Raw genomic sequence first — 112555 nt, 5'->3', positions numbered from 1 at the left:
GCGGTCCCCCTGACCTAGGGCTCTGCTGCGAACAGTGTCCCGACCGATCGTTCGGTCCGTGCGCATCAATGGTGTGCCGGGCCGGTGCCGCTGTCAACCGCTGTGGAAAACCCCGCGAGCGTCCTGTGGACGGCGTGCCGGACGGTGCCCGGTGGCCCTTCCGGGCGAGGTTCCCGCCGAGGGCCCGGGGGCGTCTCCACGCCGCCTTTGCGGTGGCGAGCGACTGGTCGTACCGCCCGGCCGGATGTCCGTCCGGGCGGACGACGTGGTGACGGCCACGGTCTCCGGTGGTTCCCCGGGGCTGCGCCCGACGGGCGTGGCTGAGTACCGTTCCGTGCGGGCGCCGAGCCGTGGCGCCCGTGAACCATGCGGCGCCTGTGGCGGGCGGCCGCACGACGTCGGCGGAAATCGGGGATCGGGGCGGAATGGACGCGTACGACGAGGACTCGCACGACCGGCGGGGGCCGGACGGGTCGAAGGGGGCGCGTCTCCCGGAGCCGGAGAACGGCGCGGACGGGCACGAGCCGCCGGGTGCCGGCGGCAGGGCGGTCACGGACGCGGCCGCGGACGGGCCGGCGGCCGACGGCACGGAGCGGAAGCCGGCCCACGACACCGGGGGCGTCGAGCCGTCGGCCGTCGGCCCGGGCGCGAGCGGGCAGCCGCCCGTGGACCCGGACCTCGCGCGCGGCGGAGCAGAGTCCGACGAGCCCGCCGCGGCCCCGTCCGCCCCGCCCCGCACCGGTGTCGCCGCCCTGTCCCCCCGCTACCAGGTCGGAGCGGCGGTGGCCCTCGCGGCCGTCGCCGTCGCCGCCTGTGTGCACCTGGGGATGGTGTTCCTGAGCCTCGCGCCCGCGAACACGATGACCAAGCAGCACGGCAAGGCGATCGAGGAGTGGGTGTACCCGGAGTTCGAACAGAACTGGAAGCTGTTCGCCCCCAACCCGTTGCAGCAGAACATAGCCGTGCAGGTCCGCGCCGAGGTGCGGACGAAGGACGGTGACCTGCGCACCACCGGATGGACCGACCTCTCCGCCCGTGACGGTGCCGCGATCGACGGCAACCCGCTGCCGAGCCACACCCAGCAGAACGAGCTGCGCCGCGCCTGGGACTTCCTCTCCGCCACGCACGGCACCGACAACCGGCCGGTGGGCCTGCGCGGCGCGCTCTCCGAGACCTACATGCGCCGGATCGTGACGATGCGCCTGTACCGGGAGGACGAGATCGGCCGGCAAGGAGTCGTCCAGCGCGTGCAGGTCCGCTCCCGGACCACCAACGTGCAGCCGCCCGTGTGGAGCCGTGAACGGTTCTCGGGCAAGCCCGTCTACCGCGTGCTGCCCTGGTGGACGGTGACCGCCGACGAGGCCGCGGGAGGTGTGGCGTGAACGGTGTGTCCCTGACGCTCTCGCGGGGCATCGCCCGCGTCACCGAGTCGGCGCTCGGCCGGTACCAGAGCGCCGTGATCCGGATCGGCTTCTCCGGCACCTGGCTGCTGTTCCTGCTGCGCGAGTTCCCCCACCGCCGGGAGATGTACGGCCCCGACGGCCCCTGGAGCTGGGACCTCGGCCGCCAGCTGACCGACGAGAACCACGCCTTCACGGCCCTGATGTGGTCCGGCGGGGGCGCCTGGTTCGAGATCTTCTATGTGCTGGCGATCCTCGCCACGGCCGCGCTGCTGCTCGGCTGGCGCACCCGGACCGCCTCCGTGCTGTTCATGGTGGGTGTGCTGTCGCTGCAGAACCGCAGCGTCTTCATGGGCGACGGCGGCGACAACGTCCTGCACCTGATGTCCTTCTACCTGGTGTTCACCCGCTGCGGTCAGGTGTGGTCGCTCGACGCCCGCCGGGCGGACCGCGAGGCGGCGGCACGCGCGCGTGGGGAGCGGGTCCGCCCCGACCGGCTGGGGCCGGTGCTGTGGGCGGTGCTGGGCCTGGTGCTCGCCGGGGTGACGCTGACGGGCCGGCTGTTCGACAACGGCTGGCTGGTGCCGTCGCTGCTGTGGACGGTCTGGGCCGTCCTCGGCCTGTGGGCGGCGGTACGGCGCCTGGCGAGGTCCGAGGAGCCGCGGATCCTGCTGGACGTGATCGCGAACGTCCTGCACAACGGCGCCCTGTTCGTGATCATGGCGGAGGCCTGCCTGATCTACGCCACCGCCGGCTGGTACAAGATCCAGGGCTCGCGCTGGCAGGACGGCACCGCCGTCTACTACCCGCTCCACCTGGACTACTTCTCGCCCTGGCCGGGCCTCGCCGACCTGATGTCCTCCAGCGGCACCATCATGATGGTCATCACCTACGGCACGGTCATGGTGCAGGTCGCCTTCCCGTTCACGCTGTTCAACCGGCGGGTGAAGAACGTCCTGCTGGTGCTCATGATGCTGGAGCACGCGGTGATCGCGGTCGTCCTCGGGCTGCCGTTCTTCTCGCTGGCGATGATCACGGCGGACGCCGTCTTCCTGCCGACGTCCGTGCTGCTGCTGCTCGGCGGCTGGGCGGCACGCGCGCGTGAGCGGCTGGTACGGCGAGGCCGGGACGACGACCCCGTGCTGCCCGGGCCGCGCGCCTCCGAGGAGAGCGCCCCGGGCTCGGCCGAGGAGCCCGCGCCGGGCCACGTAGGGTTCGGCACATGACCGATGCCCTGGCCCGCTGGCGTGCGAGCGCCGGTACCGCCGTGCTGCTGGACGGCTTCCACGCCCTGAAGCACGCGCTGCGCTTCGGCGCGCAGGTGCCGGTGGCGGTCACCACCGACCGCGGGGCGGCGCTCGCCCTCGCCGAGGAGCTGGCCGGGGACGTCAGGGACGCCCTGGACGAGCTGCTGACCGAGGTGCCCGCGTCGGCGTACGCCTCGCTCGTGCCGCGGCCCCATCCCACCGGGGTGGCGGCGCTGGCCGTGCGGCCGTCCCGCGAGGCCAGTCTGCGCGCGCTCGCCCGCACGCCCCGCACGGCGCCCGTCGTGGTCCTCGACAACCCGCGCAACCTGGGCAACGCGGGCGCCGTGATCAGGCTGGCCGCCGGTTTCGGGGTGACCGGGGTGGTCACCACGGGGACGCTCGACCCCTGGCACCCCACGGTGGTGCGCGGCGGTGCGGGGCTGCACTTCGCGACGGCCGTGGAGCGGCTGGGCGCCGACGAGCTGCCGGCCGGCCCGCTGTTCGCCCTCGACCCGGAGGGCGAGGACATCCGGGGTGTCACGCTGCCGGACGACGCCGTGCTGGCCTTCGGTTCGGAGCGCAGCGGCCTGTCGCCCGAGGTACGCGGGCGGGCCGATCGTCTGCTGGCGCTGCCGATGCGCCCCCAGGTCTCCAGCTACAACCTGGCCACCAGTGTGGCCATGACGCTGTACCACTGGAGTGCCACCGGGGGCGCGGCGACGGCGCCCCCGGCGGTCCCGGACTGCTAGGCCTGGCGGCGGACCTCCACCACCCGGAAGCGGTTGGCCACGAACGCGCCGTCGGTGAGGGCCGCGTTCGCCGCCGGGTTGCCGCCCGAGCCGTGGAAGTCGGAGAAGGCGGCCGTCTGGTTCACGTACACCCCGCCGGTCAGGTTGAGCGACAGCTGGGCGGCCTCCTCCAGGCAGGCCTCCTCGACGGCCCGCTCGGCCTCCGGGTCGGTGGTGTACGCGCCGACCGTCATCGCGCCCTTCTCGCGGACCGTGCGGCGCAGCAGCTCCACCGCGTCCGCCACCGAGTCGACCGCGACGGCGAAGGAGACGGGGCCGAAGCACTCGCTCATGTAGGCGGCCTCGGCGTCCGGCTTGGCGCCGTCCAGCTTGACGATCACCGGAGTGCGGACCACGGCGCCCGGGAAGTCCGGGTTGGTGATCTCCCGGGAGGCCAGGGCGACCTCGCCGAGACCCGCGGCCGCCTCCAGGCGGGCCTTCACGTCCGGGTTGACGATCGCGCCCAGCAGGGCGTTGGCGCGCGCCTCGTCGCCGAGCAGTCCGTCGACGGCGCGGGCGAGGTCGGCGGTCACCTCGTCGAAGGTCTTGTGGCCCTCGTCGGTGCGGATGCCGTCACGCGGGATGAGCAGGTTCTGCGGGGTCGTGCACATCTGGCCGCTGTACAGGGACAGCGAGAAGGCCAGGTTGGACAGCATCCCCTTGTAGTCGTCGGTCGACTCCACGACGACCGTGTTGACGCCGGCCTTCTCCGTGTAGACCTGCGCCTGGCGGGCGTTGGCCTCCAGCCAGTCGCCGAAGGACGTCGACCCGGTGTAGTCGATGATGCGGATCTCGGGGCGGGTGGCGAGGGTCTTGGCGATGCCCTCGCCGGGGCGCTCGGCGGCCAGTGCCACGAGGTTCGGGTCGAAACCGGCCTCGGTGAGCACCTCCCGCGCGATGCGCACGGTCAGCGCGAGCGGCAGTACCGCGTGCGGGTGGGGCTTGACCAGGACCGCGTTGCCGGTCGCCAGCGAGGCGAACAGACCCGGGTAGCCGTTCCAGGTGGGGAAGGTGTTGCAGCCGATGACCAGGCCGATGCCGCGCGGGACCGGCGTGAACCGCTTGGTGAGTGCGAGCGGGTCGCGCTTGCCCTGCGGCTTGGTCCACTCGGCCGCGTCGGGCGTGCGGACCTGCTCCACGTACGCGTACGCCACCGCTTCCAGGCCGCGGTCCTGGGCGTGCGGGCCGCCCGCTTGGAGCGCCATCATGAAGGCCTGTCCGCTGGTGTGCATGACCGCGTGCGCGAACTCGTGCGTCCGGTCGCTGATCCGCTTGAGGATCTCCAGGCAGACCACGGCGCGGGTCTCCGCGCCCGCGTCCCGCCAGGCGCGCTGTCCGGCCTTCATCGCGGGCAGCAGCACGTCGAGGTCCGGGTGCGGGTAGGTCACGCCGAGCTCGATGCCGTAGGGGGAGACCTCGCCGCCGACCCAGTCGTCCGTGCCGGGCTGGCCGAGGTCGAGGCGGGTGCCGAGGACGGCGTCGAAGGCGGCCTTGCCGGCCGCCGCGTCCAGGCTGCCCTGCTCCCCGTACGCCTTGGGGTGCTCGGGATGCGGGGACCAGTACGCGCGCGTGCGGATCGCTTCCAGGGCCTGGTCGAGTGTGGGCCGGTGCCTGGCGATCAGGTCGTGCGCGGTCAGTTCGGCGGCCATGCGGGACCAACTCCTCGTCTCAGGAACTCTTCCTCGAGTTCATGACCTGGGCGGAAACAGAGGCAGGAACGGGCGGACAGGGCTAGAGTAACCGAACGATCGGTCGGGACAAGGGGGCCTGCCGCATCTGTGGACAACCCCGTGCGGGAGGATCGCGCACATGACAGCACTCGACCTCAGCAGCCCCGTGGCCGTCGTCGGCACCGGCACCATGGGCCAGGGCATCGCCCAGGTCGCGCTGGTGGCCGGCCACCCCGTGCGGCTCTACGACGCCCTGCCCGGGCGGGCCCGGGAGGCGGCCGACGCGATCGGCGCGCGCCTCGACCGCCTCGTGGCGAAGGACCGGCTCACCGCCGCCGAGCGGGACGCGGCCCGTGCCCGGCTCAGCCCCGCGGAGAGCCTGGCCGAGCTGGCCGACTGCTCCCTCGTCGTGGAGGCCGTCCTGGAGCGGCTGGAGGTCAAGCAGCGGCTCTTCGGCGAGCTGGAGGACGTGGTCTCCGAGGACTGCCTGCTCGCCACCAACACCTCCTCCCTGTCGGTGACGGCCATCGGCGGTGCGCTGCGCAGCCCCGGCCGCTTCGTGGGCCTGCACTTCTTCAACCCGGCCCCGCTGCTTCCGCTGGTCGAGGTCGTCTCCGGGTTCGCCACCGACGTCACGTCGGCCACGCGCGCGTACGAGACCGCGCGGGCCTGGGGGAAGACCCCGGTGGCCTGCGCCGACACCCCCGGGTTCATCGTCAACCGCATCGCCCGGCCGTTCTACGCCGAGGCGTTCGCGGTGTACGAGGCCCAGGCCGCCGACCCCGCCACCATCGACGCCGTCCTGCGCGAGAGCGGCGGTTTCCGGATGGGCGCGTTCGAGCTGACCGACCTGATCGGGCAGGACGTCAACGAGTCCGTCACCCACTCGGTGTGGCAGTCCTTCTTCCAGGACGTCCGCTTCACGCCCTCCCTCGCCCAGCGCCGCCTCGTGGAGTCCGGCCGCCTCGGCCGGAAGGCGGGGCACGGCTGGTACGACCACGCCGAGGGCGCCGAGCGTCCCGAGCCGCACACCGCCGAGAAGCGGCAGCCGCCCGCCCACGTCACCGCCGAGGGCGGACTCGGCCCGGCCGCGGAACTGCTCACCCTGATCCGTGAGGCGGGCATCCCGGTCCGGGAGGAGGACGAGGACCACGGCACCCGCCTGGTGCTGCCGAGCGGCGGCCAGCTGGTGCTCGCCGACGGCCAGACGTCCGTGGAGTTCCGCGACGTCGTCTACTTCGACCTCGCCCTCGACTACCGCCGGGCCACCCGCATCGCCCTGTCCGCCTCCCAGGACACCTCGCAGGCGACCCTCGCCGAGGCCATCGGTCTCTTCCAGGCGCTCGGCAAGGACGTCAGCGTCATCGGCGACGTCCCCGGCATGATCGTCGCCCGCACGGTCGCCCGGATCGTGGACCTCGCCCACGACGCCGTCGCCAAGGGCGTGGCCACCGAGGAGGACGTCGACACCGCGATGCGCCTGGGCGTCAACTACCCGCTGGGCCCCTTCGAGTGGAGCCGCAGGCTCGGCCACGGCTGGGCCTACGACCTCCTGGACGACCTGCACCTGCGCGACCCCTCGGGCCGGTACGCGCCGTCACTCGCGCTCTACCGTCACGCGTACGCCACCGACAAGCGGGAGGGCACCCCATGACCACCGCCAAGCGCGACACTTACACCCCCGAGACGCTGCTCTCGGTCGCCGTGCGGGTCTTCAACGAGCGCGGCTACGACGGCACCTCCATGGAGCACCTGTCCAGGGCCGCCGGGATCTCCAAGTCCTCGATCTACCACCACGTCAGCGGCAAGGAGGAGCTGCTGCGGCGGGCCGTCAGCCGCGCGCTGGACGGACTGTTCGGGATCCTCGAGGAGGAGCCCGCGCGCGCGGGGCGCTCCGCCGACCGGCTGGAGCACGTCGTCCGGCGCATGGTCGAGGTGCTCATATCCGAGCTGCCGTACGTGACGCTGCTGCTGCGGGTGCGCGGCAACACCGAGACCGAGCGGTGGGCGCTTGAGCGGCGCCGCGACTTCGACCACCGGGTCGCCGCCCTGCTGAAGGCCGCGGCCGCCGACGGGGACGTGCGCCCCGACGTTGAGGTGCGCCTGGCCACCCGGCTGGTCTTCGGGATGATCAACTCCATCGTGGAGTGGTACCGGCCCGACAGCCGGGGCGTCAGCGGCCGTGAGGTGGCCGACGCGGTGGTCCGGCTCGCCTTCTCGGGACTGCGCCAGGCCTGAGCCCTCCGGGCCGGGCGGGGGCCGGGACCCGGCGTCTTCGGCGATCAGGTCTCCGGCTCGGTGTCCTCCTCCTCGAACACCAGCAGTGTGCGGGTGCTGAGCACCTCGGGGATCGCCTGGAGCCGGGTGAGGACGAGTTCGCGCAGCGTCCTGTTGTCTGGTGTGTGCACCAGGAGCAGGACGTCGAAGTCGCCGCCCACCAGGGCGATGTGCGAGGCGCCGGGGAGCTGCCTGAGCTGCTCGCGGACCGTGCGCCAGGTGTTCTGGACGATCTTCAGGGTGATGTACGCCGAGGTGCCGTGCCCCGCCCGCTCGTGGTCCACACGGGCGCTGAACCCCCTGATCACCCCGTCGTCGATCAGCCGGTTGATGCGGGCGTACGCGTTGGCGCGCGAGACGTGGACGCGTTCGGCGACGGACCGTATGGACGCGCGGCCGTCCGCCTGCAGGATTTTCAGGATGTCCTGGTCGATCGCGTCCAGCGGACGGGCCGGCTGGGCGGCGCCGTCCTGCGGCCCTTCGGCCATTTGTTCAGCTGCCATGTCCCCCCGCTTCACCGTCGTGGACGTCCTGCGTTCATTGCAGGTTGTGGAGAACCGTTTGTCCACAGCCTGCCGGGGCCTGTAGCCAAAATGTGCCGTCGACCGAACAATCGGTAGGTGAGGCGGGTCACAGCCGACGCGCCTCCCGTAGCCGCTCCCACGAGGAGGTGCCGTCATGACGGTCATGGAGCAGCGGGGCGCGTACCGGCCATCGCCGCCGCCCGCCTGGCAGCCCCGTATGGACCCCGCGCCGCTGCTGCCCGACGCCGAGCCGTATCGCGTCCTCGGCACCGAGGCGGCCGCGAAGGCCGATCCGGACCTGCTGCGCCGGCTGTACGCACAGCTGGTGCGCGGCCGCCGCTACAACACCCAGGCCACCGCGCTGACCAAGCAGGGACGCCTGGCCGTCTACCCCTCCACCACCGGTCAGGAGGCGTGCGAGGTCGCCGCCGCCCTGGCCCTGGAGGAGCGCGACTGGCTGTTCCCCAGTTACCGCGACACCCTCGCCGTCGTCGCCCGGGGCGTGGACCCGGTCGAGGTGCTCACGCTGCTGCGCGGCGACTGGCACAACGGCTACGACCCCCAGGCCCACCGGGTGGCCCCGCTCAGCACCCCGCTGGCCACCCAGCTCCCGCACGCCGTCGGTCTCGCCCACGCCGCCCGCCTCAAGGGCGACGACGTGGTCGCGCTGGCCATGGTCGGTGACGGCGGCACCAGCGAGGGCGACTTCCACGAGGCCCTGAACTTCGCCGCCGTCTGGCAGGCGCCGGTGGTCTTCCTGGTGCAGAACAACGGCTTCGCCATCTCCGTCCCGCTGGCCAAGCAGACCGCGGCGCCGTCGCTGGCCCACAAGGCCGTCGGCTACGGCATGCCGGGCAGGCTGGTCGACGGCAACGACGCGGCAGCCGTGCACGAGGTCCTCGGCGACGCCGTGCGGCGGGCGCGGGCGGGCGGCGGGCCGACCCTGGTGGAGGCGGTGACGTACCGCATCGACGCGCACACCAACGCCGACGACGCCACCCGGTACCGAGGCGACGCCGAGGTCGAGGCCTGGCGGGCGCACGACCCGGTCCAGCTCCTGGAGCGGGAACTCACCGCGCGCGGCCTGCTCGACGACGCCGGCCGCGAGGCAGCCCGGCAGGACGCCGAGGAGATGGCCGCCGACCTGCGGGAACGCATGAACCAGGACCCCGAGCTCAAGCCCATGGACCTCTTCGACCACGTCTACGCCGAGACCACCGCGCAACTGCGCGAGCAGCGCGCCCAGCTGCGCGCCGAGCTCGACGCCGAGCAGGACGGCCAGGAAGGCGACCTTCGATGACCACCGTCGCCGTCAAGCCCGCCACCATGGCGCAGGCCCTCACGCGCGCGATGCGCGACGCGATGGCCGCCGACCCCACCGTGCACGTCCTCGGCGAGGACGTCGGCACCCTCGGCGGGGTCTTCCGGGTCACCGACGGGCTCGCCAAGGAGTTCGGCGAGGACCGCTGCACCGACACCCCGCTGGCCGAGGCCGGCATCCTCGGCACCGCCGTCGGCATGGCCATGTACGGCCTGCGCCCGGTGGTGGAGATGCAGTTCGACGCCTTCGCCTACCCGGCGTTCGAGCAGCTGATCAGCCATGTCTCCCGGATGCGCAACCGCACGCGCGGCAGGATGCCCCTGCCGATCACCGTCCGGGTGCCCTACGGCGGCGGCATCGGCGGCGTCGAGCACCACAGCGACTCCTCCGAGGCCTACTACATGGCCACCCCGGGTCTCCATGTCGTCACCCCGGCGACGGTCGCCGACGCCTACGGGCTGCTGCGCCGGGCCATCGCGTCCGACGACCCGGTCGTGTTCCTCGAGCCCAAGCGGCTGTACTGGTCGAAGGACTCCTGGAACCCCGAGCAGCCCACGGACGTGGAGCCGATCGGCCGCGCGGTGGTCCGACGGCCCGGTACCAGCGCGACGCTCATCACCTACGGCCCCTCCGTGCCGGTCTGCATGGAGGCCGCCGAGGCGGCCCGGGCGGAGGGCTGGGACCTGGAGGTCCTCGACCTGCGCTCCCTGGTGCCGTTCGACGACGAGACGGTCTGCGCGGCCGTGCGGCGCACCGGACGCGCCGTCGTCGTGCACGAGTCGACCGGGTTCGGCGGTCCGGGCGGCGAGATCGCCGCCCGTGTCACCGAGCGCTGCTTCCACCACCTGGAGGCCCCGGTGCTGCGGGTGGCCGGCTTCGACCTCCCCTACCCGCCGCCCATGCTGGAGCGGCACCACCTGCCCGGCGTCGACCGCATCCTGGACGCCGTGTCCCGCCTGCAGTGGGAGGCCGAGGGCTGATGGCACAGGTGCTGGAGTTCAAGCTGCCCGACCTCGGTGAGGGACTCACCGAGGCGGAGATCGTCCGCTGGCTGGTCCAGGTCGGCGACGTCGTCGCCATCGACCAGCCGGTCGTGGAGGTCGAGACGGCCAAGGCGATGGTCGAGGTCCCCTGCCCCTACGGCGGCGTGGTCACCGCCCGCTTCGGCGAGGAGGGGACCGAGCTGCCCGTCGGCGCACCCCTGCTGACGGTCGCGGTGGGTCCCGCGACCGCCGGCGAGGACGCCGGCTCGGGCAACGTCCTGGTCGGCTACGGCACGTCCGAGGCCCCGGCCCGGCGGCGCCGGGTGCGCGCGACCGGCGCGAACGGTCATGTGAAGCAGGCCGCCCAGGCACCGCCCGCGTCGACGCCCGCGCCCTCGCCTGCCCCCGTCCCCGCCCCCGTGCCCGTCGAGGGCCCGGTCCCCGTGATCTCCCCGCTGGTGCGCCGGCTCGCCCGTGACGGCGGTCTCGATCTGCGGGAGCTGTCCGGCTCGGGGCCCGAGGGCCTGATCCTGCGCGCCGACGTGGAGAACGCACTGCGCGCCAAGGACGCTCCCGCCCCCGTGGCGGCGGAGCCGGCCACCCGGGTCTCCCCGGCCGCACCGGCCCGCGACGGACTCCGCATCCCCCTCAAGGGTGTCCGCGGTGCCGTCGCCGACAAGCTCTCCCGCAGCCGCCGGGAGATCCCGGACGCCACCTGCTGGGTCGACGCCGACGCGACGGAACTGATGCGCGCGCGGGCCGCGATGAACGCCGCCGGAGGTCCGAAGATCTCCCTCCTGGCGCTCCTCGCCCGCATCTGCACCGCCGCCCTAGCCCGTCACCCCGAGCTGAACTCCTACGTCGACACCGAGGCCCGCGAGGTCGTCCAACTCGACGGGGTGCACCTCGGGTTCGCCGCGCAGACCGAACGCGGACTGGTCGTCCCGGTCGTGCGGGACGCCCACACCCGTGACGCCCAATCGCTGACCGCGGAGTTCGCCCGGCTCACCGAGGCCGCGCGGACCGGCACGCTCACCCCCGGGGAACTCACCGGCGGCACGTTCACGTTGAACAACTACGGCGTCTTCGGCGTCGACGGCTCCACCCCGATCATCAACCACCCCGAGGCGGCCATGCTCGGCGTGGGGCGGATCGTCCCCAAGCCGTGGGTGCACGAGGGCGAACTGGCCGTGCGCCAGGTCGTTCAGCTCTCCCTCACCTTCGACCACCGGGTGTGCGACGGCGGCACGGCGGGCGGCTTCCTCCGCTACGTCGCGGACTGCGTGGAACAGCCGGCGGTGCTGCTGCGGACCCTGTGACCTACGCCGGGTCCATCAGGAGGACCCGGGAGGACATACTCGGGGGGTGACCGAGAACGCCCCCGCCGCAACCGGGACCGCCGCGCCGTACGACGCCGTCGTACTGGCCGGCGGTGCCGCCCGGCGGCTCGGCGGTGCCGACAAGCCCGCGGTAAGGGTCGGCGGCCGGGCGCTGCTCGACCGGGTGCTCACGGCCTGCGCCGGCGCGGCCACGACCGTCGTCGTCGCCGGTGCCCGCCCCACCGCCCGCCCGGTGCGCTGGGCGCGCGAGGAACCGTCCGGTGGCGGCCCCGTCGCCGCGCTGGCCGCCGGGTTGCGGCTGACCACCGCCGCACGCACCGTGGTCCTCTCCGCCGACCTGCCGTTCCTCGAAGCGGGCACCCTGGAGCGGCTGTTGGCCGCCCTGCGGGACACCGGCGCCGACGGAGCGCTGCTCACCGACGCCGAGGGCCGCGACCAGCCGCTCGTGGCCGCCTACCGCACCGCCGCGCTGCGCCGTGAACTGGCCGCCCTCGCCGCCGGGCACGGCGGCCTCACCGGGCTGCCCCTGCGCCGGCTGACCGGCGCCCTCGAGCTCACCCGCGTCCCGGACCCGCTCGCGTCCTTCGACTGCGACACCTGGGACGACATCGCCGACGCCAGGGCACGCATCAGGGAGCATGGGCACGTGTTGGATGAATGGATCTCCGCAGTCAAGGACGAGCTGGGCATCGACCTGGACGTCGACACCGGTCTCCTGCTCGACCTGGCCCGCGACGCCGCACACGGCGTGGCCCGGCCGGCCGCGCCGCTGACCACCTTCCTCGTCGGCTACGCCGCCGCCCGGGCCGGGGGCGGCCCCGAAGCCGTCGCCGAGGCCACCCGCAAGGCCGTGGCGCTGGCGCTGCGCTGGGAGGAAGAGAACGGCGAGGGCGGTCGGGACGGCGCCGGCGGCGCACCCGCCCCGGACCCGCGATGACTCCCGGCACCCGGGCCGGAGCGCCCGCCGAGGACAGCGACGACCTCGACGTCGAGGAGGCCCTGGCCCTCGTGAGGGAACCCAAGAACGCCGCCGCCCCCGCCGCGCCGGCCGCCGCCCCCGACGAGGGGCGGCACGAGCGGCACCGGGCCACCGCCTGGCCCCGGGCCCGGGAGGTCGCAGCCCGCGCCGCCCGTTCGGGCAGCCGCCGCACCCCCGTCTCCGTCCCCCTCACCGAGTCCCTCGGGCTGGTCCTCGCCACTCCCCTGGACGCGCTCACCGACCTGCCCTCGTTCGACACCTCCGCGATGGACGGCTGGGCGGTCGCAGGGCCCGGCCCCTGGGCGGTACGGGAACAGGGCGCGCTCGCCGGCCACGCGCTGCCCGCCCCCCTCACCGACGGCGAGGCGGTCGGCATCGCCACCGGCGCCCGTATCCCGGCCGACACCACCGCCGTGCTGCGCACCGAACACGGCCGCACCGACGCCCAGGGCCGGCTGCACGCCACCCGCGAGATGAACCACGGCCAGGACATCCGCCCCCGCGGTCAGGAGTGCCGCAGTGGTGACCAGCTGCTCCCGGTCGGCACCCTCGTCACCCCCGCCGTGCTGGGCCTGGCGGCGGCCGCCGGATACGACACCGTCACGGCCGTGCCCCGGCCCCGCGTCGAGGTCCTGGTGCTGGGTGACGAGCTGCTCACCGAGGGGCGTCCGCACGACGGACTGATCCGGGACGCGCTCGGCCCCATGGTGCCGCCCTGGCTGCGCGCGATGGGGGCCGATGTCATCGGCGTACGCCGGCTGGGAGACGACGCCAAGGCCCTGCACAAGGCGCTCACCGGGTCCCGGGCCGACCTCGTCGTCACCACCGGCGGCACCGCCGGAGGCCCTGTCGACCACGTCCACCCCACCCTGGAGCGCATGGGTGCCGAACTCCTGGTCGACGGGGTCAAGGTGCGCCCCGGCCACCCCATGCTGCTGGCCCGCACCAAGGAGAACCAGCACCTCGTCGGCCTGCCTGGCAACCCCCTGGCTGCCGTCTCCGGCCTGCTCACCCTCGCCGAGCCGCTGCTGCGCACCCTTGCCGCCCGTCCGGCCCCGGAGCCGTACACGCTGGCGCTCGGCGAGGCGGTGCACGGGCATCCGTACGACACCCGGCTCGTCCCCGTGGTGCTGCGCGGCGACCGCGCCATGCCGCTGCACTACAACGGCCCGGCCATGCTGCGCGGGGTCGCCGCCGCCGACGCGATGGCGGTCGTGCCTCCGGGCGGGGCACAGCAGGGAGAGGAGACGGAGCTGCTGGACCTGCCCTGGGCGGCAGCCGGAATCGGGGTGTGTTTCACGTGAAACTTCCGGGTCACGACGCCATAGCCCGCCGTGCGGACGAGCATCTGGTGGCCCAGCGGGTGCAGCTCCCCAGGAGGGTGGTGGAGCGCCCGATCCGGCAGGTGGTCAAACGGCTGCTCATGGCCCTGCTGGTGCTGGTGGCCACCGCCTTCGTCGTCTACGCCGATCGCGGTGGCTACCACGACAACTCCGACAGCTCCGTGGACCTGCTGGACGCGTTCTACTACGCGACCGTCACCCTCTCGACCACCGGATACGGCGACATCACCCCGGTCAGCGACGGCGCCCGGCTTACCAACATCTTCGTCATCACGCCCCTGCGGGTGCTGTTCCTGATCATCCTGGTCGGCACCACGCTGGAGGTCCTCACCGAACGCACCCGGGAGGAATGGCGCCTGAACCGCTGGAGGTCCACCTTGCGCGACCACACCGTCGTCATCGGCTACGGCACCAAGGGACGGTCGGCCATCCAGACCGTCTGTGTCACGGGTCTGAAGGCGGAGCAGGTGGTCGTGGTCGACCCCAGCTCCAAGGCGGTCGACGCCGCGACGGCCGAGGGGTTCGCGGGCGTCATAGGTGACGCCACCCGTAGTGATGTGCTCCGGCGGGCCGAGGTGCACAAGGCACGGCAGATCATCGTCGCCCCGCAGCGCGACGACACCGCCGTGCTGGTCACCCTGACCGCCCGGCAGCTCAACCGGAGCGCCAAGATCGTGGCCGCGGTCCGGGAGGAGGAGAACGCCCCGCTGCTCAAGCAGTCGGGTGCCGACGCCGTCATCACCAGTTCCGGCGCGGCCGGCCGGCTGCTCGGCCTGTCCGTGCTCAGCCCGGCGGCGGGCATGGTGATGGAGGACCTGATCCAGCAGGGCAGCGGTCTCGACATCATGGAACGGCCCGTGGTGCGGGCCGAGGTGGGCAAGGGCCCGCGCGAGACGGACGACCTCGTGGTCAGTGTGGTGCGTGGGCACCGGGTGCTCGGCTACGACGATCCGTCCATCGGCTCCCTGCAGCTCACGGACCGTCTGATCACCATCGTCCGCGCGAGCCCGGGTGCCCGGGTCACTCCCCACAACCGTCCGCTGCCGAGCAACTGAGCGGGCCTGCCCCGGGGACGGCGCCGGTGAGGAGTAGCGTCACGGGCATGCATGCGATCACGATTCCCGAACCTGGTGGGCCCGAGGCGCTGGTGTGGGACGAGGTCCCCGATCCCGTGCCCGGCGAGGGCGAAGTTCTGGTCGAGGTGGTGGCCAGCGCCGTCAACCGTGCCGACATCATGCAGCGGCAGGGCTTCTACGACCCGCCGCCGGGCGCGTCTCCGTACCCCGGCCTGGAGTGCTCCGGACGGATCGCCGCGCTCGGCCCCGGCGTCTCCGGCTGGGCCGTGGGCGACGAGGTCTGCGCGCTGCTCGCGGGCGGCGGCTACGCCCAGAAGGTCGCCGTGCCGGCCGGGCAGTTGCTGCCCGTGCCCGAGGGCGTCGAACTGCGGCAGGCGGCCGCGCTGCCCGAGGTGGTCTGCACCGTCTGGTCCAACGTCTTCATGGTCGCCCATCTGCGTCCGGCCGAGACCCTGCTGGTGCACGGCGGTTCCAGCGGTATCGGCACCATGGCCGTCCAGCTGGCCAAGGCCCTCGGAGCCCGGGTCGCGGTGACCGCGGGCACGAAGGAGAAGCTGGACTACTGCGCCCGGCTGGGCGCGGACGTCCTGATCAACTACCGCGAGCAGGACTTCGTCGCCGAGATCAAGCAGGCCACGGACGGTGCCGGTGCCGACGTCATCCTCGACAACATGGGCGCCAAGTACCTGAACCGCAATGTCCAGGCGCTCGCCGTCAACGGCCGGCTCGCGATCATCGGCATGCAGGGCGGCGTCAAGGGCGAGCTGAACATCGGCACGCTGCTGAGCAAGCGGGCCGCGATCAGCGCGACCTCGCTGCGGGCCCGTCCGCTGAGCGAGAAGACCGCGATCGTGGCCGCCGTGCGTGAGCACGTGTGGCCGCTGCTGGCCGGAGGGCACGTCCGGCCGGTCGTCGACCGTGAGCTGCCGATGCCGGAGGCGGCGGAGGCGCACCGGGTGGTGGAGGAGAGCGGCCACATCGGCAAGGTGCTGCTGGTCGCGCCGTAGACCGTACGGGCGCGGCCGCCCCCGCCGCCGGCCCGCGGTGCCCGAACCGGCCGAGCCGGTCAGGTGCGGCGGACCCGCAGGCCCAGGAACGCGAGGCCCAGCCCGAGGCCGACGAGGACCAGCCCGGTCCCCAGCGGCAGGATCTCCAGCGTCGGCCCGGCGGGGGCGGCGTCCCGCCGGAGGTCGTTCCGCGCCGCGGTCTCCCGCGGCGGCCGGGCCGGATCGAGTCCGGCCTCCTCGGGCGGCACGGACGCCGTCCGGGTCCCGGCGGGGATGTCGGCGGTCTCCGGTTCCTGCGGATCGAAGGGGTCGGGAGCCATGGTCACCGTGCCGGATCCGTCGTCGCCCTCCTCCTCGGCGGCCGGCCCGTCCGGACGGCCGGGGCGCATCCGGCCCTCACCCGCCCTGCTCCCGGCCCGGGACGGCTCGGCGGCCGGATCGGAGTGGGCGTGGGGGCGGGCCGCAGAGTGCGAAGCGGCCGGGGAGGTCGAGACCAGAGCGGCCGGCGTGACCGGCGCGGTGGGCCGGGCCGCGGGCGCGGACGGATCCGGTGACGCGGCCTGCGCGCCGTACGCGGGGGCGGTGCCGTACACCGGCACCGCCGCCACGACGGCGAGCAGCAGTGTTACGAGGCGGAGCGTGAGTCGCAGCCATGGAGTCACGTCGGTGACCTCCCGGAGGCCAGTCGTCGAACATCGACGCAAGCCAGCCTCACATCAAGGGATACACCGGGCATTCCGGATTGCTCCGTCGGAGCTAAAGGACGGATCCGCCCCATGAGGGGGCGGCACGGTGATGAGGTGGGGGCGTGCGAGACAATGGCGGCATGGAGATGCCGAGGAACGAACGGTCGCCGGAGAATCCCCAGATCCTGGTCGTGGGCCAGGACGGCATGGCGATCGGCGGCGGGGACGAGGACTCCCGTGAGACGCCGGTGACGGACCAGGTCGAACAGCCGGCCAAGGTGATGCGGATCGGCAGCATGATCAAGCAGCTGCTCGAAGAGGTCAGGGTCGCTCCCCTCGACGAGGCCAGCCGGGCCCGGCTCAAGGACATCCACCGCAGCTCGGTGAAGGAGCTGGAGGACGGTCTGGCGCCGGAGCTGGTCGAGGAGCTGGAACGGCTGTCGCTGCCGTTCACCGACGACACCACCCCGAGCGACGCGGAACTGCGGATCGCGCAGGCCCAGTTGGTGGGCTGGCTGGAGGGCCTGTTCCACGGCATCCAGACGACGCTGTTCGCCCAGCAGATGGCCGCGCGCGCCCAGCTGGAGCAGATGCGCCGGGCGCTGCCGCCGGGCGTGGGCGGCCACGAGGGCGGTGACGACCCGCGCGCGGGCGGCCGTTCGGGCGGCCCGTACCTGTAAGTCCCGGCCGGGCGGTCCTGGGCGCCCGGGAAGACAAAGGGGCCCGGCGGTGATCCGCCGGGCCCCTCGTTCACGGCCGCGGGCGCGGCCGGATGCTGTCAGGGGTTGCCCGTCGAGACGTTGAGCTGGATCTCGACGTTCTTCGGGTCGACGTCCGTGCCGGCCTGCGGGAACTGGTCGATGATCGCGCCCTGGCCGAAGGTGTTCTCGTCGACGTCCTTGGTCTTGACGCGCCAGCCCGCGGCCGCCGCGCACTCCTTGACGGACTTGATGTACTTGAACCGGAAGTCCGGGAGCTCGATCTTCTTCGGGTCGTTGTACGACTCCTCCGGCTCCGTGCAGTCGGTCTCCTTGACCGTCTTGGACGTGTCCGGTCCCCGGTAGCCCGCCGCATGGGTCGACGCCGAGGGGCTGGGGTCGTTGCCGCCCTTGTCGTCCGTGCCGCCGCTGTTCAGGGTCAGCGCGACGATCAGGCCGACGACCGCGACGAGGGACACCACGATCGAGCCGATGATCACCGGCTTGTTGCTCTTGCCGCCGCCCCCGCCCGAGGACTGCACGGCCGTCTGGGGCGTGATGTTGTACGGCGGCGGGGTCGAGGGGGACTGCTGCCCGTAGGCCGCGGGCGCCTGGTAGCCGCCCTGCTGGGGATAGCCGTACGCCGGGGTGGGCGCCGGGGTGCCGTACGGGTTCGGCTGGTACGGCGTCTGCACCGGGCCGGTCGGCGCGGGGGCCGCCTGGTCGATGGGCGGGAACACCGTGGCGCCCACGCCCGCGCCGCTCTGCGTCGGCCCGGCGCCCGGCACGATGCTGGGCGGGGCCGCCTGCAGGGAGGAGGCGACACGGAGGCACTCGTCGCGCATGGACTCGGCGGTCGGGAAGCGCTCGTTCGGGTTCTTCTTCAGCGCCCGGGCGATCAGCGCGTCCACCGCGGGCGGCAGCGCACGGTTGATCGAGGAGGCCGCGACCGGCACCTCCTGCACGTGCGCGTAGGCGATCGCCAGCGGGGAGTCCGCGTCGAACGGCAGCCGCCCGGTCACGAGCTGGAACAGCATGATGCCGACCGAGTACAGGTCGGAGCGGGCGTCCACGCCCCGGCCGAGGGCCTGCTCGGGCGAGAGGTACTGCGGCGTGCCGACGACCATGCCGGTCTGGGTCATCGAGGTGACGCCGGACTGCATGGCGCGCGCGATGCCGAAGTCCATGACCTTGACCACGCCGCGCTTGGTCATCATCACGTTGCCCGGCTTGATGTCGCGGTGGACCAGGCCCATCTCGTGGCTGATCTCCAGCGCCGCCAGCACGTCCGCGGTGATCTTCAGCGCCTTGTCGGCGGGCATCGCGCCGGACTGCCGGACGTCCTCGTCGAGGACCGAGCCCAGCGGGCGCCCCTCCACGTACTCCATGACGATGTACGGCATGGTCGTGCCGTCCAGCGCGTCCTCGCCGGTGTCGAAGACGGAGACGATGTTGGTGTGCGTGAGCTTGGCCACGGACTGGGCCTCGCGCCGGAACCGCTCGCGGAAGGCCTGTTCCCGGCCCAGCTCGGAGTGCAGGGTCTTGATGGCCACCTGGCGGTCGAGCACGGTGTCGTAGGCCAGGTGGACCGAGGCCATGCCGCCCTGACCGAGCAGGTCGCGCAGCTGGTACCGGCCGCCGGCCAGCGTCCGCCCCGCGTACCGCTCCTGTGCGCCGTCCTGGCTCATCTCTCCGCGTCCCCCACTGGCCGTCCGGCGCCGTCGCTGGGCGAACATGCCTTGATCGAATGTGTCATTCCCGGCCAAGTCTGCCCGAGGGCACTGACACGTCAAGCTCGGTGCCCGTTCCGTGACCGTACGCGAAAGAAGAGTCGCGTAAGCGTTACAGCGGACGTACGAGCGGTGCACAGAATTTGCACGAGAGCGCGTGCTAGGGGTTTCATGACCGGTCCGTCTCGGGCCGGTTCCGGTTCCGGTTCCGGACCGGAGGCGGACGCGGAGGCTGTAGCGTGGCCGACGGAGACCGTAACAACACCGCGCGCACCGCGGGCAGAAACGACGGCGAGGACCGATGGCACAGACGCACAGCGCCCAGGGCCCGTCCGACCCCGAGGCGACTGGCGGCGGCATGTCAGAGACGCCCGAGATGTGGGGCAACGGCGGGCTCGTCGGCGACGGCCGGTACCGGCTGACCCATCGGCTGGGCCGAGGCGGGATGGCCGAGGTGTTCGCGGCCGAGGACGTCCGTCTGGGCCGCACGGTCGCGGTCAAGCTGCTCCGCGCCGATCTGGCCGAGGACCCGGTCTCCAAGGCCCGCTTCACGCGCGAGGCCCAGTCCGTCGCCGGTCTCAACCACCACGCGATCGTCGCCGTGTACGACTCCGGCGAGGACTTCGTGGGCGGCCAGTCCGTGCCGTACATCGTGATGGAGCTGGTCGAGGGCCGCACCATCCGCGACCTGCTGCTCAACGCCGAGGCGCCCGGCCCGGAGCAGGCGCTGATCATCGTGTCCGGGGTGCTGGAGGCGCTCGCCTACTCGCACCAGCACGGCATCGTGCACCGCGACATCAAGCCGGCCAACGTCATCATCACCAACAACGGCGCCGTGAAGGTGATGGACTTCGGCATCGCCCGCGCGCTGCACGGGGCGTCGACGACGATGACGCAGACCGGCATGGTGATGGGCACCCCGCAGTACCTCTCCCCCGAGCAGGCGCTCGGCAAGGCCGTCGACCACCGCTCCGACCTGTACGCGACCGGCTGCCTGCTGTACGAACTCCTCTCCCTGCGGCCCCCGTTCACCGGCGAGACCCCGCTGTCGGTGGTCTACCAGCACGTCCAGGACATCCCCACCCCGCCCTCGGAGGCCTCCGACGCCTGCCCGCCGGAGCTGGACGGCCTGGTCATGCGCTCGCTCGCCAAGGAGCCCGACGACCGGTTCCAGACCGCCGAGGAGATGCGCGGCCTGATCCAGTACGGCCTGCAGATGCTGTACGAGCAGGGCGGCCACACCGGTACCTGGAACACCGGTCCGGTGGCCGCGCACGACGGCCGGCACGCCGCCGCGGCCGGCTTCGCGGGGACGGCCGTGATGCAGCACCCCGGCGACTTCGGCGCCGGCACCACGCAGATCCCGCAGCCGATCCTGCCCGGCGGGTACGGGGGCGGCGACGACGGCGGCTTCGAGGGGCACGGCAACCGGGGCAGCGGCCGCGGCAAGCTGTGGATCCTCGCCGTGCTCGCCGTGATCGCGATCGCGGCCGGTGTCGCGCTGGCGCTCAACCACAACAACGACGGTGGCGGCGGCGGGACCAAGCCGACGCCGACCCACTCCAAGGCCACGAAGGACGAGACGGCCTCCGAGTCGCCCTCCGACGACAACACCGACCGGCCCTCGGACCCGTCCACCGACAACGGGACGGACAACGGCAGCGGTTCGAACTGGGGGACTCCGTCGTACACCCCCTCGTACACGCCGTCCCAGTCGGTCACCGACGACCCGAGCGACGAGCCGTCGGACCCGGAGCCCTCGGACACGCTGCCGTCGGACCCGACGGACGGCGGCACCGACGCGGGGACCACGGACGGCACCGACGGCGGTGCCACGGAGGGCTCGGACGGGGGCGTCACCCCGTCCGCCCCGGTGTCCCCCTGAGACACCCCGGCTGACACGACTCCCACGCGCGCGGGCGGGCCACGGCTCACCCGCGCGCGTGGCGTTGCGCGCGCATCTCCGGACGCCCCGGCGCCCTCACCCCGCGAACGCGTCGCACACCGCCTCGTACTCGCGCGTCCACCACACCGCGAGCGCCGAGGCGGCCGGGAACTGGCAGTCCGCGCGGGTGTCACCCCGCTCGTAGTGCCAGCGCAGCATCCAGAAGTCGTTCAGCCGCTCCCACCACACCCGGTGCACGGCCGCCGCCAGCTCGGACGGCGTGGCGCGGGCAGCGCGCCGGTACGCGCGCGCGTACGCCCGCACCTTGGGCAGGTCGAGCGCGCCCGCGGGCCGTACGAAGAAGATCGCCGCGGCGCGTACGGCCTCCTCCGCACGGGGCTGCACGCCCAGCCGGTCCCAGTCCACGATGGCGGCCGGGCCGTCGTCCTTGTAGAGCAGATTGAAGGGGTGGAAGTCGCCGTGCACCCAGCCGACCGGGCCGCCGCGCGGCGGCCGCCGACCGGCGTGCTGCTCGAGCAGGGCGCGGCGCTCCAGGAGCCGGTGGCGGGCGAGCTCGTCGAACGCGTCGGCGGGGCGGTGGCGGCGTACGTGGCCGAGCAACTCGTCGATCAGGGCGAAGGTGTCGGCCGGGTCGGCGCTCTCGACCGGATGCGGGCCCGTCGCCGGGCGGGTGCGGGCCTTGGGCGGCATCACCCGCTCCAGGCAGGCGTGCACGGCGCCCAGGAGCGCCCCCAGGCGCGCGCTCTCGGAGCGGGTGAGCTGGCCGCCGTGGCGGTGCCGCCCGTCGATCCAGGGGTGCAGGGCGTAGGCGTGGCCGCCCACGACGGCGACCGTGCGGCCCTCGCGGTGCGCCAGCGGCTGGGCCACGGGGACGCCGAGGTCGGCCAGGCGCTGGGTGGCGCGGTGGCGGCGCTCGATGGCGGCCGGGTCGGCCGTGTCCGGATCGAAATGGTGCTTGAGGAAGTAGCGGCCGCGGGTGGTGCGCACCCGGTAGCCGCGATTCAGCAGACCCTGGTCCACGGGTTCGCAGGCAAGTGCGGTACCGGCCGCGTACAGGCGCAGCAGGGCGCCCAGAGGGGGCGCGTGCGGTACAGGGGGTGGTACACATGAGCGCGGCACGCGCCAGATGTTAGGGCAAGGAAAGACCCTGTGAGCTGCGGCTTGTCACAGCCAGTCATCGGCGGTCGCATTTGGTCACAGGGTGCACACGGGTGAACCGCGTCGTGGGATGTCCAGTTCCACGTCTCGAATGATGAGACCGCTCATCGGTCATATCCGGAATTCTCATGTTTCGCCCGCGAGGTGCGAGTCACAAGTCGACTCTTCCCGTGTCCGGGGTCGCCGGGATAACGTGCCGTTGCTCCGGCCTCCTGCAAGGCTGTGACCAGCGACCTTCCGCCTCCTGCGGATTTACTTGGAAATCCAAGCAAAAACGCAGGTCAGGAGGGGTTTCACAGATATGTGGAGCACTGGGTAACGTAAAAGTCGCAGGGCGCTCGCCGGGGCACCTGTCACGCCTGTTCCCGGCCGAGTGGCACCCACCCCGTGCCCGGTGGTCGAGAACAGGTGAGCCGCACTGGCCTACCGGCAACCCCGGGGGCCGGAACGACGGAGGAGCACACGTGACCGTGGACAGCAGTGCCGCGCGCAAGCCGCGACGCAGCGCCGCAGGCAAGGCCGGCACCACCGGCACCAAGCGCACCACCCGCACCACCCAGAAGAGCACCGACCCGGAGCTGGTGCAGCTCCTGACGCCCGAGGGCAAGCGGGTCAAGAACGCCGAGTACGACCGCTACGTCGACGGGATCACCCCCGACGAGCTGCGTGGCCTGTACCGCGACATGGTGCTCACCCGACGCTTCGACGCCGAGGCCACTGCGCTGCAGCGCCAGGGCGAGCTGGGCCTGTGGGCCTCGCTGCTCGGCCAGGAGGCCGCGCAGATCGGCTCCGGCCGCGCCCTGCGCGACGACGACTACGTGTTCCCGACCTACCGCGAGCACGGCGTGGCCTGGTGCCGCGGGGTCGACCCCACCAACCTGCTCGGGATGTTCCGCGGCGTGAACAACGGCGGCTGGGACCCGAACGGCAACAACTTCCACCTGTACACGATCGTCATCGGCTCCCAGACGCTGCACGCCACGGGATACGCGATGGGCGTGGCCAAGGACGGCGCCGACTCGGCCGTCATCGCCTACTTCGGCGACGGCGCCTCCAGCCAGGGCGACGTGGCCGAATCGTTCACCTTCTCCGCGGTCTACAACGCGCCGGTGGTGTTCTTCTGCCAGAACAACCAGTGGGCGATCTCCGAGCCCACCGAGAAGCAGAGCCGCGTCCCGCTCTACCAGCGCGCCCAGGGCTTCGGCTTCCCGGGTGTGCGCGTGGACGGCAACGACGTGCTGGCCTGCCTCGCGGTCACCAAGTGGGCGCTGGAGCGCGCCCGTGACGGCGAGGGCCCCACCCTGGTCGAGGCGTACACGTACCGCATGGGCGCCCACACCACCTCCGACGACCCCAGCCGGTACCGGGGCGACGAGGAGCGGCTGGCCTGGGAGGCGAAGGACCCGATCCTGCGCCTGCGCCGGTTCCTGGAGGAGTCAAACCACGCGGACGAGGGATTCTTCGCGGAACTCGAGGCCGAGTCCGAGGCGTTGGGCAGGCGAGTGCGCGAAGCGGTCCGTGCCATGCCGGACCCGGACCACTTCGCCATCTTCGAGAACGTGTACGCGGACGGGCACGCGCTCGTCGACGAGGAGCGAGCCCAGTTCGCCGCCTACCAGGCGTCGTTCGCGGACGCAGAGGGGGGTCACTGAGATGGCCGAGAAGATGGCTCTTGCCAAGGCGATCAACGAGTCGCTGCGGCGCGCTCTGGAGACGGACCCCAAGGTCGTCGTCATGGGTGAGGACGTCGGCAAGCTCGGCGGCGTCTTCCGGGTGACGGACGGGCTGCAGAAGGACTTCGGCGAGAGCCGGGTCATCGACACCCCGCTCGCCGAGTCGGGCATCGTCGGCACCGCGATCGGTCTCGCCCTGCGCGGCTACCGCCCGGTGGTGGAGATCCAGTTCGACGGCTTCGTCTTCCCGGCCTACGACCAGATCGTCACCCAGCTCGCGAAGATGCACGCCCGGTCGCTGGGCAAGGTCAAGATGCCCGTCGTCATCCGCATCCCCTACGGCGGTGGCATCGGCGCGGTCGAGCACCACTCGGAGTCCCCCGAGGCCCTGTTCGCGCACGTGGCCGGCCTGAAGGTCGTCTCCCCGTCGAACCCGTCGGACGCCTACTGGATGATGCAGCAGGCCATCCAGAGCGACGACCCGGTCATCTACTTCGAGCCCAAGCGCCGCTACTGGGACAAGGGCGAGGTGGACCCGGAGGCCATCCCCGGCCCGCTGCACAAGGCGCAGGTGGTGCGGGAGGGCACGGACCTGACCCTGGCCGCCTACGGCCCGATGGTGAAGCTGTGCCAGGAGGTCGCGGCCGCGGCCGCCGAGGAGGGCAAGTCCCTGGAGGTGCTGGACCTGCGCTCGGTCAGCCCCCTGGACTTCGACTCCGTCCAGGCCTCGGTGGAGAAGACCCGCCGCCTGGTCGTGGTCCACGAGGCGCCGGTGTTCTTCGGCTCCGGCGCGGAGATCGCCGCCCGGATCACCGAGCGGTGCTTCTACCACCTGGAGGCCCCGGTGCTCCGGGTCGGCGGCTACCACGCCCCGTACCCGCCGGCCCGCCTGGAGGAGGAGTACCTGCCGGGTCTGGACCGGGTGCTCGACGCCGTCGACCGTGCCCTGGCGTACTGAGGAGAGGGTTCGTGACGACGATGACGGAAGCATCCGTACGCGAGTTCAAGATGCCCGACGTGGGCGAGGGACTCACCGAGGCCGAGATCCTCAAGTGGTACGTCCAGCCGGGTGACACGGTCACCGACGGCCAGGTGGTGTGCGAGGTCGAGACCGCCAAGGCGGCCGTCGAACTCCCCATCCCCTATGACGGCGTGGTCCGTGAGCTGCGCTTCCCCGAGGGCACCACGGTCGACGTGGGCACGGCCATCATCGCGGTGGACGTGTCGGGCGGCGCGGCTCCGGAGGCCCCCGCCGGGCAGCCCGAGACGGCCGCCGCCGCTCCGGAGGCCCCCGAGGCGCCGGAGCCCGAACCGACGGGCCGCCAGCCGGTCCTGGTCGGCTACGGCGTGGCCACCACCTCCACCAAGCGCCGTCCGCGCAAGGGCCCGGAGGTCAGCGTCCCGGCCGCCGCCCAGGCGGTCCAGGCCGAGCTGAACGGCCACAGCGCCCCGGCGGCCCCCGACCGGGACCGCCCGCTGGCCAAGCCGCCGGTGCGCAAGCTGGCGAAGGACCTCGGTGTCGACCTCGCCACGGTCACCCCGTCCGGCCCGGACGGCGTGATCACCCGCGAGGACGTGCACGCGGCCGCCGCGCCGCGGGCCGCCGAGACCGCCGCGCCGGTCACCCCGGCGCCCGTCGCCCCGGCTCCGGCCGCCGCGCCCGCCGCCGTGACCCACGACGGCGCACGCGAGACCCGGATCCCGGTCAAGGGCGTCCGCAAGGCGACGGCGACGGCGATGGTCGGCTCCGCCTTCACCGCACCCCACGTCACGGAGTTCGTGACCGTGGACGTGACGCGCACGATGAAGCTGGTCGAGGAACTCAAGCAGGACAAGGAGTTCCAGGGCCTGCGGGTCAACCCGCTGCTGCTGATCGCCAAGGCGCTGCTGGTCGCCATCCGCCGCAACCCGGACGTCAACGCGTCCTGGGACGAGGCGAACCAGGAGATCGTGCTCAAGCACTACGTCAACCTGGGCATCGCGGCCGCCACCCCGCGCGGTCTGATCGTGCCGAACATCAAGGACGCCGACGCCAAGACGCTGCCGCAGCTCGCGGCGTCGCTGGGCGAGCTGGTGTCCACGGCGCGCGAGGGCAAGACCTCGCCGGCCGCGATGCAGGGCGGCACGGTCACCATCACCAACGTCGGCGTCTTCGGCGTCGACACCGGCACGCCGATCCTCAACCCCGGCGAGTCCGCGATCCTCGCGGTCGGTGCGATCAAGCTCCAGCCGTGGGTCCACAAGGGCAAGGTGAAGCCGCGCCAGGTGACGACGCTCGCGCTGAGCTTCGACCACCGCCTGGTCGACGGCGAGCTGGGTTCCAAGGTGCTGGCCGACGTGGCGGCGGTCCTGGAGCAGCCGAAGCGGCTGATGACCTGGGCCTGACGCCCGTCGCCCGGGTGGCTCCCGGGCGCTGAGGGGGGTGGTCGCGACTTCGTCTCGCGACCGCCCCCTCTCCCGTTCGGGCCCGCTCCGGCCGCACCCGGTACGGAGCCGGTGCCGTCGGCGGGTCCTGGGGGAGACGCCCCCTAGCGCGGGCGCGGATCGGGTGCCGGGTCCTCACGCAACCAGTGGTGTCCCGTGCTCCAGCCCAGCAGCCGGCGGCCGGTGCCACGGTCCACCCGCTCGCCGGACATGACCTGGCGCAGTCCGGTGAGGGCGGGGGCGAGCCGGCCCGCGATGTGCCAGGGCTGCCGCGCGCAGACCTCGCCGACGCGGTCCAGGGTGTCCCTCTGCCGGTCCGGCGGGCACAGGGACAGGTGGAACACCATCTGCCGCCAGGCGTAGGCGACGTCCTTGATGGTGCCGAGCGGCCGCGGGTTGTGGTGGACGCGCCCGGTCAGCCGGCACACCGTGTCGAAGCAGCGCAGGGCCACGTCGTCCCAGCCGGCGCCCGGATCGATGCCGACCCGGTGGACCAGGGTCGCCAGGTTGTGGGTGGTGAGGATCTGCGCCTGCTCGATCACCGTGCCGTTCCCCGCGACCCAGGAGCCGGACCGCCCCGAGCCCGGTGCGAACTCGGCCGCACGCTCCCCGCAGAGCGCCGCGAAGCCGGGAGACGTACGGGCACCCCCGGACCGGAGGACGGACTCGGCCGCCTCGATGACGGCGAGGTTGCGCACCGCCGCGTAGTCGATGGCGTAGTACCGCTCGTACAGCGAGCCGCCGCCGAGGAGTTCGGCCGCGACGCGCGCGGCGGTGAGGAACTTCGGGGTGAACGTGCCCATGAAGATGTCGGCCGCGAGTTCTTCCACGAAGGGCGCGCCCAGTTCGGCCTGGCGGGCCAGCACGGACAGCTCGCGGACCAGCGGGTTGGGCAGGATCGTGCCCGGGAAGGCGCGCACCGCGAGGCCGCCGAGCTGCCGCAGCGCCCCGGCCGCGGCTTCGTCGGCCCCGGAGCCGGCCCGCTGGGCGGCGACGGCCCGCACCCACGGCAGTTCCTCCACCCGCACCTGCCGCTGGAGGTCGAACAGCAGCAGGGAGCGGCGGTTGCGGAACGCGCGGTAGTGGGCCGCGGCGAGCGACCGCAGGGCCGGATCGTGGTGGGCCTCGGCGGTGGTGGCGGCGACGAGCTGGGGGACCAGCTCGGCCAGGACCTCCGCCGAGGGAACGACGCCGCGCTCCACGAGCGTGGCGACGGGCGCGCTGAGCGCGGCCGTCACGGGCCGGCGCACGGCGGCCGGGACGACCGCGCCCGCGGGCACACCCGTCCCGCCCGCCTCCCGCTCGCTCACCGGGGCGACGACGGCCTCCACCTCCTCGACCCCGCCGTCCTGCGGCAGGCCCGACAGGCGGCCCAGTACGACGCCTGCCAGCGCGTGGTGGGAGGGCAGCGCGGCGTGGGCGGCCTGCCGCAGGCGCAGGGCGGTGTGCCCGGCGCTGCCGGGACGCCCGCGCCGCCGGACCATGGAGGCGACGGCGTGCCGCAGCAGCCCGAGCCGCCGCGGTGTGAGCTCCCGTGCGGCGACGGTCTCCTCCAGCGCCCCGCGCAGGATGCCCAGGTTCTCCTTGGGCCTCAGATGCCTGGTGCAGTACGTGTGGCGCCGGGCGAGCTCGCGGTAGCGGCTCAGCAGCGCGGTGGAGCGGGCGTGCCACGGGTCGGCGGGGCCGGGGACGCGTATGTGTCCCCGCTCGTCGGTCACCTCCAGCCAGTGCAGCAGCAGCTCGTCGCCGAAGGGGTGCCAGACGGCCAGGGCCTCTCGCTGCGTCTCGACGGCCGTGCTGGGACGGCGGGCGGCGAGTGCCGCGCGGGCGTCGGCGACGGTCGACCGGTGCACGAAGTCGGCCCGGGCCACGGGCCGGCCCGACGGCCGGGGACCGAAACGGAGCCGGTCCGCGAACGGCGCGAGCTCCTCCACCAGGTCGAGCGCGGCCGCCGGCTCCCCGGCCCGGACCAGCCAGGCGACGGTGAGCAGCGCGGCCTCCTCGGGAACGGTCACCTCGTAACGGCCGCTGTCGAGAAGGCCGTGGAGATGCGCGAGCCCCTCCTCGGACAGGAAGTGCGCGAACAGCGCCCGCCGGGTCGCGGGCACACCGGCGCGACGCGCGGTGGCGATCTCGTGGTCGAGCAGCGGGCCGCCCGCGCTCGGTTCGCCGGTGGCGAAGCCGCCCCGGACCACCTCGGGCGTGACCCAGGCGGGCAGGCCGGCGACGGGCGTGCGGGAACCGATCGTCAGCAGGCCGTTCGCCATGCCGTCCAGCACGGCGCGCCACCTGCGGCCGCGTTCCGCGCCGCGTCGACGGGTCTCCGGGTCCGGGTGGCCGGCGGCCGTGCGGAAGGCGGCGGCCAGCTGACCGGCCGCGTATCCGGGGTTCGCCTGGGCAAGATGCTGCTGCTCAGCGTCGTCGTTCATAGCCGACGTGGCGGGTCCCGCCCCCGCGCCCTCCGGGTCCCGAGCCCGGTGCTCTGCTGCTGAGCTACACGTCGATGGGCCGACAGTAGGAGGCGCCGCCGCGCCCCCACAAAGGATTTTCGGTGCCGGGCCACGCCATCCCGGTTCCTGGCAACAACCCTGATGGTGCGTCAGGGGCGCCTCGGGGTCGAGGCGGGGAAGTCACCGATGTGGCCGGCGGGGCGCGGACGGCACGCTGATGACATGTCGGAAACCACCGCCGCTCGCCGCGGTCCCTCTCTCCTCCGCCGCCTCGCCGCTCCCGTCGCCGCCGCCGCTCTCCTGGCGGGTGCGGCGGGTGTCTGGGCATCCGGTGCCGCCCACGCCGCGCCCGCCGCCGGCACCCGGTCCGTCGCCGGGTTCGGCGACTGTCCGGCGCTTCCCGAGGGCGTGGACCCGGCACGCTGGAGATGCGAGGTGCACACGGCCGCACCGAAGCTGACCATGGGCGAGGTCACGCTGACGCTCGCCCCGATGACCATGACGCACGCCGAGGGACCCATGCCGGACGGCACCAACGGGCAGGTGTGGGGCGCGTTGCACAGCGCGCCGACCGCCGTGCCGGGCGGTCTCACCGGCACTCCGGCGGGCGAGCACGCCCCCGGTCGGGGCCTGGCGATACGGCCGGAGTACGGCGGACGGTCGGACTTCTACACCGGAGCGCTCAGCCTGCGCTTCCGGCTGCTGAGCCCCGCGCTGCCGCGCGGTTGCGTCATCGGCGCGAGCGAGCCGGTCGACTTCCGGGCGAAGCGCTCGGGGCCCTCGAAGTGGGTCTCCCAGGATCCGCCGGTGATCGAGTTCTCGGCGTACGACGACACCTTCACGGCCCCCGCGCCCGAACACTGCGGACCGCTGACCGGGCTCCTCGGCAGACGCCTCGGCCTGCCGGCGGCCACCGGCAACCTGTTGTCCTACGATGCCTCGTACACCTTCCGGACCTACGACCAGCTCACCTAGGGACGCCCTTCCCGGGGCCGGCCGACATGCGAAAGGGGCCCGCCGCGGCTGTGCGCGACGAGCCCCTTCCCGCTCCGCGAGGGTCAGCTGATCCTGGCGTAGGCGTAGTTGACGAGCTTCTTGACATCCGACGTGCGGTCGGTCGCCGAGGGCGCGGTCATCACGGCGCCCGTGATCGACTTGCCGTTCAGCGTGGCCGCGAAGACGAGGCAGTACTTGGCCTCCGTGCCGGAGCCGGTCTTGACGCCGAGCACACCGTTCCAGCCGAGCAGGGTGTTGGTGTTGGTCCAGGTCCCCATCGTGCGCGTGGCGCCGGAGCTGGCGATCGTCTTCGCCGTGTACGACTTGGTCTTCACGACGGACTTGAACGTGGAGCTCTTCATCGCACTGCGGGCGAGGACCGTCAGGTCCTTCACCGACGAGTAGTTGGACCCGTTGCTGATGCCGTCGAACGAGTCGAAGTGCGTGTTCGTCATGCCGAGGTTCTTGGCCGTCGTGTTCATCTTCGAGATGAACGACTTCACACGCGCGCTGACCGTCGTACCGGAGCCGAACTTGTCGGCGAGGGCCATCGCGGCGTCGCAGCCGGACGGAAGCATCATCCCGTACAGCAGCTGACGGACGGTGACCTTGTCACCGACGATCAGGTGGGCCGACGAGGGGTAGCCCTTGCGGACCATGTAGTCACTGATCGCCTTCTTGATCGTGACCTTGGTGTCCAGGTTCAGGTTCGACTGCGAGAGCACGACCTTCGCGGTCATGATCTTCGTGGTGGAGGCGGTGAGCCGGTGGGTGTTCTCGGACTTCTTGAAAAGGGCCGTGCCGGTCGCGCTGTTCATCACGTACCCGCTCTTGGCGGTGATCGTGGGCGCCGTGAGGGCCTGCGCGGGCGCAGCGGTGAGGGCGCCGGTGGCGAGCACCGCACCAGCCGTGACGGCGACGGCGGCGGCTCTGCGGACGCGGGTGCCCTTAATGCCGGTAATCAAAGCGATATACCCCGATTGTCTGGAATGCCCCTGGTATGCGGCCGAGTTGAGATGGCGAGCCAAGTGGGGCCGCACGAGTGTGACACGTAAATAGCACAGAAGGTTGTGCGGCCGCTGGAGGTGATTTCCGTCAGGTCCGCATGATGGACGCGAACCCTCTTGCGTACGTGTTGTATCTATCCTGTGGGCATGGCAACGCCCGTGAAGCAACCACCCGCCGCCGACCGCGTCTACACCCACGTCAAACAGGGCGTACTCGACCGCCGTTACGAGGGCGGGACGCTGCTCACCGAGGGCGAGCTGGCCGATGCCGTGGGCGTCTCGCGGACACCCGTCCGGGAGGCGCTGCTGCGGCTGGAGATGGAGGGCCTGATCAGGCTCTACCCGAAGAAGGGCGCGCTGGTCCTGCCGGTGTCGGCACAGGAGATCGCCGACGTCGTCGAGACCCGGCTGCTGGTGGAGGAGCACGCGGCGCGCAAGGCCGTACCCGCTCCGCCGCGACTGCTGGAACGGCTCGCCGAGCTGCTGGAGAAGCAGAAGGCGCAGGCCGCCGCGGGCGACTTCGCCGCCGCCGCGATGACCGACCGCTGCTTCCACGCCGAGATCGTGCGCAGCGGCGGCAACGAGATCCTCTCGCGGCTGTACGACCAGCTCCGCGACCGCCAGTTGCGGATGGGGGTCGCCGTCATGCACTCGCACCCGGACCGGATCGCCAAGACGCTCGCCGAACACGAGGAGATCCTCCGGGCGCTGGGCGCCGGTGACGCGGAGGCGGCCGTGGAGGTCGTGCACCGGCACGTGAGCTGGTTCTCGCACCTCGCGCGGGGTGAGGTGCGATGAGCGGCACCACCCTGCCGGGTGACCCCCCGGGCGGCCGTCGTGCCGTCGCGATGTGGTCGATCGGCGTCTCGGTCTACTTCGTCGCCGTCATCTTCCGCACCTCCCTGGGCGTGGCCGGCCTCGACGCGGTCGAACGCTTCCACGTGGGCGCCTCGGCGCTCTCGACCTTCTCGATCCTCCAGCTCCTGGTCTACGCCGGTATGCAGATACCCGTCGGCCTGCTGGTCGACCGGCTCGGCACCAAGAAGGTGCTGAGCCTCGGCGCGGTGCTGTTCACGCTGGGCCAGCTCGGCTTCGCCTTCTCGCCCTCCTACGGCATGGCGCTCGCCTCGCGCGCGCTGCTCGGGTGCGGTGACGCGCTGACCTTCATCAGCGTGCTGCGCCTGGGCACCCGCTGGTTCCCCGTCCGGCGCGGACCGCTGGTCGCTCAGCTCGCGGGCCTGGTGGGCATGGCGGGCAACCTGGTCTCCACCCTGGTCATCGCCCGGCTGCTGCACGGCGTCGGCTGGACCGCCGCGTTCGCCGGCAGCGCGCTGGCCGGCGCGGTCGTACTCGTCCTGACGCTGCTCTTCCTGAAGGACCACCCCGAGGGGCACGAGCCGGCGCCGTCCGCGCATCAGGGCGCGGTCTACGTCCGGCGGCAGATCGCGGCGGCCTGGCGGGAGCCCGGCACCCGGCTGGGCATGTGGGTGCACTTCACCACCCAGTTCCCGGCGATGGTCTTCCTGTTGCTGTGGGGCCTGCCGTTCCTGGTCCAGGCGCAGGGCCTCAGCCGGGCCACGGCCGGCGAACTGCTCACCCTGGTCGTGCTGTCCAACATGGTGATCGGCCTGGTCTACGGCCAGGTCGTGGCCCGGCACCACGCGGCCCGGCTGCCGCTGGCGCTGGGCACCGTGGCCGCGACGGCGCTGGTGTGGGCGGTGACGCTCGCCTACCCGGCCGAGCATGCGCCGATGTGGCTGCTGGCGGTGCTGTGCGTGGTGCTCGGCGCCTGTGGTCCCGCCTCGATGCTCGGCTTCGACTTCGCCCGCCCGGCCAACCCGCCCGAGCGACAGGGCACCGCCTCCGGCATCACCAACATGGGTGGTTTCGTCGCCTCGATGACGACGCTGTTCGCGGTCGGGGTGCTGCTGGACGCGACCGGCGACGACTACACGGTGGCCTTCTCCGCGGTGTTCGTCCTGCAGGCCCTCGGCGTCAGCCAGATCCTCCGCCTGCGCGGCCGGGCCGCCCGGCGCGAGCGCGAGCGCCTGGTGGCGAGCCGGGTGGAGACGGTCCACGTGCCCGCGTGAGGCGTGCGCCCGCCGTACACCGGACGGGTTCCCGGCGGGCACCCGCCGCGGGCCGGTGGGCGGGTCCGGCACCGGCCCGCGGACGGCTCCTGGGAGTGCGTCCCCGCGGACGGCTCCTGGGAGTGCGTCAGCGGGCCACCGGGACCAGCGTGAGGTAGGCCAGGCCGAGGACGCCCCGGTAGGCCATCCACTGGGCCCGGTGCCGGTCGAGGCGGTCGCGGAGCGCGGCGGCCGAGGGGTGCTCCGGATGCCGGGCGAGCCACACCTCGGAGTCCGCCTGGTAGGCGGACTCGAACTCCTCCCACTCCTCCCGGCTCGCGGTCTCCGTCCACTCGGGCCGGAAGCCGGCCTCGACGGCGAGGTCGAGCAGGGTGCCCAGGTCGCAGTGGTCGCCCGCGGACGCCTCCGGCCACATCCGGGCCAGCTCGTCCGGGGCCGGAGGCCGCTCCCAGAAGCCCTCGCCGAGCACCACCCGCCCGTCCTCGGCCACCAGCCGCCGCAGCTCGCGCAGCGCCCCGGCGACCGGGGAGGCGGCGGTGCTCAGCGCCTGGCTCGCGCCCAGGCACAGCACCAGGTCGGCGGGACCGCGGCCGGTGCCCAGCGCGGACTCCTCGGCGAACACCACACGGTCCGTGAGCCCGCGCGCCCCGGCGTTCCGCCGTCCGCGGACCAGGTCCTCGCCGTTGACGTCGACGCCGACCCCCCGGGCGCCGGGTACGGCCTCCAGCAGGCGGAGCAGCAGTTCGCCCCAGCCGCAGCCGATGTCCAGCACGGTCCGGGGCCGCGTGGCGGCAAGCCTGCGGACCAGGGCGGTCGCCCGGGCGTCGGAGAGGGGGCCGTGGAAGGTGAGGCGGGTGAGCCGGGGCGGGCCGTCGTCGTCGGTCATGCGGGGCACGTTAGTGAGCCGGGTGGCTCCGGTCACCGGAATATCGCGGCCTCGGAGCCGCCGCGCGCTACGGTCCCGCGAGCCGCGAGCCGCGAGCCGCGAGCCGCGAGCCCCGGTCCCGCGAGCGGCCCGCCCCGGCACTGCGAGCCGCCCCCCTCCGCGTCGGCGGACCCGCACGCCTCGGCTCCGGCTCCGCTACGGCGTCACCTTCAGGTTGCGCAGGATGGCCGCCGTCAGCTCGGGGTCGCCCTCCGTCTTCACCCGGTCCGCCACCGCCTCCGGGGTCACCCGGCCGCAGGACAGGCGGACGTAGGTCTCCCAGTCGAGGGTGATGGTGGCCGCCGGGCCGAGGGCGGGCGCGGTCTCCAGCGTGCCGCGGCCCTGGATGTCGACCCGGATCGTGCGCAGGAACTCGACGGGCCCGTGCACGTCGAAGACGATCGCGGAACTGCGCGGCGCGTCGGCGTCCTTCGCCACGACCTTGGGCAGCGCCTCCAGCAGCATGTCGCGGGTGACGTGGGCGCCGGGGGAGTCGAGGTTGCCGGGGCGGGCGAGGGCCGCGCGCAGGTCCTGCTCGTGCACCCACACGTCGAAGGCCCTCGTGCGCATCGCCTGTTCGAGAGTGACCTCGCTGCCCATCGGGCCGCGCACCTTGGTGCCGGGGTCGCGGGACTCGTTGCGCAGCTGGCGGTTCCTGCGGATGACGGTGTACTCCAGTTCCGCCGTCATCTCCGGTGCCGTGTGGTGCCGGCGGACGTCGACCTGCATCTCCATGTAGCGCTGGTGGCCGTTGGTGACGTGGAAGAGGTCACGGGGCAGCGTGTGGATGGGCCTGGGGTCGCCGAGCATCTCGCAGTCCAGGCCGATGACGTGCGAGACCACGTCGCGGACGGACCAGCCGGGGCAGGGGGTCCGCCGGTTCCACTCGGCCTCCGGGAGCGGCTGCACCAGCTCGGATATCGCTTCGATGGAGTGGGTCCAGGCGTCGGCGTAGGGCTGGAGGGTGGGATGCAGACTCACGGAACGGGACCCCTCGGCGGTCGGTACACGGGCAGGTTGTGGCGGCGTTGCCGGCGGACGGTGGCTGCACTCGGCGGGTGTCGTGGCACTCCCCCGGCTCTCGACTTCGCTCGAGCGGGGGACCCCCAAGTTACGCTGCTCCGAGGCACCCCGGCAGTGCTTTCGTGTGACGATCGTAGGCCTGTATGGACGACTCGAATGCCAGGACGGTGGTAGTGTGCGCGCCTCGCTGATCCAGATCGCCGTGGACGAGGGCGAATCGGTGGCCTCCCGACGGCGGCGGGCGGCCGCCCTGATCCGGGAGCAGGCCGGGTCCGACCTCGTGGTCCTGCCCGAGCTGTGGACCACCGGCGCCTTCGCCTACGAGGAGTTCGGCGCGGAGGCCGAACCGCTCCAGGGACCGACGTACGAGGTGATGGCCAAGGCCGCGAGCGACGCGGGTGTGTGGCTGCACGCCGGCTCGATCCCGGAACGCGCCGCGTCCGACGGCGGCCCCGCCGGGGGCGACGGCCCCCTCTACAACACCTCGCTCGTCTTCTCACCCTCCGGCGAGCCGGCCGCGGCCTACCGCAAGATCCACCGCTTCGGCTTCGACAAGGGCGAGGCCGTGCTGATGAGCGCGGGACGGGACGTGGTGACGGTCCGGCTGCCCGACACCACCCTCGGCGTCGCCACCTGCTACGACCTGCGTTTCCCCGAACTGTTCCGCGCGCTGGTCGGCGCGGGCGCCGAGACGCTGGTGATCCCGGCCGGCTGGCCCGAGCGACGGCGTGCGCACTGGACGCTGCTGGCGCGGGCGCGGGCGGTGGAGAACCAGGCGTTCGTGCTCGCCTGCGGAACGGCCGGGACGCACGCCGGGGTTCCGCAGGCCGGGCACTCGATCGTGGTCGATCCGTGGGGCGAGGTGCTCGCCGAGGCGGGCGCCGGCGAGGAGGTCCTCACGGTGGAGTTCGACCCCGCGAAGGTGGCGGCGACCCGTGAGCAGTTCCCGGTGCTGAAGGACCGGGTGATGGGACTCGAACCGCCGCGCCGCTGAGGCGAGGTTGGGGCCACGGCCGGGGTCCCCACCCGGCCGTGGCCCCGGCTCAGTCCTCGCGCTCCTTCTCCGCCAGGTGGATCACGCACACCGCCACCGCGATCAGCAGCGCCGGGTCCGCGTCCTCCCGTACGACGTCGACGCCGTACGTCTCACGCACGTGCAGCCAGCGCCGGGAGATCACGGCGAGGAGTTCGCCGTCGTACTCGACCGCGAACTCCCGGTCGAGGATCTTGCCGCTGACGTCCAGGTCGGTGCCGTCGGCCAGGGACACCCGGTAGTGGTTGCGCAGCAGCGACAGCCGTTTGCGGCGGATCGTGGCCAGGCCTTCGCCGTCCCGCTCGATCACCATGGTGTCGCGCAGGGCGAACATCTTCTGGTGGATGTCGATGAGGACGCGCCCCTGGGCGTCCTTCAGCTCGAAGGTGTCCCGCAGCCGCATGGCCTTGCCGTCGACGAGGAACACCTTCTGGCCGTGCTCGTCCTCGATCCAGTAGTCGTCACCGATGCCGAGGATCCGGTCGCGTACGAGGAATCTCATGCACTGACCGTTCCCCGGCACCGGGCGGTCGTCACAAAGCCGTCCCCGGGCAGGGGGAGCGTCACACGCCGTAGCCGTCGGAGTAGCCGTCGCGGACGTGATGGTGGTGGTGGTGTTCCTCCTCGACGACCGGCGTCGGCGGCACCACGACCCGACGGCGCCGTGCGATGCCGCTGAACGTGGCGACGCCGATGAGCCCGACGGCCATGAGGATGATCCCGACGAGGTCGAGGTTGACTCCCTGCATGTGCCAGTCCGTCGCGAACGTCAGGATGGCACCCAGGGCGATGAGGATGATGCAACCGCCGAGGCCCATTGTCGTCGCCTCCCCTTCCGGTTCCGGAATCTCCGGTGCCGTCCGGGTACCCGGGGCCGTCCCGAACATGTATGGGACGGCCCGTGACGGGTGTTCAGCGGTGGTGCCGGGCCGCGGGGGCGGGCCGGGCTCAGTCCTCCAGGAACGCCACCAGCGCGTTCGCCAGCAGGAACGGGTCGTCGGCGCCGCACAGTTCACGCGCGCTGTGCATGGACAGGATCGCCACGCCGATGTCGACGGTCCGGATGCCGTGCCGGGCCGCGGTGATCGGGCCGATGGTGGTGCCGCACGGCATGGAGTTGTTGGAGACGAAGCTCTGGAACGGGACGCCCGCCCGCTCGCAGGCGGCGGTGAACACCGCGCGGCCCGAACCGTCCGTGGCGTAGCGGTTGTTGACGTTGACCTTCAGGATCGGCCCGCCGTTGACCCGCGGGTGGTGCGTGGGGTCGTGCCGCTCGGCGTAGTTGGGGTGGACGGCGTGGCCGGTGTCGGAGGACAGGCAGACGGTGCCGGCGAAGGCGCGGGCCCGGTCCTCGTAGGAGCCGCCGCGGGCGAACACCGAGCGCTCCAGGACCGAGCCGAGCAGCGGGCCGTCCGCGCCGGTGTCCGACTGGGAGCCGTTCTCCTCGTGGTCGAAGGCGGCCAGGACGGGGATGTGGCCGAGGGCGGCGCCGGAGGACGCGGCGGCGGTCAGGGCGGCCGTGCCGGCGTGCACGGACAGCAGGTTGTCCATCCGGGGACCGGCGACCAGTTCACGGTCCCGGCCGAGGTAGGCCGGCGCCTCCACCGGGTGCACCATGAGGTCCCAGCCGGCCACCGAGCCCGCCGCCAGGTCGGCCTCCTCCTCGAGGAAGGCGATCAGGTCGCCGTCGCGCAGGTCGTCGCCGAGCCCCCACACGGGCTGCAGATGGCGCTGCTTGTCGAGCTTGAGGCCCTCGCTGTTGACCGCGCGGTCCAGGTGGATGGCGAGCTGCGGCACGCGCAGCAGCGGGCGGTTCACGTCGACGAGGACCGTGCTGCCGTCGCGCAGGGTCAGCCGGCCGGCCAGGCCCAGGTCGCGGTCGAGCCAGGAGTTCAGCAGCGGGCCGCCGTAGATCTCCACCGCGACCTGCCGCCAGCCGTGGGCGCCGGTGTCGGGCAGCGGCTTGACCCGCAGGTTCGGCGAGTCGGTGTGCGCGCCGATGATGCGGAAGGGGGTGTGCGGTGCGGCACCCTCGGGGACGTACCAGGCGACGATCGCCCCGCCGCGCAGCACGTACTTGCCGCCGCTCGTCCCGTCCCAGGCGTCCGTCTCGGCGACCTGCCGGAAGCCCGCCTTCTCCAGCCGCTCGGCGGTGTTCGCCACGGCGTGGTACGGCGACGGGCTCGCCGCCAGGAAGGACATCAGGTCGTCGGTGTGGCCGCGATCGAAGCGGGCTGGTGCGCTCATGGGCTTACCTTAACGACGTGCGTGGGCCCGCCCCCGGTACGGGAGCGGGCCCACGGCTGCGATCAGTGGGTGATCGGTGGATGCGGGACGGGCCTTCCGCCAGGCGGCCGGCCCGTGGCCCGGGGGCGTCCTAGAAGGCGGACTCGTCCAGCTCCATCAGGTCGAGCTCGACGTTCTCCGAGATCTTGCGGGACAGGGTGACGCCCGGCAGGACGTTGGCCGCGAAGAACTTCGCCGCCGCGATCTTGCCGGTGTAGAACGCCTTGTCCTTGGCGGAGGCGGTCTGCAGCTTCTCGGCCGCGACGGCGGCGCCCTTCAGCAGCAGGTAGCCGACCACGACGTCACCGGAGGCGAGCAGCAGGCGGCTGGTGTTCAGGCCCACCTTGTAGATGTTCTTGACGTCCTGCTCGGTGGCCGCGAGGTCGGTCAGCATCAGGCCGACGATGGCCTCCAGCTCGACGGCCGCCTTCGCGAGGTGCTCGCGGGCGCCCGCCAGCTCCTCGCCGCCGGTGCCGAGCGCCAGGAACTTCTTGATGTCCTCGGCGAGCGAGTTCAGCGCGGCGCCCTGGTTGCGGACGATCTTCCGGAAGAAGAAGTCCTGGCCCTGGATCGCGGTCGTGCCCTCGTACAGGGTGTCGATCTTGGCGTCGCGGATGTACTGCTCGATCGGGTACTCCTGCAGGAAGCCGGAGCCGCCGAAGGTCTGCAGCGACTGGGCGAGCTGCTCGTAGCCCTTCTCCGAGCCGTAGCCCTTGACGATGGGCAGGAGCAGGTCGTTGAGCGCGTGCTCGGCCTTGGTGTCCTCGCCGTTCGCCTCCTTGACCGCGATGGCGTCCTGGACCGAGGCCGTGTAGAGGACGAGGGCGCGCATGCCCTCGGCGTACGCCTTCTGCGTCATCAGCGAGCGGCGGACGTCGGGGTGGTGGGTGATGGTGACCTTGGGCGCGGTCTTGTCCATGAAGTTCGCCAGGTCCGGGCCCTGGACGCGCTCCTTGGCGTACTCCAGGGCGTTGAGGTAGCCCGTGGAGAGGGTGGAGATCGCCTTCGTGCCGACCATCATGCGGGCGAACTCGATGATGCGGAACATCTGGCGGATGCCGTCGTGCTTGTCACCGATCAGCCAGCCCTTGGCGGGGTGCCGGTCGCCGAAGGTCATCTCGCAGGTGTTGGAGGCCTTCAGGCCCATCTTGTGCTCGACGTTGGTGGCGTAGACGCCGTTGCGCTCGCCCAGCTCGCCGGTCTCGAAGTCGAAGAGGTACTTCGGGACGAGGAAGAGGGACAGGCCCTTGGTGCCGGGACCGGCGCCCTCGGGACGCGCGAGCACGTAGTGGAGGATGTTCTCCTCCATGTCGTGCTCACCGGAGGTGATGAAGCGCTTCACGCCCTCGATGTGCCAGGAGCCGTCCTCCTGCTGGACCGCCTTGGTGCGGCCGGCGCCGACGTCGGAGCCCGCGTCGGGCTCGGTGAGCACCATGGTGGAGCCCCAGGTGCGCTCCACGGCGATCTGCGCGATCTTCTTCTGGACGTCGTTGCCCTCGTCGAAGAGGATGCCGGCGAACGCCGGGCCGGAGGAGTACATCCACACGGCCGGGTTCGCGCCGAGGACGAGCTCGGCGTAGGCCCAGATCAGGGACGGCGGAGCGGTGGTGCCGCCGATCTCCTCGGGCAGGCCCAGACGCCAGTACTCGGACTCCATGAAGGCCTTGTAGCTCTTCTTGAAGGACGCTGGGACCGGCGCGGTGTTCGTCTCGGGGTCGAAGACCGGCGGGTTGCGGTCCGCGTCGGCGAAGGACTCGGCCAGCTCGTTCTCCGCGAGACGCGTCAGCTCCTCGAGGACGCTCTTGGCGGTGTCCGTGTCCATCTCGCCGAACGGGCCGGTGCCGTACAGCTTGTCGCGCCCGAGCACCTCGAACAGGTTGAACTCGATGTCGCGGAGGTTCGGCTTGTAGTGCCCCATGGTGACGGCTCCGTATCGGACTCGGCGAGGCACTGACTCCTCGCATCTGGTTCACGTACCAACAAGTAGCTACGATGATGCTACCCGTCGGTAATAAGACGCAAGCCCGATTCCGTCATCTGTGACTGAGTACTCTTCTGCCCATGTACGGATACGGCCAGCCCATGGACGGTGGCGCCGCTCAGCAGAGTTACGTCCCTCCGCAGCAGGGCGGTGTCGGCGGGTACGGCCAGCAGCCGCCGCTCTATCCGGAGCCGTCCCCGCCGTCGCTCGCGGACGCGGTGCGCGCCTTCACCACCGGACAGATGCCCGCCGAGGACTTCCAGCAGATCTTCGCCACGTCGAAGGTGTACTGCCCGCGCGGCGACACCCCCGGCTTCCTCGCCCTGCACAACACCCAGCAGCCGGTGATCCCGATGTTCACCTCGCTCAAGGAGCTGCGCCGGTACGCGGGCAAGGAGTCGAAGTACTTCGTGATCACCGGCTCCGAGGTGATCGACCTGCTGCCGAGCGGCTACGGCTTCGTCCTGGACATGGAGGGGGAGCACCGCATGGTGTTCGACGCCAAGGCGGTCGAGCAGATGGTCGACTTCGCCATGCGCCGCATGTACGGCTAGACACCGTCGCCGTGCGGACGGCGGCCGGCCCGCACCCCGCTGCGAGCCCGGAGGGAATGCCCTCCGGGCTCGTTCTGTTGTGGGGTGGCAGAAAGTTCAACGCTCAACTAAACTGGGCGCACAAGGAGGTACCGACCATGCCTGCAGTGACCGTCGAGAACCCGTTGACCCTGCCCCGCGTGACCGCTCCCGCTGACGCGGTGGCACGGCCCGTGCTCGCCGTCACGACCGCTCCGGGCGGTTTCGAGGGTGAGGGCTTCCCGGTGCGCCGGGCGTTCGCCGGGATCAACTACCGGCACCTCGACCCGTTCATCATGATGGACCAGATGGGTGAGGTGGAGTACGCGCCGGGCGAGCCCAAGGGCACCCCCTGGCACCCGCACCGCGGCTTCGAGACCGTCACCTACATCATCGACGGGATCTTCGACCACCAGGACTCCAACGGCGGTGGCGGCACCATCACCAACGGCGACACCCAGTGGATGACCGCGGGCTCGGGCCTGCTGCACATCGAGGCCCCGCCGGAGCAGCTGGTCATGTCCGGCGGTCTCTTCCACGGCCTGCAGCTCTGGGTGAACCTCCCGGCCAAGGACAAGATGATGGCCCCGCGCTACCAGGACATCCGCGGCGGCAGCGTCCAGCTCCTGACGAGCCCGGACGGCGGCGCGCTGCTGCGCGTCATCGCGGGCGAGCTGGACGGTCACGCGGGCCCCGGCATCACGCACACGCCGATCACGATGATCCACGCGACCCTCGCCCCGGGCGCCGAGATCACCCTGCCCTGGCGCGAGGACTTCAACGGCCTCGCCTACGTCATGGCCGGCCGCGGCAGCGTCGGTACCGAGCGCCGGCCGGTCCACCTGGGCCAGACCGCCGTCTTCGGCGCGGGCGGCTCGCTGACGGTCCGCGCGGACGAGCGGCAGGACTCGCACACCCCCGACCTGGAGGTCGTCCTCCTCGGCGGGCAGCCCATCCGCGAGCCCATGGCGCACTACGGTCCGTTCGCCATGAACACCAAGGAAGAGCTGATGCAGGCCTTCGAGGACTTCCAGAAGGGCCGCCTCGGCACGGTCCCGGCCGTCCACGGCATGACCCCGAACGGCCCCCAGGCCTGACCCGTCCCGTCCCCGTCGCCCGGCCCGCCCGTCCAGCGGTCCGGGCGACGGGCGTGCACGGGGCCGGGACTCTCACCCGGCCGGGCCCGTGCGGCAGGACAGACGGCCCGGGGGCGTGATCCGCTGGGGATGTGTCGCTGCTGCCCGAGTCCGTGCGCCGTCTCGCCGCCTGGTGTGCCGTGGTGCTGCTGGTCGCCGGGGTCGGCTGGGTGCTGATCCGGCTGTGCGAGGCGCTGCGTACCGCCGTCGTGCCGGTGCTGCTCGCGCTGCTCGGCACGGCGCTGCTCGGGCCGCTGTACCGGCGGCTGGTGAAGGCCAAGGTGCAGCGGTCGCTGGCCGCCGGGCTGACCTGCGTCGCCGTGGTGGCCGTCGTCGGCGGTGCCGTGTACATCGTGGTCGCCGCGCTGGTCGACACCGGCGACCAGATCATCGCGTCGGTACGGCAGGCCGTCAGGGCCCTGACGAGGCACTTCGGGGCCGCCGGCACCGGGCTCGACGACCTGGCCGCCAACGCCAGGGAACTGCTGGGCAAGTTCGGCGGGACCGCGGCCTCCAACGTCATCAGCGGGGTCGGCGTGGTGGGCGAGTACCTGGCCATGATCCTGCTCGCGCTGCTGCTCGTCTTCTTCTTCCTGCGTGACTCCCACCGGGTGGCCGGGGCTCTCAGGTCCGTCGCCCCGGGCGCCCGGGGCGAGGCCCTGGAGGCGATGGCGCGGCGTGCCTTCGGGGCGGTGCAGGGGTTCATGCGCGGCACCACGCTCATCGCGCTCATCGACGCCGTCTGCATCACCGTCGGCCTGCTGATCCTGCGGGTGCCCGGCTCGATCGGGCTCGGCGCGCTCGTCTTCGTCGGCGCCTACATCCCCTACCTGGGCGCCTTCATCTCGGGCGCGGTGGCCGTGCTGGTCGCCCTCGCCGACCGTGGTTTCGTCATCGCGCTGTGGGCGCTGGGCGTGGTGCTCGCGGTGCAGGTGCTGGAGGGGCACGTGCTCCAGCCGGCCATCCAGAGCCGGACCGTGCAGATGCATCCCGCGGTGGTGCTGCTGGCGATCACCGCCGGGGCGTCCGTGGCGGGCATCCTCGGCATGCTGTTCTCGGTGCCGCTGACCGCGGCCGTCTTCGGGGTCCTGCACGAGGTCCGCGATCGTCACACGGCGGCCGGGCCGTCGGACTCGTAGAGCTCGAACCAGATGCTCTTGCCCTTGCCGCGGGGGTCCACCCCCCACAGGTCCGCGAGCAGCTCGATCAGCATCAGTCCGCGGCCGGAGGAGGCCAGCTCGCCGGGCCTGCGCCGGTGCGGGAGGTCGTCGCCGGAGTCCGTGACCTCCACCCGCAGCCGGCGCCCGCCCGGCTCTCCGGCGACCTCGGCGAGCAGCAGCGCGTCCGCGTCGGTGTGCACGAGGACGTTGGTGACCATCTCGGAGACCAGCAGCACCGCGGAGTCCACCTGCTCCGCCGACCCCCAGTCGTGCAGCAGCTCGCGCAGGTGCCGGCGGGCCTCGGCGATCCGCTCGGGCTCGTCCTGGGCCACGGGCAGCAGGGTGCGCCGCAGCCGGGGCCGCAGGGTGAGGGTGTCGTCGCGGCCGCAGCCCGCGCCCTGCCGGCACAGCAGCAGCAGCGCGATGTCGTCCTCGCGGCGGTCGGCGAGCGGGCCGGTCGTGTGGTGCGAGGACGGTCCGTGCACGCCCTGCACCAGCGCGTCCGCCATCGACTCCAGATCGCCCGTGTGGTCCTCGAGGATCGCGCGTATGCGCCGCCAGCCGCTCTCCATGTCGTGGCCGCCGGTCTCGATCAGGCCGTCGGTGCACAGCATCAGGGTCTCGCCGGGCTCCAGCGTGAACCGGGTCGTCGGGTAGTCGGCGTCCGGGTCGACACCGAGCGGCACCCCGCCCGCCGTCGGCCGCATCATCACCGTGCCGTCGGCCATCCGGATCGCCGGGTCCGGATGGCCGGCGCGGGCGATCTCCAGCATGCCGGTCGCGGGATCGGCCTCGACGTAGAGGCAGGTCGCGAAGCGCACGTCGGTCATGTGCTCGTCGTGCGTGATGCCGTGCAGGAAGCGGGCGGCGCGGGAGAGCACGGCGTCCGGGCGGTGACCCTCCGAGGCGTACGCGCGCAGCGCGATCCGGAGCTGGCCCATCAGGCCCGCCGCGCGGACGTCGTGGCCCTGGACGTCGCCGATGGCCAGCGCGAACCTGCCGCCGGGCAGCGGGATCATGTCGTACCAGTCGCCGCCGACCTGCAGCCCGCCGCCGGTCGGGATGTAGCGGGCGGCCACCGTCATCCCGGGGATCTCCGGGCCCAGCGACGGCAGCATGGAGCGCTGCAGGCCCTCGGTCAGCTCCCGCTGGGTGTCGGCGGCGCCGGCCCGGTTCAGGGCCTGGGCGAGCATCCGGGCGACCGTCGTCAGGACCGCGCGCTCGTCCGGGGTGAAGGCCACCGGGTAGGTGAAGGCCGCCATCCAGGCGCCCATGGTGCGGCCGGCCGCCGTCAGCGGCAGGAACGCCCAGGAGCGGCGCTCGAAGTGCCGGGCGAGCGGCCAGGTGACGGGGTAGCGCGACCGGTACTGCTCGGGGGAGGAGATGTAGACGGCCCGGCCGGTGCGGACCACCTCGGCGGCCGGGTAGTCCGTGCTGAGCGGCATGCCCAGGAAGGGGCCGTCCTCACCGGGCTGCTGCCCGTGGTGGCCGATCACCGTCAGCCGGTCGCCCTCCACGCCGAACACCGCGAGCCCGTCCGGGGAGAACCCCGGCATGGACAGTCCCGCCGCGACCCGCAGCACCTCCGTCGTGGAACGCGCCTCCGCCAGCGCCCGGCCGGCGTCCAGCAGGAACGCCTCCCGCGAGCGGCGCCAGTCGCCGGTGACCGCGTTGCGGGCCGCCGCGGTGCCCGGGGTGGGCTCGGTGACCTCCTGGAGCGTGCCGATCAGCTCGTACGCCCGCCGGTCCGGGTCGAAGGACGGCTTCGAACGGCTGCGGACGACCCGTACGACCCGGCCCTCCTCGTCCATGATCCGGATCCGCACCTCGGCGAGCGTGCCCTCGTCGACCGCCAGCGGCACCACTCCGGTGATCTCGTTCCAGTCCTCCGGGTGCAGCCGCGCCCGGGTCTGGCTCTCGGTGAGGGTGACGGGTTCCGGGGGCAGCCCGAGCAGCCGCGCCGCCTCCCCGTCCACGGTGACCAGTCCGGCGGCGGTGTCCCAGTGCCACAGCCCGGTCGCGAGGGCTGCGAGGACGTCACCGACGGACGGCAGAGGCTCGCCTGTACGCATTGCCCCTATTTAAGGAGATGCGATCGATAACTGCCACCCTTGCCGGACGCCGTAAATGGTGGGGAGCCGATCTTGGCGTGCCCGGTACCCTTGATGGGTCCGGGCCCCGTGCCCGGTCCCGTCGGGGCGGCAGCCCCGGCACTCATCACCCCACCACGAAGGACGATGAACGACGATGCATCGGTACAGGTCCCACACCTGCGGCCAGCTCCGCGCCTCTGACGTCGGCACCGACGTCCGGCTGAGTGGCTGGCTGCACAATCGGCGCGACCTGGGCGGCATCCTCTTCATCGATCTGCGCGACCACTACGGCATCACGCAGCTCGTGGCCCGTCCCGGCACGCCCTCGTACGAGGCCCTGGACAAGCTCTCCAAGGAGTCCACGGTCCGCGTCGACGGCCGCGTTGTTTCACGTGGAACCGAGAACGTGAACGCCGACCTGCCCACCGGCGAGATCGAGGTCGAGGTCTCCGAGGTCGAGCTGCTCGGCGCGGCCGCCCCGCTGCCCTTCACCATCAACGCCGAGGACGGGGTCAACGAGGAGCGGCGCCTGGAGTACCGCTTCCTGGACCTGCGCCGCGAGCGCATGCACCGCAACATCATGCTGCGCACGGCCGTGATCTCCGCGATCCGGCACAAGATGGCGGCGATGAACTTCAACGAGATGGCGACGCCGATCCTGTCCGCCACCTCCCCCGAGGGCGCCCGCGACTACGTCGTGCCGTCCCGGGTCCACCCCGGCAAGTTCTACGCGCTGCCGCAGGCTCCGCAGCAGTTCAAGCAGCTGCTGATGATCTCCGGCTTCGACCGGTACTTCCAGATCGCGCCCTGCTTCCGTGACGAGGACGCCCGCGCCGACCGCTCGCCGGGCGAGTTCTACCAGCTCGACGTCGAGATGAGCTTCGTCGAGCAGGAGGACGTCTTCCAGCCGATCGAGAAGCTCATGACGGAGCTGTTCGAGGAGTTCGGCGGCGGCCGCCACGTCACCTCCCCCTTCCCGCGCATCCCGTTCCGCGAGGCGATGCTCAAGTACGGCTCGGACAAGCCGGACCTGCGCGCCAAGCTGGAGCTCGTCGACATCACCGACGTGTTCGACGGCTCGGAGTTCAAGGCCTTCGCCGGCAAGCACGTGCGCGCGCTGCCGGTGCCGGCGGTCCAGGACCAGCCGCGCAAGTTCTTCGACCAGCTCGGTGACTTCGCCGTCTCGCTGGGCGCGAAGGGCCTGGCGTGGGTGCGGGTCGGCGAGGACGGGACGCTGTCCGGCCCGATCGCCAAGTTCCTGACCGAGGAGAACGTCGCCGAGCTGACCAAGCGCCTGTCGCTGGCGCCCGGCCACGCCGTCTTCTTCGGCGCCGGTGAGTTCGACGAGGTCTCGAAGATCATGGGCGCGGTGCGGGTCGAGGCCGCCAGGCGCGCCGGGCACTTCGAGGAGAACGTCTTCCGCTTCTGCTGGATCGTCGACTTCCCGATGTACGAGAAGGACGAGGACACCGGCGCGATCGACTTCTCGCACAACCCGTTCTCGATGCCGCAGGGCGGTCTCGAGGCCCTGCAGACCCAGGACCCGCTGGACATCCTCGGCTGGCAGTACGACATCGTCTGCAACGGTGTCGAGCTGTCCTCCGGCGCCATCCGGAACCACGAGCCGGAGATCATGCTCAAGGCCTTCGAGATCGCGGGTTACGACCGCGAGACGGTCGAGGAGAAGTTCGCGGGCATGCTCCGCGCCTTCCGCTTCGGCGCCCCGCCGCACGGCGGAATCGCGCCCGGCGTGGACCGGATCGTCATGCTCCTCGCGGACGAGCCCAACATTCGCGAGACGATCTCCTTCCCGCTCAACGGAAACGCCCAGGACCTGATGATGGGCGCGCCGACCGAGCTGGACGAGTCGCGTCTGCGCGAGCTGCACCTTTCCGTCCGGAAGCCGCAGCCGAAGTAAATCTGCACGCCGTTTCCGCGACGGCCAGGAGGGCGGCCCCCACAGGGGGGCCGCCCTTTTTTCTGCGGTGCTCGGATTACCCCGCGGATCGAGTTCGGCGGTATCAGAATCCGCAGTACACCGAGCTGCCGTAGTCGCTCAGCAGATCGTCGCGGATCCAGCCGTACACCCCCGTGCTGTCGTTGCGGGCGTACGTCCAGGTGTAGTCGCCCGCGACGGTGTAGCAGTGGTAGTCCAGCCGCTGGGTGTTGTACGCGATCCCGTTGATCGCACAGCTGGTGCTGGAGCCGCTGCGCTCGTTGGCCCCGTTCGCCGTCTTGTTCCAGGCGCTCGAGTCCTTGTCCGCCACGGTCTTGCCGCAGGACGCGGCCGCCGAGGCCGGCGTGGTCGCCAGGGCGATCGGCAGGCTCGCGGCCACGGCCACGAGCGTGGGCAGAACGACTGCGAATCGACGCTTCATTGAACCCCCATCGTCGTTGTGCTTGTCGTTGTCGCTTTTCCTTTCGCGTCACCCGGGATCGTCCGGGTCCCGAGTGGCACTAGTACGATTCGATGCCGGACGGACTGAAGAAATGCTTCCGATAAGGGATGTCCGTTTCTGTTCGATGTGCGACCGAAAAGGAATGTTGGGGGAATAGGCCATTCCTGTGCTGTTGTGTGACATGCGTACAACCCTGGGCGGGGTGGCCGTTCGGCTCGAAATATTCGCCCGCCTGTCCATGGATCCGCGGATTCCGGAATTCCTATTACCGGCCGGCGGCGGATGAGAATGCTCCGTATCCGCCCCTGAGCAGCGCGGGTGCAATCCGGTACGGTGTGAAATCCCAGGCGAAGGAGTCGCGTTGCCCGCTCGCATACTGGTGGCCGAGGACGACGTGAAACAGGCGCAACTCATCCGTATCTACCTGGAACGGGAGGGTCACGACGTCCAGCTCGTGGCCGACGGACGCTCCGCGATCGACCGCGCCCGCGCCTCCCGGCCGGACCTGATCGTCCTCGACGTGATGATGCCGAACGTCGACGGACTCGACGTCTGCCGCATCCTGCGCATGGAGTCCCGGGTGCCGATCCTGCTGCTGACCGCCCGCAGCACCGAGGAGGACCTGCTGCTCGGCCTGGACCTCGGGGCCGACGACTACATGACCAAGCCGTACAGCCCGCGTGAACTGACCGCCCGGGTGAGGGCGCTGCTGCGCCGGGCCCGGGGCGCCGAGGGCGAACGGCCGGCCCTGCTCACGGTCGGCGACCTGGAGATCGACACCGCCCGCTTCGAGGTCCGGGTGTCCGGCGGACCTGTGCCGCTCACGGGCAAGGAGTTCGCGATCCTGGCCGTGCTCGCGGGGGAGCCGGGGCGGGCCTTCACCCGGGCCCAGATCATCGACCGGGTCTTCGGGTTCGACCAGAACGTGCTGGAGCGCACCGTGGACGCGCACGTGATGAACCTGCGGCGGAAGCTGGAGCGGGGCCGGGACGGGGCCCGGTACGTGGAGACGGTGTACGGACGCGGCTACCGCCTGGCGACGCCCGGGCCGGACGGCGGGACGCGATGAGCTTCCGGCTGCGGGTGCTGGCCCTGCTGGCCCTCATCGCGCTGACCGCCACGGGTGCCACCGCATGGCTGACGTTACGTCAGGCAGCGAGCCAGGCAAGGGACTCGGTGACCGCCGGACGCCAGGACGTGGCCCGGATCACCGACGTCCTCCAGGCGTACGGCTACCGGCACGGCACCTGGGACGGCGTGGCCCCGACCGTGCGGAGACTGGCGGCCGACACCGGTCAGCGGATACGGGTCGGCACCGAGACGGACGTCCTGCTCGCCGACTCCGACACCCTGGCCGGCCGCACCCCGCGCCCGCCCGGCGGACAGCCGCCCGTCCTCGTCGACCCCAGGCCCCGGCTGCGGCTGCCGGAGACCTCGGTACCGCTCGCCTCGGTGAAACGGACGGTGGCCGCGATCGCCGACTACCGCTCCGCCGTCACCTACGCCACCTGCCTGACCAGGGCCGGCGCGCAGGTCACCGCCCGGACCGGCCGCACCGGCATCCCCCGGATCAGCGCCGACGAGGACCAGGCCCAGTGCGTCCAGCCCGACCCCGGCGCCGACCCCCGGGCCGGGGCGGACCACGCGGCCGTCTCCCGCTGCTCCGGCGAACAGCGCTTCACCGCCTGTCTGCAACGCGTCTTCAACGAACGGACCGCCACCCTCGCCCCACCGCGCCTCCAGGTGGGGCTCGGCTTCCGGGGCGAGGCACCGGCCGGTCTGGCCGCCGCGCCCACCGTGGCGGTCGCCTCCGGCGTCGCCCTGGTCGCGGTGCTCGGCGCGCTGCTGCTCAGCCGGGCGGTGCTGCGGCCCGTGCGGGCGCTGACCTCGGCCGCCCGAGACCTCGGCGAGGGTGAACTGGAACGGAGGGTGCCGGTCTCCGGACGCGACGAGATGGCCGAGCTGGGCCGGGCGTTCAACCGCATGGCCCACTCGCTGCAGACCGCGGAGGAACGTCAGCGCCGGCTCACCGCCGACATCGCGCACGAACTGCGCACCCCGCTCGCCAACGTGCGCGGCTACCTGGAGGCGCTGCGGGACGGGGTGGTCGAACCGACGCCCGAACTGCTGGACTCCCTGCACGAGGAGGCGCTGCTGCAGCAGCGGATCGTCGACGACCTCCAGGACCTGGCGCTGGCCGAGGCGGGGGCGCTCACCTACCACCGGGCCGTCGTGGACCTCGGTGACCTGCTGGAGACCAGCCGCACCGCCCATCTGGCCCAGGCGGAGGCGGCCGGCGTGACGCTGCGGACCGCGGCGCCCCGGCCGGTGCGGGTCCACGCCGACGCCGACAGGCTGCGGCAGGTGGTCGGCAACCTGGTCGGCAACGCGCTGCGGGCCACCGCGCCCGGCGGGACGGTGACCCTCGGCGCCGAGCGCCGGGGCGGCACGGCGGTGCTTGTCGTGCGGGACACGGGCAAGGGCATCCCCGCCGGGCAACTGCCCCACCTCTTCGACCGCTTCTGGCGCGCGGACCCCGCACGCGGCCGCACCACGGGAGGCAGCGGCCTCGGCCTCGCCATCGCCCGCCAGATCGTCACCGACCACGAGGGCACGATCGAGGTCACGAGCCGCCCGGGCACCGGCACCACGTTCACGGTGACCCTGGGGGCGGTGGGGTGAGCGAGGCGGCGAGGGACCGGCGGCCGGTCCCCGGCAGGCGGCCGCCGGTCCCTCGCGCTCACGGCCCCGCCAACGCCTCCGTGGGGGTCAGGCGGCCCGCCCGGACCGCCGGGTAGAGGCCCGCCAGAGCTCCGATGAGCAGGGTGACGGCGACGCCCGCGGCCGTCGCCCAGACCGGGACCTGGGTCGGCCAGCCCCGCACCGACGCGAAGACCGCCGTGATCGCCGTGCCCAGCACCGTGCCGCCGAGGCCGCCCAGCGCCGACAGCAGCAGCGACTCCGAGACGAACTGGCCCCGGATCTGCCCGCTCGTGGCGCCCAGCGCGCGGCGCAGGCCGATCTCCGGGCGGCGCTCCAGCACCGAGATCACCATGGTGTTTCCCACCCCGACCCCGCCCACCAGCAGGGCCACCGAACCGAGGCCGAGCAGCAGCCCGGTCAGCGTCGACTCGGTGGCCTCCCGGGCGGCCAGCGCGTCGGACGGCCGGGAGACCAGCACGGCGTTCGGCTTCTCCGGGTTGGCCGTCGCCGCGAGCACCGCCCGTACCTGGGACACGCGGTCGTCACGGGCCCGTACGTACACCGTCGACGGATGGCCGTCGAAGCCCAGGTACGTCCGGGCCGCCTGCCAGCCGACCAGCGCCGAGCCGTCGATCTCCGGGGCGAGCGGCACCGGTTCCAGGACACCGACCAGGGAGAACCAGGTACCGCCGAGCCAGAGCCGGGTGCCGGGCGTGTAGACGTCGAGCCGGCGGGCGGCCTGCGCGCCGAGCACCACCGCGGGGTACTCCTCGGTCGCCTCCGTCAGCCACCGCCCGACCCGCACCTCACCGCCGACCGCGGGCAGCAGCCCCGCCCCGGCCGCGGCCACCTCCACACTGCCGGTGCGCCCCACCGGGATGTGCTCGTTGCGGTAGACCGCCGCGTCCTCGACCTCACCGGTCGCCGCGACCTGGTCCACCGGCCCGATCCGCCGGATCATCGGCACCGCCTCCTGGGGCAGCCGGGTCGCCGTGCCGTCCGGTGTCCGCCCGGGGGCGACCCGCAGCATGTTGGTGCCCAGCGCGTCCAGCCGGCGGTCCACCTCCGCCCGGCTGGAGGACGAGATGCCGACCACGGCGACCATCGCGGCCACCCCGATCGCGATCCCCAGCGCGGACAGGAAGACGCGCAGCGGCCGGGTGCGCAGTCCGGTGCCGCCGAGCCGCAGGAAGTCGGCGGGCCGCAGCCGGGCCGGCCGGAGCGTCCCGCCGCCCGTGGTGCCCGGCCTCACCGCCGGTCTCCCAGGTCGGCCGTGGCCGGGCGCGGGCCGCTGCCGCTGTCGGCCACGACGCGTCCGTCCCTCATCTCCACCCTGCGGTCGAACACCTCCGCCATCTCCCGGTCGTGCGTGATGACGACGACCGTGGTGCCGGCCGTGTGCAGCTCCCGCAGCAGGGCCAGCACCGCGGCCCCGGAGGCCGAGTCCAGGTTGCCGGTGGGCTCGTCGGCGAGCAGCAGCGCCGGTTCCCCGATCACCGCGCGGGCCACCGCGGCCCGCTGCCGCTCGCCGCCGGAGAGCTGGTGCGGGAGGTGGCCGAGCCGGTGGTCGAGCCCGACGCGGGCCAGCGCCCGCGCGGCCCGGCGCCGGCGCTCCCGCAGCGGCACCCCGGTGTACAGCAGGCCGTCGGCGACCGTGTCGAGCACGGGCACCCCGACCGCGAGGTGGAACTGCTGGAACACGAACCCGACGCGCTGCGCGCGCAGCGCGGACAGCTCCCGGTCGGAGAGGCCGGCGACCTCGTACCCGTCGATGACGATGCGCCCGGCGGACGGCCTGTCGAGGGTGCCCATCAGATGCAGCATGGTCGACTTGCCCGAGCCGGACGGGCCGACGACGCAGGCGAGTTCACCGGGCCGGATGGTCAGGTCGACGTCCGCCACGGCCCTGACGCCCCCGGCGTACGTCTTGCAGACGCCCGCGAACTCGACCACGGGACCGACGGCAGCGGCGTACTCGGCTTCCTCCGGGGTCACCTGGGGATCCTCACCTTCATGCCCTCATGTACGCCGGGACCGCTGACCTCGACCTTGCCGCCGGCGAACAGCCCCGTCCGCACGGGGACGAAGCGCCCCGGACCACCCGCGTCCCCGCCCGCGCCGTCCTGGGTGCCGTCGTCGGCGAGCTCCAGGCCGTATCCGCCCTCGGCGAGCGCGGCCAGCGCGGCGACCGGCACCGTGAGGACGTCCTCGCGCTGCTTCCGCGTGTAGCGGACGGTGACCGGTCCGCTCTGCATCCGGCCCAGGGAGCCCTGGTCGTCGAAGGTGATCACGACGGAGACCGTCGCGGACTTGCCGTCCGCACCGCCGCCGGAACCCCCGTCCGTGCCACCGCCGTCGCCTCCGCCGTCCCCCGCGCCGTCACCGCCCCCGCCGGACGCCGAGGAGGCGTCCGAGCCCAGGCTGGCGACGGTGCCCTTGACCGAGCGGCCGTCGGGCAGGTCCACGGTGACCTGGCTGCCGCGCCGCGCCCAGTCCGTGTCGGCGGCCGGAGCGCCGACCGTCACCATGCGGGAGGTGCTGGTGTAACTGACCTGACCGCCGGCCGCCTCGTCGCCGACGCGGGCGCTGGTGCCCGCGACCCGGACCGGCCCGGGCGCGTACACGACGTCGCCGGCGCCGACCCTGCCGGTCTGCGGCAGCCCCAGGTCCTTCTGCCAGCGCCGGACGGCGTTCGCGGTCAGCTCGGTGTACGACTCGTCGACGGTGAACCCCGAGTAGCCGAGGGCGCTGAGGTTGCTCTCGAACTGCTTGACGTCCATGCCGTTCAGGGGCGCCGCCGCGGCGGCGCCCGGGCGGGTGACCGAGGCGGACGGGGTGGCCCCGGCCGGGGACTTGCCGCCCGCCGGGCCGCCGTCGCCCGCGTCCGCGCCGTCGCCCGCTCCCGCGGTGTCCGAGCGCTCCGGCTCGACGACGCCCAGGTCGCGGTACATCGGCAGGCTGCCGTACAGCAGGACCACGGGACGGTCGTCCGCCCGCATCACCGCCTGACCGCGCCGCAGGGTGGTGCCGGCGGCGGGCAGCCAGGTCACCGTGCCCTTCGCCTTGACCGGGAAGGGGACCTGGGGGCCGTGGCCGAGCTGTCCGTCGACCTCGGTCTGGTCGGTGAGGGTCGCCCGGGTGACGTGCACGACCTGGCTGCTGCGGCCCGGCGCCCGGCCGTCGTCGTCCGGGCCGCCGCCCCCGCCGAGACCGAGGGCACCGGCCACGCTGACGCCGGTCACGACGAGGAAGCCGGCCACGACGAGGGCGAGCCTGTTGCGCCGGCGTGCGGCGGCCCGGTCCGGGCCGGTGCCCCGGCCCGCGTCCCCCGGCTCCTCGGGGCCGGCCGCTGCCGCCGCCGGCTCGTGGTGTCCGTCCTTCATGACGTCCACGGCACCGGCCCGTCAGCCCTGGGCCGAGGGCGCGTCGGTGGGCACACCGATGATGGAGCCGCACTCGCGCGTGGCCCGCTTGGCGCCCGCGGACGTGGAGTCCCAGGTCACGTCGCGGAAGTGGCCACCGGAGTCGGTGTCCGGGAAGTCGGCGGCGCCGTGCTCCTGCATGCACTTGGCGTACTTCTGGTTCTTCCGGATCTCCGCCTTGGACAGCTCGGGCTGCTGGGCCTTCTCGACGCTCTCCGGGACGGGCACGCTGAGGTCCGCGCACTTCTCCTGCGCCTTGAGGGCCTTCGGATCGCGCTTCCACTTGGACTGGTCGCCGAGGTCCACCTTGCCCTGGCCGTCGGGGTCGGGCGCGTCGAGCCCGGCGCCGCGCAGGCACTCGACCCACTTGCGCTGGGCGTCGACGTACTCGGTCAGCTCGCTCGACGCGTTCTTGGAGGCGCCCGCGCCCGCCTTGCCGCCGCCGGCCGAGGCGACCTCGCCGCCGTCGTCGCCGTCACCGCCGCAGCCGGCGACGCCCACCACGGCCGCCACCGCCACCCCGACCAGCCAGGTCCGCGCTCCGAACCGCCCCCGCGCACTCATCACCGTGTCCCCTTCACGCCGTCGCCGCCCTGCCTGTTTGGGCCGGGCGGCGACGAATGTAGACGCGGGGTGATGAAGGACCTATGAAGAAGCCGTCAAGAACTGTTCCGTCAGGACAGGGACCTGTAGCCGCTCCATCCGGTGGCGATCTTCACGCGGGACCCGAAGGACCCCTTGCCGTCGCCGCTGTTGCGCCAGGCGTTGCCGCTGGTGTCCCGGGAGACGAGGTCCACCTGGCCGTCGTCGGTGATGTCACCGACGCCCACCACGGCGTCGTAGGAGGCGCCCCAGTCGCCGAACACCTTGGCGCGGGCCGCGAAGGTGCCGTCGCCCTTGCCGTGGTAGCGGTAGAGGGTGTTGGCCTTGTCCTGCGCGAGAAGGTCGCCGACACCGTCGCCGTCGAGGTCGCCCGCGCCGATGATCTTCTTGTAGCCCCTCCAGTCGTCGTACAGCTTCACGCGGGACGACAGCTTGCCGGCGCTGGTGCCCTTGTAGAGGTAGACGGCGCCGGTGGAGGCGTTGCGGGTGACCAGGTCCGGGCGCCCGTCGCCGCTGACGTCACCGGGCGAGGTCAGGACGTCGTACTGGGTCCAGCCGCTGCTCGCGAGGGTGGTGTACGACGTCGACGGCTTGACGGCCGCGTTGCAGCCCGGCTTGTACAGCCGCAGGGCCCCGCTGCTGTAGCGCACGAGGACGTCGTTGCAGCGGTCGCCGCTCAGGTCGCCGAAGGGGACGGCCTTGATGGTGGTGGCCCAGCCCGTACCGGTGGTCTTGGAGCCGAACTTGCCGGTCCCGGTGCCGTACTGGAAGGTCAGGCCGCCGGAGGAGTTCAGCGTGAGCAGATCGCCCCGGCCGTCCGGGCCGTCCAGGCTGCCGAAGTCGTGCCGCACGGCCGATCCGCGGGTCAGGAAGCCCTCGCCGGAGGCCACGTTGTCCGCGGTGGCGGCGCCGACGCCGGTCGCCTTCAGGGCCCAGCGGAACTCACCGTTGGGGAACGGGGTGCCGCCCGACGTCTTGCCGTCCCAGCTCACCGACACCTGGGACGAGGTCGCGCCGCCGGTGAAGGTACGAGTGCCCCGGGCGGTCGCGCCGCTCTGCACCGAGGTGAAGGTCAGGGACCAGGAGGTGACCGGGCGGGACAGCCTCACCTGGGTCCAGTGGGGCGTCGAGCCGGGCTCCACGTAGCTCTCGGTCTCCGTGCCGATGGACGTCACGGCCGACGGGGTGACCCCGGTGGTGGCGACGTGCGTGCGCTGGTAGAGGTCGGTCCAGGCGACCAGGCCCGTGTACTCGTCCACGGTCCACCGGAAGCGGCGGTCCACGGCGAGGCCCGACTCCGGCACACCGGCGGCGACGACCCGGGTGGCGCCGGTGGCCGCCGCGGTCAGCACCAGGGTGCCGGCGGAGTGGTCGTGACGGATCGTGAAGCCGTCGCCGAGCAGCACGTCGCCGCCGGTCACCGCGCGGGAGGCGGCCGCCTTGGTGTCGTAGACACCGGCGGAACCGTCGCCGCAGGCCCAGTACACCCAGCGGCCCGCCGCCTGCAGCTCCTCCGGCACGCAGCCGAGGCCCGGCACGGTGACCGTGGCGAGGGTGCGGTCCTCGGTGAGGCTGTACGAGGTGAGCCTGCCGGCGGTGGTGGTGGCGCTCCACAGCGTGGAGCCGTTCAGCGCGGCGGCGTGTACCGGGCGCTTCAGCTTCTGGCCCTGCCCGAACTCACCGACGTACTGCGCCGGGGAGGCGCCGCCGGAGTTGTAGACCGCGTAGCCGTCGGAGACGTCGACGATCGCGCCGCCCGCGGTGTGGAACTCCAGGTAGTCGCTGGACCATTCGTCGCCGATGGCGACCAGCCGGTCCGCGTTCTCCAGACCGCTGCCGCCCTCGTCGCCGTCGTAGTAGGTGCCGAGGAAGACGTCCTCGGGGTCGGTGCCGCTGTTGCCCCACAGCATCGAGCAGCCGGCGCCCTGGTACGGGCACGCGGAGGTGACCGAGTCGCCGGCCGTCGGCTCGGACGCGGTCAGTCCGGTGCCGCCGTCGGTCGTCAGGGTGCGCACCGTGGTGGTGTCCGAGGTGCTGCCCGGCTTGTCCTCGGCGACGCGCAGGCTGCCGCGGCTGAGCGCGAGGCCGGTCTTGGCGTTCTCGACGGCCGGGACCTGGGACACCTTCTCCAACTGCGGCGAGCCGTCTTCTCCCTGTCCGACGCGCCGCACCCACCAGTCGGTCGGCCCGGTGCCGCCGGTGACGAGGGCGCCGCCGCCGGAGGCGTGGACCGCGTACTCGCCGGCCTTGTCCAGCAGGGTCCGCGACGACCCGTCCGTGAGGGACACGGCGGTCAGTTCGCTGGTCCCGGTGCCGGTGTGCAGGGGCAGCAGCAGCCAGTCGCCGCTGAGCACCGGAGCACCGTCCAGGGTGGCGCCGGGGGCCGGCAGGTCGAGTACCTGCTCGGCGCCGCCCGGGTCGGTGCGCTGCTTCAGGTGCAGGTCGCCGGAGGCGGCGTCGTACCAGCCGGTGCGGTCCTCGCTCTGGACGGTGACCGGGCGGGCACCCGTACCGGTGAAGGCCTGGGTGGCCACGGCCGTGTCGAGGTCGAGGTAGTACAGGTTCGAGTCCACCCTGACCAGGGCGCCGTGTTCGTCCACGACGGTGATCGCGCCGGAGTTGACGCGCAGCCAGGAAGGCTGGATGGCGCGGGCGCGCCACTGGCCGTCCACGCGGTCGATCAGGTCGCGCTCGGTGACGACGGTCTTCCCGGCCAGTCCCCGGTACGCGGTGGCGGCCGTGAACGACGAAGTGGTCCGCGTCTTCGGGTCCCACAGGGTCACGATCTTGTCCGACACGCTCGACGGCAGCGCGACCAGGTCGGCGTCCGAGCCGTACAGGCCCGTCGAGCAGGTCGTCGAGCCCAGGTTCGCGCAGGAGCCGACCGGTGTGTAGGCGCCGTCCTTCGTGCTCACGACCGTGGTCGTGCCGTCGGCGTAGTCCGTCCACAGCAGCCCGGGGACCCCGCTCGCCCGGTGCAGGAACCCGCTCTGCCCGGCGACGAGCGGCCGGTCGGTGCGCGGGTAGGCGGAGGAGCCGGGGTGGCTCAGTGTGATCTCGGTGGTGCCCGGTGCCGTGTCGGCCGGGTCGGCGGAAGCGCCGTTCTCCGGCAGTACGGCCGCGGACACGGCCGCCACGGCGACCGCGAACGAGGAGACGGCCGCGGCCACGCCGCGCCGTCTCGGGGCGTGTCTGCCCACGTGAGGTTCCCTCCCCGCGAGGGCCCCCGCCCTCGCCAAGTGAGCGGACTTTACCAGCACTTTTACCGTTGTTGATCGTGGAGGGGGAGGGGCCCGGTCGAACGGCGGCACGCGGCCCGGATCACGTGTCGGCGTCGGCGTCTGTGTCCGTGTCGGTGTCCGTGTCCGGATCGGCCTCCTCCTCGGCGTCCGGGTACGCGCCGTCCTCCATCAGCCGTTCGGCGATGTCGTCGGACCAGTGCTGCGCCCAGGCGCGCAGGGCGAGGACCTGGGGTTCGTCCAGGCCGTACCGGCGGAAGTCGGCGTCGGCGTAGAAGTCCGTGCCGGTGAGCCGGGACTGGAGGGTGGGCAGGTCGAAGGGGTCGTGGGCGTGACGACGGCCCAGCTCCTCCAGACGGGGCAGGGAGAACCGGGCGGCGGCGCCCCGCGCGTCGACGAGGTCGACGGCCGCTCCCCGGTCGTACAGCGCGCGGATCTTCGTGCCGACCGCGTCCTCCGGCGACAGGGCGGGCCCGTACTCCGTCAGCTCGGGCGGCTGCCAGAAGGCTTCCTTGTGCAGCGCGAGCGCGATGGGCTCCCCGCTCGGCGGATCGGTGACGGTGAGCTGCGCGGTCAGCGCGGTGACGGCCCCGACGCGCACCCGGCGTCCGCGCGCCTCCAGGGCCGAATCGACGGCGGCCACGATCCGCTCCATGACCTCGGGACTCTCGGTGGCGAAGTCGACGTTGGCATGCGGACGGGACACCAGGCCGTGCGCCTGCAGGGCATAGCCGCCGGCGAGCACGAGCGCGTAGGGGCTGCCCGCGGCCGGAACGTCCGCGAGAAGTCGCCGCTGGGGGTCTGAAGGGGTCACGGCATCCGTACTCTGCCAGAGAGGGGGCGGGGTGGTGGGGTGCCCCGCCCGGGAGGAACAGTGGTTCGCTGTGACACGGGCGCCGGCGGCGCGGCGGTGGACGCCGCCCAGGTCCTGCGGTCGGTCCGCGTGGCGAGGGTCATCTCACCGGTGCCGACGTCGGCCGACGCGCACCGCCGGCAGTTGCGCGGGTCGAGGCCTCGGTAGCCGCGGTCGCAGGTGTCGCAGTTGCGGAGAGGGTGTCGGACGGGCGCGGGCGGTTCGGGGGTGCGGAACGGTGGCGGGGGTGGGAGCTGGGCGGTGAGGCGGTGGGCCAGGAGGGCGGCCGGGCGGCGCAGGGGCTCCGGTGGCAGGTCGCTGGTCAGGGCGTGGCGTACGGCGGTCGGAGCGAGGTCCCGCTCCAGCCATGCGGCGACACCCGGGGCGAGGTGTTCCGCGTCGGTGGCGGAGAGGAGCAGGCGGGGGTCCGTGCGGCGCAGGCCGGCGAGGAGCTCGGTGGCCGACTGGAGGAGGGCGGGCGAGGCGTACGCGGGCTTCGGTACGGCGGGGAGGGCGCGGCGGCGTGCGGGTTCCTGTTGCGGGGTGGTGGCGGCGCGGCGGGCCGAAGGCTTGGGCGTGGTCGCTTCGGACGCGTCGCGGTCGCGCTGTCGGCCCGGCTGGTTGCAGGAGACGGTGCGGGTGACGATGCGGCCGGTGGGGGTGCGTTCGCGGGTGCGGCGCAGGTAGCCGTGGGTCTCCAGTTCGCGCAGGGCGGCGGCGATCCGGGTCGTGCCCTCGGGGAAGCGGGCGGCGAGGGTCTTGATGTCGACCGGGGCGCCGGTGGGGAGCGACTGGATGTGCACCGCCAGCCCGATGGCCAGCCCCGACAGCTCGGGGTGCTGCGCGAGGTGGTTGCCGATCACCGTGAAGCGGGTGGTGTGGCGGGTGTTGTCGTGGGTGACGCCGCCGGGGTGGGCGCTCGCGTGCGTGCGCCGCGTGCCCCGGCGCGGGTGGTTTTTGCCGCCGTTGCGGGACTGGACGCGCGGGCGCGCGCTACTGTTTTGGGTGTCCATCGGGAAGTCGGTCTTCCTTGGTGGTCAGGCCCTCGCACTGGGATTGCCGTCCCGGCGGGGGCCGTTGCATGTTCTGGGGTTGTGCCGTGCTGATCGGCGTTGCGCTGAGCGTAGGGCAGACAACCGGTCCCGAATCCAGCTCAGTTGGTGATGTTCACTCGCGGGAGTGATCGTGCGCCGTGGGCGGGAGGGGTGGGGCTTGGTGCGGGTTCTTTCCCTCTCGTGTTTCTTGGAGAAGATCGCCGACGACACCGGAACCCGCGCGCTCGCGTTCCGGTGCGTGCGTTGTTTCCGCTGGTCAGATCAGCGATGAGTGGGGCGCCGCCCATACTGTCGCAGTGACATCGCCGACACACAGGGTGACTGTCCGGGGCTTGTCGGCTGTTGTCCGGGCTGTCTGGACCGGGCGTGTGGGTAGCGGCGTTGCGGCACGGTGGCACAGCGGTACGACGGAGGGTGCGGGATGTCGGCGGACGGTGAGGCGCGGCAGCTCACGGGCGAGGCGGAGGCGGACGAGCCGGGGTGGGAGGTGGATCCGGACGACGAGTGGGGCGTGGCCGTCATCACCACGGTGGGGCGGCAGTTGAGGCTGCGGCGGGAGGCGGCGGGGATGCGGGCGGCCGATTTCGCGGTGGCGGTCGGGTACGGGGAGGACCTCGTCTACAAGGTCGAGGGCGGGAAGCGGATCCCCCGGCAGGAGTACCTGGACAAGGCCGACGAGGTGCTGGGCGCGGGCGGACTCGTCGCGGCGGCCTGGGAGGACGTGAAGAAGGTCCGGTATCCGAAGAAGGTTCGGGAGCTGGCCAAGTTGGAGGCGCAGGCCGTTGAGGTGGGCGTCTACGAAAGCAACGGCATCAACGGTGGAGGCCAAGTCCATCCAGTGGGTGAGGGTCGTCAGATCGGAGCAGGCGGTGACGCGCTTCCAGGTGGCGGGTGCGGCCCCCGCGCACGCGCAGGGGCCCGGAAACGTGCTGTTTCCGGGCCTCTGGCGCTGGAAGAGGGCCGCTTTCCCAGCGACCGTCCCCCTCAGCCCTCTTCGCCGCCGAAGCGCTCCTTGTAGTTCTCGAGGTCCTCGTCCGTGAGCTTGGCGAAGAGGACCGGCGGGACGGTGAAGGGGGTTCCGGCGGGGACGGCGGAGAGGGACTTCGCCTCGGCCGCCGTGGCCCACGTCGCCGTGTCGTTCTCGAGGGAGAACACCTCGCGCATCGTCTTCGCCGTCGCCGGGATGAAGGGCTCGGAGACCACCGCGTACAGGTGGATCAGGTTCATCGCCGTGCGCAGGGTGAGCGCGGCGCCGTCCTTGTTCGTCTTGATCTCCAGCCAGGGGGCCTTCTCCTCCAGGTAGGAGTTGCCCGCCGACCACAGGGCGCGCAGGGCGGCGGCCGCCTTGCGGAACTGGAGTGCCTCCATCTGCTCCTCGTACTCGGCCAGCAGGCGCGCGATCTCCTCACCGAGCTTCGCCTCGGCCTCGCCCGGCTCGCCGCCGGCGGGCACGTCGTCGCCGAAGCGCTTGCGGGAGAAGGACAGCACCCGGTTGACGAAGTTGCCGAGGGTGTCGGCGAGGTCCTTGTTGACCGTGGCGGTGAAGTGCTCCCAGGTGAACGACGAGTCGTCCGACTCGGGGGCGTTGGCGATCAGGAAGTAGCGCCAGTAGTCGGCGGGCAGGATGTCCAGTGCCTGGTCGGTGAAGACGCCTCGCTTCTGCGAGGTGGAGAACTTGCCGCCGTAGTACGTCAGCCAGTTGAAGGCCTTGACGAAGTCGACCTTCTTCCACGGCTCGCGCACGCCCAGCTCGGTGGCCGGGAACATCACGGTGTGGAAGGGGACGTTGTCCTTGGCCATGAACTCGGTGTAGCGGACCTCGGTGTCCACGTCGTACCACCACGACTTCCAGTCGCGGTTCTCCGGGTCCTGGTCCGCCCACTCCTTCGTCGCACCGATGTACTCGATCGGGGCGTCGAACCAGACGTAGAAGACCTTGCCCTCGGCCGCCAGCTCCGGCCACGTGTCCGCGGGGACGGGGACGCCCCAGTCCAGGTCGCGGGTGATCGCGCGGTCGTGCAGGCCCTCGTTCAGCCACTTGCGGGCGATCGAGGAGGCGAGCTGCGGCCAGTCGTCCTCGTGCCGGGCCACCCACTGCTCCACCTCGTGCTGCAGCTTCGACTGCAGCAGGAAGAGGTGCTTGGTCTCACGGACCTCCAGGTCCGTGGAGCCGGAGATCGCCGAGCGCGGGTTGATCAGGTCGGTCGGGTCCAGCACGCGGGTGCAGTTCTCGCACTGGTCGCCGCGGGCCTTGTCGTAGCCGCAGTGGGGGCAGGTGCCCTCGACGTAGCGGTCCGGGAGGAAGCGGCCGTCGGTAGGGCTGTAGACCTGGCGGATGGCGCGCTCTTCGATGAAGCCGTTCTCGTTGAGCTTGCGGGCGAAGTGCTGGGTGATGTCCCGGTTCTCCGCCGAGGAGCTGCGGCCGAAGTAGTCGAAGGCCAGCGCGAAGCCGTCGTAGACCGCCTTCTGCGCGTCGTGCGCCAGGGCGCAGAACTCGTCCACCGCGAGGCCCTGCTCCTTGGCGGCCAGCTCGGCGGGGGTGCCGTGCTCGTCCGTGGCGCAGATGTACAGGACGTCGTGGCCGCGCTGGCGGAGGTACCGGGAGTACACGTCCGCCGGGAGCATGGACCCCACCATGTTGCCCAGGTGCTTGATCCCGTTGATGTACGGAAGGGCGCTGGTGATGAGGTGTCGAGCCATCGGGGGCTGCTCCCAGGTCGGGTTGTTTTGCGAACCTTGAAATCGTAGCCGACATGTGTATGCCGCCCGCTTCCCGTTTTACGGGGTGAGAAGCGGGCGGCATGGGTTGCGCCGGTGCGTTATGTGCCGTTACGAGGTGTTACGGGCGCCAGGTCGCGAGGACGCCCTCGTAGAGCTCGGTGTCGGTGAGCTCCCGGGGGGTGGGGCCGGCGTGGAAGAACGACGTGTTGTCGGTCTTCAGTTTGCGCAGGTAGTCGAAGGCCTTGTTGTCGTGCTCGCCGAACGCGACGAAGGAGAAGAAGACGCCGGGGTGGTTCTTCGCGGCCTCGGTGAGGGCCTGGGTCGCCGGGGTCTTGGCATCGGGGGCGCCGTCCGTCTGGAAGACCACCAGGACGGGGGTGCCGGGTGCGTTGTTCTTCTCGTGGTGTGCGAGTACGGCTTCCACGGCGGCGTGGTAGCTGGTGCGGCCCATGCGGCCGAGGCCCGCGTGGACGTCGTCGATCTTCGTCTCGTGGCCCTCGGAGAGGGTCAGGTCGGTGGTGCCGTCGATCTCCGTGGAGAAGAGGACGACGTGGACCGTGGCCTCGGGGTCGAGGTGGGCGGCGAGGGCGAGGGTCTGGTCGGCGAGGGCCTGGGCGGAGCCGTCCTTGTAGTACGGGCGCATGCTCGCGGAGCGGTCGAGGACGAGGTAGAGCTTCGCTCGGGTGCCGGTGAGGTCGGTCTTCTTGAGGGTGGTGGTGGCCGCCTTGTAGGCGGTGGTGAGGCTGGGGGTGCGGGACTTGATCTTGGTGAGAGGGGTTGCGGGTTCGGCGGAGGGGGCCTCGGGCTCGGGGGCGTCCTCGGTGGAGGGGGCCTGGGACTCGGGGGCCTGCGGCTCGGGGGACGCCTCGGCTTCGCCTTCGGCGGGGTTGTTCCTACCCGCACCACCCGTGCGGCTTTCGGCGTCGGGTGCGGGTGGCCCCTGAGGGGCGTCCTCGCCGTCGGCGGCCTGCGGCTCGGGGGTGGTGGCCTGCGGCTTCGCCTCGGCCTCTGCCTCGGCCGGCTCCGGCGTCGATTCGGGCTGCGGCGGCGCCGCGGTCGTCGTCTCGGCCTCGGCCTTCGGCGCGGGCTCGGCGCTCGGGTCCGGCTTGGCTTCGCTCGCCTCGGGCTTCGCCTCGGCCTTGGCGTCGGGCTCGGCCTGCTTCGCCTTGGCCTCGGGCTTCACGTCAGCCTGGGGCTCAGCCTCCGCCTTGGCCTCCGTCTTCGGAGCAGCTTCGGGCTTGGCCTTCGGCTCTGCCTTCACGTCAGCCTGGGGCTCAGCCTCCGCCTTGGCCTCCGTCTTCGGGGCGGCCTCGGGCTTCGCCTTCGGCTCTGCCTTCACGTCAGGCTCGGGCTCAGCCTTCGCCTTCGCGTCAGCCTTGGGCTCAGCCTCAGCGGCGGCCTTCGCCTCAACCACGGGCTCCGCCTTCGGGGCAGCGTCGGGCTTCGCCTTCGCGTCAGCCTCTGCGGCGGCCTTCGGCTCAGCCACGGGCTCCGTCTTCGGGGCGGCCTCGGGCTTCGCCTTCGCGTCAGCCTCTGCGGCGGCCTTCGGCTCAGCCACGGGCTCCGCAGCGGCCTTCGGCTCAGCCTTGGGCTTGGTCTTCGGCTTCGACTTGGACTCGGGATCCGTCTCGGTCCTGGCCTCGGTCGGCTCGGGGGCGGTCGTCGCCGCGGCCTCCGGTTCCGGTTCCGGTTCCGGGGTCAGGTCGAGGACGAGTTCGGGCTCCGGGGAGCGGTCGGACTGCCTGGGGACCGCGATGTTGTCGAAGGCCGCGGAGACCAGGTCGTGCTCGTCGGGGGACGACGTGCGGGGCTCGGGGACCTGGGCGGTCGGGGCCGGGGCCGGGTCGGTGGTGGTCGGCTCCGCTTCCGGCGACGGACGTCGGTCCGCACCCTCTGCTTCGGCGGTGCGTGCCTTGCGCCCCCGGCCGAATGCGTTCCGCAGGAGAGTGAGAATGCCCATGTGCGCAACCCTTTGCGTGAGTTGGTACCCGTTAATCCCTGGCCAGGACGGACACGTAAGGTTAGCGGCCCTGGGTTGCGTTTCGGTCTCTGGCGGAGCCGTGGAGCGTGACGTCGGCTACGGGCGCCGGCAGCCGAGGATCACGCCGACCCCGGTGAGGAGCGGTACCGCGCACCAGATGCCCGGTCCGCGTCCGGGTCGTTCGGTCACCCGGCCGAGCCTACGGGCGGGGCGTCCACCCGGGTCAGGAACCTCCCCAGCACCTCGTTGAACTCCTCCGGCCGCTCCAGGTTCGGCATGTGGGCCGTGCCCTCGGCGACGTGCAGGACGGAGTCGGGCAGCAGCGCGTGCATGGCCTCCGCGTCGGCGACCGGTGTGAAGGTGTCGTCGGCGCCCACCACGACCAGCGCCGGCACCGTGACCCTGGTCAGCAGCGGGCGGTAGTCGGGGCGTTCGGCGCGGCCGCGCAGGGCGGCCGCGGCGCCCTCGGGCGAGGTGGCCGTCATCATGCGGTGCACATGGGCCTTGACCTCGGGATCGGCGTAGGGGGCGACCATGCGCTCCAGGACCTCGTCGGCGTAGCCGCGCATGCCCTCGGCGAGCAGCTGGGCGGCGAGGGCGGTCCGGCCCCGTCGGCCCTCCGGGGTCTCGGAGTCGGGGAAGGTGTCCGCGAGGACCAGGCCGCGCACGCGGTCGCCGAGGCCGTCGTAGCACTCCATGGCGATCTGGCCGCCCATCGACAGCCCGGCCAGGACGAAGGTGTCCACCTCCAGGAAGTCCAGCAGTTCCTCCAGGTCGCGGGCGTGGCGGGAGAGCGGGACGGTGCCGGGGGTCACCGGGGAGGCGCCGTAGCCGCGCAGGTCGGGGGCGATCACCCGGCGTCCGGCGGAGAAGGCGGCGAGCTGCGGGGCCCACATCGTGCGGTCGAAGGGGTGGCCGTGGACGAGGACGAGCGGGGTGCGGGTGGAGTTTCCGGGGCTTTTGTCGTCGTATGCGAGGAAGGGGGCCATGTGATCGACCCTAGGGTTCCGTATCTTCTCGGTGCAATAAAATCTTTGCCCTCGGTGCAATCCAGCGCATGCGGTGGCAGGGGGACTTGTGGACGACTACCGGCGTATCGCCGACCGGATCGCCGGTGACATCGCTTCCGGGCGGCTCCGGCCGGGGCAACGGCTGCCGCCGCAGCGGGCGTTCGCCCGGCGGCACGGGATCGCGGCCTCCACGGCGGGCCGGGTGTACGCCGAACTCGTGCGCCGGGGGCTGGTGGTGGGTGAGGTCGGGCGCGGCACGTTCGTGCGGGCCACCGAGCCGGACGGGCAGCCGGGGCGGGCGCTGACCGAGGCGGCCGCCGCCACGCCCGTGAACCTGGAGCTGAACTACCCGTCCGCGCCCGGCCAGTCGGAGCTGCTCGCTCCGGCGCTCACGTCACTGCTGCGGCCGGACGCGCTGACCGGGGCGCTGCGGCCCGCCGCGGCCGCGGGCACGGACGCGGCGCGGGAGGCGGTCGGCGCACTGCTGGCCACGGACGGCTGGCGGCCCGACCCGGCGGGGCTGCTCTTCACCGGCAACGCCCGCCAGGCCATCGCCGCCACCCTCGCCTCCCTGGTCCGGCCGGGCGGCCGGGTCGGTGTGGAGCCGCTGACGTATCCGCTGGTCAAGGAGATCGCGAGCCGGCTCGGCTGCGTGCTCGTCCCGCTCGCCGCCGACGACCGGGGGCCACTCGCGGAGTCGGTCGCTGCGCTCCACCGCGCCGCCCCGCTGTCGGCCCTCTACCTCCAGCCGACCCTGCACAACCCGACCTCGCTGACCATGGACGCCGAGCGGCGGGCGCGGGTGGCCGACGTCGTCCACAGCCTGGGGATACCGGTCGTGGAGGATCGCATCTGGTCCTTCCTCCAGCCGGCCGGGCCGCCGCCGCTGGCCGCGTTCGCCCCGGGTCTCGTGCACCTGGTCGACGGGCTGTCGAAGCGGGTCGCGCCGGGGCTCACCGTGGGGTTCGCCTCCGTACCGGCCGAGCGGGCGGAGGCGGTGGCGCGCGCCATCAGGTCCGGCGGCTGGAGCGCGGGCTCGTTCGCGCTGGAGGCGGCCGTGCGGTGGACCGGTGACGGGACCGTGGCGCGGCTGGTCGCCGCCAAGCGCCGGGACGCCGCGCGCCGGCAGCGGCTGGTCGCCGACGAACTGGCGGGGTTCGACGTACGGTCCGACCCGGCCGCCTACTTCGCCTGGTGGCGGCTGCCCGCACCCTGGCGTGCGGACACCTTCACCGCGGCGGCGCGGGCGCACGGGATCGCGGTGACCCCGGGCACGGCCTTCCGGGTGGATCCGAACACCACGCCGGACGCGGTCAGACTCGGTCTCGGGTCGGCTCCCGAGCCGGAGCTCGCGCGGGCGCTGCGGGTTCTCGCCGGTATAGCGCGGGGTGAGGTGGCCGCGGGCGGTGGTTGAGCGGGGTGGTGCTGAGGGGCCGGCGGGCTGGGGTGGGGCCGGGTGCGGTCAGACTCGGGTCGGGTCGGGGCGGGTCGGCTCCGGAGCCGGGGTCCGGGCGGGTTCCGCGGAGCCCCGGCGGCGGCGCGCGGGGCGGGGCGGCCGCAGCCGGCGGGTGAGCAGGGCGGTGAGGGCCACCGCGAGGCCGAGGCCGATGAGCAGCCAGGACGCCGTGCGCAAGGTGCCGGTCAGGGCGTCGTAGACCGCTCCCGCGGCCGGGTGGGAGACCCCCTCGGCCAGGCCGTCGAGGGTGAGGCCGCGGCCGATGACGAGGGCGAGGTTGAGCAGGCCGCCGCCGAGGGCCGTGCCGAGCGCGGTCGCCACGACGGCGCGCCGGCGGTGGACGGCCAGGGCGATACCGGCGACCGCGAAGACGAGGGCCGCGACCGGGCACCAGAAACCGGCGACTTGAAGCACGTGGAATCCCTTCCGCAGCGGTGCCACCTCGTGCGCCCCGAGCACCGGAACCGCGGTGTGCTCCACCGGGATGCGCGCGGCCAGCGCGATGTGGTCGTCGGTGAGCTGCTGCTTGACCTGGGCGGTGACGGGGGCGAGGTCGACGGTGACCGGACCGTCGCCCGTGCCGCCCGTGGCGGCGTCCTCGCGGAGGGCGCGCAGGACGGCGTCGTGGGTGACCCGGTTGCCGGTGTCCCAGGCGATCCGGAAGGCCCGGGTCTGGGTGAAGGAGCGCACCGCCTCGTGCACGAACGGGGCGACCGAGCCCTCCAGCGGGCGGACGTGCATCCGCTGGTCCACCTCGCGCAGGATGCCGTCCCCGACCGTCTCCGCGACGGCTTCCCGCACGTCGGGGTCGGCGGCGAGCGGGGCCATCGCGGTGACGTACCGGCCCGTGTCGGCGAGTCCGTACGCCGCCCAGGCCGCCAGCGCGCCGAACGGCACGAGGAGGCAGGACACGGCGATCAGGGCGGCCGACAGGGCGCTCCTGAGGCGTGGGGGCACTCTTCAAGGCAAGGGCCGCGCGCCCGGGTGCGCGAGCGGGGCGCCCGCATTCGGGGGACGGGCGCGGCCGAACGGCCCACCCGTGCCGGCTCCCGCGCTCTCCGCCGCCGGGACCGGGGCGGTCCGCCCTCAGGTGGAGGGTTCACCCGAACGGGTGTTTCCTGGTGCTGGGGAGACGCCGGGACGGTGTCCCGGACGCCGCCGGGCCGCGGGAAGCGGGCCCGGCGACCGGTGAGGAAGGGAAGGCACAGGGGAGTGCGTGGGCCCCGGCCGGGTCGTCCGGCCGGGGCCCACGCGCGTGCCGCCTGCTCCGAGCGGGCGGGGCCGCCCGCTCAGCGGATGCGGTGGCCGGCCGCGTCCTCGTGCGTGTAGTAGCGGTAGAACAGCACGCCGAACGTGGGCACGGCGACCGCCAGGGCCAGGACCGCGGACTCCCACACTCCGTGGCCGCGGCCGCTCAGGCTGTACAGGAAGCCGACCGCGATGCCCGTGAAGGCCGCCCAGAGCACGGCGTGCACCTCGCGCCGGCAGCGCGCGGCGAAGAACTCCAGGGCCCGGAAGACGGCGAAGAACACGATGCCCGTCACCACGCCGAACAGCACGTTCCAGCCGGTGATGGGACCGCCGTAGCGGGTGTTGGCGGCGGCCCAGTAGCCGTAGACCAGGCCGAGCACGACGGGCAGCACCCACCGCGCGATCGCGTGGGTCCGCTCGTCGAAGACATCGGGCGGCCGGTGGCGGGCGGCGGCGTCCGGACCGCCGAGTGCGGGCGCTGTGGTGCGCCCGGGTATACCACCGGGCGCGGGTGCCGCTTGAGCCATGAGAGCACTCCTCTCGCTCCTCGCCCCCGGTCTCCAGGGCACACCTGGGGGGACGGCCTGGCAAGTCGGTCGGACGGGCCGGGTGCCCGGATGCGGCGGTTTCGATCCCGTGTTTCGCTGTGGGGCATGGAGCGCTGCCCGCCGTGACGCAGATGGAGTCCCGGCGCCGGCGGCAGCCGCTGCGGACTCACGGGCGGATCGCGGTGCAGGGGCTGCCCCTGCTGCTGCTCGCCGGCATCACGCTGCTGGACCTCAGAACCGGCGAATGGTTCCGGATCGTCTCCTGGATCGTGCTGGTCCCCGGCACCGCCGCCGCGGTCTGCGGGGTCTGGACGACCGCCGGGTACGCGGTGCTCTCCCTGTGCACGTACGTGGCCGTGGACCGGGTCTGGCCCAGCGAGCACCGGGCCGGCCTCGCCGACTTCCTGCTGGTCGCCCTCGGCGGCGCCCTCGCCACCCTGGCCTCCGCCGCGCGGGTGCGCAGGGAGCGGCAGATGCTGCACATGCGGGACATCGCCGACACCACCCGCCGCACCGTGCTGCGCAAGCTGCCGCCCGACTGGGGCGGGCTGGAGCACGCGGGCGCGTACATAGCCGCCGACGTGGACGCCCGGGTCGGCGGCGACTACTACGACATCCAGCCCGGCCCGCACGGCACCCGGGTTCTGGTCGGGGACGTCCAGGGCAAGGGCCTCGGCGCCGTGGAGACGGCGGCCGCGCTGCTCGGCACCTTCCGGGAGGCCGCCTACCACGAGGCGGATCTGACGGTCGTCGCCGAGCGGCTGGAGACCCGGATGACCCGGCACCGCGTCCACCGTGCCGCGCTCGGCCGGGACGACACCGACCGCTTCTCCACCGCCGTGCTGCTCGGCTTCCCCGAGGAGGACCCGGACTCGGTCGAGCTGATCAACTTCGGCCACGAACCGCCGCTCGCGGTCGGCCCGCAGGGCGTGCGCGCCCTGCCGGCCGGCGACGGCCTGCCGCTCGGGCTCGGCGACCTGGTGGCCGGCCGCCCGCCGCTGCACCGGGTGCCGCTGGGCCGCGAGGAGACCCTGCTGCTGGTGACCGACGGTGTGACCGAGGCCCGGGACAAGGACGGCGTGTTCTACCCGCTCGTGCCGGAGGTGACCCGCGCCGTCACGGCCGACCCGGGCCGCGCGCAGCCGCACCGGCTGGTGCGGCGGGTCCGCGACGGTGTGCTCCGGCACACCGGCGGTCACCTGGCCGACGACACCACGGTGTTCGCCGTTCGGCGGATGCGCGAAGACCCCGTACAGGGACGTTTGCGGTCCTGAGCCGACCCTTTGCAGCAGCAGCGGATACGGTGCTGGCTGTAGGGCGATCCACAGGGGAGGGACGATGCCCGGAACCGTGCTGCTGCTCGCGGCCTCGCCGCTGGGCCGGGGGCGTCTGGTGGACGCGGCCGGTGTGCTGCCCGTCCTCGCCGCGGTCGCCCCCGCGGTGCTGTCCGGCACCGACACCGCGAACGTGGTCGAACTCGCCGACCCGCTCGAGCCGCAGGCCGTCCTCACCCGGCTGCGCGCCGCCGCGGCCGCGCCCGGACCGCTCACCGTGTACCTCACCGGCCAGCTCCATCTGGACCGGCGCCAGCGCCGGCCGCATCTCGCGCTGGCCCGCACCACCCCGGCGACCGTCCGCTACACGGCCCTGCCGTGGGCGTGGATCCGGGAGGAGCTGAGGCTGCGTTCCGCGGCCGACACCGCGCTCGTGGTCGATCTGCACGCGGACGCGGAGACCTGGCGGTACCTGGCCGAGCAGCCGCTGGACTCCGGGCGCACGACGGCGGTCTACGGCCGCGTCGCGCCCCCGGCCCGGGGACGCGGCCCGGCCGAGCCGGTGTACATGAAGGCGGTGGCGACCCTGCTGCGCAGCGGGCACCGGCCGCCGCTGGGCGAGCTGCACCAGCACGCCCTGGCCCGGGCCGCCGAGCAGGGCGCGGGAGGGGACCTGGTGCTCTCCGGTCCCGGGGGCTTCGCGCAACGGCCCGCCCCCCAGCCCGTGGTGCCCCGCCCGTACCCGCCGGACGCCGTGGTGACCGCGCCGGCCGCGCCCGGCGATCCGCACGCGGCCATCAGCGAAGCCGTCCGGGCGGGCCGGCACGCCGAGGCCGACGCGCTCGCCGCGCGGCAGGAGGAGGCCGCCGTGCGCGCCTTCGGTCCCGCCTCCGGGGAGGCCCTGCACTGGGCCGAGGTCCGGGCGGACCTCGCCATGTTCGCGGGGGACCCGGCGCGGAGCTGCCGGGCCTGGCTGGCGGTGGCCGGGGTGCGGCTGGCGGCCGGTCAGGCACCGGACACGCCCGCCGTGGAGGCGGCCGTGGACCGGGCCCACCACCAGTGGGGGAGCATCAAGGACACGGCGCGGGCCCGTGAACTCGGGCCCGCGCTCGCGGAGCTGAGGCTGCGGGTGCCGGGCCGCCGCCGGGGCGCGCTGGAGAACGTCCAGCGGCACCTGCGGCAGCTCCAGGCGGGATGACGCCGCTCAGCTGGTGAAGATGTAGTACTTCCAGGCGCCGTGCGTCGTGGAGTTGACGTTGTCACCCGACGAGAAGTTGTAGTACGAGGAGCGGACACGTGTCCGCCAGCCGGTGCTGTGCGTACCGGTCAGGTGGACCCGGGAGACCCCGTCGGTGTCCAGCGCGAAGTACTGGGCGCCGACGCGCTGCCACCGGCCGTCGGCGTACACGTCGATCTCCAGGCGCTGCTTGCGGCCCCGGTAGTACGTCATGTCCGTGGTGAACAGCGGGTCCTTGGACTTGTGGAAGTAGTAGAAGGTGTGTCCGTAGGTGTACTTGGTCTTGTAGTGACCGCTCACCGACGTCGACACCTTGACCTCGGCGCCGGCCGTGCTCGACACCGACCGCGGCCCGTAGTGGGAGTCGCCCGCGAACTTCGCCGTGACCTTGGTGTCGCGCTTCATGTCGACGACGGCGGACAGGTTGCCGTGGGAGTCGACCGTGCCGCTCCTCACCAGCTTGTTCGGCTTGTCCGCGCCGTACGGGTCGGCCCAGATCTCCACCGTGCGGTTCTTGTACGTCGAACCCAGGTGCGCCGTGAACTTCACGTCCTCGCCGTACGCGTACACCTTGCCGTTGTTGTCGACCGACAGGCTCGGCGTGGCGCGGGAGACCTCGACGCTGTCCGAGGCGGTGGCGGAGGTGTGGGTGCCGTCGCCGGCGTACGTCACCGTGTACCTGACCTTGGAGCCGGCCGTCGGGGTGTCGGTGAAGGAGAACGTGCCGCCGGTGCCGAGGGCCTTGGTGCCGAGGGACTTGCCGTTGGGCGAGTCCAGGTCGGTGCGGGTCACCTGGAGCGGGGTGCCGGCGGGCAGGGCGAGCCCGGCGGTCAGCTTGCCGGTGACGGTGAGCGGCTTGGCCCGGGTGGCGCTCGACGGGGCGTTCACCGTCAGCACCGGCGCGTACTTGCGGGGCTCGTCGACCCGGTGCAGCCGGGTGGAGGTGTCGTGGCCCGTCTGCACGAACAGCTCGCCGCCGTCCGGCGTCCAGCCGATGGAGTGCCCGCCGCCCGGCATCCAGGCCGGTGACAGGTTGCGGACGCTCGGCGTGCCGTCGGCGCCGCCGGTGAAGACGTAGGTGTCGCCCTTGTCGTCGGTGTCGAGGACGGTCGCCGCGACCGTGCCGTCGGGGGCGATGCCGACCGCCTGCGGGCTGTCCGGGAGCGGGTAGGTGCGCACCTCGGACAGGTCGGAGAGGCGGTACTCGGTCAGCGCCCTGGTGCCGGGACCGGCCACCACGACGTCCTGGCCGTCCGGGGTGAGGGCCGCGTCCGCGTAGGAGCCGCCCTTCTCGGCCGACACCTTGATCACCGGGGTTCCGGAGGAGATGTCGTAGACCACGATCGGGCCTGAGCTGATGTGCGCGTCGAGCGCCAGCAGGGTGCCCGGGTTGTCGGGGTCGGCGTAGATCTCGGGCGGGCTGGAGAAGTCGTGGCCGCCGTCGAGACCGAGGGTGACCGTCGGGGTCCCGGCGGTCAGGTCGACCACGCCGAGCCCGGAGTCCCACTGGTCGCCGTAGCCGAACCAGAGCCGGCCGTCGGCGTAGGCCAGCCGGGAGGGGGCGCTCTTGTCGCCGGTCGGGTACTCCGTCGTCTGCCGGAGGGTGCCGGTGTCGATCGCGACGATCTTGTCCGCCTCGGGGACCGCCGCGTAGAGGGTGGCGCCGTCCGGGCTCAGCTCCAGGTCCTTGACCTGGCCGAGGCCGGTGAGGGTGCCGACGACCTGCCCCGAGTAGTCGGTGACGACGATCTGGTTCTCGTAGCTGTCGCTGAGGAAGACCTGCTGGTGGAGGCCGTCGACCACGGTGTCTTCGACGTTCCAGACCGGTATGGACCGGTCGGTGTCGGCGTAGGACGGCGCGGCGAGCGCCATCGAGCCGATCATGGCCGCCAGGGCGGCGGCCGCGGGAAGGGTGCGCATACGCACGCTGATTCGAACCCCCCGGAACGAATGAGGAGATGGGAGGCCACGTGGCACGGCTGGTGTGGGGGGCCCTGTGTGCCGGGCGTGGCGAGTGAGCGAAGAGTAGGTCACGCCGGCGGTGAAAGCGCTGGTGGCCCCGGCTTCTTTGCCTCGGGGATACCAGCTCTACCAGGTGAAACCCGGCTGAACCGGCATGCATGCGTCGGTCTTGCCGCCGTTCAGCACCGCGGCGGACTCGGGTGCCTTGGCCGGGGCCGCGGACTTCGGGTAGGTGCCGCCCGTGCGCCAGTCGGCGCCCACGGTCAGTGTGACGCCCGTGACGTCGGGGGACGTGCGCACCTGGGTCAGCGGGATGCCCAGGGCCTTGGCCACGGCCTGGGCGTCACCCTCAAGACGGTGGCTCGGGTACAGGACGGTGGTGGTGGTCCCCGTCGCGGGGGTGGTGTCCGCGGCGGCCTTGGTGAACCCCTTGTCCCGCAGGGCCCGGACGACGGCGTCGCCCCGCCGGAGCACGGGGGCCTTCGTGCCGGTGCCGGTGCCGTTGCGGACCCGCACGGCGAGGGCGCCGGCCGGGGCGGCGGGGTCGTCCGACACCTGCTCGGTGAGCTGTCGCCCGGCCTTGCCGTCGAGCGGGGTGTCGGTGCGGACCATGGCGATGAGCTGGCCCGCGTCCTCGGTGGCGGGCACCAGCCGGTTGCGGTCCTGGGACCACTGCACCGTGGGCAGCGTCGTCATCGTGATCCGCTCGGTGGGGACCTTCTGCAACTCGGTGGACAGGTCGTACAGCTTCCTGACCGTGCCGAGGCCCTCGTCGACGGTGAGCGCCTTCGTCGCGGTCTCCGCGAGCCGGCGCATCTCGGTGGGGTTGTCCAGGGTCGCGTTCTCGCGGAGCTGGCGGACCATCGCGTTCATGTACATGTGCTGGGCGTGGGTGCGGCCGATGTCGGTGCCGTCCTCGAAGCCGTAGCGGGTGCGCAGCCACTGCAGGGCCTGCTTGCCCTTGACGTACGTGGTGCCCGCCTTCAGCTTGAGGCCCGAGCCGTGCCCCTCGGAGGTGTGCGACCAGACGTTCTGCTTGACGCAGACCGGTACGCCGCCGATGGCGTCCGCCATCGAGACCACGCCGGAGAAGTCGACCATCATGAAGTGGTCGATGTGGATGCCGGTGAGTTTCTCCCAGGTGGCGACGGTGCAGCCCGGGCCGCCGCGGCCCAGCGACTCGTTGGCCATGGCCAGGTCGAGCGCGCCGTACACCTTGCCGCCGTCGGGGTCGGTGCACCGGGGGATCGGGATCATCGTGTCGCGCGGCAGGCTGACGACGGACATGTTGCCGCGGTCGGCCGAGACGTGCAGCAGCATCTGCACGTCCGCGAGCGGCGGGCGGCCCACGTCGGCCCTGGAGCCGCCGAGCTTCAGGTCCGCCGCCGTGTTCCGGCTGTCCGAGCCGAGCAGCAGGATGTTCAGCGGGGTCTGGCCCGCGGCGTTCGGGGCCGCCTTGGGCGGCGTGGAGTCGCCGAGGTTCAGCCTGGCCTTGGTGATGTTGGCGTTGAGGTGCTCGTAGTAGAGGTATCCGGCGCCCGCGCCGCCGAACATGAGGGCCGCCAGGGTGAAGGCCGACCAGCGCAGTATCCGGCGCCCGCGACGGGGTCTGCCGGATGTGTCGTCGTCCCCGTGGCCGTCGTCGTGCCGGCCGCGGCCGGCCGGCCGCGGCTGTGCGTCCAGCGTCATTCTCTGCCTTCCCACCCCGACGACGGCGCCTGCCGCGTCTCCGGCTGCACCGGATCGCACACATTATCGGCGTGACGCGATCAGATGGGGTGAGTGGTGAGATATGCCACTCCCGTACAACCTTCGAAAGGGTTGACGAACTCGGTCGGACTCACCAGTAGTTCGGAACGTGAGGGTCCGTCAGGGATGGGCCGGGCCCACGGCCGGCGGGGCCGGTGCGGCGTCGGCGGCCCGGGCCGGCCCGGCGTTGGCCACCGTGACCAGCGCCGCCACGGCGAGCACGGCCGCGGCCACGCCCCTGGCGGTGGACCTCCGGCCGCCCGGACGCAGCCTGGCGGGGGTCGGTGCGCCGGGATGTCCGTAGGGTTCGGATGTGCTTCCGGGCACGGCGACCTCGCAACGACAGCGGCCTGTTAAGCATGCTTAATCCGCCGTTTAACCTAGAGGCTGTCGGACGCGAACGGCAAGGCCTGCCAGGCGAGTTGGGGTGACGGGAAATGCCGGAACGGGACGATCCGCAGGTCGTGGGGCGGCGCGTACAACAGCTGCGCACCGAACGGGGCCTGACACAGCGGCAGTTGGCCGAGCCGGCCTACACACCCGCCTACATCTCCACCCTGGAGGCGGGCCGGGTCCGCGCCTCCGACGAGGCGCTGCGGCACATCGCCGGCCGGCTCGGGGTCGCCTTCGAGGAGCTGGCCGTCGGCCGCCCCGCCCATCTGGCCACCGCCCTCCGGCTGCGGCTCGCCGAGGCCCAGCGCGCCCTGGCCGACGGCGACTGCGAGGAGGCGGCCGCCCAGTACACCGGGCTGCTCGCCGAGGCGGAGGCCCACGGGCTGCTCGCCGAGCAGGCCACCGCGCTGCTCGGGCTCGGTGAGACCGCGTTGCAGTCGGGCGAGCTGGGCCGGGCCCGCGAGCACTTCGAGCGGGCCGAGGAGCGCCTGGCCGGGGAGTCGCTGCCCGCCCGGGTGCCGGCCGTCCGCGGCCGGGCCGTCTCCCACTACCTCGCCGGTGAACTCCGCTACGCCGTCTACCTCCTGGAGTCCGCCCTCGACGAGCTGAACCGGGGCGGGCTGCACGACCCGGACGCCCTGCTGCTCCTCTACGCCGGCGTCATCGGCCCGTACATGGACATGGGCGCCCACGCCCGCGCCGCCCAGGCGGCCGAGTTCGCCCTCGCGCTCGCCCCGCAGGTCGCCGACCCGGCGCTGATCGCCCGGATGCACCGCACGGTGGCCCGCACGCTGCTCGCCGAGGGCCGTCTCGCCGAGGCCGACGCCTCCCTGGCCAAGGCCGCCGAACTGAACCGGCAGCTCCAGCTCCGCACCGAACTCGCCAACTGCCACTGGATGCGTGGCTACGTCTGCGCCCAGAACGGCGAACTGGACCGCGCGGAGGCCGAGTTGCGGCAAGCACTCGCCATGCTCTCGCAGACCCGGGCGGCCCTCTACCACAGCCAGGCCGCGGTCGAGCTGGCCGACGTCCTGCACCGGCGGGGCAGGTCGGCGGAGGCGGCCGAGCTGCTGAACGGGGTCCTCGGGGACTTCTCCTCCGAGCGCGGCGCCGTCCACGCGGCCGCCGCGCACCGCCTCCTCGGCATCATCGCCGAGGACGCCCGCGACACCGAGGCGGCCGAGGAGCACTACGTCCGCGCGCTCAGCCTGCTGGAACGGGCCGGTGCGGCCGGCGACCTGGCCGACCTGTGCCGCCTGCTGGGCGACCTGCTGCGCCGCACCGGCCGGGTGGAAGCGGCCCTCGACGCCTACCGCACCGGCCTGGGCCACCGCACCGCCCCCGGCACCACCACCCTCGGCCCGGCCCCGGCCCAGCCTCCGCTGTGACGAGGGGCCGACCGGGTGGCGCGGTCCCGGTCGCGTTCGTCTTCGTGCCGGGTTCGGCGCCGTCGTCCGCGTCGCGGCCGTCTCCGGGCCGGGCTCGACGCGGTTCCGGTGCGGTCGCGCTCCGCCCCGCCCCGCCCCGCCCCGCTTCGGATCGGTCATGCGATGCCCGCCTGTGGGGAGTTGGAACGGTCCGGTTCCGACAGCCGTCCGGCTGAGCCGGTGAACGTCCTCCCGTGCCTGGGCACCGGCCTGGTTCGGCGCCGGTTCCGGACGGCTTCCGGCGTCCGGGAGGGGCGGTCGCCGTCCTCGTCGTGGCCGTCCCGGCCGCTCAGACCTCGGCGCGGCCCTGCTTGCGGATGTCCGCGAGGCGCAGGGCGCCGATCTGGACGGCCGCCTGGGTCGCCTCGTTCGGTACGTCGCCCAGGCCGCCGTTGGTGAGCGCGAAGGAGTCCTCCCCGACGCGGACGGCGGCCACGTCCATCGTGAGGACGACGTCCTGGCCGTCGGACGTCGTGGTGTACAGGGTGAGCCGCAGGCCCTGGCGCGCGTCGCCGACCTCCGGCAGCGGAGCCTCCTGCACCTGGACGTCCTCCACCAGACCGTTCTCCGTGGTGGCGGTGAAGCGGGCGCACCGGGCCGGCATGGTGCGCAGCCAGGCCAGGGCGGCGTCGACGTCGGCCGGGCGGCGCGCGCCGATCTGGTAGCGGAGCTGGGCGTCGGTGTCGGCGTCGTCCAGACCGACGGCGACCCGGCCGGGGGCGCCGAGGAGTTCGTCGGCGTAGAGCGCGTCGAGCAGGCGCTGGCACTCCGCGGTCCGGGAGCTCGCCTTCAGCAGGCCGTCGCGCCAGGTGGCCGCCCCGCGCGTCGCCGCCCAGGGGGCGCCGAGGTCGTTCTGGGTGAGGAGCGCGGCCCGGGCCTGGTCGTCGGTGAGCAGGCCGCCGTCGCCGCCGGACGCCTTCGGCGTGGGCGAGGCCGCGTCGATGGTGGGCAGCGGCTGCTCGGCGGTGGGCGGGTGCTCCAGGCCGAGGGCGGCGCAGCCGGTGAGGGTGAGGAGGCCAGCCGCGAGAGCGGCGAGCGGGAGGGCACGGGGGCGTATCGCGGCGGTCATCGGGGGGCCTCCTGTGCGGGCCGGTGGTGGTGCCACCTCTCACGCCACCACCGCCCGCACCGGCCCACCAGCGCTCCGGGCCGTCCGGGTGAGGCACCGGACCGGCGGAACGGGGAGCGCCGTGTCCCCCCCCCCCCCCCCCGGGCGGCGTTCGGCTCCGGGGCCGCTGCCGGCCCGCCGGGGCGGGGGCCGGGCTCGTGCTCCTCGGGCGCGGGCCCGGCTCCTCGGCTCTCCTGGCGCCACCGGGAGGGTCCGAGCACTGGGCGAACGCCCGGCAGCCCTGCGGACGCCCGCCTGACGTTCCCGCCGTTCGGCAGCCGGTCGCTCCGGGGGCGTTCGATCCCGGGGTCGCCGGTCGTCCGTCGAGTCGGGGCGGGGTCGGTCCCGGGCCGCTCGGGCGAGCAGTCGGCTTCGCGACGCTTTTGACCGGGGCCGTCCGCCGGGCCACGGGCCCGGTCCGAGCGCTGGGCGGGCGTCCCGCGGTTCTCAGGACGGTCCCCGCCGGTCGGGCAGCCGGTCGCTCCAGGACGTGCCGTTTCCGGGGCGGTCACCGCGGGGCCGGGGAGAGGGGGCGGTCGTAGGCTGAGGGGGTCTTCGTGGGGAGTCCCCCGGGGCGGGTGGTGGAAGGAGTCCGTCGTGGCCGGGCAGTCCGGTATTCCTGTGATCATCGACTGTGACACCGGCGTCGACGACGCCCTGGCCCTGCTGTTCGCCGTACGGCACCCCGGGCTCGATCTTCGGGCCGTCACCTGCGTGGCCGGGAACACGGACGTGGACGGGGTGGTCCGCAACACCCTGACCGTGCTGGAGCGGGCCGGTGCCCCCGACATCCCGGTGGCGCGGGGCGCCGAGCGCCCGCTGATCGAGCCGGCCCGCTCCGCCCGGCACGTGCACGGCTCGGACGGCATGGGCGACCTGGGTCTGCCCGCGCCCACCCGCGCCCCGGCCGACGTGGACGCCGTGACCCTGCTGCGCCGGGAGATCCTGGCCTCCCCCCGCCCGGTCACCCTCGTGCCCACGGCCCCGCTCACCAACATCGCCCTGCTGCTGCGCACCCACCCCGAGGTGACCCGCAACATCGAGCGGATCGTGTTCATGGGCGGCGCGGTCGCCACCGGGAACGCCACGCCGGTGGCGGAGTTCAACGTCTGGCACGACCCCGAGGCGGCGGCCGTGCTGCTCACCGCCGGGGTGCCGATCACGATGTACGGGCTGGACGTCTTCATGCGGGTCGTCGTGCCGGGCACCGATGTGCACCGGCTGCGCGGCAGCGCCGACCCGGGCACCCGGCTGGCCGGGGAGCTCCTCGCCCACCGGCCCACCGCGCAGGGCGGGGCGCCGGAGGCCGAGGAGGCGGGCGGACTCGGTGACGCGGGCGCGGTGTGCGCGGTCGCCGATCCGGCGGGCATCACCACCCGGCGCCTGCCGGTCGAGGTCTGTCTCGCTCCCGGCCCGGCCCGCGGCCAGACGCTCGTCGACCGCCGTCCCCGCCCCGGCGAGTCCGAGATCCACGAGGGCGCCCGCGAACAGGCGCTGGTGGACGTGGCGTTGGAGGTGGACGTGGACCGGTTCGTGAAGCTCTACCTGGAGACCGTCGAGGGGTCCCGGGACCCGGCGGGATGAGCCGCGGGGCAGGACACGGACCCGGGGTCAGTCGGACGTCGCCGGGATCCTCGCGGCCCAGCGCTCCTCCACCCGCGCCAGCCGCCAGTACGCCAGCGCCGCCGCCCACACGGCCACGAACAGCCCGACGATGACGTAGCCGACGCTGTCCAGGTCCAGCCCGGCGATCCAGCCGGTCACGGCGTCGCCCAGGCCGAACTTCTCGTGCAGGACACCGACCAGCTCGATGGTGCCGATGAAGAAGGCCACGGCGATGGACAGCCCGGTGATCGTGAGGTTGTAGAACACCTTGCGCACCGGGTTGGAGAACGCCCACTGGTAGGCGAAGTTCATGAACGTGCCGTCGAGGGTGTCGAACAGGCTCATCCCGGCGGCGAAGAGCAGCGGCAGGCACAGCACCGCGTACCAGGGCAGCCCGGCCGCCGCGCCCGAACCGGCCATCACCATCAGCGTGACCTCGGTGGCCGTGTCGAAGCCGAGCCCGAACAGGAAGCCCAGCGGGAACATCTGGCCCGGCCGGGACACCGACCTGGTCAGCCGCCCCAGCACGCGGTTCATGAACCCTCTTGAGTCCAGGTGCTGTTCCAGCTCCCGCTCGTCGTACGTGCCGGAGCGCATCGCCCGGAACACCCGCAGGATGCCCGCCAGCGCGACCAGGTTGAGCGCGGCGATCAGGTAGAGGAAGGTGCCGGAGATCGTCGTGCCCATGAAGCCGAGCACCTGGTGGGTGCGCGAGTGCTCGTCCATGACCCGGCCGGCCAGCCGGGTGCCGCCCGCGATCAGCAGGGCCAGCACCACCACCACGCTGGAGTGGCCGAGCGCGAACCAGAAGCCCACCGACACCGGCCGCCTGCCGTCGGCCATCAGCTTGCGGGTGGTGTTGTCGATCGCCGCGATGTGGTCGGCGTCGAAGGCGTGCCGCATGCCGAGGGTGTAGGCGGTGACGCCGAGCCCGACGCCGAAGACGTCCTGCCCGACCCTGTAGTGCCCGGGGGCGACGAGCAGGAACAGCACCCCGAAGGCGACGACGTGCAGGGCGGCGATCACCGCCAGCAGCCCCGCCGTCCTGATCGTGTCCTCGCGTCGCCATCGGAAGGCAGCGGCATCGGCCATCGGATTCACGCTCCAGCACCTCGTGGATCATCTCGTGAGCTGCCGTGGCCGGTCTCCTGGCTTACGGGGTGGTGCGTTCGCCGTCCCTGCCTTCCCAGCCGTGGACACGGCCAGTGGCCCGGCGGACGCCGGACGGGACGGGAACTCCCCGATCACAGTGGCGAGGGCCGCGTCGGCATGGACCCCTGAGGGGCCGTCACCGACTTCCCGAGCACCACGGCCCGCCCACCGTAGGCAGGTGGACGTCCGTCCGCATAGCCGGCGCCGGTGCGCGTACTCAAGATCACACATGACACGGCCCCCGCCGCTCGCGGGCCTTTGCGGCCGGCGCGAGCGGCGGGGGCCGCGGGGTGCGTGCGGGGCGGCCGGTCAGCCCCGGGCGCCCCGCCTGCGGCGCGCGAGGAGCACGAACGCGGCGCCGCCGGCGACCAGCACGGCGGCGGCGCCCGCGATCAGCCCGGAGTCGCCGCCGCCACCGGTCTCCGCGAGGTCGCCGCCGTCGTCACCGCCACCGTCCGGCGTGGGGGCCGAACCGGCCCGGGACTCGGAGGCGGACGGGGCCGGCGCGGACTGCGAGGAGGCCGGGGACGGCGCGGCGGACGACTCCGAGGCGCTCGGCGCTGGCGGCGCCGACTCCTCGGCGGGGGCGCTCGGCGACGGGGACTGCGGCTCCTCCGGGGTGCCGGAGCAGTCCTTCGTGCCGCCGTTCCAGGCGGCGATCAGCTTGTCCTTGATGACCGGGTGGTCCGGGCCCTTGGGCAGGTCGCCGTGCTCGAAGCCGTCGTTCGCGTCGGTCCTGCCGTCGAACCTGACGGCGCCCCGGTAGAGGTCGATCTGCGCGAAGCAGCCCGCGTCCGGCACCGCGATGTCGAGGGAGTCGGTCTCGCCCGGCTTGACGGCCACCGTGTCGAAGTCGACGAAGACCTGCTCGCCGGAGGTGGCGAAGGTGGCACCGTGGGCGAGGTAGGAGGCGAGCGAGGCCGTGCAGCCGGCGGCGTCCCCCGCGGTGCGGACCCGCACGTGGACCTTGCCGTCCTCGGTCGGCCGGAGATTCTGGTCGTCCACCTTGACCGAGTCGAAGAAGTTCACGCCGTCCAGCGAGAACTGGCAGCGGTCGGTGCCGGTCTCGGTGCCCGCGCCGGTGCCGGGCGCGTAGTGGCCGCCGGTCTTCCAGCCGTCACCGCCGTGCGTGCCGTGGGCCCAGGCGCCGGAGGCGGCGGCGACCGAGGCGGCGCAGAGGGCGAGTGACGCGGCGCCCGTCCCCAGCAGGCGGCGCGCGGTGACACGTCTGGCTATGGACATGGATATCCCATCGCAGAAGCTCGAGTGAGCGAAGAAGTCAGAAGAGACACGCGGCCCATTGGTCACATGCGCCACAGTGTGAGGCCATGGTGATCGGCCCCGTTGAAACCTGTCAACCTGCGTGAATACAGCGGTCGTTCATGGTGTCGTCACAACTTCATCACACGAGGAATGATCCGCTCCCCATCGTCCGAAGGTTCCCTTTCCGGGCAATGTGGACAGTCTCTGTACTGTCGTCCTTCCCGAAGGGAGCCCGTATGGCAGACCTCTCGTCCCGGAACCCCGACTGGTGGCGCCAGGCCGTCGTCTACCAGGTGTATCCGCGCAGCTTCGCCGACGCCGACGGTGACGGGCTCGGCGACCTCAGGGGGGTCACCCAGCGCCTGAACCACCTCGCCACGCTCGGCGTCGACGCCCTGTGGCTGAGCCCCTTCTACCCGTCGGAACTGGCCGACGGCGGCTACGACGTCGCCGACCCCCGGGACGTCGACCCCCGCCTCGGCACCCTGGACGACTTCGACGCCATGGTGGCCGAGGCACACCGGCTCGGTCTGAAGGTCGTCGTGGACATCGTCCCCAACCACACCTCGCACCAGCACCCCTGGTTCCAGGAGGCGCTGCGGGCCGGCCCCGGCTCCGCCGCGCGCGACCGCTACGTCTTCCGCCCCGGCCGCGGCGCGCACGGTGAACTGCCGCCCACGGACTGGCAGTCGGTGTTCGGCGGCAGCGCCTGGCGGCGGGCCGCGGACGGCGAGTGGTACCTGCACCTCTTCGCGCCCGAACAGCCCGACCTGAACTGGGAGAACGAGGAGGTCCGCGCCGACTTCCGCACCACCCTGCGCTTCTGGTCCGACCGGGGCGTCGACGGCTTCCGCGTCGACGTCGCGCACGGCCTCGCCAAGGACCTGGCCGAACCGCTGCGGGACATCGGCGGCATCGGCGCCACCGGAGAGGAGGCCCTGCTGCGCGTAGCACCCGGCAGCCACCCGTACTGGGACCGCGACGAGGTGCACGAGATCTACCGCGACTGGCGCAAGATCTTCGACGCCTACACCCCGCCCCGCACCGCGGTCGCCGAAGCCTGGGTCCCGGACGCCCGCCGCGCCCTGTACGCCCGCCCGGACGAACTGGGGCAGGCCTTCAACTTCGAGTATCTGCAGGCTCCCTGGGACGCGGACGAGCTGCGGGAGGTCATCACCGGCTCGCTCGCCACCGCCCGCACCGTCGGCGCCTCGGCCACCTGGGTGCTCTCCAACCACGACGTCGTACGGCACGCCTCCCGGCTGCTGCTGCCGCCCGGCACCGACGAGAACGCCTGGCTGCTCTCCGGCGGCAGGGCCCCCGCCGTCGACCCGGTGGCGGGCCTGCGCCGGGCCCGGGCCGCGACCCTGCTGATGCTGGCGCTGCCCGGCTCCGCGTACGTCTACCAGGGCGAGGAGCTCGGTCTGCCCGAGGTCGCCGACCTGCCCACCCAGGTGCTGCAGGACCCGATCTGGGAGCAGACCGGCCACATCCGCAAGGGCCGGGACGGCTGCCGGGTGCCGCTGCCGTGGACGCCGGACGGGCCGTCGTACGGCTTCGGGCCGGGGGCCGCCTGGCTGCCGCAGCCGGAGTCCTTCGCCGCCCGCGCCGTCGCGGCGCAGGCCGGTGCCGAGGGCTCCACCCTGGAGTTCTACCGCACCGCCCTGCGGCTGCGCCGGAAACTGCTGGAGGGCGAGACGCTGACCTGGACGCCCGGCGCCCCGGACGGTGTCCTCGACTTCGCCCGCACCGGGACCTGGCGCTGCGTCACCAACCTCACCGAGCGGCCCGTGGCGCTGCCGCCGGGCGAGGTGCTGCTCGCCAGCACCCCGCTCGCGGAGGCCGGATCGCTCCCGCCCGACACCACGGTGTGGCTCGGCTAGCCCACGGTCGGAGTGGGGGTGGGGGCCGGGGCGCCGCCGCCGGAGCCGCCGCCGTCGCCGGTGAGGCCGCCAAGGTTCAGCGGGGTGGACGTGGCGTTCGGCGGCGGGGTGAGCACCACCTCCGGCTGGCCCGCCGGCGGCGGGGGCGGGGTGAGGTTGTCGGAGGGCAGCTTCGGCGGGGTGGTCTGCTGGAAGATGGTCTGCTCGAAGTCGACCAGACCGGTCTTCTCCATCACCGTCATGTGGTCCAGCACGGTGTCGTTGGCCTGGTCGGCGAGGGCGCGGATCAGCGAGTTCTTCGTGGTGGAACGGATCTTCGCGATCGAGTTGAAGATCGAGCCGTGCGTCATCCGCAGGATGTTGGCGAAGTCGGTGTCGAACGACTTGCCGCTCTCCGCCTTGAGCTGGGTGACGAAGCCCTCCTGCTGGGGGCTCGCCACGTTGGGCAGCGTGATGTTCAGCATCGGCGCGATCTTGCGGCAGCTCGCGTCCAGCGCGGCGTGCCCGTCGACCAGGTGCTTGCTGGCCTCCAGGACGCCCTTCGAGGCGCCCTTCTGCAACCCGATCTGACCGAGCGGGTACTCCCAGAGACCGGCGGCCCGCACCCTGACCACGAAGTCCCGGTCGCCCTCGGTGAGCGGCCCCCACTGCGTCTGGGCGATGATCCTCGTCTGCGAGGTCGAGACGGTGTTCAGCCCGAGCATGCTCGGGTAGGCGAGCGCGCCGAGTGTCAGGGCCATCGCACCGCCCACGAAGAGAGTTCCCGTCGCGTTCCGCGAAAAGCGCACCGTGCCTCCTGCCCGGTCGTGGATCCCGCCCCCGACGACACGCGGGCAGTTCGTACGCACAGCAGTACGGACGGAAGCGCCGATCGTCTCTGTGGCGCGGGTAAAAACTGTCACCGGACCGCGGACGGGGTGCCCCGGCCCCGGTGATTGCCATCCGTTGGCGATCGATGGATGTACGTGACAGACGGTTGGGCGAAGGTTGACCCTTCGCCGGGAGAAGGCAGACCGGAGGCGGTCCTAGATTCGCCGCATGCCCCCACCGACGTCCCCGAGGACGCCCGCCGCGCTGCCCGTCCTGCCCTACCGCAAGCCCACCAGGGGCCGTGACTACTGGGTGCTGGACGACGTCCTCCCGGACCCCGGCGCCGTACGGGAGCGGTGCCTGGCGAAGGACGACTGGACCCGGGGTCACCCGTACACCGCGGAGACCTGGCCCGGACTGCGCGCCATGCCCGGCCTCGAACCCGGGGAACTCGCCTGCGTCGAGCGGGTGGTGAGGAAGGCGACCGGGGCCGGGAAGCTGTGGGTGCAGCGGGCGCCCGGCGGCGGCACCCTGAACCACAACTGCGTACAGGTCGTCGGCGAGGGCGAGAGCGAGCCGCGCCCGCACACCGACTCGCGCGCGCTGTGCCGGTACGCGGCCGTGCTGTACCTCAACCCGGGTGTGCCCGCGGACTGCGGCACCAGCTTCTACCGCCAGTCCCTGCCCGGCGGCCGGCTCGGCGGCAACGTGGTCCAGGCTCCGCACGACAACCTCGTGGAGGCGCTCGGCACCCGCTTCGTCGCCGCCGACGCCTTCGCGGAGGACGTCCGCGTCCCGCACCGGTACAACCGGCTCCTCCTCTACAACGCCAACCTGGTGCACAGCGCGACGGGTTACACCGGCCGGGAGCAGGCGGAGAAGCGGATGACGGCGGTCTTCTTCTGGATGGCCTGAGCCGGTCGTCCGCCGGGTGACGCGCCGGCCACCCGGCGGGGGCGGGGCCGGCGCGCTCTGGCAGCGTTGGTCCCATGGCGCACTCGGAGACGGACACCGGCCACGGCCCCGACCCCTACCTCGAGCACCGGCGGACGCTGTTCGCGACGGCGTACCGGATGCTGGGCAGTGTGGCGGACGCGGAGGACGTCCTGCAGGACACCTGGCTGAGCTGGCACCGCGCGGACCGCTCGGAGGTCCGGGACCCCCGCGCCTACCTGGTCCGCACCGTCACCAACCACTGCCTGAACCGGCTCACCTCGGCCCGGGCGCGCCGCGAGCGGTACGTCGGCCCCTGGCTGCCCGAGCCCCTGCTGACCTCCCCCGACGTGCAGGAGGAGGCGGAACTCGCGGACAGCGTCTCGACGGCCGTGCTGGTGGTCCTGGAGACACTGACCCCGGTGGAGCGCGCGGTGTTCGTCCTGCGCGAGGTCTTCGGCTTCGCGCACGCGGAGATCGCGGGGTTCCTGGACCGCCCCGAACCCACGGTCCGCCAGATCGCCCGCCGGGCCCGCGAGCACGTCCGGTCCCGCCGCGCCCGGTACGACACCGACCCCGAGCGGCGGGCCACGGTCACCGCCCGGTTCATCGAGGCGTGCGCGGGCGGCGACCTGAACGCGGTGCTGGAGCTCCTCGCCCCGGACGTCACCTGCTGGTCCGACGGCGGCGGCAAGGTCTCCGCGGCCCGGCGGCCGCTGCACGGGGCGGACCACGTGGGCCGGTTCGTCCTGGGCGTGCTGCGCAAGCCCAGGATGGCGGGCGTGGCCGTACGCCTCGTGCCAGTCAACGGCGAACTCGGCATCCTGCTCACCCACGGCGAGGAGCCGGTGGGCGCCGTGACCTACGACCTGGTCGACGACCGCATCGAGACCCTCCGTGTGCAGCTGAACCCGGACAAACTGCGCGGGCTGCGGAGCTGAGCCGCCCGGCGCCGGGCGGTGCCGCCGGACGGCCGGTGCGGGCGCCGGCCTCCCGCCGGCTCACGACGGCCGGCACGAGTGCGTAACGCGGTCCTACCCCCATCGCGTGTAAAGGGTGACGTCCGACCACGAAGGGACACACGGTGAGGGAAGCACCCGCGGACTACCTGGAGTTCGCAATCGCCCGCAGCGGTCCGCTGTTCCGGACCGCGTGCCTGCTCACGGGCGACTGGCACCTCGCCGAGGACCTGGTGCAGGAGACCCTCGCCAAGATGTTCCGTTCCTGGCGGCGGGTCAGCCGCGCGGGCTCGCCGGTCGCCTATGCCGACACCGTGCTGGTGCGGACCTTCCTCTCCCAGCGCCGGCGTCGCAGCTCCACCGAGCGTCCCAGCGACCGGCTGCCGGACGCCGCCGGTCCGGCGCGGGACGACGAACTGCGGATGGCCCTGCTGGACGGCCTGGCCCGGATGACGGCCAGGGACCGGGCCGTGCTGGTGCTGCGCTACTGGGAGGACCGCTCGGTGGACGACACCGCGCAGGTCCTGCGGACGACCCCCGGAGCCGTCCGGGCGCACAGCATGCGCGCCCTGCAACGGCTGCGCACCCTCCTCGGCGACCAGTTGGCCGACCTGACCGCCTGACGGGCCGGGCGCCGCCCCCGACCACCCTCCCCGACGAACGGAGAGCCTCTTCCCATGCCACGCGACGAGCACCGCACCGACGAGTTCGAGGAACGGGTGGCCCGCGCCATGAGCGGCGCGACCGACGGGTTCCCGCCGCACTCGGCCGACCTGGTGACCCGCTCCATCGCCCGGGGCCGCAGGATGCGCCTGTTCGGCGTCGCCCGCGTCGCCGCCGCGGCCGTCGCGGTGGCCGCCGTGGGCGGCACCCTGATGGCCACGGACGCCTTCGGCACCAGGAGCGCCACGGACGGCCGGCTCGGCGGCGTCCCGGCGAGCGGCCCCGCGTCCTCCGGCCGGTCCCCCTCCGGCGGTCACCCACCGGTCAGCGGCGACGACATGCTCCGCACGCTGAAGAGCCTGCTGCCACCCGGCGGTACGGTCTCCGAGGCCTCCGGCCGGGGTTCCCGGTCGGACGGCTCCGACGTCTGGCCGAGCGCCCGGCTCACCTACTCCACCGCCGCCGGATCCTCCGGCATCGACCTCACCGTCGCGCGGCTCGCGTCCGGCCTTCCCGCCGACGATCAGGGCTCGGGCGGGTGCCTGCCGGTGGAGGCGCGCCCGTACGACGAGTGCACCACCCGCAGGCTCCCCGGCGGTGCCGTGCTCGACACCACGAAGTCCTTCACCTATCCGAGCAGCGACACCGGGCAGAAGCGCTGGTACGTGGTCCTGACGACCGCCGACGGGGCGCAGCTCACGGTCCAGGAGTTCGGCGGTGGCGGCGAGAAGGGAGCCGGCGGCGGAGCCGACCCCCTGCTCTCCACCGCGCAGCTCACGGCGATCGTGCGCAGCCCGGCCTGGAAGGAGGCGATCGACGCCCTGCCGGTCCCGGAGACCGCTCCGGGCGGGCCGGCCCGCACCGGTCGTGCCTCCGGAGCCCGCCTGACCAGGGTTCTCGAGTCGCACCTGCCCCACGGCACCGTCTCCCACGTGAACAGCGGCGCCGGCCTGGTCCAGTTGGTCCACGACGACGGTCACGGCCGGAACATGGTGGAGGTCGACGTCCAGTACGACGCGACCGCCCTGCTCTCCGGCCACATGGGCTGTGCCGGAGACTCCGGCGACTGCGAGGCCAGGACCCTGTCCGACGGCACCCGGATCAAGCGGGTCAGGACCCGTTCGGAGAAGGGCGGTCCCGCTCAGGTCTGGCTGGTCGACACCCTGCGCCCGGACGGCCGCCGGGTGGCGGTGCGCGAGGTCAACTCCTACGCCGAGAGCACCCCGGTGACGCGCCCCCGGCCGGAACTGAGCCTGGACCGGCTGCAGGAGATCGCGCTCGACGAGGGCTTCTTCGCGGACTGACGGGCCGGTGCGCGAGGATGGGCCCGTGGAAGAACTCATGGGGGAGGGAGCCGTCCGCGAGCGGCTCGGGGACCGGTCCGTCCGGACGGCCGGGCGGCTGGCCGGCGGGGCGTTGCTGGCGGCCGGGGCCGCCTGGACGGTGCGGGGGGCGTGGGAGATCAGGCTGGCCGTGGCGGGGGAGCCCGCTTCGGGGCCGCCGGACCAGGGGGAGGGGGTGCACCGGCCGCTCAACGGTCTCGAGGACTCGTACCACCTCGTGACCTCGCTGGGCGGTGGCGTCGCCTTCGTGTGCGCGCTGCTGTTCCTGGCCTGGCTGTGGCGGGTGCGGGACAACGCGCGAGTGCTGTCGGGACGGGCGCCGAAGTACCTCGGGATCTGGGTGTACCTCGGGTGGATCGTGCCCGTCGTGAACCTCTGGTTCCCGCGCGGGATCGTCGCGGACGCCTTCCGGGCCACCGCCCCGGAGCGGAAGCTGCCCGTCTCGGTGAACGTGTGGTGGGTGCTCTGGCTGATCGGCATGTTCGGCGGGGTCGGGCTGGTGTCGCGCGACTCCACGGACGAGATCATCGCGCGGGCCTACGAGGAGGTGTGGCCGCTGCTCGGCGCCGACGCCGCCGTGGTGGGGGCCGCCGTGGCCGGGGCGTTCGCCGTACGCGCCGTCACCGCCGCCCAGGTGGAGCGGATCCGCGGGGTCCGCGGCCCGGGGGCGTCGGCGGAATCCGTGGGCGTCGCCGGCGGATGACGGGGCACCCGCTCCGCGGGCCCCGGACCCCGTGCCGCCGTGCGGGTGGTGAGGTTGCGGTGGGGCGGGGAGGATTTCCCGTGTGAGTGTCATCGCCATCGTCGGGGCCGGCCCCGGGCTCGGGGCCGCCGTCGCTCGCCGGTTCGGGCGGGAGGGCTACGCCGTCGCGCTCGTCGCGCGGGATCCGGGGCGGCTGGACGACCTGGTCCGTGAGCTGGCCGCCGACGCGGTCACCGCCCGCGGCTTCGCCGCCGACGTGCGCCGGCCGGAGGAGCTGGCGGCGGCGCTGAGGGACGCGGGCGGCGCCCTCGGCACTGTGGAGGTGCTCCAGTACAGCCCGGTGCCGCACCGGGACTTCATGCGGCCGGTGCTGGAGACCCGGCACCGGGATCTGCTCGGGCCGATCGAGTTCTCGGTGTACGGGCCGGTCGCGGCGGTGCAGCAGGTGCTGCCGGGCATGCGGGAGCTGGGCCGCGGGACCATCCTCTTCGTCAACGGCGGTACCGCCGCCGTGCCCCATCCCGAGCGGGCCGGCACCTCCATCGCGTTCGCCGCGGAGAGCGCGTACGGGCATCTGCTGCACGACCGGCTGGCCGGCGAGGGCATCCACGTGGCCCAGCTCGTCATCCCGGGGTCCATCACGCCCGGGCACGTGCGCAAGGACCCGGCCGTGCTGGCGGACACCCTGTGGGCCATGCACCGCGACCGGCGCGGATTCCGGCACTACGCCGACGACCTCGACGCCTGAAACCGCAGGCGGGCGGGGGTCCCGGGTGCTGCCCTGCATGAAGAGCATTTGTGGGCCAATATGGTGATGTTGGCCGCATTGCTCTCTTCGAGGGGGCCTCAATGGCTGTGGAAATCCCTTCGCTCATCAAGCCGTCCCGGCTCCGAAGCCGGGGAGGGCTGCTGGGCGAGTGCCTGGCGGAGTTCCTGGGGACCTTCGTCCTCATCTCCTTCGGCTGCGGTGTGGTCGCGATGGCGGTCGCCGCACTGCCCGGATCGGGCCGTGCCGCCACCCCGACGACGATCTTCCTGGCGGCCGGCGACTGGCTGCTGATCACCTGGGGCTGGGCGATGGCCGTCGTCTTCGGCGTCTACGTCGCCGGCGGCGTCAGCGGCGCCCACATCAACCCGGCGGTGACGCTGGCCATGGCCGTGCGCCGCGGGTTCCCCTGGGTCAAGGTGCTGCCGTACTGGTTCTCGCAGATCGTGGGCGCGTTCGCGGGCGCGGCCCTGGTCTACCTCGTCTACCACCAGGCGATCAACGCCTTCGACGCGGCGGTGCCGGGACCGAAGGTGAACGGGCACACCAACGCCACGTTCTCGATCTTCGCGACCTTCCCGGCCCCGTACTTCCACGGCGGCATCTGGGGGCCGCTGATCGACCAGATCGTGGGCACGGCCTTCCTGCTGATGCTGATCGCCGCCGTCCTGGACGTCCGCAACCAGGCCGTGAAGGCCAACCTCGCACCGCTGGTCGTGGGTTTCGTCGTCGCCGCGATCGGCATGTCCTACGGCGCGAACGCGGGCTACGCCATCAACCCGGCCCGCGACTTCGGGCCACGGCTGTTCACCTGGGCGGCGGGCTGGGACAGTCTGGCCTTCCCCGGCAGTGTGGCCGGCTCGTTCAGTGCGTACTGGTGGATCCCGATCGTCGGGCCGCTGGTCGGCGCCGTGATCGGCATCCTGGTCTACGACCTGTTCATCGGCGACGTGCTGGTGGTGCGCGGCGAGTTGGGCGAGCTGCCCGAGCCGGGCCGCGGCCGGCCCGTGCGCGAGGAGGACTTCTAGGCGCAGCCCCGTCCACAGGCTGTGGACCTGCGCCCGCCCTCGTCCCTCACCACCCGGTCAGCAGCAGGTGGTTCAGGAGCAGGGCGAGCGCCGTCTGCGCGGCGAGCCAGGCCCGGGGACACGGGAGGTACGCGCACGCCGGGAGCAGCCACACCGCGAACGGCAGCCAGATCCGCTCGGTCTCGGCCTTGCTCATCCCCGACAGGTCGGCGGCCAGCAGGGCGAGGAGAGCGGCGCCGACGAGGACCGCCGGGCGGACGGCGGCGGGGGACGCACGGCGGGTGAGGGCGGCGGCGGTCCGGCGCAGGCCCGCCGCCGTCGCGAGGCCCGCGATCAGCACGGTGCAGGCCAGGTTGGCCCACACCCAGTAGCCGTAGGGCCGGGTGCCGCCGACGCCCTGGTGGTAACGGGTCACCAGCAGCCGGTACGCCGTCCACCAGTCGAACCCGGCGAGCGTGAACACCAGCGGTACGACGGCCAGTCCGGCGAGCAGGGCCGCGAGCAGGGCGGGACGCCGGCGGACCCCGTCGCGGGCCGTCCACAGCACCGCCGCGCCGGGCAGGGCGATGAGCGTGAGCCCGTACGACAGGTAGCAGGTCAGGCCGAACAGCAGGCCGGAGGCGGCGGCCCAGGGCAGGGAGCGCCGGGTGACGGCCAGGGCCAGCAGGGCCACCGCCCAGGCCGCGACCGCCGCGAACCAGCCGTCCGCCGAGGTGCCGGTCCAGACCGCGGCCGGGGCCAGCACCAGGAAGGGCGCCGCACGCCGGGCGAACGTCTCCCCGGCCAGCGCCCGTACGGCGACCAGGACGGCCACGCAGGCCGTGGCGCCGGTGAGCACGCACCACAGCCCGGCCCAGCCGCCCCCGCGCAGCCCGGCCCGGTCGAGGAGCACGAAGGTGAGCGTGGCGCCGGGCGGGTGGCCGGCGACATGGGCCGGCCAGGGGGCGGGTGTCCCGGCCACGATGTGGTGGGTGAAGTCGCTCAGGGCGGCCGGGACGTCGTGGAAGCGGCCGATGACCCGGAGGTACTCCTCGCGGGTGGTCAGGCGGCCCGCGACGCCCCGGTGCCAGCCGTCGACGAGGGCGAGGGAGAGGATCCAGGCCGTCGCCGCCGCCCAGGCCGCCGCGAGCAGGGCCCGCCAGGGCAGGCGGCCGGCGAGCGACGGCCCGTACGCCACCCCGGCCGCGGCGAGCAGCACGGCGGCCGGGGTACCGGGGCCCAGGTGCGGGTCCCACTCGGCCAGCAGGGGCGGCCAGTGCACGAACAGGGTGTGGCGGGTGGACTGGATGTGGCGGCCGGTCAGCACGGCGGCCGTCACCAGCAGGGCGGCGGCCCCGGCGGCGTACAGGTCACGGCGGAGGCCGCGCCGGGCGTCATGGCCGGCCGGCCCGGGATCGCGGCCGGCGGCGCGGCGGAGGGAGCGGGTCACGTCGGCACGTTAGGCCGCACGGACGTGCCAAAGCCGTCGCACCGGGCGGACGTCAGCGTTTCGTCACCGGTCGCGGGCCCTTCTCCGGGCCCCTCCCGGCCTACCGTCGGCACATGCGCGACCATCCCCGGCTTCCCACCGCCCCCGGTTTCTGGCGCAGCCCCCTGCGCGGGCCCGGGTTCACCTCGGTGCTCGGCCTCGTGCTGCTCGCCGGCATCACGGTGCTGTTCGTGACCGGCCTGGTGTCCTACGCCGCCTACAACCCGGACCTGTCCCCGGTGAACGACACCACGCCGGACAAGGGCGTCCTCGGTTTCTACCTCTTCGCCTGGCCGGCCGGGCCGGTGTGGCTGTACCGGTTCACCCAGGGCCTCCACGTCACCCTCGGCATCACCCTCGTCCCGGTCCTGCTGGCCAAGCTGTGGTCGGTGGTGCCGCGGCTGTTCACCCTGCCGCCGGCCCGTTCCCTCGCGCACGCGCTGGAGCGGGTCTCCCTGCTGCTGCTCGTCGGCGGCGGCCTGTTCGAGTTCACCACCGGGGTGCTCAACATCCAGCTCGCCTACGTCTTCCCGGGCTCCTTCTACCCGCTGCACTTCTACGGCGCCTGGGTGTTCTTCGCCGCGTTCGTGGCGCACGCCGTGCTGAAGGCGCCGGCCGCCGTGCGCACCGTACGGCGGCGCCTGCGAAGGGAGCCGGAGAGCGACCTCGTCGCTCCGCGCCCCGACCCGCCCACCGTCTCCCGGCGCGGGGCGCTGTGGCTGGTCGGCGGCGGCTCGCTGCTGCTGTTCCTGACCACGGTGGGGCAGAGCCTGGGCGGCCCGTTCCGGCGCACCGCGCTGCTCGCGCCGCACGGCGGGCCCGACCCGGGCGGCGGCCCGAACGGCTTCCAGATCAACAAGACGGCCGCGTACGCCGGGATCGACACGGCGGAGACCGGCGAGGAGGCGTGGCGGCTCGTCGTCACCGGGCGGACCGGCACGGTGCGCCTCAGCCGTGCCGAGCTGCTGCGCCTGCCCCAGCACAGCTCGTCGCTGCCCATCGCCTGCGTGGAGGGCTGGTCGACCGCCGACCAGTGGTGGCGCGGGGTGCGGCTGCGCGACCTCGCGGCGCTCGTCGGGTACGACGGCGAGGTGCCGGACGTGTTCGTGGAGTCCCTGCAGCGGCACGGCGCCTTCCGGCGTGCGGCCCTGCGCGCCAACCAGGTGGCCGACGGCCGCTCCCTGCTCGCCCTGTCCGTCAACGGCGAGGACCTGTCCATGGACCACGGCCACCCGGCGCGGGTCATCGTGCCCGCGGCGCCCGGTGTGCTCAACACCAAATGGGTGGCCCGGCTGACGTTCGGAGACCTGTGATGCGGCGCCGTCCTGCGGTCGGAAGCCCGTTCCAGCTGCTGCTGCTCGCCTGCTCGTTCGCGCTCGCCGGGTACGCGGGGGTACGGCTGCTGGCCGGTGACTGGCGCGGCATCGCGCTGTGGATCGTGGGCGCCGCGCTGCTGCACGACCTGGTGCTGCTGCCGTTGTACTCGGCGGCCGACCGGGCGCTGGTCCGCGGGCTCGGCGCGGCCGGGCACCGTGCGTGGACGCCGTACGTGCGGGTGCCCACCGTGCTCTCGGGACTGCTGCTGCTGGTCTGGTTCCCGCTGATCCTGAACCTGGTGGACCGGCGCTACCGGGCGGCCACCGGCATGTCCGCCGACGTCTACCTCGGCCGCTGGCTGCTGATCACGGCCGTGCTCTTCGGCGGCTCGGCGCTGCTGCTGGTGCTGCGGATGCCGGGCGTGCGCAGGGCGACGAAGCGGCGCCCGCCGGCCGCCCACTGAGCGGCCGTCCGCCATCCGGCCCGGTCCGCGATCCGGAGCAGGGCCGGGGTGCCGATCCGGGCCCACGGGAACGGGTCGCCTACGGTGTCCCGGCCGTGGCGGACGACCCGCACCTCGGCGCGCTCGTCGATGTCCGCCGGATCCGTCTCGGTCATCAGCAGGCCACCGGGGCGCAGCAGTTGTGCCATCCGGTGCAGCAGGGCGCCCGGGTCGCCGCCGATGCCGATGTTGCCGTCCATGAGCAGCACGGTCCCCCAGCGCCCCTCGCCGGGCAGCGGGCCGAAGACGGAGCGGCGCAGCGCCTGGCCGCCCACGGTGATGGTGCGGGCGACGGCGGCCCCGGAGACGTCGACACCGAGCACGGTGCGGCCCTGCGCGGCGAGTTCCGCGACCAGCCGGCCCGGCCCGCAGCCGACGTCCAGGACGGCGCCCTCGCAGCGGGCCAGCACCGCCCGGTCCACGGCGTCCGCGTCGGCGCACCAGCGCTCCACCTCCAGGGGGAGCAGCCGGCCGTCGGCGCGACGCAGGAACAGCGGGCCCCGGCCGCTGCGCAGCGCGGCGGCGTACGGGTCGCAGGCCGCCCAGGCGGGCGGGGCGCCGGCGGTGCTCACCGGCCGGCCGCGCAGTCGGCGAGCCGCGCGGCGAAGGCGCCGTGCGGGGCGAGGGCGGCGACGGCGCGGGCGTCGGCCGCGGTGTCGACGTCCCGCAGCCTGGGCAGGTCCCGCACCCGCAGCCCGGCGGCCACCAGCCGCTCCCGCTGGACGGCCCCGGTCTCCGGCGTCGACATGGGCACTCCGCGCAGCAGCGCGGGCTCGGGTCGGGCCAGGCCCAGCGCCCAGAAGCCGCCGTCCTCGGCCGGGCCGAACCAGGCGTCGCAGTCCGCGAAGTCCACGGTGAGCAGGGCGGGGGTGACCTGCGGGGTGTCCATGCCGATCAGCAGGGCCGGTCCGGCGCAGCGGGCGAAGGCGTCGGCGAGACGGTCGTCGAGGCCGCCCGCGCACTGGGGGACGACGTCGAAGCCGGGCGGGAGCCAGGAGCCGGGCCGGCCGTCCAGGACGAGGATCCTGCGGGTGGCGGGCGCCCCGGCCACGGCGCGCAGGGTGTCGGTCAGCGAGGCCTCGGCGAGGCCGGCGGCCTGGGCGGGGGTGAAGGGCGGGGTGAGGCGGGTCTTGACCCTGCCGGGGCGGGGTTCCTTGGCGATGACGAGGAGGGTGGTCATGCTCGGCTTCCTTGGCTCGTGACCGGAGGCGGGGCCGGGCCGGGACGTGTCGCCCGCGGCCACGCGCGCCCGGCGGCTAACGGGGCGGCTCCTTCAGGACCGCGCTCATGTCCCGCACGGCGTGCCAGGTGCCGCGCCACGTGCCGGTGACCTTGGAGGCGCCGGTGCGGGGAAGGTAGGGGACGTCGTGCTCGGTGACGCGCCAGCCGGCGTCGGCGGCGCGGACCACCATCTCCAGGGGGTAGCCGCTGCGCCGGTCGGTGAGGCCGAGGCCGAGCAGGGCCTCCCGGCGGGCGGCGCGCAGGGGGCCGAGGTCGTGCAGGCGCAGCCCCGTGCGGCGGCGCAGCAGCCGGGCCAGCGCCAGGTTGCCGGCCCGGGCGTGGACCGGCCAGGCGCCCCGGGTGCGCGGCCGGCGCCGGCCGAGCACCAGATCGGCGTGTCCGCCCTGGACCTCGCGGACGAAGGGGACCAGGTGCGCGGGGTCGAGGGAGGCGTCGCAGTCGCAGAAGCACACCACGTCGGCGGTGGCGGCCAGCAGCCCCGCGTGGCAGGCGGCGCCGAAGCCCCGCCGTTCCTCGGTGACGACGGTGGCGCCGAGGGCGCGGGCGAGACCGGCGGAGCCGTCGGTGGAGCCGTTGTCGACGACGAGGGCGCGCCAGCCGGGCGGAACGCGCTCCAGCACCCAGGGCAGGGCCCCGGCCTCGTTCAGACAGGGCAGGACGACGTCCACGCCGGTGGGGCACGGTGAGGTGGTCACGGCGTTCACCCTACGAAGCCGAACCATGACGAACCGGACATCCGCTCCTTACGAAACCCGGACGTCGGCGCCGGGACCGGGTCGGGGCGGCGGCGCGGTGCCAGGGTGGAGACATGCAGCAGCCATACGCGTCACCGGACACCGGAGGGCGGCCGGACGCCCGGGGCCGGATCCTCGTCGTGGACGACGACCCGACCGTCGCCGAGGTCGTCGCGGGTTACCTGGACCGCGCCGGGTTCGCCGTGGACCGGGCCGGTGACGGGCCGGCCGCCCTCGAACGGGCCGCCGAGCACCGGCCGGACCTGGTGGTGCTCGATCTGATGCTGCCCGGCATGGACGGCCTGGAGGTGTGCCGCCGGCTGCGCGAGCGGGGCTCGGTGCCGGTCGTCATGCTCACCGCGCGCGGCGACGAGGACGACCGCATCCTCGGCCTGGAGGTCGGCGCCGACGACTACGTCACCAAGCCGTTCAGCCCGCGCGAACTGGTGCTGCGGGTGGAGTCGGTGCTGCGCCGCGCCCGGCCCGCCGCACCGGGCGGCCGGCTCGCCGCGGCGGGTCTGACCGTGGACCCGCGGGCCCGCCGCGCCACCAAGGACGGCGGCGAACTGCTGCTCACCCTGCGGGAGTTCGACCTGCTCGTCTTCTTCCTGCGGCACCCGGGCCGGGCCTTCGGCCGGGAGGAGCTGATGCGGGAGGTGTGGGGCTGGGACTTCGGCGACCTGTCGACCGTCACCGTGCACGTCCGCCGGCTGCGCGGGAAGGTCGAGGACGATCCGGCCCGGCCCCGCCTCATCCAGACCGTGTGGGGTGTCGGCTACCGCTTCGACGCCACGGGGAAGGAGACGGTCTGACGTGCGCGACAACCTCCTCATCGCCCTCTACGCCTTCCTCGGCGCCGCCGCCACCGGCCTCGCCGGCGCGGCCCTGCTGCGCCTGATCCGCCGGCGCTCCCTCACCGTCTCGCTCGCCGTGGTGGCGGCCGTCGGGGTGGTGGCCATGCTCGCCGGGACCATGGCCGTGGCCCGGGCGATGTTCCTGTCCGCCCACGACCTGCGGGTCGTCACCGCCGTCGTGGCCATGGCGGCGGTCGTCTCGCTGGCCACCGCGCTGCTGCTGGGCCGCTGGGTCGTCGCCCGCAGCCGGGAACTCACCGACGCCGCACGGAACTTCGGGGACGGCGGCGCCTTCGCGGCGCCCGCCGTCCCGGCCACCGCCGAACTGGACGCGCTGAGCCGGGAGCTGGCGGCGACGAGCGCCCGGCTGGCCGCCTCCCGGGACCGCGAGCGGGCGCTGGAGACCTCCCGGCGCGAGCTGGTCGCCTGGATCTCGCACGACCTGCGCACCCCGCTCGCCGGGCTGCGCGCGATGTCGGAGGCGCTGGAGGACGGGGTGGCCACCGATCCGGACCGCTACCTCAAGCAGATCCGCACCGAGGTGGAACGCCTCAACGACATGGTCGGCGACCTCTTCGAGCTCTCCCGCATCCACGCCGGCACACTCCCCCTCAGCCCGGTCCGCGTCTCCCTGTACGACCTGGTCGGCGACGCCCTCGCGGGCGTCGGCGCGCTCGCCCGCGAGCACGGCGTACGGCTGGTCGGGGACGGGGTGGAGCCGGTGCCGGTGGAGGTCGACGGCAAGGAGATGAGCCGGGTGCTGGCCAACCTCCTGGTGAACGCCATCCGCCGCACCCCCGCCGACGGCACGGTCGCCGTCGCCGCCGAGCGCGCCCCCGGCGGCGTGGTGCTGTCGGTGACCGACGGCTGCGGCGGCATCCCCGAGGAGGACCTGCCCCGCGTCTTCGACACCGGCTGGCGCGGCACGGACGCCCGGACGCCCCCGGCGGGCGCGGGCCTCGGCCTCGCGATCGTGCGGGGGATCGTGGAGGCGCATCGGGGCCACGCCTCGGTGCGCAACATCCCGGGCGGCTGCCGCTTCGAGGTGACCCTCCCGGCCGCCGAGGCGTAGGCGGGCACGCGGCGGGCGCCCCGGCCGGGCGCCGTGCTCACCGCACCCGCGCGAACTCCCGCATCCCCTCGGCGAAGCCGATCTCCGGCCGCCAGCCGAGTTCCGCGCGCAGGCGGGCGGAGTCCGCGGTGATGTGGCGGACGTCGCCCAGCCGGTACTCGCCGGTGACCACCGGCTCGGGGCCGCCGTGGGCGGCGGCCAGGGCGCGGGCCAGGTCGCCGACCGTGTGCGGCTCACCGCTGCCGGTGTTGTAGGCGGTGAGCGTCCCGGGGCGGGCCCCGGCCTCCAGCGCGGTCACGTTGGCGGCGGCCACGTCGCGCACGTGGACGAAGTCCCGGCGCTGCCGCCCGTCCTCGAACACCCGCGGCGGCTCGCCGCGTTCGAGGGCCGAGCGGAAGAAGGAGGCGACCCCGGCGTAGGGCGTGTCGCGGGGCATCCGGGGGCCGTACACGTTGTGGTAGCGCAGCGAGACGGCCGTACCGCCGGTGCAGCGCGCCCAGGCCGCGGACAGGTGCTCCTGGGCGAGCTTGGTGGTGGCGTACACGTTGCGGGGGTCGGCCGGGGCGTCCTCGGCGACCAGTCCCGGGGCCAGCTCGGCGCCGCAGAGCGGGCAGTCCGGTTCGAAGCGGCCCGCCGCCAGTCCGGCCTCGGCGCGCGGGCCGGGACGTACGACGCCGTGCTCGGGGCACTCGTAGCGGCCCTCCCCGTAGACCACCATCGAGCCCGCCAGCACCAGCCGCCCCACGCCGGCCCCGGCCATCGCGGCGAGCAGGACGGCGGTGCCCAGGTCGTTCCTGGAGACGTACTCGGCCGCGTCCGCGACGCCGTCGCCGAGGCCCACCATGGCCGCCTGGTGGCAGACGGCGTCCACCCCGGCGAGCGCCCGGGCGACCGCCGCCGGGTCGCGCACGTCGGCTCCGGGATCGGCCCGGACGTCGTACACGACCGGCTCGTGCCCGCGCGCCCGCAGGGCGTCGACGACATGGGACCCGATGAACCCGGCACCGCCGGTGACCAGTACGCGCATACGCCCACGCTAGGCCCGGTCCCGGTGCCGGCCCCGTGCGCCGGACGGCGCGTCACGGGTCCGTAAGGACCCCGTCACCGGCGGACGGGGCGGGACGCGCCCACCGTGCGGACGGTCTCCGTCCGCACGCCTGCACCGGGCTCGCGCACCGCGTGCTCGCCGGCCCGGTGACCCGCCGGGGAGAGGGGCTGCGTCAGTGCGAAGGGCCGGCCGCCGCACCGGACTTCGGGGCCTTCGCGGACGGCGCCCGCACCAGGTCCACGTCCTGCTCCCGGACGTAGGCGAGCCGGTGCCCGAACTGGATCTCGTAGTAGCGCTCGCGGCCCTTCACCACCGGGCTGGGCGCGCTGCCGTAGGACTTGCCGGCCCAGGTGCCGAGGACGCTGGACCGGGTCACGTACCGCTGGCCCGCGCGGAGGTCGTACGGCAGCGGTGACTCCGGCTGTTCGTCCACGCCGTCCGGGTAGGCGTCCTCGTCCGGCAGCGCGCGCCCGTACACCGGGATCTCGCTCAGGCCCTCCTTCGGCGTCACCATCCGGCCGGCCGCGCCGACCGCCGTCGGGTGGTCCTTCGGGTTCTTGAACCAGGCCTTGTTGCCCTGGAACCAGATGGCCGTCCAGTCGCCGCTGCGCCCGGCGACCGCGAAGGTCTGGCCGGCCGAGACCCGCGAGCCGAGGTCGTTGACGTCCTCCGTGGAGTCGTCGCCGTCCGGGTGCCGGCCCATGTCCTGGATCAGCGGCGCGCCGTCGGACGGCTCGGTGTGCAGGCGGACCGCGCTGGAGCCGTGCGGCGCGCACGGGTCGCCCTTGCCCGTGCACCCGGTGAACCGGGGCTTGTGGGTGGCGTAGTCGGGAAGCACGGTCACCATCGGGCTGTCCGGTCCGGCCGTCGCCTTCAGCGGGGCGCCGAGCAGGTCGAAGTAGTGCCGCCAGTCCCAGAACGGACCGGGGTCGTCGTGCATGTCGGGGATGGAGTCGGCGGTCGGGGCGGGCACGTTGTCGTGGCCGAAGATGTGCTGCCGGTCCAGCGGGACGCCGTACTTCCGCGCCAGGTAGCGCACCAGGCGGGCCGACGTCCGGTACATCGTCTCGGAGAACCAGGCGTCCGGCTGGGTGAGGAAGCCCTCGTGCTCGATGCCGATCGAGCGGGCGTTGACGAACTGGCTGCCCGAGTGCCAGGCCTCGTCCTTGGTCTTGATGTGCTGGGTGACGTGCCCGTCGCGGGAGCTGATGGAGTAGTGCCAGGAGGCCTCCGTCGGGTCCTGCACGGTCTTGAACATGTTCGGCAGGATCGCCTCGGTGTCGTGGATGACGATGTAGTCGATCTTCTGGTCCCGGGGCCGGTCGGCCAGGTCGTGGTTGCCGTAGCCGCCGTCGTCGTCGGTGGTGTCGTAGGACGCGCTCAGCCAGGAACAGGACAGCTCCGGCGGGCACTCGGGGTCCTGCGCCCGCTGCGGGCCCGAGTGGCCGGCGGGGTTCCAGCGCACCTCGGGGCGGGCGGCCAGGCTGACCTGCTGGCCCACGTCGGTGGTGCGGTGCGCGCCCTGCCGGATCACCTCGAAGACGTCGTGCGCGTACGTCGCCGCCTCCGCCTTGTCGCTGGAGCCGGAGAAGCGGGTCACCGCGTCCCACCAGTCCGCCGGGTTCTTGCTCAGCGGCTTGCCGAGCGCCTTCTGGGTCGCCGCCAGCAGGGCGGCGCCGCCGCGCACGTTGGCGGCGGCGTCCAGCCGCAGCCGGTCCGTCGCCTCTCCGGTCAGGCGGGCGGCCCGGCGCAGGTCCGCCGCCTGCTGTTCGGGACGGCCGCGCGCGGGCCGGGCCGCGGGCCGGGGCGACGGGCCCGCCGCCCCCGTGACGCCGGTGTCCACCAGGTGCATCGGCCCGTAGCCGCCGCCGGTGCTCGGGACGCCCGGGTGGGAGTCCCAGCGCGACTGCAGGTAGGACACACCCATGAGGACGCTCACCGGCACGTGGTAGTCCTGCGCGGCGGTCGCGAAGTCGTCCTGGAGCCGGCGGTCCTCCGTCTCGCCGTCGTCGGACGGCGGCCAGGCGAGCAGTGGCAGCAGGAGCGCCGCCGAGGCGGTGGCGCAGATCAGCCCGTTGCGTCCGCGTACGGCGCCGGGGACACGGGACATGACACGACTCCACATACGCAAGGGCCTCCGACCGCGCTCGTACTGCCCAGGGGGGAGCGGGTGCTCCACCGCCACCCCTTGTACGCTGCCGTGCCCACCGCGCCACGTCGCGCCAAGGGTCACCGGCGTGGACCAGTGACCCCGCCCAGGCCACCCGGTCGGCGGCGTCGCCGCTCAGTCCTCGACCGGGTCCACCCGCCAGTCGGGGTGCCCGGGCATCGGCGGGGTGTGCGGCCCGTACAGCCAGGGCGTCAGAAACGGCTTCAGATCCCGGCCGGCGACCCCGGAGGCGAGCGCGACGAAGTCCGCGGTGCCGGCGGCGCGGCCCCGGTACCGGGTCACCCAGGTGCGTTCGATCCGCTCGAAGGTCTCCTCGCCGACCTCCTCCCGCAGCGCGTAGAGCACCAGCGCGGAGCCGTCGTAGCGGATGTTCCGGAAGAGGGACGGTTCGGTGGGTTCGGCGGGGGCCCCGTCGTCGTGCCGCCACTGGTCGTGCTGTTCGTAGGCGTCCCGCATCGCGTCCTCCAGGGACACCCCGCCGTGCGAGCCGGAGTAGAGGCGTTCGTAGAAACGGGCGTGACCCTCGCTCAGCCACAGGTCCGACCACCGCCGCAGGGCGACGCTGTCGCCCGTCCACTGGTGCGTCAGCTCGTGCACCAGGTCGCGCTCGGCGTGCACCCGGTCGCCAAGCAGGCTGTCCCTCGGCACGACGGACAGCGACTGGGTCTCCAGCGCGACCGGCAGGTCGGTGTCGGCGACCAGCACGCCGTAGCGGCGGAACGGGTAGGGGCCCAGGCGTTGTTCCAGCCAGGCCAGGTGTTCCGGGGTGAGGGACCGGTACTCCTCGGTGTCCGCGACGAGGTCCTCCGGCACCACGTCCCGCACCGGCAGTCCGCGGGGTCCGGTGCCGTCGGCGAACTCGAAGCCGCCGATCGCCACCTGGACCAGCTGGGCCGCGATCGGCTCCTCGGAGTTGTACGTCCACCGGACGCGTCCGCCGGGCCGCGGCGCCCGCTCGACGAGCCGGCCGTTGGCCACCGCCCGGCGGTCCGCCGGGGTGGTGATGCGGAAGGTGAACGGCGCCCGCAGGCTGGGGTGGTCGTCGGCCGGGAAGATCATCTTGGCGCCGTCGGGCTGCGGGTACAGCACGGTGCCGTCGGGGGTCGGCACCCAGCCGTACTCGCCGATCGCGTCGCGGCGGTGGCGGCGCTGGGCGGGGTCGGCGGTGTAGGTGACCCGCACGGTGAAGGCGGCGCCGTCCGGGACCGGCCGCGCCGGGGTGACGACGAGCTCGTCCCCGTCGCGCTCGGCCCGCGCGGTCCGGCCGTCGACGGTGACCCGGTGCAGCGTGTTGCCCGCGAAGTCGAGGTCGAAGCGGGACAGGGCCTGGGTGGCGGTGGCCGTGATGGTGGCGCCGGCCTCGAACGGCGTGCCCGGCGCCCGCCAGTCGAAGTCGAGGGCGTAACGGCGCACCGTGTAGCCGCCGTTGCCGTCGAGCGGCAGCAGCGGGTCGCCGATGCCGCGGGCGCCGGGGGAGGGGGCCGCGCCGGAGGCGCCCGCGCCGGGGGCGTGGCCGGCCGGATGGGGCGCGGTGCGACCGCCCTGGCAGGAGAGCGCGCCGGCCAGGAGGGCGGTGCCGGCCAGGGCGAGGGCCGTCCGGCGGCCGCGCGGACGTGCGGTGCGGGCACGGCTGGAGGCCCTCGTGATTTTCATGGCCGCACTATGTCAGTAAAGCGATGAATCGCCGCTTATTTTCCTATCAATACTTTCATTTCCGTGTGTCACTTCTTCACCCGGTTTACGGCATAGTGGCGGGCGTCCCGGCACCGGCCCCAGGAGGAAACGCATGCTCGGCACCGACTTCCGTACCGGATCGCCCGTCTGGCTCGATCTCGGAAGCCCGGACACCGACGCGAGCGCCGCCTTCTACGGTGCTGTCTTCGGCTGGCAGTTCGCCTCCGCCGGTCCGGAGGCGGGCGGTTACGGGTTCTTCCTGAAGGACGGCAGGACCGTCGCCGCCCTCGGCCGGCTCACCGAACCGGGCGCCGCCCCGGCCTGGACGACGTACTTCCACAGCGACGACATCCAGGCGACGGCCCGTGACGTGGTCGCGGGCGGCGGAACGGTGCGGGTCGAGCCGATGAGCGTGGGCGAGGGATCGATGGCCCAGTTCACCGATCCCCAGGGCGCCCGCTTCGCGGTGCTGCGGGCCCCGATGGGGCTGCAGCGGACCTCCGAGGACGACGCGCTGGTGTGGGTCGAACTGCACACCACCGAGCCGGAGTCGGCGATCCGGTTCTATGCCGGGGTGTTCGGCTGGCGCTCGGCGCAGATGACGGCACCCGGCATGGCGTACCAGGTGCTCAGCATCGCCGACGGCGACCAGCAGGAGGGCGCCTTCGGCGGTGTGGCCCCGCTCCAGGGGGGCCAGGGGGACCCGCGCTGGGTTCCGTACTTCGCCGTGTCCGACCCGGAGGCCGTCGTCGCCGCCGGCCGGGACAACGGCGCGACCGTGCTCATGCCCGCGGTGGACGTCCCCGACGTCGGCACCATCGCCTGGCTGAGCGCCCCCGACCAGTCGGTGTTCGCCGTCCTGCGGCCGAACCCGCGCCAGGGCTGAGGCGTCCGCCGCCGGGCGCACCGGCCGTCGGCTGCCCGGGGTGTTCTGTTACGCCGTTCCGGTGCCCCTCCGGCCGCAGTTCGCCGCTCCGTGGCCGCGCCGCGCATTGAATGCACCGTGCCGCGTGAGGGGCATCCGCTCCGTGCCGTCCCTTCGCGCGTCCACGAACATGCCCGCGTACCCGGTGCCCCGCGGGCACCGGAGGAGAAGGGACTCGGATGCGCGTACTGCGCCGTTACCTGTGGGGCGCGCTCGCCTCGACGCTCCTGCTGTTCGGGGTCACGCCGGCCCCCGCCCAGGCCGCCGGAGCCCACCTCCGCCACGACAGCCGCGCCTGCCCGGTCACCCACCGCACGGCGGGCCTGACCAAGGCGCCGCCCGCGGGGCTGGAGAACTACTACCGCGACGACTGGCGGCTGGGCCCCAGCCACCTCCCGGCCACCGGTCCCGTCGCGAGGATGCTCAAGGGCTGGAAACCGCAGGACAGCACGTCCGCCTACTGGTTCCTGGGCTGCTACTGGCAGACCGACCAGCAGAACGCGTCCGGCTGGTGGTACCCGGACAACAACGGGTTCGTGCTGCGCGACGGCCGCCCGGTGCAGCAGACGGAGACGCTCCGCAAGGGGCAGCTCGTCGACCTCTTCGGCAGCGGCCGCGGCAACTTCCTGGCACCGGCCGGCACGCCGTACGCCAAACGGGCCATCCCGCCGACCAACCTGGACGAGTACGACCCGGCCGCCCCGCCGTTCAACTACCACCTCTACCGCGTCCTGGAGGACTTCACGGTGCAGGCCGGTCCCATCAGGCCCTGGTTCGGCCAGCCGGGACTCGGGCGGCAGTACGTGACGGGCAAGACCGTCCCGGAGCTGATCACCGGTCAGAAGCTGAAGGAGATCACGCCGGCGGCGTAGGTACCGGCGGCGGGTCCGGGCTCATCCGCCGGGAGCGCGGAAGGCCACCTGCCGGCGGGCCGCCTCGTCGATCTCCTCGACGGTGAGCAGCGGGGTGGCCCGGGTGAGCAGGGCGCCGCTGGCCTTGACGGCGAGGCTGACGGCGGCCATGGACACCGCGTCGGGGAAGTCGACGACGATCACGACGTCGTCCGCCCCGAAGGCGAAGTACATGGCCTCCACGCCTCCGCCGAGGCCGGTGACGACCTGCTCGACGGCGGCGCGGCGGCCGCTCCCGCCCTCGTCGAGCAATCCCTTCGTGCCCTCGGCGGTGTAGGTGGCCTGGATCAGGAACTTCGGCATGGCGCTCCCTGCGCGTCGGTGAACCGGTTACGCACAAGGGGGCTTCCCGTCGCGGCCCGGGCCGCCTTCCGCCGCGCCCCCGGAATCACCCGTTGGGCGGTCTCCCGGTGCCCGGCCGCCGGGTCTCGGCCTGGTGCCGGGCGGTGCGGGCGTAGTGCCGCCGGGCGGTGTCGCCGGTCAGCGGGGCGACGACGGGGGCGGCCATGAGCACGGCCGCCGTCATGCCGATGCCGAGCCACGCCTGGAACAGGTCGGAGCGGCGGCGCAGGGGGCCCGCGCAGCCGCCACGGCGCGACCCGGGAAAGGTCCTGCGACGGCCGGCTGACGGTCCGCACCGGAGCGCTGACCGACGTCCGGGTGGCCGAGGCCACCCGGACGATCGGCACCCGCGGGCCCCGTGCGGGGCGGACCGGAGCCGTGGCGCCGCCGGCGCTCCCGCGCCCGCCCCGCGCGGGCTAGGATCCGTGACCATGGCGCTGACCGTGCACGACGTGGACCGGTTCGAGGCGTCCAGGCCGCGCCTCGAGGCCATCGCCTACCGCCTGCTCGGCTCGGCGGCCGAGGCGGAGGACGCCGTGCAGGAGACGTTCCTGCGCTGGCAGGCCGCCGACACCGGCCGTGTCGAGGTGCCCGAGGCCTGGCTGACGAAGGTGCTCACCAACCTGTGCCTCAACCAGCTCACCTCGGCCCGCGCGCGGCGCGAGACGTACGTGGGCCAGTGGCTGCCCGAACCGCTGCTCGCCGGGGACCCGATGCTCGGCCCGGCCGACACCGCCGAGCAGCGCGAGTCGGTGTCGTACGCGGTTCTCACCCTGCTGGAGCGGCTGTCCCCCAACGAGCGCGCGGTGTACGTGCTGCGGGAGGCGTTCGACTACCCGCACCGGGAGATCGCCGAGATCCTCGACCTGACCGAGGCGGCCAGCCAGCAGATCTTCCACCGCGCCAAGAAGCACGTCGCGGAGGGCAGGGCCCGCACCGAGATCGACGGGTCCGCCGCCCGGCGGATCGTGGAGGAGTTCCTGGCGGCGGCCACCAGCGGCCGTACCGAGCCCCTGGTGCGGCTGCTCACCCAGGACGCCGTCGCGATCGGCGACGGCGGCGGCAAGGTCCCGGCCCGCACCAAGGCGTTCGAGGGCGCCCTCGCGGTCGCGAAGTTCATGCGCGGTCTGTTCAAGCCCGGCAAGGCCAAGCGGGACCTGGTCGGCGGCTCGCCCGAGATCCACGTGGCGACGGCCAACGGCGGCCCCGCCGTCGTGGTGGTCCTCGACGGCCGGGTCATCGGCGTGCTGTGCCTGGAGGTCACCACCGACGGCATCGCCGCGTTCCGCAGTCAGGCCAACCCCGACAAGCTCGAACGCGCGACCGAGCACTGGGCGGCCACCGACCACGGGGAACCCCTGCTCACCATCTTCTGAGTCGGATGTGACCTGCTTCACATCCCGAACCTGTCAGGAAACGGCGGGCCGCCCGGTTCAAGGGGCGAATCCGCTGAAGACAGGAGCAGGGACATGCAGCACCGCATCGTCGTCCTCGGAGCCGGATACGCCGGGGCCATCGCCGCCGGACGCCTCGCCAGGCGGCTGCGCCCCGAAGACGTCGCCATCACCCTCGTCAACGCCGAGCCCGACTTCGTCGAGCGCGTCCGGATGCACCAGCTCGCCGCCGGCCAGGACCTGCGGCCCCGGCCCCTCGCCGAGATGTTCGCGGGCACCGGCGTGGAACTGCGCCTCGCGAAGGTCACCGGTGTCGACGCGGACCGCCGGACGGTGGCCGTCGAGACCGCGGCCGGTTCCGAGGAACTGGCGTACGACACCCTCGTGTACGCCCTCGGCAGCGGCTGGAACGACCAGGGCGTCCCCGGCACCGCCGAGCACGCCCACGAGATCGCCGGCCGGGCCGGCGCGCTCCGGCTGCGCGAGCGGCTGGCCGGCCTGGAGGCTGGCCGGTCCGTGGTCGTGGTCGGCGGCGGCCTCACCGGCGTGGAGGCCGCGACCGAGATCGCGGAGGCCCGCCCGGACCTCGACGTCGCCCTCGCCGCCCATGGCGGTCTCGGCGACTGGCTCTCGCCCAAGGGCCGCCGGCACCTGCGGAAGGTCTTCGGCCGGCTCGGCATCACCGCGCACGAGCACACCTCCGTCACCGCCGTCGAGGCCGACCGGGTCGTGACCGCCGAGGGCGGGTCCGTCCCGGCCGCGGTCACCGTGTGGACCACCGGCTTCGCCGTCCACCCGATCGCGCGGGCCACCACCCTGGAGGTCACCGACACCGGCCGGATCGTGGTCGACGGCACCATGCGCTCGGTGTCCCACCCGGACGTGTACGCCGTCGGCGACGCGGCCATGGCGACGGGCGTCGCCGGCAAGCCGCTGCGGATGTCCTGCGCCTCGGGGGTGCCCATGGCCTGGCAGGCCGCCGACGCCATCGCGGCCCGCCTGACCGGCGGCACACCGCCGGCCGTGCCGCTGCGCTACTTCAACCAGTGCGTCTCGCTCGGCCGCCGGGAGGGGCTGATCCAGTACGTCACCGGCGACGACCGGGCCGTCCGGGGCGCCCTGACCGGCCGGCTCGCGGCCTTCTACAAGGAACTGGTCTGCAAGGGCGCGGCCTGGGGCGTCGCCAACCCGACGCTCGGCGTCCCGAGCCGGCGCCGCCCCGTCGTGCGGCGGCCGGACCTGGCGGACCAGGCGGCCGAGGCGGTCGCCTGACCGGGGCGCGGGACGGGCGTCCGCACGGTGCGGTCGCCCGTCCCGCTGTCCAGGGCCGTCCGTCACAGCTCCGTGGCGGGCCAGTCCAGCAGGCGGGCGCCGATCGTGGCGGTCTGCAGCGTGAAGCGGTGGGCCGGGTCCGAGAGGTCGGCGCCGGTGAGCCTGCGGATACGGTCCAGGCGGTAGGTCATCGCCCGCACGCTCAGCGACAGCCGGCGGGCCGCCTCGGCGGCGACGCAGCCGGAGTCGAAGTACGCGGTGAGGGTGTCCAGCAGCGGCTGGGCGCCGCCGCGGGCGGCCGTGAGCGGCCCGAGGGCGCCCAGGACCAGATCGGCCAGGGCCTGGCGGTCCCGGGCGAGGACCGGATAGACGAGCAGGTCGGCCGCGTACAGCACGGGAGCGCCCAGACCGAGGCGCTCGGCCATCTCCAGGGCGTTCAGGGCCTCTTCGTACGACTGCACGACCCCGCCCGGGCCGGGCCGCGAGCGGCCGACGGCGACCCGGCCGCCGTCGGTGGCGGCGTGCGCCTGCTCGGCGAAGTAGGGCAGGACCTCGTCCTCGTGGCCGGGGGCGACGCACAGCAGCCGGCCGTCCTTGGTGGTCAGCAGGACGTCCCGGTGGCCGAAGCGGGCCATCAGCGCCCGCTCCACCCGCCGGGGCACCGAGCCGCCCTCGTCGTAGCGGGTGGGGCCCTCGGCGACGGCCACGGCGTGGGCGTGGGACAGCCGCAGGCCGAACCGTTCGGCGCGCTCGGCGAGCCTGCCCAGGTCGCTGCGGCCGGACAGCAGGTCGTCGATGAACTCCCGCCGCGCCGCCTCCTCCTGGCGCACGGCGAGTCGCTGGGCCCGCTCGTACCCCTCAGCGAAGGCGTCCGTCACCTGCTGCACGGCGGCCAGGGCGCCGTCGGCGGAGCCGGGCGACCGCGGCCACGCGAGCCGGGCGGCGGCGAGGTGGGCGCCGATCAGGGCGCGCAGCCCGTACCCGGCCTCGGCGGCCTGTTCCCCGAGAACGCGCCGGGACTCCAGCTCGGGGCGGGTCAGGCGCCGCCCGGTGGCCGCCACCTCGGCCAGGATCCGGGCGTACCCGTCGAGGAAGTGCCCGGGTATCTCCCGTTCCGCCATGCCGTACCCCCGCGTCACGAAGCTCCGGTGACGGCATCTCAGCGGCCCTCCGGCACGCAGACCCTAGTGAACATTGCCGGAAACCGGCAATGCGCCGAGCGGGGGCGGTCGGGCAGCATGGCGTGCGGGGAGCACCACGGACGGCTCCGGTGCCGGACACCGGCAGGTGCCCGGCACCGGGCCGGAGACCGGCGCCGCCGACCGTGCCGCCCCCGTCGCCCGCTCGGTGCGGCAGGCCGCGAACGTCCTTACCCGGGAGGCCCGATGATGACGTCGTTCCTGATCCCGCCGGCCGCCGCCGCGCTCCTCACGGCGCTCGGCACGGCCGTGCTGATCCGCCGGGACCGCCGCCGGATGACGCCCTCGGCCGACACCCGCGGCACCTCCTCCGGGCCCCGTCCGTCGGGCGGTTGACCGATCGGACCGGTTGCACGGGGGGCGGGGGACGCCCCCGGCCGCGCACGACGCGGGCCGACACGTCCTCAGGGGGCCCGAGTGCCGTACCGATCCGCCCTCGTGGCGTTCTTCCCGGTGCCCGCGCTCCGGGGCGCGGAAAGCCTCGCGAGTGCCCCGATGGAGCCCGGACCGGTCGTCTGCCCGGCGGGAACGCGGGCGAGGTCGGCGATGAGCACCCCGGCCCGATGCGCCCCGCGGACGCCCGGTGCTCGGTGCCGGACGGCTCAGTAGCGGTGGCCGCCCGCACCTGCGAGCGGCAGCGGCGCCGGCAGTCCCCGGATCGCCGGGACGGCGCCAGTCCTCGGATCGCCGCGACGGCGCCCCGCTCCCGGCCCACGGCACCGCGGGCACCCTCGTGGCCCGGCGTGCCACCCGGCCGGTGTAGCTTCACGCCGTGTCCCCAGCCTTCGGTTCCCTCGGCGTCCTGGCGGCCCTGCTGGCCGTGATCAACGTCGCGCAGGCCCTCCTCGGCCGCCGCCTCGTCAGGCCCTCGGCGAGCACGCGCCCGGCTCGCCGGCTCCGCGCCGAGTCGGCGGCGGCCGCCGTCGTCCTGTCCGGCGCCTCCCTGGCGGCCTTCGGCGTCCTGGCGGGCGGCCCGTGGCCCCCGCTGGGCGGCGCCGTGATGCTGACCGGCTGGATCGCCGTCGCCCTGGTGCGCCGGCGGTTCACGGCCCGGGCGTAGCCGGCCTCTCCCGGGCCGGGCGGCGAACCGGAAGGCCCCTTCGGGCGATCCGTCCTCCGGCCCGCTCCGGATCATCACCCGCGCGAGCCCGCTCACACGGCGCGGAGGAGATCCGCCGGAGCGGACGCGGCCCCTCCGACGGACCGGCACTCCCCACGAGGCCGGCGACCGGCTCGGCGGACGCGCGAGAACCCCCGAGCCGGCCTCACCGTCGGACCGTGCGAGGGGTTGCGGTCTCGACGGGCGGGGCCGACGGGGCCCGCTGCCGGCGCGCTGCTACGCCTCCGGGAGCCCCCCCGGTGCTGTGTCGGGCGGCGGTGTCCCTGCCGAGTTCCGCGGTGAACTGCGCGCCGGTGAGCAGGGCCAGGTTGGACAGCCACAGCCAGACGAGGAAGACCACGATGCCGGCGAGGGAGCCGTAGAGCCTGCTGTACGTGCCCAGGGTGGAGGCGTAGAGGGCGAACCCCGCCGAGACGGTGAGCCACAGCACGGCCGCCAGGGCACCCCCGGGCAGGGTGTGTCCGCGCCGGCGAGCGGTCGCGGGGCCGGTGTGGAAGACGAGCACGACGAGCAGCACCACCAGGCACAGCAGCAGCGGCCAGCGCAGCACGCTCCACGCCCAGGCCGCGGTGGAGCCCAGACCCAGTAACCGGCCCGCCGCCTCGGCCAGCGGGCCGGTGAGCAGCAGCGCCAGGGAGCCGGTCAGCAGCAGGGCGAGCAGCCCGAGGGCGGTGAGCACGATGCGGTGCGCCCTGCGCCAGGGGGAACGCCCGTCTTCCACCCGGTGCATGAGGTGCAGGGCGCGGCGGAAGACGGCCAGGTAGCTGGAGGCGGACCACAGCGCGCTCGCGGTGCCGGCCACCAGCAGCGGCCACGCGCTGCTGTCGGTGCCCAGCATGCGGGAGAGCGCGCGGTGCAGCTCCGCCGCGGACTCGGCGGGCGCGTACGCGGTGACGTGGGTGACGAAGTCCTTCGCGGTGTCCGGACTGATCAGGCCGAACGCCGCCACGGTGACGAGCATGGCGGGCAGCAGGGCCAGGATCGAGTAGTACGTCAGCGCCGCCGCGTAGTCCGAGATGTCGTCGTTCCACAGGGACACGGGTGTGCGCCGCAGCGCCGGCCACCACGCGGCGGCCGGCCGGGCGCGCACGGCACGGCGGTCCGCGTCGTCGGGGTACGGGTCAGCGGACACGTGGCATCCGGTGCGGGACGGCGCTGATGCGCAGGCGGGTGTACGCGGTGTACGGCGCGGCCGACCGCTCCGCCTCAGCCGTCACGGCCGCGAGGGCGTCGAGCACGTCGGCCGGGGCGGTGCCCGGGCCCAGCCAGACACGCAGCCGCACGTCGAGGCGGCGCCGGGACCGGGACACGACACGGGCGCGGCCGCGGGCGACTCCGGGTACCGCCGCCGCGCGCTGCGCCAGCGCCTCCGCCAGGGCCCCGGCACGCATCGTGCCGCCCGGGGCGGCCAGCGGCAGCGACCGGGCCGGGCCCGAGCGGAACTGGGCGAGGAACCACCAGGTAAGGACCGCGGTCAGGACCAGCGCGGCACCGAGGACGGAGGGCGGCCACCAGTCCTCGCCGCGCAGCCGGTCCAGCCGGTCCGGGGCCGCCAGGACGCCGCCGGACGGCTCGGGCCACCACGACGGCAGCCGCCGCGCGAGGGAGGTGCCGGTGACCGAGAGCCACGCGCCCACCGGCAGGAGGACGAGACCGGCGACGCCGAGGGCCGCCCGGTTGACGACGGTACGGGTCCGGCGCATCACACTCTCCCTTCCACGGCGCCGCCGAGGACGGGAGCACCGGCGGAGGGCTTCTCCAGGTCCGGTGCCGGCGGCTGCCACACGGCCTCCTGAGTGACCCTCACCCGCAGCCGCGGCGACCGGCGCAGCCCGCAGGACGCCAGCGCCCCGCCGGCCGCGGCCGTGACGGCGGCCCGCGCACCGGCGTGCTCCCCGAACAGCAGCCCGGCCCGGACCGTCACCCGGCGGCGCCGCACCCGGACCCGTACCGGCCCGACGCCGGCCACCTCGGTCACCGCGTCACGGACCAGCGACTCGACGGCCGAGCGGTCCACCACTGTCACGAACCGCGGCGCCCGGGCGCGCACCGTCGCCCGGCGGCGCAGCCCCGGCGTGACGGCGAGCACGGCCATCCACAGCCCGAGCAGGGCGGTCAGCGCGCCCGCGGCCACCACGGGCGCGTCGCCCGGCCCGTGCCCCGACAGCCAGTGCACGGCGGAGACCCGCCACGCGGAGGCCGGCCGGTGCGTGCCGCGCACCCGGACCAGGTCGGCGGCCAGGGCGCCGCAGACCAGGGCCGCCACCGCGGCCGTCCCGGCCGCCGGCAGCCTGCGCCCGGACCACAGCCGCCGGGGCGTGCGGGCCGGGGGAGCGGTGTCCGCCGCGTCCCCGCCGCCCGGGGCCGCCGCCGGCCCGCCGTCCGTCGCGGGGCTGAGCGCGGTGACCTCGATCCGGGCCGCGGGCACGTCGAGCCCGCTCAACTCCCGGGTACGGGACGCCACGTGCTCCTGCACGCTCCGGACCGTCTCGGCCAGCGGCGCGGGGTAGGGGAGCGTCACGCCGAGGGCGATCCTCGCCCGGCGCCCGCGCACGGACGCCGCGCTCCTCGTGGTCCGCGCGCCCGCCCGGCCCCCCAGCGCCTCGCCGGCGGCCCGTTCGGCGATCCTGCGCACGGCCCGGTCGCCGACCGTCGTGGTGCCCCGCTGGGCGGGGGCGCTCATCGGCGGCTCCGCTCGAACATGTCCCGCAGTTCCTGGGCACCTCCGCCGCCCGCGACCCAGCGGCCCGCCGCCCAGCCGGCCCCGCCGAGCGCGGCCACCAGCAGGAACGCGCCGAAGCCGCCGAAGTACCCGGCGAACGCCAGGGCC

The 112555-nt window shown here is 73.5% G+C and carries 95 protein-coding genes, 1 tRNA gene, 2 pseudogenes and 1 riboswitch (1 of these 99 running past the window's edge); of the genes and pseudogenes, 50 read left to right on the top strand and 48 right to left on the bottom strand.

Annotation, left to right across the window (positions count from 1 at the left end; all coding sequences use genetic code 11):
• Nucleotides 1–425 precede the first annotated feature (425 nt).
• Genes ACWCPN_RS05875 through ACWCPN_RS05865 form a run of 3 tightly spaced genes read left to right on the top strand, consistent with a single transcriptional unit; the run spans nucleotide 426 to nucleotide 3396 of the window.
• Complete coding sequence (locus tag ACWCPN_RS05875; RefSeq protein WP_451202658.1) at nucleotides 426–1382, top strand: DUF5819 family protein; 957 nt, start codon at nucleotides 426–428, stop codon at nucleotides 1380–1382.
• Nucleotides 1379–2626, top strand: a complete 1248-nt coding sequence (locus ACWCPN_RS05870; protein ID WP_451202654.1) for an HTTM domain-containing protein — start codon at nucleotides 1379–1381, stop codon at nucleotides 2624–2626. The genes ACWCPN_RS05875 and ACWCPN_RS05870 overlap by 4 nt, the downstream gene beginning before the upstream one ends.
• Nucleotides 2623–3396 (top strand): TrmH family RNA methyltransferase, encoded by a 774-nt coding sequence (locus ACWCPN_RS05865; RefSeq protein ID WP_451202652.1) that lies wholly within the window; start codon nucleotides 2623–2625, stop codon nucleotides 3394–3396. Before ACWCPN_RS05870 ends, ACWCPN_RS05865 begins: the two co-directional genes overlap by 4 nt.
• Here the strand turns inward: ACWCPN_RS05865 and paaN are convergent.
• Complete coding sequence (gene paaN / locus ACWCPN_RS05860; protein WP_451202650.1) at nucleotides 3393–5084, bottom strand: phenylacetic acid degradation protein PaaN; 1692 nt, start codon at nucleotides 5082–5084, stop codon at nucleotides 3393–3395. The genes ACWCPN_RS05865 and paaN overlap by 4 nt on opposite strands.
• A 160-nt stretch (nucleotides 5085–5244) precedes the next feature.
• On the opposite strand from paaN, the gene ACWCPN_RS05855 reads away from it, so the two are divergent.
• Nucleotides 5245–6759, top strand: coding sequence for a 3-hydroxyacyl-CoA dehydrogenase (locus tag ACWCPN_RS05855; RefSeq protein ID WP_451202649.1), 1515 nt, complete (start codon nucleotides 5245–5247; stop codon nucleotides 6757–6759).
• Nucleotides 6756–7343 carry a TetR/AcrR family transcriptional regulator gene (locus ACWCPN_RS05850; protein ID WP_451202647.1) on the top strand — a complete coding sequence of 196 codons (588 nt, stop codon included), beginning with the start codon at nucleotides 6756–6758 and terminating at the stop codon, nucleotides 7341–7343. The genes ACWCPN_RS05855 and ACWCPN_RS05850 overlap by 4 nt, the downstream gene beginning before the upstream one ends.
• Before the next feature lie 44 nt (nucleotides 7344–7387).
• Here the strand turns inward: ACWCPN_RS05850 and ACWCPN_RS05845 are convergent, their stop codons facing one another.
• Complete coding sequence (locus ACWCPN_RS05845; RefSeq protein WP_451202646.1) at nucleotides 7388–7885, bottom strand: Lrp/AsnC family transcriptional regulator; 498 nt, start codon at nucleotides 7883–7885, stop codon at nucleotides 7388–7390.
• A 175-nt stretch (nucleotides 7886–8060) separates the two neighbouring features.
• Between ACWCPN_RS05845 and pdhA (ACWCPN_RS05840) the strand changes: the two genes are divergently transcribed.
• From pdhA (ACWCPN_RS05840) to ACWCPN_RS05810, 7 genes are read left to right on the top strand one after another with little or no spacing between them, the layout of a single operon-like run.
• Nucleotides 8061–9206, top strand: a complete 1146-nt coding sequence (gene pdhA / locus ACWCPN_RS05840; RefSeq protein ID WP_451202645.1) for a pyruvate dehydrogenase (acetyl-transferring) E1 component subunit alpha — start codon at nucleotides 8061–8063, stop codon at nucleotides 9204–9206.
• Nucleotides 9203–10207 carry an alpha-ketoacid dehydrogenase subunit beta gene (locus ACWCPN_RS05835; RefSeq protein ID WP_451202643.1) on the top strand — a complete coding sequence of 335 codons (1005 nt, stop codon included), beginning with the start codon at nucleotides 9203–9205 and terminating at the stop codon, nucleotides 10205–10207. Before pdhA (ACWCPN_RS05840) ends, ACWCPN_RS05835 begins: the two co-directional genes overlap by 4 nt.
• Nucleotides 10207–11529: a dihydrolipoamide acetyltransferase family protein gene (locus ACWCPN_RS05830; RefSeq protein WP_451202641.1), complete on the top strand. Its 1323-nt coding sequence runs from the start codon at nucleotides 10207–10209 to the stop codon at nucleotides 11527–11529. The genes ACWCPN_RS05835 and ACWCPN_RS05830 overlap by 1 nt, the downstream gene beginning before the upstream one ends.
• Nucleotides 11530–11575: 46 nt before the next feature.
• On the top strand, nucleotides 11576–12487 hold the full coding sequence (locus ACWCPN_RS05825) for an NTP transferase domain-containing protein (protein WP_451202640.1): 912 nt from the start codon (nucleotides 11576–11578) through the stop codon (nucleotides 12485–12487).
• The gene (locus tag ACWCPN_RS05820; RefSeq protein WP_451202638.1) at nucleotides 12484–13833 is read left to right on the top strand and encodes a molybdopterin molybdotransferase MoeA; all 1350 of its coding nucleotides are present in this window, start codon (nucleotides 12484–12486) and stop codon (nucleotides 13831–13833) included. The genes ACWCPN_RS05825 and ACWCPN_RS05820 overlap by 4 nt, the downstream gene beginning before the upstream one ends.
• Nucleotides 13830–14927: a potassium channel family protein gene (locus ACWCPN_RS05815; protein WP_451202637.1), complete on the top strand. Its 1098-nt coding sequence runs from the start codon at nucleotides 13830–13832 to the stop codon at nucleotides 14925–14927. The genes ACWCPN_RS05820 and ACWCPN_RS05815 overlap by 4 nt, the downstream gene beginning before the upstream one ends.
• 47 nt (nucleotides 14928–14974) lie before the next feature.
• A complete protein-coding gene (locus ACWCPN_RS05810; RefSeq protein WP_451202636.1) occupies nucleotides 14975–15955 on the top strand; it encodes an NAD(P)H-quinone oxidoreductase in 981 nt (326 codons plus the stop codon).
• 59 nt (nucleotides 15956–16014) lie between these two features.
• Here the strand turns inward: ACWCPN_RS05810 and ACWCPN_RS05805 are convergent, their stop codons facing one another.
• Entirely contained in the window at nucleotides 16015–16617 is a 603-nt protein-coding gene (locus tag ACWCPN_RS05805; protein ID WP_451202635.1) for a hypothetical protein, read from the bottom strand.
• A gap of 164 nt (nucleotides 16618–16781) precedes the next feature.
• Between ACWCPN_RS05805 and ACWCPN_RS05800 the strand changes: the two genes are divergently transcribed.
• Entirely contained in the window at nucleotides 16782–17321 is a 540-nt protein-coding gene (locus ACWCPN_RS05800) for a bacterial proteasome activator family protein (RefSeq protein ID WP_199213592.1), read from the top strand.
• 98 nt (nucleotides 17322–17419) lie between these two features.
• On the opposite strand, the gene ACWCPN_RS05795 is transcribed toward ACWCPN_RS05800, so the two are convergent.
• Nucleotides 17420–19027, bottom strand: coding sequence for a protein kinase domain-containing protein (locus tag ACWCPN_RS05795; RefSeq protein WP_451202633.1), 1608 nt, complete (start codon nucleotides 19025–19027; stop codon nucleotides 17420–17422).
• 343 nt (nucleotides 19028–19370) lie between these two features.
• Here ACWCPN_RS05795 and ACWCPN_RS05790 point away from each other — a divergent pair, with 343 nt between their 5' ends.
• Complete coding sequence (locus ACWCPN_RS05790) at nucleotides 19371–20954, top strand: protein kinase domain-containing protein (protein WP_451202632.1); 1584 nt, start codon at nucleotides 19371–19373, stop codon at nucleotides 20952–20954.
• 96 nt (nucleotides 20955–21050) lie between these two features.
• Here the strand turns inward: ACWCPN_RS05790 and ACWCPN_RS05785 are convergent, their stop codons facing one another.
• Nucleotides 21051–22094: a phosphotransferase gene (locus ACWCPN_RS05785; RefSeq protein WP_199211259.1), complete on the bottom strand. Its 1044-nt coding sequence runs from the start codon at nucleotides 22092–22094 to the stop codon at nucleotides 21051–21053.
• A 503-nt stretch (nucleotides 22095–22597) separates the two neighbouring features.
• On the opposite strand from ACWCPN_RS05785, the gene pdhA (ACWCPN_RS05780) reads away from it, so the two are divergent.
• From pdhA (ACWCPN_RS05780) to ACWCPN_RS05770, 3 genes are read left to right on the top strand one after another with little or no spacing between them, the layout of a single operon-like run.
• Nucleotides 22598–23785, top strand: a complete 1188-nt coding sequence (gene pdhA, locus ACWCPN_RS05780; RefSeq protein ID WP_199211260.1) for a pyruvate dehydrogenase (acetyl-transferring) E1 component subunit alpha — start codon at nucleotides 22598–22600, stop codon at nucleotides 23783–23785.
• A gap of 1 nt (nucleotide 23786) precedes the next feature.
• A complete protein-coding gene (locus ACWCPN_RS05775; protein ID WP_451202629.1) occupies nucleotides 23787–24764 on the top strand; it encodes an alpha-ketoacid dehydrogenase subunit beta in 978 nt (325 codons plus the stop codon).
• Between the two features lie 11 nt (nucleotides 24765–24775).
• Nucleotides 24776–26191 (top strand): dihydrolipoamide acetyltransferase family protein, encoded by a 1416-nt coding sequence (locus ACWCPN_RS05770; RefSeq protein WP_451202628.1) that lies wholly within the window; start codon nucleotides 24776–24778, stop codon nucleotides 26189–26191.
• Nucleotides 26192–26334: 143 nt separating this feature from the next.
• Here the strand turns inward: ACWCPN_RS05770 and ACWCPN_RS05765 are convergent, their stop codons facing one another.
• Nucleotides 26335–28659, bottom strand: coding sequence for a hypothetical protein (locus ACWCPN_RS05765; RefSeq protein WP_451202627.1), 2325 nt, complete (start codon nucleotides 28657–28659; stop codon nucleotides 26335–26337).
• Between the two features lie 2 nt (nucleotides 28660–28661).
• A tRNA-Pro gene (locus ACWCPN_RS05760) sits at nucleotides 28662–28733 on the bottom strand.
• A gap of 169 nt (nucleotides 28734–28902) precedes the next feature.
• Between ACWCPN_RS05760 and ACWCPN_RS05755 the strand changes: the two genes are divergently transcribed.
• The gene (locus ACWCPN_RS05755; protein WP_451202626.1) at nucleotides 28903–29655 is read left to right on the top strand and encodes a hypothetical protein; all 753 of its coding nucleotides are present in this window, start codon (nucleotides 28903–28905) and stop codon (nucleotides 29653–29655) included.
• 83 nt (nucleotides 29656–29738) lie between these two features.
• Here ACWCPN_RS05755 and ACWCPN_RS05750 read toward each other — a convergent pair whose 3' ends face one another.
• Complete coding sequence (locus ACWCPN_RS05750) at nucleotides 29739–30641, bottom strand: D-alanyl-D-alanine carboxypeptidase family protein (protein ID WP_199211262.1); 903 nt, start codon at nucleotides 30639–30641, stop codon at nucleotides 29739–29741.
• 189 nt (nucleotides 30642–30830) lie between these two features.
• Here ACWCPN_RS05750 and ACWCPN_RS05745 point away from each other — a divergent pair, with 189 nt between their 5' ends.
• Nucleotides 30831–31481: a GntR family transcriptional regulator gene (locus ACWCPN_RS05745; protein ID WP_451202625.1), complete on the top strand. Its 651-nt coding sequence runs from the start codon at nucleotides 30831–30833 to the stop codon at nucleotides 31479–31481.
• Nucleotides 31478–32773 carry an MFS transporter gene (locus ACWCPN_RS05740; protein WP_451202624.1) on the top strand — a complete coding sequence of 432 codons (1296 nt, stop codon included), beginning with the start codon at nucleotides 31478–31480 and terminating at the stop codon, nucleotides 32771–32773. Before ACWCPN_RS05745 ends, ACWCPN_RS05740 begins: the two co-directional genes overlap by 4 nt.
• A gap of 127 nt (nucleotides 32774–32900) precedes the next feature.
• Here the strand turns inward: ACWCPN_RS05740 and ACWCPN_RS05735 are convergent, their stop codons facing one another.
• Together ACWCPN_RS05735 and ACWCPN_RS05730 are read right to left on the bottom strand one after the other, a co-directional pair.
• Nucleotides 32901–33659, bottom strand: a complete 759-nt coding sequence (locus tag ACWCPN_RS05735) for a class I SAM-dependent methyltransferase (protein WP_451202622.1) — start codon at nucleotides 33657–33659, stop codon at nucleotides 32901–32903.
• A 195-nt stretch (nucleotides 33660–33854) separates the two neighbouring features.
• On the bottom strand, nucleotides 33855–34679 hold the full coding sequence (locus tag ACWCPN_RS05730; RefSeq protein ID WP_199211266.1) for a maleylpyruvate isomerase family mycothiol-dependent enzyme: 825 nt from the start codon (nucleotides 34677–34679) through the stop codon (nucleotides 33855–33857).
• Nucleotides 34680–34896: 217 nt separating this feature from the next.
• Here ACWCPN_RS05730 and ACWCPN_RS05725 point away from each other — a divergent pair, with 217 nt between their 5' ends.
• The gene (locus ACWCPN_RS05725) at nucleotides 34897–35715 is read left to right on the top strand and encodes a carbon-nitrogen family hydrolase (protein WP_451202621.1); all 819 of its coding nucleotides are present in this window, start codon (nucleotides 34897–34899) and stop codon (nucleotides 35713–35715) included.
• Between the two features lie 49 nt (nucleotides 35716–35764).
• On the opposite strand, the gene ACWCPN_RS05720 is transcribed toward ACWCPN_RS05725, so the two are convergent.
• The 4 genes from ACWCPN_RS05720 to ACWCPN_RS05705 form a co-directional block, all read right to left on the bottom strand.
• Entirely contained in the window at nucleotides 35765–36256 is a 492-nt protein-coding gene (locus ACWCPN_RS05720) for an LURP-one-related/scramblase family protein (RefSeq protein ID WP_365121728.1), read from the bottom strand.
• Between the two features lie 61 nt (nucleotides 36257–36317).
• Nucleotides 36318–36572 (bottom strand): DUF6458 family protein, encoded by a 255-nt coding sequence (locus ACWCPN_RS05715; RefSeq protein ID WP_199211268.1) that lies wholly within the window; start codon nucleotides 36570–36572, stop codon nucleotides 36318–36320.
• Between the two features lie 130 nt (nucleotides 36573–36702).
• Nucleotides 36703–38001: a M18 family aminopeptidase gene (locus ACWCPN_RS05710; protein ID WP_451202620.1), complete on the bottom strand. Its 1299-nt coding sequence runs from the start codon at nucleotides 37999–38001 to the stop codon at nucleotides 36703–36705.
• Between the two features lie 130 nt (nucleotides 38002–38131).
• Nucleotides 38132–39958 carry an acyl-CoA dehydrogenase gene (locus ACWCPN_RS05705; protein WP_451202618.1) on the bottom strand — a complete coding sequence of 609 codons (1827 nt, stop codon included), beginning with the start codon at nucleotides 39956–39958 and terminating at the stop codon, nucleotides 38132–38134.
• Nucleotides 39959–40101: 143 nt separating this feature from the next.
• Here ACWCPN_RS05705 and ACWCPN_RS05700 point away from each other — a divergent pair, with 143 nt between their 5' ends.
• The 3 genes from ACWCPN_RS05700 (at nucleotide 40102) to ACWCPN_RS05690 (ending at nucleotide 42868) form a co-directional block, all read left to right on the top strand.
• Nucleotides 40102–40575 (top strand): SseB family protein, encoded by a 474-nt coding sequence (locus ACWCPN_RS05700; protein WP_358929503.1) that lies wholly within the window; start codon nucleotides 40102–40104, stop codon nucleotides 40573–40575.
• Nucleotides 40576–40712: 137 nt separating this feature from the next.
• A complete protein-coding gene (locus tag ACWCPN_RS05695) occupies nucleotides 40713–41690 on the top strand; it encodes a pirin family protein (protein WP_451202616.1) in 978 nt (325 codons plus the stop codon).
• A gap of 131 nt (nucleotides 41691–41821) precedes the next feature.
• Nucleotides 41822–42868: an AI-2E family transporter gene (locus ACWCPN_RS05690; protein ID WP_451202614.1), complete on the top strand. Its 1047-nt coding sequence runs from the start codon at nucleotides 41822–41824 to the stop codon at nucleotides 42866–42868.
• Here the strand turns inward: ACWCPN_RS05690 and ACWCPN_RS05685 are convergent.
• On the bottom strand, nucleotides 42838–44961 hold the full coding sequence (locus ACWCPN_RS05685; protein ID WP_451202612.1) for an ATP-binding SpoIIE family protein phosphatase: 2124 nt from the start codon (nucleotides 44959–44961) through the stop codon (nucleotides 42838–42840). The genes ACWCPN_RS05690 and ACWCPN_RS05685 overlap by 31 nt on opposite strands.
• Before the next feature lie 175 nt (nucleotides 44962–45136).
• On the opposite strand from ACWCPN_RS05685, the gene aspS reads away from it, so the two are divergent.
• On the top strand, nucleotides 45137–46900 hold the full coding sequence (gene aspS, locus ACWCPN_RS05680; protein ID WP_199211274.1) for an aspartate--tRNA ligase: 1764 nt from the start codon (nucleotides 45137–45139) through the stop codon (nucleotides 46898–46900).
• 103 nt (nucleotides 46901–47003) lie between these two features.
• Here aspS and ACWCPN_RS05675 read toward each other — a convergent pair whose 3' ends face one another.
• Nucleotides 47004–47360 (bottom strand): SH3 domain-containing protein, encoded by a 357-nt coding sequence (locus tag ACWCPN_RS05675; RefSeq protein WP_365121715.1) that lies wholly within the window; start codon nucleotides 47358–47360, stop codon nucleotides 47004–47006.
• A gap of 382 nt (nucleotides 47361–47742) precedes the next feature.
• On the opposite strand from ACWCPN_RS05675, the gene ACWCPN_RS05670 reads away from it, so the two are divergent.
• Nucleotides 47743–48450 carry a response regulator transcription factor gene (locus ACWCPN_RS05670; RefSeq protein WP_199211276.1) on the top strand — a complete coding sequence of 236 codons (708 nt, stop codon included), beginning with the start codon at nucleotides 47743–47745 and terminating at the stop codon, nucleotides 48448–48450.
• On the top strand, nucleotides 48447–50063 hold the full coding sequence (locus ACWCPN_RS05665) for a sensor histidine kinase (RefSeq protein WP_451202610.1): 1617 nt from the start codon (nucleotides 48447–48449) through the stop codon (nucleotides 50061–50063). The genes ACWCPN_RS05670 and ACWCPN_RS05665 overlap by 4 nt, the downstream gene beginning before the upstream one ends.
• 58 nt (nucleotides 50064–50121) lie before the next feature.
• On the opposite strand, the gene ACWCPN_RS05660 is transcribed toward ACWCPN_RS05665, so the two are convergent.
• The 7 genes and pseudogenes from ACWCPN_RS05660 to ACWCPN_RS05630 form a co-directional block, all read right to left on the bottom strand.
• Nucleotides 50122–51336 (bottom strand): ABC transporter permease, encoded by a 1215-nt coding sequence (locus ACWCPN_RS05660; RefSeq protein WP_451202609.1) that lies wholly within the window; start codon nucleotides 51334–51336, stop codon nucleotides 50122–50124.
• Entirely contained in the window at nucleotides 51333–52079 is a 747-nt protein-coding gene (locus tag ACWCPN_RS05655; protein WP_451202607.1) for an ABC transporter ATP-binding protein, read from the bottom strand. Before ACWCPN_RS05655 ends, ACWCPN_RS05660 begins: the two co-directional genes overlap by 4 nt.
• A complete protein-coding gene (locus ACWCPN_RS05650) occupies nucleotides 52076–53467 on the bottom strand; it encodes a peptidoglycan-binding protein (protein ID WP_451202606.1) in 1392 nt (463 codons plus the stop codon). The genes ACWCPN_RS05655 and ACWCPN_RS05650 overlap by 4 nt, the downstream gene beginning before the upstream one ends.
• Before the next feature lie 21 nt (nucleotides 53468–53488).
• Nucleotides 53489–54070 carry a hypothetical protein gene (locus ACWCPN_RS05645; protein WP_451202604.1) on the bottom strand — a complete coding sequence of 194 codons (582 nt, stop codon included), beginning with the start codon at nucleotides 54068–54070 and terminating at the stop codon, nucleotides 53489–53491.
• Between the two features lie 110 nt (nucleotides 54071–54180).
• Nucleotides 54181–57309, bottom strand: a complete 3129-nt coding sequence (locus tag ACWCPN_RS05640; RefSeq protein ID WP_451202602.1) for an FG-GAP-like repeat-containing protein — start codon at nucleotides 57307–57309, stop codon at nucleotides 54181–54183.
• 121 nt (nucleotides 57310–57430) lie between these two features.
• Entirely contained in the window at nucleotides 57431–58162 is a 732-nt protein-coding gene (locus ACWCPN_RS05635) for a nucleotidyl transferase AbiEii/AbiGii toxin family protein (RefSeq protein WP_451202601.1), read from the bottom strand.
• Nucleotides 58163–58326: 164 nt separating this feature from the next.
• Nucleotides 58327–59214 (bottom strand): annotated as a pseudogene (locus tag ACWCPN_RS05630) (helix-turn-helix domain-containing protein); the annotation flags it as partial.
• A gap of 463 nt (nucleotides 59215–59677) precedes the next feature.
• On the opposite strand from ACWCPN_RS05630, the pseudogene ACWCPN_RS05625 reads away from it, so the two are divergent.
• Nucleotides 59678–60076: pseudogene (locus ACWCPN_RS05625) on the top strand (helix-turn-helix domain-containing protein); the annotation flags it as partial.
• Nucleotides 60077–60240: 164 nt separating this feature from the next.
• Here ACWCPN_RS05625 and metG read toward each other — a convergent pair.
• The 3 genes from metG to ACWCPN_RS05610 all read right to left on the bottom strand — a co-directional run bounded on the left by metG (nucleotide 60241) and on the right by ACWCPN_RS05610 (nucleotide 64947).
• Complete coding sequence (gene metG, locus ACWCPN_RS05620) at nucleotides 60241–61956, bottom strand: methionine--tRNA ligase (protein ID WP_451202600.1); 1716 nt, start codon at nucleotides 61954–61956, stop codon at nucleotides 60241–60243.
• 139 nt (nucleotides 61957–62095) lie between these two features.
• Nucleotides 62096–63937 carry a VWA domain-containing protein gene (locus tag ACWCPN_RS05615; protein ID WP_451202599.1) on the bottom strand — a complete coding sequence of 614 codons (1842 nt, stop codon included), beginning with the start codon at nucleotides 63935–63937 and terminating at the stop codon, nucleotides 62096–62098.
• A gap of 206 nt (nucleotides 63938–64143) precedes the next feature.
• Nucleotides 64144–64947: an alpha/beta fold hydrolase gene (locus tag ACWCPN_RS05610; RefSeq protein WP_451202597.1), complete on the bottom strand. Its 804-nt coding sequence runs from the start codon at nucleotides 64945–64947 to the stop codon at nucleotides 64144–64146.
• A gap of 88 nt (nucleotides 64948–65035) precedes the next feature.
• Between ACWCPN_RS05610 and ACWCPN_RS05605 the strand changes: the two genes are divergently transcribed.
• Nucleotides 65036–66382, top strand: a complete 1347-nt coding sequence (locus tag ACWCPN_RS05605) for an aminotransferase-like domain-containing protein (protein ID WP_451203035.1) — start codon at nucleotides 65036–65038, stop codon at nucleotides 66380–66382.
• Between the two features lie 48 nt (nucleotides 66383–66430).
• On the opposite strand, the gene ACWCPN_RS05600 is transcribed toward ACWCPN_RS05605, so the two are convergent.
• Together ACWCPN_RS05600 and ACWCPN_RS05595 are read right to left on the bottom strand one after the other, a co-directional pair.
• Nucleotides 66431–67381, bottom strand: coding sequence for a hypothetical protein (locus ACWCPN_RS05600; RefSeq protein WP_365121690.1), 951 nt, complete (start codon nucleotides 67379–67381; stop codon nucleotides 66431–66433).
• Between the two features lie 332 nt (nucleotides 67382–67713).
• Nucleotides 67714–68202 carry a hypothetical protein gene (locus tag ACWCPN_RS05595; protein WP_451202596.1) on the bottom strand — a complete coding sequence of 163 codons (489 nt, stop codon included), beginning with the start codon at nucleotides 68200–68202 and terminating at the stop codon, nucleotides 67714–67716.
• A 152-nt stretch (nucleotides 68203–68354) separates the two neighbouring features.
• Between ACWCPN_RS05595 and ACWCPN_RS05590 the strand changes: the two genes are divergently transcribed.
• Complete coding sequence (locus ACWCPN_RS05590; RefSeq protein WP_451203031.1) at nucleotides 68355–69497, top strand: PP2C family protein-serine/threonine phosphatase; 1143 nt, start codon at nucleotides 68355–68357, stop codon at nucleotides 69495–69497.
• Between the two features lie 64 nt (nucleotides 69498–69561).
• Entirely contained in the window at nucleotides 69562–70695 is a 1134-nt protein-coding gene (locus ACWCPN_RS05585) for a hypothetical protein (protein WP_451202594.1), read from the top strand.
• Between the two features lie 6 nt (nucleotides 70696–70701).
• Here ACWCPN_RS05585 and ACWCPN_RS05580 read toward each other — a convergent pair whose 3' ends face one another.
• Nucleotides 70702–72654: a WD40 repeat domain-containing protein gene (locus ACWCPN_RS05580; RefSeq protein ID WP_451202593.1), complete on the bottom strand. Its 1953-nt coding sequence runs from the start codon at nucleotides 72652–72654 to the stop codon at nucleotides 70702–70704.
• 168 nt (nucleotides 72655–72822) lie between these two features.
• On the bottom strand, nucleotides 72823–74385 hold the full coding sequence (locus ACWCPN_RS05575) for an LCP family protein (protein WP_451202591.1): 1563 nt from the start codon (nucleotides 74383–74385) through the stop codon (nucleotides 72823–72825).
• 497 nt (nucleotides 74386–74882) lie between these two features.
• On the opposite strand from ACWCPN_RS05575, the gene ACWCPN_RS05570 reads away from it, so the two are divergent.
• The gene (locus ACWCPN_RS05570; RefSeq protein ID WP_451202589.1) at nucleotides 74883–76226 is read left to right on the top strand and encodes a tetratricopeptide repeat protein; all 1344 of its coding nucleotides are present in this window, start codon (nucleotides 74883–74885) and stop codon (nucleotides 76224–76226) included.
• A gap of 328 nt (nucleotides 76227–76554) precedes the next feature.
• On the opposite strand, the gene ACWCPN_RS05565 is transcribed toward ACWCPN_RS05570, so the two are convergent.
• Nucleotides 76555–77334, bottom strand: a complete 780-nt coding sequence (locus ACWCPN_RS05565) for a hypothetical protein (protein WP_451202588.1) — start codon at nucleotides 77332–77334, stop codon at nucleotides 76555–76557.
• 636 nt (nucleotides 77335–77970) lie between these two features.
• On the opposite strand from ACWCPN_RS05565, the gene ACWCPN_RS05560 reads away from it, so the two are divergent.
• Nucleotides 77971–78957, top strand: a complete 987-nt coding sequence (locus ACWCPN_RS05560) for a nucleoside hydrolase (RefSeq protein ID WP_392292971.1) — start codon at nucleotides 77971–77973, stop codon at nucleotides 78955–78957.
• Between the two features lie 27 nt (nucleotides 78958–78984).
• On the opposite strand, the gene ACWCPN_RS05555 is transcribed toward ACWCPN_RS05560, so the two are convergent.
• Nucleotides 78985–80070, bottom strand: a complete 1086-nt coding sequence (locus tag ACWCPN_RS05555; RefSeq protein ID WP_451202586.1) for a HoxN/HupN/NixA family nickel/cobalt transporter — start codon at nucleotides 80068–80070, stop codon at nucleotides 78985–78987.
• A 29-nt stretch (nucleotides 80071–80099) separates the two neighbouring features.
• Nucleotides 80100–80304: riboswitch (cobalamin riboswitch) on the bottom strand.
• 135 nt (nucleotides 80305–80439) lie between these two features.
• Nucleotides 80440–81372, bottom strand: a complete 933-nt coding sequence (locus ACWCPN_RS05550; protein WP_451202584.1) for an LAETG motif-containing sortase-dependent surface protein — start codon at nucleotides 81370–81372, stop codon at nucleotides 80440–80442.
• Between the two features lie 257 nt (nucleotides 81373–81629).
• Between ACWCPN_RS05550 and ACWCPN_RS05545 the strand changes: the two genes are divergently transcribed.
• Entirely contained in the window at nucleotides 81630–83276 is a 1647-nt protein-coding gene (locus ACWCPN_RS05545; RefSeq protein ID WP_451202582.1) for a glycoside hydrolase family 13 protein, read from the top strand.
• On the opposite strand, the gene ACWCPN_RS05540 is transcribed toward ACWCPN_RS05545, so the two are convergent.
• Nucleotides 83273–84016, bottom strand: a complete 744-nt coding sequence (locus ACWCPN_RS05540; protein ID WP_451202580.1) for a DUF4142 domain-containing protein — start codon at nucleotides 84014–84016, stop codon at nucleotides 83273–83275. The genes ACWCPN_RS05545 and ACWCPN_RS05540 overlap by 4 nt on opposite strands.
• A 298-nt stretch (nucleotides 84017–84314) precedes the next feature.
• Between ACWCPN_RS05540 and ACWCPN_RS05535 the strand changes: the two genes are divergently transcribed.
• The 7 genes from ACWCPN_RS05535 to ACWCPN_RS05505 all read left to right on the top strand — a co-directional run bounded on the left by ACWCPN_RS05535 (nucleotide 84315) and on the right by ACWCPN_RS05505 (nucleotide 90481).
• Nucleotides 84315–85001 (top strand): DUF6445 family protein, encoded by a 687-nt coding sequence (locus ACWCPN_RS05535; protein WP_451202578.1) that lies wholly within the window; start codon nucleotides 84315–84317, stop codon nucleotides 84999–85001.
• 74 nt (nucleotides 85002–85075) lie between these two features.
• Nucleotides 85076–85960 carry an RNA polymerase sigma-70 factor gene (locus tag ACWCPN_RS05530; protein ID WP_451202576.1) on the top strand — a complete coding sequence of 295 codons (885 nt, stop codon included), beginning with the start codon at nucleotides 85076–85078 and terminating at the stop codon, nucleotides 85958–85960.
• A gap of 143 nt (nucleotides 85961–86103) precedes the next feature.
• Nucleotides 86104–86601, top strand: coding sequence for a SigE family RNA polymerase sigma factor (locus ACWCPN_RS05525; protein ID WP_451202574.1), 498 nt, complete (start codon nucleotides 86104–86106; stop codon nucleotides 86599–86601).
• A gap of 54 nt (nucleotides 86602–86655) precedes the next feature.
• The gene (locus ACWCPN_RS05520) at nucleotides 86656–87945 is read left to right on the top strand and encodes a hypothetical protein (RefSeq protein WP_451202572.1); all 1290 of its coding nucleotides are present in this window, start codon (nucleotides 86656–86658) and stop codon (nucleotides 87943–87945) included.
• Between the two features lie 37 nt (nucleotides 87946–87982).
• Nucleotides 87983–88687: a DUF4328 domain-containing protein gene (locus ACWCPN_RS05515; RefSeq protein ID WP_451203028.1), complete on the top strand. Its 705-nt coding sequence runs from the start codon at nucleotides 87983–87985 to the stop codon at nucleotides 88685–88687.
• Nucleotides 88688–88769: 82 nt separating this feature from the next.
• The gene (locus ACWCPN_RS05510) at nucleotides 88770–89435 is read left to right on the top strand and encodes an SDR family NAD(P)-dependent oxidoreductase (RefSeq protein ID WP_365121656.1); all 666 of its coding nucleotides are present in this window, start codon (nucleotides 88770–88772) and stop codon (nucleotides 89433–89435) included.
• Nucleotides 89436–89536: 101 nt separating this feature from the next.
• On the top strand, nucleotides 89537–90481 hold the full coding sequence (locus ACWCPN_RS05505) for an MIP/aquaporin family protein (protein WP_392292963.1): 945 nt from the start codon (nucleotides 89537–89539) through the stop codon (nucleotides 90479–90481).
• Between the two features lie 46 nt (nucleotides 90482–90527).
• Here the strand turns inward: ACWCPN_RS05505 and ACWCPN_RS05500 are convergent, their stop codons facing one another.
• Complete coding sequence (locus ACWCPN_RS05500) at nucleotides 90528–91829, bottom strand: hypothetical protein (RefSeq protein WP_451203026.1); 1302 nt, start codon at nucleotides 91827–91829, stop codon at nucleotides 90528–90530.
• Between the two features lie 194 nt (nucleotides 91830–92023).
• Here ACWCPN_RS05500 and ACWCPN_RS05495 point away from each other — a divergent pair, with 194 nt between their 5' ends.
• Nucleotides 92024–93262, top strand: coding sequence for a molybdopterin-dependent oxidoreductase (locus ACWCPN_RS05495; protein ID WP_451202570.1), 1239 nt, complete (start codon nucleotides 92024–92026; stop codon nucleotides 93260–93262).
• Between the two features lie 346 nt (nucleotides 93263–93608).
• Here ACWCPN_RS05495 and ACWCPN_RS05490 read toward each other — a convergent pair whose 3' ends face one another.
• From ACWCPN_RS05490 to ACWCPN_RS05480, 3 genes are all read right to left on the bottom strand, one after another.
• A complete protein-coding gene (locus tag ACWCPN_RS05490; RefSeq protein WP_451202569.1) occupies nucleotides 93609–94340 on the bottom strand; it encodes a class I SAM-dependent methyltransferase in 732 nt (243 codons plus the stop codon).
• Nucleotides 94337–94948 carry a TIGR04282 family arsenosugar biosynthesis glycosyltransferase gene (locus tag ACWCPN_RS05485; RefSeq protein WP_451202567.1) on the bottom strand — a complete coding sequence of 204 codons (612 nt, stop codon included), beginning with the start codon at nucleotides 94946–94948 and terminating at the stop codon, nucleotides 94337–94339. The genes ACWCPN_RS05490 and ACWCPN_RS05485 overlap by 4 nt, the downstream gene beginning before the upstream one ends.
• Nucleotides 94949–95024: 76 nt before the next feature.
• Nucleotides 95025–95714, bottom strand: a complete 690-nt coding sequence (locus tag ACWCPN_RS05480) for a glycosyltransferase family 2 protein (protein ID WP_451202566.1) — start codon at nucleotides 95712–95714, stop codon at nucleotides 95025–95027.
• 104 nt (nucleotides 95715–95818) lie between these two features.
• Between ACWCPN_RS05480 and ACWCPN_RS05475 the strand changes: the two genes are divergently transcribed.
• A complete protein-coding gene (locus ACWCPN_RS05475; protein ID WP_199211302.1) occupies nucleotides 95819–96556 on the top strand; it encodes a response regulator transcription factor in 738 nt (245 codons plus the stop codon).
• 1 nt (nucleotide 96557) lies between these two features.
• Nucleotides 96558–97670, top strand: a complete 1113-nt coding sequence (locus tag ACWCPN_RS05470) for a sensor histidine kinase (protein ID WP_392292957.1) — start codon at nucleotides 96558–96560, stop codon at nucleotides 97668–97670.
• A gap of 37 nt (nucleotides 97671–97707) precedes the next feature.
• Here the strand turns inward: ACWCPN_RS05470 and ACWCPN_RS05465 are convergent, their stop codons facing one another.
• From ACWCPN_RS05465 to ACWCPN_RS05455, 3 genes are all read right to left on the bottom strand, one after another.
• The gene (locus tag ACWCPN_RS05465; RefSeq protein WP_451202565.1) at nucleotides 97708–98697 is read right to left on the bottom strand and encodes an NAD-dependent epimerase/dehydratase family protein; all 990 of its coding nucleotides are present in this window, start codon (nucleotides 98695–98697) and stop codon (nucleotides 97708–97710) included.
• A gap of 193 nt (nucleotides 98698–98890) precedes the next feature.
• A complete protein-coding gene (locus ACWCPN_RS05460; protein ID WP_451202563.1) occupies nucleotides 98891–100828 on the bottom strand; it encodes an N-acetylmuramoyl-L-alanine amidase in 1938 nt (645 codons plus the stop codon).
• 174 nt (nucleotides 100829–101002) lie between these two features.
• Entirely contained in the window at nucleotides 101003–102541 is a 1539-nt protein-coding gene (locus ACWCPN_RS05455) for a M1 family metallopeptidase (RefSeq protein ID WP_451202561.1), read from the bottom strand.
• Nucleotides 102542–102674: 133 nt separating this feature from the next.
• Between ACWCPN_RS05455 and ACWCPN_RS05450 the strand changes: the two genes are divergently transcribed.
• A complete protein-coding gene (locus ACWCPN_RS05450) occupies nucleotides 102675–103448 on the top strand; it encodes a VOC family protein (RefSeq protein ID WP_451202560.1) in 774 nt (257 codons plus the stop codon).
• A gap of 218 nt (nucleotides 103449–103666) precedes the next feature.
• Nucleotides 103667–104359 carry a TNT domain-containing protein gene (locus tag ACWCPN_RS05445; RefSeq protein ID WP_451202559.1) on the top strand — a complete coding sequence of 231 codons (693 nt, stop codon included), beginning with the start codon at nucleotides 103667–103669 and terminating at the stop codon, nucleotides 104357–104359.
• Between the two features lie 21 nt (nucleotides 104360–104380).
• On the opposite strand, the gene ACWCPN_RS05440 is transcribed toward ACWCPN_RS05445, so the two are convergent.
• Together ACWCPN_RS05440 and ACWCPN_RS05435 are read right to left on the bottom strand one after the other, a co-directional pair.
• Entirely contained in the window at nucleotides 104381–104701 is a 321-nt protein-coding gene (locus ACWCPN_RS05440; RefSeq protein ID WP_199211305.1) for a GYD domain-containing protein, read from the bottom strand.
• A gap of 85 nt (nucleotides 104702–104786) precedes the next feature.
• On the bottom strand, nucleotides 104787–104924 hold the full coding sequence (locus tag ACWCPN_RS05435; RefSeq protein WP_451202558.1) for a hypothetical protein: 138 nt from the start codon (nucleotides 104922–104924) through the stop codon (nucleotides 104787–104789).
• Between the two features lie 247 nt (nucleotides 104925–105171).
• On the opposite strand from ACWCPN_RS05435, the gene ACWCPN_RS05430 reads away from it, so the two are divergent.
• Both ACWCPN_RS05430 and ACWCPN_RS05425 read left to right on the top strand, forming a co-directional pair.
• Nucleotides 105172–106116: an RNA polymerase sigma-70 factor gene (locus ACWCPN_RS05430; protein ID WP_451202557.1), complete on the top strand. Its 945-nt coding sequence runs from the start codon at nucleotides 105172–105174 to the stop codon at nucleotides 106114–106116.
• A gap of 93 nt (nucleotides 106117–106209) precedes the next feature.
• Entirely contained in the window at nucleotides 106210–107406 is a 1197-nt protein-coding gene (locus ACWCPN_RS05425) for an NAD(P)/FAD-dependent oxidoreductase (RefSeq protein ID WP_451202555.1), read from the top strand.
• A gap of 62 nt (nucleotides 107407–107468) precedes the next feature.
• Here the strand turns inward: ACWCPN_RS05425 and ACWCPN_RS05420 are convergent, their stop codons facing one another.
• Nucleotides 107469–108527: a PucR family transcriptional regulator gene (locus ACWCPN_RS05420; RefSeq protein WP_451202553.1), complete on the bottom strand. Its 1059-nt coding sequence runs from the start codon at nucleotides 108525–108527 to the stop codon at nucleotides 107469–107471.
• A 264-nt stretch (nucleotides 108528–108791) separates the two neighbouring features.
• On the opposite strand from ACWCPN_RS05420, the gene ACWCPN_RS05415 reads away from it, so the two are divergent.
• Nucleotides 108792–108941, top strand: coding sequence for a hypothetical protein (locus tag ACWCPN_RS05415; RefSeq protein ID WP_451202551.1), 150 nt, complete (start codon nucleotides 108792–108794; stop codon nucleotides 108939–108941).
• A gap of 436 nt (nucleotides 108942–109377) precedes the next feature.
• Nucleotides 109378–109665 (top strand): hypothetical protein, encoded by a 288-nt coding sequence (locus ACWCPN_RS05410; protein ID WP_199211312.1) that lies wholly within the window; start codon nucleotides 109378–109380, stop codon nucleotides 109663–109665.
• Nucleotides 109666–109870: 205 nt separating this feature from the next.
• On the opposite strand, the gene ACWCPN_RS05405 is transcribed toward ACWCPN_RS05410, so the two are convergent.
• The 4 genes in view from ACWCPN_RS05405 to ACWCPN_RS05390 are tightly spaced (each overlapping or abutting the next) and all read right to left on the bottom strand, a layout consistent with a single transcriptional unit that may run on beyond the window.
• Nucleotides 109871–110857, bottom strand: a complete 987-nt coding sequence (locus tag ACWCPN_RS05405; RefSeq protein ID WP_451202550.1) for a YihY/virulence factor BrkB family protein — start codon at nucleotides 110855–110857, stop codon at nucleotides 109871–109873.
• Complete coding sequence (locus tag ACWCPN_RS05400) at nucleotides 110847–111428, bottom strand: hypothetical protein (protein WP_451202548.1); 582 nt, start codon at nucleotides 111426–111428, stop codon at nucleotides 110847–110849. Before ACWCPN_RS05400 ends, ACWCPN_RS05405 begins: the two co-directional genes overlap by 11 nt.
• On the bottom strand, nucleotides 111428–112408 hold the full coding sequence (locus ACWCPN_RS05395; protein WP_451202546.1) for a DUF6286 domain-containing Asp23/Gls24 family envelope stress response protein: 981 nt from the start codon (nucleotides 112406–112408) through the stop codon (nucleotides 111428–111430). Before ACWCPN_RS05395 ends, ACWCPN_RS05400 begins: the two co-directional genes overlap by 1 nt.
• On the bottom strand, nucleotides 112405–112555 hold the 3' portion of the coding sequence (locus ACWCPN_RS05390) for a hypothetical protein (protein WP_365122374.1). 35 nt of this gene lie beyond the right edge of the window; 151 of the gene's 186 nt are visible here — the last part of the coding sequence; its start codon lies beyond the right edge, outside the window; it ends in the stop codon at nucleotides 112405–112407. Before ACWCPN_RS05390 ends, ACWCPN_RS05395 begins: the two co-directional genes overlap by 4 nt.

It is taken from the genome of Streptomyces sp. NPDC002386, assembly GCF_053593175.1.
This window is presented reverse-complemented; position numbering and strand designations above follow the sequence as displayed.

Bases quoted from the DNA above. Each gene is read 5' to 3' on its own strand.
- ACWCPN_RS05875 (WP_451202658.1), top strand. From the start codon at position 426: ATGGACGCGTACGACGAGGACTCGCACGACCGGCGGGGGCCGGACGGG.
- ACWCPN_RS05865 (WP_451202652.1), top strand. From the start codon at position 2,623: ATGACCGATGCCCTGGCCCGCTGGCGTGCGAGCGCCGGTACCGCCGTG.
- paaN (WP_451202650.1), bottom strand. From the start codon at position 5,084: ATGGCCGCCGAACTGACCGCGCACGACCTGATCGCCAGGCACCGGCCC.
- ACWCPN_RS05855 (WP_451202649.1), top strand. From the start codon at position 5,245: ATGACAGCACTCGACCTCAGCAGCCCCGTGGCCGTCGTCGGCACCGGC.
- ACWCPN_RS05850 (WP_451202647.1), top strand. From the start codon at position 6,756: ATGACCACCGCCAAGCGCGACACTTACACCCCCGAGACGCTGCTCTCG.
- ACWCPN_RS05845 (WP_451202646.1), bottom strand. From the start codon at position 7,885: ATGGCAGCTGAACAAATGGCCGAAGGGCCGCAGGACGGCGCCGCCCAG.
- pdhA (WP_451202645.1), top strand. From the start codon at position 8,061: ATGACGGTCATGGAGCAGCGGGGCGCGTACCGGCCATCGCCGCCGCCC.
- ACWCPN_RS05835 (WP_451202643.1), top strand. From the start codon at position 9,203: ATGACCACCGTCGCCGTCAAGCCCGCCACCATGGCGCAGGCCCTCACG.
- ACWCPN_RS05830 (WP_451202641.1), top strand. From the start codon at position 10,207: ATGGCACAGGTGCTGGAGTTCAAGCTGCCCGACCTCGGTGAGGGACTC.
- ACWCPN_RS05820 (WP_451202638.1), top strand. From the start codon at position 12,484: ATGACTCCCGGCACCCGGGCCGGAGCGCCCGCCGAGGACAGCGACGAC.
- ACWCPN_RS05810 (WP_451202636.1), top strand. From the start codon at position 14,975: ATGCATGCGATCACGATTCCCGAACCTGGTGGGCCCGAGGCGCTGGTG.
- ACWCPN_RS05800 (WP_199213592.1), top strand. From the start codon at position 16,782: ATGGAGATGCCGAGGAACGAACGGTCGCCGGAGAATCCCCAGATCCTG.
- ACWCPN_RS05795 (WP_451202633.1), bottom strand. From the start codon at position 19,027: ATGAGCCAGGACGGCGCACAGGAGCGGTACGCGGGGCGGACGCTGGCC.
- ACWCPN_RS05790 (WP_451202632.1), top strand. From the start codon at position 19,371: ATGGCACAGACGCACAGCGCCCAGGGCCCGTCCGACCCCGAGGCGACT.
- ACWCPN_RS05775 (WP_451202629.1), top strand. From the start codon at position 23,787: ATGGCCGAGAAGATGGCTCTTGCCAAGGCGATCAACGAGTCGCTGCGG.
- ACWCPN_RS05765 (WP_451202627.1), bottom strand. From the start codon at position 28,659: ATGAACGACGACGCTGAGCAGCAGCATCTTGCCCAGGCGAACCCCGGA.
- ACWCPN_RS05755 (WP_451202626.1), top strand. From the start codon at position 28,903: ATGTCGGAAACCACCGCCGCTCGCCGCGGTCCCTCTCTCCTCCGCCGC.
- ACWCPN_RS05745 (WP_451202625.1), top strand. From the start codon at position 30,831: ATGGCAACGCCCGTGAAGCAACCACCCGCCGCCGACCGCGTCTACACC.
- ACWCPN_RS05740 (WP_451202624.1), top strand. From the start codon at position 31,478: ATGAGCGGCACCACCCTGCCGGGTGACCCCCCGGGCGGCCGTCGTGCC.
- ACWCPN_RS05735 (WP_451202622.1), bottom strand. From the start codon at position 33,659: ATGACCGACGACGACGGCCCGCCCCGGCTCACCCGCCTCACCTTCCAC.
- ACWCPN_RS05720 (WP_365121728.1), bottom strand. From the start codon at position 36,256: ATGAGATTCCTCGTACGCGACCGGATCCTCGGCATCGGTGACGACTAC.
- ACWCPN_RS05715 (WP_199211268.1), bottom strand. From the start codon at position 36,572: ATGGGCCTCGGCGGTTGCATCATCCTCATCGCCCTGGGTGCCATCCTG.
- ACWCPN_RS05710 (WP_451202620.1), bottom strand. From the start codon at position 38,001: ATGAGCGCACCAGCCCGCTTCGATCGCGGCCACACCGACGACCTGATG.
- ACWCPN_RS05705 (WP_451202618.1), bottom strand. From the start codon at position 39,958: ATGGGGCACTACAAGCCGAACCTCCGCGACATCGAGTTCAACCTGTTC.
- ACWCPN_RS05700 (WP_358929503.1), top strand. From the start codon at position 40,102: ATGTACGGATACGGCCAGCCCATGGACGGTGGCGCCGCTCAGCAGAGT.
- ACWCPN_RS05695 (WP_451202616.1), top strand. From the start codon at position 40,713: ATGCCTGCAGTGACCGTCGAGAACCCGTTGACCCTGCCCCGCGTGACC.
- ACWCPN_RS05685 (WP_451202612.1), bottom strand. From the start codon at position 44,961: ATGCGTACAGGCGAGCCTCTGCCGTCCGTCGGTGACGTCCTCGCAGCC.
- aspS (WP_199211274.1), top strand. From the start codon at position 45,137: ATGCATCGGTACAGGTCCCACACCTGCGGCCAGCTCCGCGCCTCTGAC.
- ACWCPN_RS05675 (WP_365121715.1), bottom strand. From the start codon at position 47,360: ATGAAGCGTCGATTCGCAGTCGTTCTGCCCACGCTCGTGGCCGTGGCC.
- ACWCPN_RS05665 (WP_451202610.1), top strand. From the start codon at position 48,447: ATGAGCTTCCGGCTGCGGGTGCTGGCCCTGCTGGCCCTCATCGCGCTG.
- ACWCPN_RS05650 (WP_451202606.1), bottom strand. From the start codon at position 53,467: ATGAAGGACGGACACCACGAGCCGGCGGCGGCAGCGGCCGGCCCCGAG.
- ACWCPN_RS05645 (WP_451202604.1), bottom strand. From the start codon at position 54,070: ATGAGTGCGCGGGGGCGGTTCGGAGCGCGGACCTGGCTGGTCGGGGTG.
- metG (WP_451202600.1), bottom strand. From the start codon at position 61,956: ATGGCTCGACACCTCATCACCAGCGCCCTTCCGTACATCAACGGGATC.
- ACWCPN_RS05615 (WP_451202599.1), bottom strand. From the start codon at position 63,937: ATGGGCATTCTCACTCTCCTGCGGAACGCATTCGGCCGGGGGCGCAAG.
- ACWCPN_RS05610 (WP_451202597.1), bottom strand. From the start codon at position 64,947: ATGGCCCCCTTCCTCGCATACGACGACAAAAGCCCCGGAAACTCCACC.
- ACWCPN_RS05595 (WP_451202596.1), bottom strand. From the start codon at position 68,202: ATGGCTCAAGCGGCACCCGCGCCCGGTGGTATACCCGGGCGCACCACA.
- ACWCPN_RS05590 (WP_451203031.1), top strand. From the start codon at position 68,355: ATGGAGTCCCGGCGCCGGCGGCAGCCGCTGCGGACTCACGGGCGGATC.
- ACWCPN_RS05585 (WP_451202594.1), top strand. From the start codon at position 69,562: ATGCCCGGAACCGTGCTGCTGCTCGCGGCCTCGCCGCTGGGCCGGGGG.
- ACWCPN_RS05580 (WP_451202593.1), bottom strand. From the start codon at position 72,654: ATGCGCACCCTTCCCGCGGCCGCCGCCCTGGCGGCCATGATCGGCTCG.
- ACWCPN_RS05575 (WP_451202591.1), bottom strand. From the start codon at position 74,385: ATGACGCTGGACGCACAGCCGCGGCCGGCCGGCCGCGGCCGGCACGAC.
- ACWCPN_RS05570 (WP_451202589.1), top strand. From the start codon at position 74,883: ATGCCGGAACGGGACGATCCGCAGGTCGTGGGGCGGCGCGTACAACAG.
- ACWCPN_RS05565 (WP_451202588.1), bottom strand. From the start codon at position 77,334: ATGACCGCCGCGATACGCCCCCGTGCCCTCCCGCTCGCCGCTCTCGCG.
- ACWCPN_RS05555 (WP_451202586.1), bottom strand. From the start codon at position 80,070: ATGGCCGATGCCGCTGCCTTCCGATGGCGACGCGAGGACACGATCAGG.
- ACWCPN_RS05550 (WP_451202584.1), bottom strand. From the start codon at position 81,372: ATGTCCATAGCCAGACGTGTCACCGCGCGCCGCCTGCTGGGGACGGGC.
- ACWCPN_RS05545 (WP_451202582.1), top strand. From the start codon at position 81,630: ATGGCAGACCTCTCGTCCCGGAACCCCGACTGGTGGCGCCAGGCCGTC.
- ACWCPN_RS05540 (WP_451202580.1), bottom strand. From the start codon at position 84,016: ATGGCCCTGACACTCGGCGCGCTCGCCTACCCGAGCATGCTCGGGCTG.
- ACWCPN_RS05535 (WP_451202578.1), top strand. From the start codon at position 84,315: ATGCCCCCACCGACGTCCCCGAGGACGCCCGCCGCGCTGCCCGTCCTG.
- ACWCPN_RS05530 (WP_451202576.1), top strand. From the start codon at position 85,076: ATGGCGCACTCGGAGACGGACACCGGCCACGGCCCCGACCCCTACCTC.
- ACWCPN_RS05520 (WP_451202572.1), top strand. From the start codon at position 86,656: ATGCCACGCGACGAGCACCGCACCGACGAGTTCGAGGAACGGGTGGCC.
- ACWCPN_RS05515 (WP_451203028.1), top strand. From the start codon at position 87,983: ATGGGGGAGGGAGCCGTCCGCGAGCGGCTCGGGGACCGGTCCGTCCGG.
- ACWCPN_RS05505 (WP_392292963.1), top strand. From the start codon at position 89,537: ATGGCTGTGGAAATCCCTTCGCTCATCAAGCCGTCCCGGCTCCGAAGC.
- ACWCPN_RS05495 (WP_451202570.1), top strand. From the start codon at position 92,024: ATGCGCGACCATCCCCGGCTTCCCACCGCCCCCGGTTTCTGGCGCAGC.
- ACWCPN_RS05485 (WP_451202567.1), bottom strand. From the start codon at position 94,948: ATGACCACCCTCCTCGTCATCGCCAAGGAACCCCGCCCCGGCAGGGTC.
- ACWCPN_RS05475 (WP_199211302.1), top strand. From the start codon at position 95,819: ATGCAGCAGCCATACGCGTCACCGGACACCGGAGGGCGGCCGGACGCC.
- ACWCPN_RS05465 (WP_451202565.1), bottom strand. From the start codon at position 98,697: ATGCGCGTACTGGTCACCGGCGGTGCCGGGTTCATCGGGTCCCATGTC.
- ACWCPN_RS05460 (WP_451202563.1), bottom strand. From the start codon at position 100,828: ATGTCCCGTGTCCCCGGCGCCGTACGCGGACGCAACGGGCTGATCTGC.
- ACWCPN_RS05455 (WP_451202561.1), bottom strand. From the start codon at position 102,541: ATGAAAATCACGAGGGCCTCCAGCCGTGCCCGCACCGCACGTCCGCGC.
- ACWCPN_RS05450 (WP_451202560.1), top strand. From the start codon at position 102,675: ATGCTCGGCACCGACTTCCGTACCGGATCGCCCGTCTGGCTCGATCTC.
- ACWCPN_RS05445 (WP_451202559.1), top strand. From the start codon at position 103,667: ATGCGCGTACTGCGCCGTTACCTGTGGGGCGCGCTCGCCTCGACGCTC.
- ACWCPN_RS05440 (WP_199211305.1), bottom strand. From the start codon at position 104,701: ATGCCGAAGTTCCTGATCCAGGCCACCTACACCGCCGAGGGCACGAAG.
- ACWCPN_RS05435 (WP_451202558.1), bottom strand. From the start codon at position 104,924: ATGACGGCGGCCGTGCTCATGGCCGCCCCCGTCGTCGCCCCGCTGACC.
- ACWCPN_RS05430 (WP_451202557.1), top strand. From the start codon at position 105,172: ATGGCGCTGACCGTGCACGACGTGGACCGGTTCGAGGCGTCCAGGCCG.
- ACWCPN_RS05425 (WP_451202555.1), top strand. From the start codon at position 106,210: ATGCAGCACCGCATCGTCGTCCTCGGAGCCGGATACGCCGGGGCCATC.
- ACWCPN_RS05420 (WP_451202553.1), bottom strand. From the start codon at position 108,527: ATGGCGGAACGGGAGATACCCGGGCACTTCCTCGACGGGTACGCCCGG.
- ACWCPN_RS05415 (WP_451202551.1), top strand. From the start codon at position 108,792: ATGATGACGTCGTTCCTGATCCCGCCGGCCGCCGCCGCGCTCCTCACG.
- ACWCPN_RS05400 (WP_451202548.1), bottom strand. From the start codon at position 111,428: ATGCGCCGGACCCGTACCGTCGTCAACCGGGCGGCCCTCGGCGTCGCC.
- ACWCPN_RS05395 (WP_451202546.1), bottom strand. From the start codon at position 112,408: ATGAGCGCCCCCGCCCAGCGGGGCACCACGACGGTCGGCGACCGGGCC.